We start from the raw sequence: 115,343 nt of genomic DNA, 5'->3' as shown, positions 1-115,343 counted from the left end.
ACGTCAAACACTTCTATTTTCAGCAACTATGCCGCCAGCAATCAAGAATATTGGCGTGAAATTTATGAAACAACCAGAACATGTGAAGATTAAAGCCAAAGAAATGACGGCTGATTTAATTGATCAATATTATGTACGTTCAAAAGACTTTGAAAAATTTGACATTATGACACGTTTACTAGACGTGCAAACCCCAGAATTGACCATTGTCTTTGGTCGGACAAAACGCCGTGTTGATGAACTTGCCCGCGGGTTAGAAGCGCGTGGTTACAAAGCAGAAGGCATCCATGGCGACCTATCACAACAAAAACGGATGAGCGTTTTACGTTCATTCAAAAATGGTAACTTAGATATCTTAGTGGCAACAGATGTAGCAGCACGTGGGTTAGATATTTCAGGTGTCACCCATGTCTATAACTACGATATTCCACAAGATCCAGAAAGTTATGTTCACCGTATTGGTCGGACAGGTCGTGCTGGTAAAGGCGGTATGTCTGTGACGTTTGTAACACCAAACGAAATGGGTTACTTACATGTCATCGAAAACCTAACGAAAAAACGGATGACACCATTACGTCCACCAACCGAAAAGGAAGCATTTAAAGGACAATTAAGTGCAGCTGTTGAAACCATCGAAAGTGATCTAGAAGAAAATGGTTTAGACAAATATCTAGAATCTGCTGAAGCGTTATTAGAAAAATATTCAGCGACAGACTTAGCTGCGTTATTATTAAAAACAGTAGCGAAAGATCCAGCAGATGCGGTTCCTGTAAAAATTACCCCAGAACGACCATTGCCTTCAAATAAAAAAGGCTTTAACAAAAATGGCCGTGGTGGTGGCGGTGGTAACAACCGTAATCGCAACCGTGGTGGCAATGGTAAAGGTGGCAGCTATCGTGGCAACAAAAACCATAAAGATGGCGACCGTAATTACAAAAATAGCGACCGCAAAAATAAAGATCAACGTGGCGGCAAACGTCATAACGATAAAAAACGTGGTTTCGTCATTCGCGAAAACGCCAAATAATCAAAAGAGCGAGTGTTCCGTCTATGAATGGAATACTCGCTCTTTTTTGGTAGATAATCGTTAAATAGAAAAACTCAAAAAAAGTAAAAAAGGCATCAAAATGATATAAAAAAAGAAAAACGCCAAAATTATCCAAGTTTTCAACGGGGAAGTTAGATTGAAGAGTTTCAGTTTTTGTTGTAGCAAATGAATGGTTACGATCCAAACCAGTTGCAAGAGAAAAAATAGGCTGGGATTTTTAAAGAAGATTGGAAATATGTAGAGCAACAAAGTAAAAGTAAACAAGGCGCAACGAAGTAACTTTTTTTGCCGAGAAGTTAAAGTCATACATTTTTCTCCTTTTTTTTTATTCTCCCATAAGTAGCCAAAATTTGCTATAAAATATTAGAACATCCGCTTAGTTTCCTGATTTTTTCCGATACTTCTTAGTTGTTGTCTTACTTTTATAAAAATTCAGAAAAATTTTATAAAAATGTAAATAGGAAGAAAACGTATGGTACTTCAATTTGTGTGAGGATCTTGTAAAACATTCTTTATTTTTTTAGCGAATCAGTGGAAAAATTTTGAAATTTTGTTAAAATGAAAGGTAATTCGGAGTAACTATATTAAATAGGAAGTAAGGCGGAAAATGATAAAGGGAATTGGTATTGACGCAGTAGAATTAAGTCGGATAAAACCGATTGTTGAAAAACAAGGATCGTTTATTCAACGGGTTTTAACACCTAACGAATTGACCCTTTTTGAAAAGTTATCTACAAAACGTCAAATAGAATTTTTAGCTGGTCGTTTTGCTTGTAAAGAAGCGTTTTCTAAAGCATGGGGCACAGGGATTGGCAAGGTTGGTTTACAAGATATTGAGGTGCTGACTGAAAAAACAGGTGCACCATACGTAGCAAACTCGCCCCATAATGGTAAAGTGTTTGTCTCGATTACGCACACAGATACTATGGCGATTGCACAAATTGTTTTAGAAAGCGAATAATAGAAGTAACGAAGAAAGAAGGATGTACAATGGTCGTTGGATGGCATCGTCCTACACGGTTACATATCGATACGCAAGCAATTACTGAAAATGTCCAAAAGGAATGTCAACGTTTGCCAGAAGGAACCGCTTTATTTGCGGTTGTAAAAGCGAACGGCTATGGGCATGGCGCCGTAGAAACCGCCAAAGCGGCGAAAAAAGGTGGCGCGACAGGTTTTTGTGTCGCCTTATTGGATGAAGCAATTGAATTGAGAGAAGCAGGTGTTCAGGACCCCATTTTAATTTTGAGTGTGGTAGACTTAGCTTATGTGCCTTTATTGATTCAATATGATTTGTCTGTAACGGTAGCTACACAAGAATGGTTAGAAGCTGCTCTTCAACAACTAACGCCTGAGAGTAACACGCCATTACGTGTTCACTTAAAAGTCGATACTGGCATGGGACGGATTGGCTTTTTAACCCCGGAAGAGACTAAGCAAGCAGTGCGGTTTGTTCAATCCCACAAAGAATTTTTATGGGAAGGGATTTTTACTCATTTTTCAACAGCTGATGAAATCGATACAAGCTATTTTGAAAAACAAGCAGGGCGTTTTAAGGCTGTTCTAGCAGTTTTAGAAGAGTTACCACGGTATGTCCATGTTAGCAATAGTGCGACAGCGTTATGGCATCCTGATGTGCCAGGAAACATGATTCGCTATGGAGTAGCCATGTATGGATTGAACCCTTCAGGTAATAAGCTGGCCCCAAGCTATGCGTTAAAGCCGGCCTTACGGTTGACCAGTGAACTTATCCATGTAAAACGCTTAGCGGCTGGTGAAGGGATTGGCTATGGCGAAACCTACGTAACTGAAGCTGAAGAATGGATTGGGACAGTGCCAATCGGCTATGCAGATGGCTGGTTGCGTCATCTCCAAGGATTTACAGTGCTCGTGAATGGTAAGCGTTGCGAAATCGTCGGACGAGTGTGTATGGATCAATGTATGATTCGTTTAGCAGAAGAAGTTCCTGTCGGCTCAGTCGTTACATTAGTTGGAAAAGATGGCAATGAAGAAAATACGTTACAAATGGTAGCCGAAAAATTAGAAACCATTCATTATGAAGTTGCATGTACTTTCTCACAAAGAATCCCCAGAGAATATAACTAGATAGGAGGTTCCACTATGGTCAAACGCGGAGATATTTATTTTGCAGACCTTTCCCCAGTAGTGGGCTCGGAACAAGGTGGCGTCAGACCTGTCCTTGTTGTCCAAAATAACTTAGGTAATCATTTTAGCCCAACGATTATCGTTGCGGCGATCACAGCCAAAATGGCAAAGCCAAAATTGCCAACACATATCGGGATTAATTCTGATGAAACGGGCATTGAAAAAGATTCAGTGATTCTTTTAGAGCAGATTCGAACAATCGATAAGGGTCGCTTGAAAGAAAAAGTTTGTCATTTGAGACTTGATATTATGGAAGAAGTTGATCGTGCCTTAGGCATCAGTGTTGGACTTAGTAGCGATTCAGCCCCAGCAAAAGCAAATTCAGCTACATAAAGAACGATAGCTACTATGAAATCAACAAAGACGAATTGGATTTTTTTAAAAGCGACTGATCTAGTTCGGTTCGCTAAACATAGTTTGAGTAAAAGCGAGAGAGATGGCCAAGTGGCATCTCTCTTTTTTTGTTTTATATTTTAAAAATTAAAATATAAATATAAAATATAAAATTTTATCATTTTATTTTAAATAAAGTTGTTGGCAAGGCTCAAACGGAATGTTACAATCAATACTATATAGAGTTTTTAAAGAGCGTAACAGGTGATTTTACAAGTTTTGATTGTCGAACGATGACATAAAGGAGATTATATTTGTATGATGATTGTTGTACTTTTAATGAGTAGTTGCTTATTTTTATTTGTAAGCTATCAATTGTATTTGCGATTACTTGTCGAAAAACTGGATTCAGAGGACCGGACATTAAAGAGGAAAATAAATTTCTATAAGTATCAGAAAAATAGTCGTTTAATGATTTATTTATTGTTTAGTGTTTGTCTACTTAGCGTATTATTGTTAGGAATTGTTTATACATATTATCAATTAAATCAACGAAATATCCGCATTGAACAACGGATCGAGCGTTTGGCACAAGGCCAAGCTACTCAAGGTGACAAAATAAAAAAACAAGCGATTAAAAAAACAGCCTTAAATCAGTTTCCCTGGAAGCAAGCTGTTTCGGCAGAATCGGCCGCTGTCTTGACTAATTATGAATTACAATTAGCGCGTGAATGGCGTCCTTACCTCGGAGAGACGAGTATCACAATGATTAGAAGTGAAAAAACACAAACCTTGACACTGTCTGTTTTTTCAGTTGGCTTAAGTTACCATGAATTTCAAACAGGCCAAGACAATATTGTAGCACTTATTGCAGCGTTGAATTCAGTCAAAGAAATCACCATGATTGATTTTAATTTTACTTATCGAGATCAAGAGCAAACCCTTGTCAAATCCATTGATACGTATGCTCGTGAGACGCTTGAAACAAATTTGGAGCCTGTCGTGATTAGTTAAAAGGACGAGAGAAAGGACATATATATGACAAAAAGACGTTTAATCAAAAAAATTAAAGATATTTCGGATGATACGCTTGAAAAAGAAGTCTTTTTTCAGCCAGGATTCGAACCAGAAAAAATAATTAGCGGAATCAAACCAGAACAACAGGAAAAAGAAATGGCGACGTTAAGAGAAAGGCTCGCCTACTATCAGAAAAAAGAAACAGCCTTTAAAAAACTTCAAGAAGAAAATGAGCAATTAAAGAACCAACAAGAAACGGAAAAACAAGCATTAGAAGAAAAAAATCAGGCATTACTTGAAACACTAAATCAAAAGGAACATGAAATTTTTGAATTGGAAGAGCAACTGGAAACGAACAGTGAAAACACGACAGAGGCTACCACTCTTCAAACAAATCTGCAAAACGCAGAAAAACAATTAACCACTGTACATAATCAAATGGAACGTTTAGAAAGTGAATTAACGCAGCAAGTGGCAGAATTAGAAAAAGAATCGGCTGAACAGCAACAACATATCCAGACATTACACAACCAGTTAGCAGAAGAAAAAGGAAAGTTGGAGAAAAAAGGGGATATTACAGGAATGGAAAAGCAAGTAGAAACGTTAACGACAGAATTAGAAGAAAGCACAACGACTCAACAAGCATTGCAGGAACAAATTGAAAAACTAACTGTACAATTACAAAAAGTAGAAGCTGAAAAACAAACCTTACAAGAGGCTGCCCAACAAGAAGTGATTGTGCAACAACGCATGGAGGAGTTAAAGAATGAGCTTCAAAATAGTTTACAGCAAAAAAATGAAGCGGAAGTAAAATTAGGGCGACTGCAAGGTGTCAATGACAAACATCTTGCTGAAAAGCAAGTTTACGAAGGAGAATTAGCTGCTCTAAGAAAAGAAGTAGAGGCCAAAGAAGACAATTTAGAACAAGTTCAAAAAGAATTGAAGACACTACAAGCCGTTTCAAAAAATATTGAACCGAGTAGTGAGCAGTTAACAGAATTGCTACGCGCAAAACAGCAAATCAACGATTTATTAATGAAAAATCAGCAATTACAAGAAGAGGCTTTAAAATCGCAACAAGAAATTGGCGAAGTGATGGTTTCTGCCAAAAAAGAAGCCAATCGGATTGTTAATGAAGCGAAAGTAGAAGCAAAACACCTAATCAATTCCGCAGAATTAGAAATGTTAAATATTGGTAACCGAGCGAAAAGTATTTCGAATGAAGTCGAAGCATCAAAAGTAGAAGTACTTGAGATTTATCGCGAATTAGAGGAACGTTTAACTAAACTGACACGTCTTGAACAAGATAACTATTAATAAAATGGTCAGTAAAAAGTTAATGGGAGCAAGGAAACTACATTGTCTTGGGGTCCTTTTTTTAGCTGTTACACTAAGTGGCTCTGCAGAACGATTACAGGCTGCTGTTGTCTCAAAGAAAGAGCAGTCACTAAGGCAACCGCTTATCAGGAAAAACATAGTAACAGAGAAGAGCGAATATCTTGTACAAGCAAATCAAAGTATCTGGGAGCTGGCACAAGATGCGCAGAAACCACTGAATCAGTTTATGAAGGAGAACCAGTTACGTAGTAGTTATATAAAAAAAGGAACGCAATTAGTCAAATAGAAAAAAGGAGTAAAGAAAGGAAAAGTTTATTTAAGAAGCTTTTCCTTTTAAGAAAACGATGGAAGAATGGATAAAGTCAGTTATGCGAACAATTCGCCACATTAAGCGCGCCTTCTTGAAGCAAAAGTTGCCTGCGACATATCAGCTAAAAAAGCAAAAGGCTAACACAGCAATGGAATATTTGCTTGAGCAAACAGATAACCATCGATCAATAAGAGGACCGCAAAGAAAAATGACCGCTGAAGAGATTAAAAAAAAGCGGCAAGCCTACCAAAAGAAACAACGCATCCAAGTCGTTAGATTTTTTATGCCAGCTATTCTTTTCGCCATTTTTGTGTTCTTTTTTGTGTTAAAGACATCTAGCCACCCAATTGCTGGGCAATCCATGAAGCCAACGCTTAACGCAGGGGAACGAGTCTTAGTACAACGGACGAAGCAAGTAACAAGATACGATGTGATTGCATTTAAAGCACCGTTGGCTAGCAAAGGTACGTACGTCAAGCGAATTATCGGGGTTCCTGGTGATCGAATTTGGGTAAACGAGGGAAAACTTTATCTTTCAGAAGAACCTATAGCAAGCGATAATGAGGCACTGCCTGAGAATGCCAGTCGTTTTGACTTATCGGAAGAAGTGGCAGCCCAACTTCGCCTGTTCCAGAAGATTCCAGCCGGTCATTACTTTGTCTTAGGGGACAATCGTACGCATTCAAGTGATAGTCGTACGTTCGGCTTTGTCGAGATACAAGCGATTGAAGGAATCGTGGTGTTTAAAATGGCGCCGTTTAAGGAAATAGGGAAAGTAAAATAAAAAGCTTAAGTCAGCCATCTAAGAGTAGGGCACTTAAGCTTTTCTTTTTAGAGATTATTTGCCCAATAACAATTGAATGATTTTTTCAATTGATTGTAGGTCGTAACGATTACTAATATCCGAAAAAATATAGTAATGGTCATACTGGGCAACGAGCTGTTCATTATTGGTATTCATTAAAAGCAAATCATAATGGTTTTCTGCGTTGTAAGGCTCAATTTTCAGCGGATATTTTCCAGCGATACTCTGTTGTATTTTTTGTGCTACCAACTCGCTATAAGCACTGCTCAGTGAGTGATAAACACCAATTGTTATTTTTTTTTCATTTAATTCAGCAATGTGATTCAAAATAAGTGTATAATTAATTTCAGTAAATTGATTTTGGTACTTAGAAGCAGTGACTTTTGTGGCAAAGTTCGTTGTAGCGATCTCCACTAATTCGTAAACTTCACTTTCGCTAAAAGGATGACGTAAGACTTTCAAAAGTGACTGAATTGTCCAATAATCAAAGGGTAAAATAAATCCTGAAAAATAATAGAGTTGCGCATGTAATTGGAAAAGTAAATTTTCAATATAAAGTAGCCGAATAGGCAGCACGTAATGGGATAAATAACCACGTGCTTTAAGGTACGTTAAAATGACCCGGTTCATTTCGTTAAGATACGTTTTTTCAATTCGTTGTTGTTTTGCTAAACGAAAGGCGAAAGCAGCATTCGCAGAATAGTTATGCATGGAACAAAAAAAGTCATAAAACATATAGGCTTCGTTGATTGTATATGGACGGTCGATTCTTTTCATATATGTATGTATAGATAAATTAATTTCTTCAAATAAAGGTCGATCGAGTTGGACATCCTGTGGACTAATCGTTGGCAGGGGTTCTAAAACCATGCGACGAAAAGAAATTTTCATCCAAAGTTTAATTTGGAGAATTTCTGTATGGTCAAAGGTAATTCTGGGGATTTCTTGTAGTATCTCGATTAATCCTAGGTATTGATTGGCCAGCTCTTTTTCTAAATCTGTTTTTTCTTCAAAGATAAACCAGAAAAAATTAAAAAAGAAAAAGCGAATTTGTTTTTCTTCGCCAACAAGTTTTCCTCGTTTGATACGTAAATTAAACTCATTGAGTAAATCATTTAATTCAACAATTTTTCGATAATAGGTAGCAGAGCTAATGGCATAATTCTGTTGGAAATACCCGCCATTTATTTCATTTTTATGGAAGAGTTGCTGGACCATGTGAAACTTAATAGATTTATCTAAGAACAACATGATCATTGCTTTCATGGAAAAGGTAGGCGCTTTATTTAGATATAGAGTGTCACCTAATACAGTTAAGGTGAGGTTTTCTTGAAGTTGCTCTTCTTTCAAAAATTGCTCTAAAAAAGAAAGATATTCATTCAATGTTGGTAAACTAATATTGAAAAAATCTACTAATTCATTTCGTGTCGCTCGGCCTTTATTATTATATAGGAACAATAAAATATCATTCATATAATCATAAGGCTTTTCTAAAAAATCTCGTTTTAGCATCGTTACTCACCTCTCTTTTAAGAATACTGTATCTATGATAAAATGGCAATAAACAACTGATAAAAAGATTGTTTTTTGAGGTGTTTTTTATTATCATTAAGAAAAAGAAATAATAAGAAAAAACAAAGTATTTAAATGACAACAAAATAATTAAAATGAAGGAGCGACAGAACATGAACAGCGTAGTGAACTTTAGAGATATTGGAGGATTTCCAACGAAACAAGGCACATCCGTCAAGACAGGGCATTTTTTTCGGAGTGGGGAACTCGTTAATGTTGCACAAGAGGATCAACAGAAACTGGTAGAGGACTATCAAATTAAACGAATCTATGATTTTAGAAGTGCAGCAGAAACGCAAGAACGACCAGATGATTCAATTCAAGGAACCAACTATTTACATATAGATATTTTGGCCGATATTCAGGCGCAGACTGCTTCATTAGAAGGAATGCTTAAAACGGTTGGTTCACCCGATGCAGCAATGGACATGGCTTATAAAGAGATGGTTCTTTCCAATTCGGGCCGCAAAGGTTACCAAACATTTTTTGAAAACTTTTTAAGTTATCCACAGGAAGCTATTTTATTTCATTGTTTCGCAGGAAAAGATCGAACAGGAATCGGTGCAGCCTTGATATTAAGTGCTTTAGGTGTGGAACATTCTTATATTTTAGAAGATTATTTAAAGACGAATGAGCAAAGAAAAGCCGCTAACGAGCAGATTATTGCGCAATATCAAGCAAATGGAACGCCTCCAGCAGAAATTCAACAATTAGAAACGCTGCTTTATGTGAAAAAAGAGTACTTAGCGACCGCTTTACAGGCGATTGAAAAAGAATTTGGTTCGGTAGAGGGGTATTTAAAAGAGGGACTCGGTTTACCTTTATCCGCCAAAAAAGACATGCTAAGTCTGTACACAAAATCATAGATCCTAAAAAAAGGACTATCCTTTCTAAAAAAGAAGTTTTATAATAGAAAAGAATCTGTTTGTAAGGAGGGATAGGGAATGAAAGAAGGACAAGAACAATTCTTAACGTTCATACTAGATCGAACAAAAGAAGATAAAAAAGAAAAAATGCAAGCGCTACTTGCAGAAATGTTTGAACGCCAACAAACAGGCAAATTAGATAAAATGTACTTGATGACAAAAGCACCAAAACTTTTGGCTTATTTAAAACCAGAAGCCATTGATGAAGTTAAACAAGTCGTTTCGGAATTTTCTAAAAATATGAAATAAACAATCTTAGCTTGAACTTACGACATTTTAAAAATGTGTCGTAACATTCAAGCTTTTGTTTGTTATTCTCTTGTATTTTATGCTAAAGTTATTCAGGCACAAAAAAAAGCAGGTGATTTTATGAAACATATAAAAAATACATGGGAACTATTTATTTTAGATTGGAAAAGAATTTTTAAAAACCCAGTAGCAACATTTTTGATTGTTGCCTTAATGATTATTCCATCATTATATGCATGGTTTAACATTAAAGCACTATGGGATCCGTATTCAAATACAGGAGAGTTACCAATAGCGGTCTATAGTGATGACCAAACAGCAACTTTTCAAGATAAATCGGTCAATATTGGTGATGAAGTCTTGAAAAACTTGAAGAAAAACAAGCAATTAGGTTGGCGTTTTGTTGATTCGAAAAAGGAATTAGATAAAGGGGTCCAATCAGGAAAATATTTTGCCGGGATTTATTTACCTAAAGATTTTTCCAAGGATTTGCTAAGTTTTACTTCTGGTGATATCAATAAACCTAAAATTGAATACTCAATTAACGAAAAAATTAATGCAATTGCGCCGAAAATTACGTCAAAAGGCGCTTCTTCCATTCAGTCACAAATTTCGGAAGAATTCATTAAAACGGCAAGTAGTACGTTAATCAAAACATTCAATGATATTGGCTATGATATTGATAAAAACATGGTCAGCATTCAAAAAGTTAAGAGCATGATTTTAGATACAGATGCCAACATTGGAACCATTGACACGTACGCGAAACAAGTCACTGACTTACATGGTAAGATGCCTGATCTAAAAGAAAAATTAGCGAAAGCCAACGATGCGATGAAATATTTACCTGAAGTTGATGCTTTGGGAGAGAAGATTGTTGAGCTAAATGGTAAAATGCCAAGCATCAAAGAACAAGCTAGTGTTATTTTGACGTTACAAGAAAAAATTCCAGAAATTCAAAACGCTGGCCGACAAATTGCTATGATTGATGAAGACTTTGCCTCTGTGGAACAAACAATGAGCGAAGGAATCCAAGAAGCAAAACAAGGATTAGAAATCATTCAACAAGTTCAAACGGCGTTACCAGATATTCGTAAACTAGGTGATCAAGCCAATGATTTAGGGAATGTCACATTAGATGGCGCCACTCAATTGGAAAAGGCTTTACCTGGAATTACTCAAAGTGTGGGGACGATTTTAAAAGCAATTGGAACAATTAGCGCTGGTGTAAATACAGCACTAGAAGATTTAAAAAATCATCGTTTACCAGTTGAAGAAAGAGAAGCAATTAAGCAACAACTGTCTGAAAGCCTAGGAAAACAACATGAAAATATCCAACAGCTGATTCAACTGTTTACGCAAATACAAGAAGCCACAGGTAACACTGATTTACAAGACACAATAAATAGATTGAATACGATTGATGGTATTGTAGTTAGATTAAAAACTGATGTTGATAACATTGATGTGAATGCGGTAACTGATGCAGATTTAAATGCTATTCAAGCAGAAGCTCAACAAGTAGAAGCAACCGTCAATAGTATTAACCCTGATGCAATTGAAAACACAGTAAAAACGATTTTAGACAAATTAATTGCTACCATCCAAAACGCTCAAGGTCAACTAAACAAAGCGCAACAAATTGACTTTGAAGGATTATTGAGCTCAACAAGTCAAACGGTCACTAATGCGATTTCTTTATTAGAAAAATATCAAGCCGAAATGCCGGCAATTAAACAAGAAATTCATGATGCGAATACGATGTTGAATGGCAATATGGAAACCATTGTCAATGGCATTAATCGTGGTGCTGATTTGTATAAAAACGATTTACCAGTCATTCAAGACAAAGTCAGCAAAGCGGCAGCCTTTATGCAAAATGACTATCCAGGTATCCGAAAAGATTTAACGAATACCTTGAAAACAGTCAATGAGAAAATGCCAGATGTTGAAGCGGCCTTAGACAAAGCCAACGAGCTGATTATTAATGATTGGCCAAATATCAAAACAGGATTACACAAAGCAGCGAATGCAATCCGTAAAGGTGAAAAAGAAGTTGATTTAGGTGAAATTCTTAAATTACTAAAATTAGATGCCAATAAAGAAAGTGACTTCTTTACACAACCAGTTGAAGTCAAAGAACATGCTGTTTATCCGATTGCTAATAATGGTTCGGCAAGTACCCCATTCTATACAGCTTTGTGTTTATGGGTTGGCGCTGTGTTATTCTCAAGTGTTGCGACAACAGATGTTTATCTTGAAGGAAAAGATAAAAAACGCTTTTCTAAACGGGAACAATTTTCAGCACGGATGTTTACCTTCATTGTCATGGGGATTGGTCAAGCACTGATTGTAACCTTAGGTAATTACTTTGCGTTAGGCGTAGATGTTCGTAATCCAGCGTATAGCGTCTGGTTTGCGGTATTGATTGCCATTACGTTTATGATAATGGTTTATGTGCTCGTTGCTCTCTTTGGCAATGTAGGGAAAGGAATTGCGATAATAATCTTGGTACTATCCATCTCTGGTGGGGGTGGGAACTACCCAATTCAAGTCTCAGGTAAATTCTTCCAAATGATTAATCCGTTCTTGCCGTTTACGCATGCCGTGAACTTGCTAAGGGAATCAGCAGGAGGCATTTACTGGCCAAATGCTTGGTTTGCCATTTGGATTATGGTGGGGATTTCAGTCGTCTTTAGTATTGGCGGCGCAATTCTTTATCCACATCTGGAACACAGATCGAAAAAATTTGCGGCTTTAGCACAAAAGAGCCATTTATTCCATTAAAAAACAAAAAGCTGAAAACGTCTCTAGCGTTTTCGGCTTTTTGTTTTTCTTTATTTTCAAGGCAACCCTAACAAAGAAGTTTTGGGGGCTCTTGCTTTTGACTTTTTGGCAATGCTAAATAATAAAATCTCCCTCAGAAAGTGAGGTTTTTTGTGTACAAATGTATAAAAAGGTTTTATAGTATTTTTTTAAGAAATAAAAAGTGGGTAGGGGTTGTAAAATGATTCAAGCATTGCTTCAACGATATGAGAAAAAAATTGAACGTCGTAAATTGGAAAAACGAACAGCATTCGGTGCTTTTGCCGGGCGGATTGGGCTTGTTTCTAATTTATTTTTATTCGTTAGTAAATTTATGATTGGCTTGCTTTCAGGTAGTGTTTCAATCATGGCAGATGCCATTAATAGCTTGTCCGATACTATTTCTTCAGTTTTAACATTAGTCGGTTTTTATATTGCTGGTAAGCCAGCGGATAAAGAACATCCCTATGGCCATGAACGTTTTGAATATATTAGTGGAATGCTTGTATCATTAGTGATTACGTTTATTGGGTTTGAGTTTCTAACGACCTCCGTTGATCGCATCCTGCATCCAGAATCAATCAAGGTGACACCCATTTTATTTGCTGTTTTAGCTTTATCAATTGGGATTAAAATTTGGCAAGGGCTGTTTTACAAAAAAGTATCAGCAAAAATTGATTCTCAAGCATTAGTTGCTTCTGCTAAGGATAGCTTTAATGATGTTTATACTACATTAGCTGTTTTGATTTCTGCATTTATTGAAGGCGTCACTGGTTTGCGAATTGATGGATATATTGGTTTTTTAATTGCTGCATATATTATTTATAGTGGCTTGCAGTTAATTCGCGAATTTATTAATGAGTTGATGGGCATGCGTCCGAGCCAAACAGAAATTGATGAAATGAAAAATGTCTTATCAAAAATGGAAACAATTGTAGGATATCACGATTTACTGATTCATAATTATGGTCCCAGCCAAACGTTTGCGTCTGTTCACATTGAAATTGATGATCGCTGGGATTTAAATAAAGCCCATCAGACAATCGATGCGATTGAAGCGAAGTTTAAAGAAGAATTGGATGTTAACCTTGTTTGTCATATTGATCCAGTGAATTTGTATGACCCAACACAACAATTTGTTCATCAAACAATCAAAAAGATTATTCGTTCTTTTGATGCGTCTTTAAAAGTCCATGATATCCGCTTAGTTACCCATGGTGAAGAACCGAAGATTTTGTTCGACTTGGTTTTGCCTACAGAATCAAAATTATCTGAATTTGAACTGGGTGTGGAAATTCAACGGCAAGTTTATGAAAAAATTGGTCGTTATAAAGTGGAAATTACCTTCGATCATACGTACTTGTTACAATAAAAGGGAATAATTAACTAAGTTTTTAAGCGTGAGCCAAAAGGTCAAATAGACTTTTAGCTCTCGCTTTTTTGTTTAGAGAATGCAAATCCTTTTGTTATCTGGATTCTCTTGATAAGATAAAGGAAGCGGTGGGGCTGTAAATGAGTGTCTGATTAAAAAAAGATGGTGATTTTTTTATCTTTTTCAGTAACAAAAATCAATTGACTTTTCATTGTGAGAAGCGTAGCATATGGATTTGTTTGATAAAAAATAATGAAAAAAGTGAGCGGGTCACTCTAGAGAAAAGGAGTAGAAAAAAATGGCGGATTTAAAACGACTGTTCATTGGGAAACCATTGAAATCAGCCGAAAATGATGAACATAAATTAAGCAGATTTGCAGCGCTTGCGTTGTTATCTTCTGATGCACTTTCATCCATTGCGTATGGTACAGAACAAATAGTGGTGGTTCTGGTTACTTTGTCGGCGGCTGCGATTTGGTATTCATTGCCAATTGCTGCATTTGTTATTATTTTACTTATTTCTTTAACATTGTCGTACCGACAAATTATTCATGCGTATCCGCATGGCGGCGGCGCATACGTTGTTAGTAGTGAAAACCTCGGCAGAAATGCCGGTTTATTGGCTGGTGGTTCGTTGTTAGTCGATTATATGCTAACAGTAGCCGTTTCAGTTTCAGCGGGTGCAGAGGCGATTATATCGGCGATTCCAGCGTTATATGGTCATCAAGTAGCAATTTCTATTGGGATTGTGATATTGATTACCTTAATGAACTTGAGAGGCCTGCGAGAATCTGCCTCGTTCTTAATGTTGCCAGTGTATAGTTTTATCGCAATTATTACCTTACTGATTGTTGTTGGACTATTTAAAATTGTGACTGGCGCACAGCCATTGAATGCGACAGCTTTACCAGGAGCCGTGGTTCCAGGAATTTCTATTGCCTTAGTTTTACGGGCGTTTTCATCTGGTTCTTCTTCCTTAACAGGGGTCGAAGCAATCAGTAATGCAGTGCCATTCTTTAAGAAACCACGAGCAAAAAATGCTGCTGGGACGTTAGCGTTAATGGCAACGATTTTAGGGTTCTTCTTCGTGGGGATTACATTTATTAACTATTGGTATGGGATTGTACCAAAAGAAGAAGTGACAGTTCTTTCACAAATTGGGAAAGCGGTCTTTGGTCAAAATATTTTATATTATTTATTACAGTTTGCGACAGCCTTAATTTTAGCGGTTGCCGCTAACACAGGATTCTCAGCCTTTCCAGTTTTGGCTTATAACTTAGCCAAAGATAAGTTTATGCCGCATATGTATATGGATCGTGGCGACCGTTTAGGCTATTCAAATGGTATTTTAACTTTAGCTGCTGGTTCGATTGTTTTATTATTGATTTTCCAAGGTTCCACAGAACGTTTAATCCCATTGTATTCAATTGGTGTATTTATTCCGTTTGCTTTGTCTCAATCGGGCATGGTTGTAAAATGGCGAAAAGAAACTAAAAATTGGTTGCCAAAATCAATTGCTAACATTGTCGGCGCCTTTATCTCTTTCGCGATTATCGCCATTTTGTTTATTTATCGATTAGGGGATATCTGGCCGTTCTTTATTATTATGCCGGTGTTGATTTATGCATTTTATCGGGTCAATACTCACTATAAAAATGTGGCGGAACAGCTACGTTTAGAAGATGGGGCACAGTTGCATGAGTTTGACGGGAATACAGTTATTGTTTTAGTAGGGAACGTAACCAAAGCAAATGTCGGCGCCTTGAACTATGCGCGTTCCATTGGTGATTATGTTGTTGCCATGCATGTCTCAATGGATGAAAACGTTGAGAAGGAAAAAGAAATTCAGGAAGAGTTTAAAAAACACTTCCCGGACGTTCGTCTATCAATTGTCCATTCTTCGTATCGTTCACTGCAAAACCCTATCTTACGTTATGTTGATTTGGTTAGTAAAAATGCCACGAAGCATAACTACAGTACAACGGTTTTAGTACCACAATTTGTACCGAATAAACGTTGGCAAAATATTTTGCATAACCAAACAAGTTTACGCTTGCGGATTCGTTTAGCGTGGCGGGAAAATATTATTGTGGCTACCTATAGTTATCACTTGAAAAAATAAATAAAAAAGTCTGCCATCTTTTGATGGCAGATTTTTTTATTGACGTAATTGTTTTTGATAAATTCTAGCGCAAGACTGCTCTTCAGTGGTTACCATTGTCAAAAATTCCCAGTCATATCTTTCATAAAAAGTAGTATGGTCTGTAAGCAGATAAAGCTTTTTAAGTCCAAAATTAGCAAGAAAATCACCAACTGTTGTTAAAAGAATTCCTGCTAAGCCTTGGTGACGAAATGTTGGTTCGACATACAATGCACAAAGGTTTGGCGTAAGGTCTGCACGATTGTGGAAGTCATTATCAATTACGCCCACGCCTGCAACGATGTCCTGCTGTTTATTCAAGCAGACCCACCAATGAGGTACGTGGTTTTCGCTAGTTAGCATTTCCTGCATACTTGCTTGATACGCTTCAGCGGGGATTTGCCACTTTTGGCTAAACCATTGAGCAGCTGACGGAATTAAGTGTGGTTGTTGGTTTAAATCGATAATAGTATAGTTAGACATTATTAATCTCCTAGATAAAAGAACAGATCCCATTGAAAAGAAACAATGTTGGATCTGCTCTGCATTTTTTATTAATTGGAATGTTTGCTAGCTGGGTCTAAACGCCGTTCAATAATCCCTAGAACCCAATCTGTGATAATCGCCATAAAGGCCGTTGGTAAGGCACCGACTAAAATGATAGAAGCACCATCTGTGGCATTGGTTCCACGAATAATAATATCCCCTAAACCACCAGCACCAACGAAAGCACCAATCGCAGTAATCCCGATTGCGACGACTAACGCATTTCGAATACCTGCCATGATTACTGAAACAGATAAAGGTAACTCGACCATATAAAGAAGTTGTACTTTTGTCATACCCATTCCTTTACCAACATCTAAAATATTGCGATCCACTTGAATCATGCCAGTGTACGTATTCTTGATAATTGGCAGGAGAGAATAAAGGAAGACTGTTACAACCACCGTGTTGACACCTAAGCCCATCCCCAACATTAAAATCGAAAGCATTGCCAAAGCTGGTACTGTTTGGATAATGTTCGCTAAACGGATAATCCAGTTGGCTAAGCTACGTTTACGTGAAATCATAATCCCGATAGGAATCCCGACAATTGCAGCAAAGATTACGCCATAAATCGAAATTAAAAAGTGACGTAAAAATTGTTGAAAGACGTAGCCGCCATTTTGTTGGAAATAGTAGATAAATTGTTGGAATAAATTCATATTATTCATCTGTTACTCCCCCTCAAAATAGTTATTTTCTTTTAAGAAACGTTCGGCTACGACCGCAGGTTCAATTAAATCATTATCTGCTTGATAGTTCAATTCTTGCATTTTTTTGGTAGAAATTTTACCATCTAAGCGATTTAAGACATCTTTGATTTCCGGCGTTTCTTTTAATAATTTGTCACTAACCACAGGAGCGGCATCGTAAGGCGGGAAAAAGCGCTTGTCATCTTTTAACATGACTAAATCGTAACTACCAATCCGGCCATCTGTTGAGTAACCTAAGATAACGTCCATTTTTCCAGCGTTGACTGCATCGTACACCAAGCCAATTTGCATTGGTAAAATAGATTTAAATTGGAAGTTGTATTCCTTTTTAAAGCCTTCATAACCGTCGCCTTCACGTGTGATCCACGCAGTATCGACACCAGCAACTAATTTGTCTGCGACTTTCCCTAAATCACTGACTGTTTTTAAATTGTATTTCTCAGCCGTTTCTTTTGTAACTAAGAATACATAAGTATTTTCAAACCCATATGAAGGGAACCAAGTTTGTTGATAACGTTTTTCAAATTCTGATTGAACTAGGTTAAACGCTTTTTTAGGGTCTTTTTCCGCTGGTAAGCCAAGCGTAGTAGTCACGTCAGTACCAGTATAACGAGCTGCAGAAATTGAGGCATCTCCGTTTAACATTGCTTGGTGATTGATGGTAGTAGTGGCTAAGTTGTTAATCACATTTGTTTTTTTATCTGTGTAATGCTCAACCATATCCGCTACAATGCTCCCTAAAATCTGCGCTTCTGAAGTAATCCCACCTGTAATGGCGACAGTGTTATCATCAGAAGTTGAAGCGAGACCAGGTAAAGAACAACCTGCCAATAAAAGTAAACTGCTTAAGAAGAGTAAGCTTAACTTGAGTTTCTTTTTCATCATTATTCGCCCTCCCTTAAAGCTTTTGGCGTTAAACGATTTTCTAATAATCCAAGAAGAACATCTGCTAAAAGCGCTAAAATAGTTACCGGAATAGTCCCGCCAAAGATTAATTCTGGCTGATAGTTATTTAATCCACTGAAAATCATATCACCAAGACCACCTGCACCAATATAAGAAGCCAGTGTAGCCCAAGCAATGACATAGACAGCAGCTAAACGAATGCCGGCCATAATTGTTGGCATGGCAATGGGTAATTCAACACTAAAAATAGACTGTAAATTGGTCATGCCCATGCCTTTAGCAACATCTCGGTAATTTTCATCGACATTTTTCATTCCGATATACGTGTTTCTTAAAATAGGTAGAAGGGAATAGATGAATAGCGCGATAATAGCGGGTGTTTTGCCGACACCAAAAATTGGAATCATCAAAGCTAATAAAGCCAACGAAGGAACCGTTTGTAAGGCACTTGTTAAACCAATGACAATATTGGCTACTTTGGGCAAACGTGTTAACCAAACGCCAACGGGCACAGCGATAGCGACCCCTAATAAAAGTGCAAAGAATGAAATATAAATATGTTCAATACTTTTTGAAATCATTTCTGATCCATATTCTTGAAAGAAGCTACTCATTGCTTACGCCTCCTCTTTATCAGTTTCGGACTCGCTTTGTTTTGCTTCTACAGCTTCACTAATCGTTGTTTCATCGCCCCAGATAACATCATAAACAATGTCAACAAGGGAAGCACGTGTTAAGATGCCCACCACTCGTTTTTGTTCATCAACGACTGGCACATATTTTAAGCCGCGTTTTAAGATTCTTTGTAAAGCATCACGTAAAAGAGCGGTTTTTTGAACAAAGAAGACATCTTTATTCAAGATATCACCAACACTAGAAGCTTTGCCACGTTGCTGATCTAATGTTTCAACATCGATAAAGCCTTTAAGCACATGGGAATTATCAACAACTAATAAGGTATCAACCCGTTTTTCACGCATCAATTTAATCGCTTCTTGTAAAGATTTTTCCGGCGTGATAGTAATAGCTGAATTTAACATGACTTCATCAACAGTGGTGAAATCAGGTTTGGCTTGTAATAGGCGATCTTCTCCGATGAGTTCTTCTACAAATTCATTGGCTGGATGACGTAAAATATTATCTGGTGTGTCAAATTGAATTACTTTGCCTTCGCTCATAATGGCAATTTTATTTGCTAATTTCAACGCTTCATCCATATCATGGGTAACAAAGACAATAGTTTTTCCTAAACGTTCTTGCAAATCTTTCACTAAATCTTGTAATGAATCACGGGTGATAGGATCTAAAGCGCCAAAAGGTTCATCCATTAGAATAATATCTTGATTGGCAGCTAAAGCCCGCACAACCCCGATTCTTTGTTGTTGTCCCCCAGAAAGTTCATTGGGATAGCGGTCCAACATTTCTCGTGGTAACTCAACCAAATCAATCATTTTTTCGGCTATCTTATTGCGTTCTTCCACAGGTACTTTTAATAATTTAGGCACTAAAACGATATTTTCACGAATGGTCATGTGAGGCATCAAGCCGATATTTTGAATGACATAGCCAATTTGGCGACGTAGCTCTACAGGATTGATTTTTTGAATATCTTGGCCATCAATTAAAATTTTTCCTTTTGAAGGGTCGGTCATGCGGTTAAGCATCCGCATTGATGTTGTTTTTCCACTACCACTTGTTCCGATGAAGCAGATAAATTCACCTTTATCGAAAGACAAATTAATGTCATCAACGGCGACTTTTCCGCCTTTATAAAATTTTGATACATGCTGAAATTCTATCAACTTACTCACCTCAACTAAATATTTTGAAAATGTATCTTATTACTAGTATGCTATAAAAATGCGATTTCGACAAATGTAATCTATTTTTAATGGGAAAAAGAAGGCGGTAAAATTTTTTTAATTCGTTCTAAAAAAAAGAAAAGATAACTATTGTTTAGTAAAAGTTGTCTGAACGAAACAAGATGTTAAAAAGAGTATTCTGAGAAGGGGGAAAAGCCGCTATAACAAAGAAAAGTGTCCTTTATAGCAAGTTGACGGGAGCTGAGTTTTTCATTAGAATGGAAAGAGAACAAGGGAATAAAATAAAAAAAGGCGCTTCATGATTTAGCGGCAACTAAATCACGAAGCCTTGAATAGTCACCTGTGCAAGTGGACCATCAAGTTGCCCGTTCAATCAATGGAAACCATTGATCACTTTTATTTTACTGAATTTTTGAAAAAATTACCAGTTTTTTTAAGAAGTAAGAAGTGGAAGAACGAAGGATGCTTTTTATGGAATGTGCAATGACGTTCAGAAAAATCTGAAGGTCATTTTTTATTCTCTTGTTCAAACATTCAAACATAGGGGAAGAGAGACGGACGTAATTTTGTCACCGATTATTACGTCCGTCTTCCGTTGTTTTCTAAAGCGTTGGTTACATGTCTTTGTAGAGGTTGGCTTCGATTGCAGTCCGTTTTGGTTCTAAAAAAGGCGGTAAAGCCAATGTTTCCCCTAAATGTTCCAGAGGCTCATCCAATGTAAAGCCAGGAGTCAAAGTAGCAAATTCAACCCGATTCCCGCCTGGTTCACGAATGTATAAACTTTTAAAATATCCACGACTTACATACATTTCAATTTCCCAACCTTGTGCTAAAGCGCGCGTGTGTAGTTCTTGTAATGCTTCATCATCAGCCACAGAAAAAGCAATATGATCCATACTGCCACGCCCCATTCGGCTTGTTTTATCCGACGTTGTTTGATGAACAGAAAAGCTTTCCGTCTCACTTAAAATAATCGTATTGCCAACTGCTTGCCAACCAAGAAATGTTTCAAAAAAGGCCAAGGTTTTTTCAGAATCTGGCACATGAAATTCAGTAGAGGCTAAACCGATAATTTGAACCGCTGCTGGAATGTCGTTAGAAACAACGAGTGTTTCTTTTAATGGATTTTCAGGAACTTCTGTCAGGATAATATGCGTATCATCTGGATCACTGAAATGGAGGCTCTTTTCTTTTTTGTTAAATGGAATTTTGTTTTCTGTTAAACGTTGTTCCCAAAAGGAAAGGCTGTTTTGGGGAATTTTTAAGCCAATCGTGGCTAAATAATTTTTTTCTTCATAGCGGTTGCCTAATAAGGGCACGATAAAAAAAGTTACTAAGCTTCCCGGTGTGCCTTGATAATCGCCATAAAAATAATGAGGCATGCGATTGTTGTCTTGATTTACGGTATTTTTGACAAAACGTAAGCCTAACAATTTTGTATAGAATGATTGGTTTTCTTGACCATGACGCGCTAATAGTGAAACATGATGAAATTGAGCATGCATTTTGAGTTCCTCCTCTAAATAACTATGTATACTTACTTAAAGTAAGTATAGTGCTTCTGACATTTTTTGACAACTATTTAGTTTGATTCAGAAGGCTGACATAGCCAGAAACAAGAAAAAGTGTTAGAATAACCAAGATAAAAACTAGTAGAAAGAGTGACGGAAATGCTAAGTACAGAAGATTTTGATTTTGATTTACCAGAAGAATTAATTGCTCAAACCCCACTAAAAGATCGCGCTAGTTCACGATTATTAGTTGTAAATAAAGAAACAGGGGACATGGAGGATAAACATTTCCATGATATTCTTGATGAATTACAGCCTGGGGATGCATTAGTCATGAATAATACACGGGTACTGCCGGCCCGTTTATATGGAGAAAAACCTGAAACAGGCGGTCATTTGGAAGTTTTACTTTTAACAAATACAGAAGGCGATACATGGGAAACCTTGATTAAACCCGCGAAACGTGCAAAAGTCGGCACGGAAATTCAATTTGGCGATGGTCGGCTAAAAGCGGTAGTTAAAGAAGAGTTGGAACATGGTGGTCGAATCATTGAATTTAAATATGATGGTATTTTCTTAGAAATTTTAGAATCGTTAGGAGAAATGCCATTGCCGCCATATATCAAAGAACGTCTAGATGACCCAGATCGTTATCAAACGGTTTATGCTGAAGAAAATGGTTCAGCTGCAGCACCAACAGCGGGTTTGCATTTTACAAAAGAACTATTAGAAGAGATCAAAGCAAAAGGTGTTCATCTCGTTTATTTAACTTTACATGTCGGTTTAGGAACATTCCGTCCCGTGAGCGTTGATAATATAGAAGAACATCATATGCATAGCGAATTCTATCGTTTAACTGAAGAAGCGGCTAAGCAATTAAATGAAGTGCGCCAAGCAGGCGGTCGGATTGTTGCGGTTGGAACAACTTCTATTCGTACGTTGGAAACAATTGGCACAAAATTTAATGGTGAAATCCAAGCTGACAGTGGCTGGACCGATATTTTTATCACACCAGGGTATCAATTTAAAGTCGTAGAGGCTTTTTCAACGAACTTCCATTTACCAAAGTCTACGTTGGTGATGCTTGTGAGTGCCTTTGCAGGAAAAGACTTAACATTGGCTGCTTATCAACATGCAATTGAGGAAAAATATCGTTTCTTTAGTTTTGGCGATGCAATGTTTATTAAATAAGCGACACTTTGTGAGCAGAATACTTGGGATTGAAACAAAAATATATTATGATAAACACGTGATTTTTGGAATCACAGTAAAGGTGTGCTTTATTTTTTCTTCCCCTGTAAATAATAAAGTTAGAAACCAAAACGCTACTAGAGCAAAAATGCTTAGTAGACAATCTTAGAATAAAAAGAACGACGCAACCACGGTTGCGTCGTTCTTTTTTTATGTAAGCAAAGATTAATTATTGAAACAACAATACGAAGAAGTGCTTTCTTCGTATTGCCGGTACTAAGTTGTACCTCGGCAACTCCAAGTACAATCAGAAAAATTGTCTTGTTAAGTACAGCTTATACTGTTTAGGCTTCTTGTTCTACATCGTCATTCAGTGTTTCTTTGAAGGTGAACACATCATCAATGGTTACGCCAAAGACGTTCGCGATGTCATGCGCAAGAAGTAATGAAGGATTGTACTTGTTTCGTTCCAGTTGAATAATTGTTTGTCGAGAGACACCGACTCGATTGGCCAAATCTTGCTGAGTCATACGAGCCATAGCACGATAAACATGAATTGAACTTTCAAACGAAGATTTTTTCTTTTTTCGCATAGCATTCCCTCCTTTAAAAGAAGATAAAATAGAATGTGCACCTTGAATATAACACATATGATTATTTGATACAAATATATTTTATTGCCTAAAAGAAAAAACCGAGCTTAAATTTAAGCTCGGCCTTGTTAACGGGAAGACATCAATTGGTTGAATAAGTGTTTACATTTCGCGATACATGTAAAGCAAAAGGTGAACGTGATGTGGTGAAACTAAAACCTTGTTTTCATACAGTTTCGACGCTTGGATGGTGGATAACTTGCGTTAGGTGATAACAGATAGGGTAAATGCTTTATAGAAACTCCATCCTTCTATAACCTTTCCCTATTTTCCGATACGAGTTATCACTAACAATTACTCTACACGTATTGTTTACAGGTGAATCTTGCAATTCTAACAACTTTGAGTTTACCGATTTTTATCTACTGAGAAAATCTTCAACCAATTGATTTGCATGTCCTCCTTACACTTAAAGAATAGCACCTTTTGGAAGCGTTTGCAAGTTATAACACTTATTAATAAGATTAAATATAATATTTTTCTGGTTATTTTATAACATGTAAAATAAATAATTGTGCGAACTAAATAACATTGTATTTTTTGTTGTTTTTGTGTTGAATATATAGAAATAAACTATTTTTTATCAGACAAAATGAAAAAAATGTCCATTGCTTTTTGGCTGAATTCGTTTCTTTTTTCATAAAATTCCCATAATTAAATAGAAACATTGTTGTAGCAACAACGAAAATCCCGGTTTTTTTCATCCATATGAGAGAACGCTAAGCCAAAGATGAAAAAAGTTGCGTGTTCAAAAAAAATCATGTTATATTTAATAGAGACACTATTATATAGGAAGAAAAAATTAGAGGGGGAATAGGATGGAAGCTTACAAGCAAACTGTCGATACTGTCACAAAAGAAGTTTCAGTCAATACTGAAACTGGTTTAACACAACAAGAGGCCCAACAACGGCTGAAAGAAAATGGCCGCAATCAATTTGAAGAGGCTAAGAAGGATTCTGTGTTAAAGAAATTCATTCACAGTTTATCTGATTTTACGACGATTATTTTATTAGTTGCTGCGGCAATTTCGTTTTATACAGCAATCGTAACAGAACATGGCGAATATTTTGAAGGAATCTTAATTATTGCAATTGTGATTATCAATGCTGTTTTAGCCATTGTTCAAGAAGGAAATGCTGAAAAATCTCTGGCGGCTTTACAAGACATGAACAAGCAAAGTAGCGCAGTCTTACGAGATGGCAAGGTAATCGAAGTCGATGCTGAAGAACTAGTAGTAGGAGATGTTCTAGTTCTTGAAGCTGGTTCAATGATTACAGCCGATGCACGACTTATTCAAGCTTCTCAAATGCGCGTAGAAGAGTCAGCACTAACAGGTGAAAGTGAACCTGTTGAAAAAGATCCTACATACGTGGGGCATGACGATGATGGCTTAGGAGATCAAATAAATATGATTTTCAAAGGCTGTACCGTTGTGAATGGCCGCGGACGAGCAGTAGTAACTGCAACAGGAATGGATACAGAAATGGGTAAAATTGCTGGGTTACTGAATAACAGCGATCAGCAAAAAACACCATTACAAAAACGCTTGAATCAATTAGGCAAACGTATTAGTTTGTTAGCCTTAGGGGCTGCGGCAATTGTTTTCATTATTGGTGAACTGCAAGGAGAACCGCTTCTTGAAATGTTTATGACAGCCGTTTCCTTAGCGGTGGCAGCTGTACCAGAAACACTAACCGTGATTGTAACGTTAACCTTAGCATATGGTGTTCAAAAAATGGCTAAGAAACATGCGATTATTCGTCGATTGCCAGCAGTAGAAACGCTAGGAACTGCGAATGTTATCTGTTCTGATAAGACAGGAACACTGACACAAAATAAAATGCGTGTCCGCCGAGTATGGCATCGTGGTGATGAAGTAACGGATACGGAAGATGCCATGACCGATGAAGCCATGGAAGTACTGAAAATGGCTGCTTTATGTACAGATGTCATTGTGGAAAAAGAAGGCGATGAATTAACTGTTACAGGGAATCCGACAGAAGCGGCAATTGTTCGTGCTGTCGAAGAAAATTATCATACTAAAGAAGAACTTGAAGAAAAATATCCTCGTATTGGTGAAATTCCCTTTGATTCAGAACGAAAAATGATGACTACGGTCCATCAATGGGGGAAAAAGTACATCTCAATTACTAAAGGAGCCTTTGATGTGTTACTACCTCGTTTTGGTTTCGGAGATGTCGATCAAGCGGCTATTGTTAATGATCGTTTCGGAAAACGAGCGTTACGAGTTATTGCTGTCGGTTATGCCGTATATGATGAACCACCCAAGGAAATTACATCGGAGGCTTTAGAAAAAAATCTTCGCTTGTTAGGCTTAATTGGCATGATTGATCCACCACGTCCAGAAAGTAAGGGCGCCATTGCTCGTGCGAAAAAAGCTGGAATTAAAACAGTGATGATTACTGGTGATCACGTGGTAACAGCCAGTGCAATTGCTAAAGAATTAGGAATTTTAAAAGATAAAAGTGAAGCCTTATCTGGTTCAGAACTGAAAAAAATGAGTGATGAAGAATTAGATAAACGGGTTAAAGATTTATCCGTTTATGCACGTGTAACCCCTGAAGATAAAATTCGAATTGTTCAATCATGGCAACGTTCTGGCGCTGTTGTAGCAATGACCGGAGATGGCGTGAATGATGCGCCAGCCTTGAAAGCTAGTGATGTCGGTTGCGCAATGGGGATTACTGGAACAGATGTGGCCCAAGGCGCTTCAGATATGATTTTGACGGACGATAACTTTGCAACTATTGTTGATGCAGTGGCGCAAGGACGTGCCGTGTACCGAAATATTCGTAAAGCCATTAACTTCTTATTAAGCTGTAATATTTCTGAGATTTTTATTGTTTTAATTGCCATGTTACTTGGTTGGGGTGCGCCATTTACTGCAGTTCAACTGTTGTTTGTTAACGTGGTCGCAGATGGGTTACCTGGTTTTGCATTAGGAAAAGAACCAGCGGAAAAAGGAATTATGGATGAGGCACCAATCCCTAAAAACGAAGGGATTTTTGCACGAGGCTTATGGCAAAAGATTGGGATTAATGCAGCAGTGTTCACAGTCATTACTTTGTTTGGTTTTTACCTAGGTGCCTTTGTACCAGGTGTTTCAGCCTATGTTTCAAACAGCTATGAAGTTGGACAAACAGTGGCATTTTTAATTTTAGCTTATTCCTCTATCTTACATGTCTTTAATGTTCGTAGTGCGAACTCTGTTTTCCGTGTAAAATTATCAAGCAACAAGTCGCTCTTTGAAATGGTCGTTTTAGCATTACTAATTACCACAACCATTGCTTTATTACCATTCACACAAGAACTATTTGGATTAGTGCATATTAGTTTAAATCATTGGATGTTAGCAATTTTCCTATCCTTTGTGCCAATTTTCGTCAATGAAATGATTAAGTTCCATTTCTCTGAAGTCGAAGAGGAAGAAGAAGTGATTTAAATTTAACAGGAATAAAAGGAGCTACCTTTGTTCAGAAAATTATCTTAATAGTTAGCAAGTGGGGCAGCAGTCGTTTCGACTGCTGCCCCACTTATTTTTGATTTTCCTTTTTTCAAAATAGGTGGGTTTCTTATCTAAGATGAACATTCTCTAATAAAAAGACTTGCTAAACGATTTAAAACGTATTATAGTGAGTAGCATCGTTAGTCAAAAAGCGCTTTTTGACTAATGAAAAAGATATATAAAACGTTATATAATAAAGAGTTTTAAAAGTTTTTATGGAGCTGTTGGTTAAACTAAACGAAGTCATTTCTTTTGTAGGAGGAAAGTATTGTGTTACACAAAGCAGAGGGGTTTGATCGTCGGAAATTTACGATGGCAGGGATCTTAGTTGCCATGGGCGTTGTCTATGGAGATATTGGAACGAGCCCTTTATATGTAATGAAAGCCATTGTAGGAGATAATGGTGGCTTGGCACGGGTTTCTGAATCGTTTATTTTAGGTTCGGTCTCATTAATTTTTTGGACATTAACTATCTTAACCACGATTAAATATGTTGTTATTGCTTTAAATGCTGATAACCATGGAGAAGGTGGGATTTTCTCTCTTTATACATTGGTTCGTAAAAAAAGTAAGTATTTGATTATTCCCGCAATGATTGGCGGCGCCGCTTTACTGGCTGATGGCGTTTTGACCCCAGCTGTGACAGTGACGACAGCGATTGAAGGCTTACGGGGAATTCCAGCATTTTTTGAACGTTTTGGCAATGACCAAACGATTATAGTGGTTATTACGTTGACGATTATTTTAATTCTTTTTTCTGTTCAACGATTTGGAACAGAATTGGTCGGGAAAGCTTTTGGGCCGATTATGTTCTTGTGGTTTACTTTTTTAGGCATCATTGGTTTAATGAATTTTAGCCAAGATTGGACGGTTATTCGTGCATTAAATCCATATTATGCTTTGCAATTACTAGTCAGTCCAGAAAATAAATTAGGTCTATTTATTTTAGGGAATATTTTCTTGGCTACAACTGGTGCTGAAGCTTTATATTCTGATTTAGGGCATGTAGGAAAAATGAATATCCGCATTAGCTGGCCGTATATTAAGATTTGTTTGATTCTTAATTATTTAGGGCAAGCTGCGTGGTTGTTAACGGTCAAAGAAAACCCTGAAATGCAGGCATTAGCTGAAATTAACCCATTTTTCCAAATGATTCCACGAGGTATTCTTGTATTTGGCGTTGTTTTTGCAACAATCGCCGCAGTGATTGCTTCGCAAGCGTTAATATCAGGTTCGTATACTTTAGTTTCTGAAGCGATTAAATTGAAGTTATTACCAAGACTTAAAATTATTTATCCTGGGAGCAATATCGGTCAAATGTATATTCCAGCGGTAAATTTAATTTTGTGGTTAGCTTGTTCAGCAATCGTGCTGGCTTTTAGAACATCGACACACATGGAAGCTGCGTATGGTCTATCGATTACGATTACGATGTTAATGACAACCATTTTATTGTTGTTTTATCTTTTGGATAAAATTCCAGCTTGGTCTGCGTATCTAATTTCCTTGTTCTTTGCTGCCATTGAAGTTGTCTTTTTCTTTTCAAGTGCTGCGAAGTTTTTCCATGGTGGATATGTTGCTGTGGGAATGGCAGTCTTCTTGTTATGCATCATGATTATTTGGGAACGCGGCAACGAGATTAAGGAAGCGACGGCGGAACAAGTGTCGTTGGAAAAATATGTACCACAACTTAAAGCTTTGAAAGAAGATACATCTGTACCTATGTATCAAACCAACGTGGTCTTTTTAACCTCCGATCGAGTGGACGGCGAAATTAATCGTAATATTATTTATTCGATTTTGGACAAACAGCCAAAACGAGCGAATGTTTATTGGTTTGTTAATGTTCAGGTAACAGATGAACCCTTTACTCAAGAGTATTCTGTTGATATGTTAGGGACTGATTTTATTGTGCAAGTTCAGCTATATTTAGGCTTCCATATTTCTCAAGAAGTGAATGTATATTTAAGACAAATTGTTCATGACTTGATGAAAACAGGCCGCTTGCCAAAACAGCCACAACGTTATTCATTAACGCCAGGAAGAGAAGTTGGCGATTTCCAATTTGTATTAATTCAAGAAGAATTATCTAACGTTTCTGAACTGAAAAAATGGGATCGACAAATTATGCAGGCAAAATTAGCTATCAAAAACTTAACTACCTCTCCTGAAAGTTGGTTTGGCTTGGAATACAGTGAAGTCAAATATGAATCCGTTCCTTTAATCATTGGCCCACAACGGAAAACGCACTTAGTCGAACGAAAGAATCGTTCATAAATAGAAGAAATTTAACTAAAAGATTGAGCCTAAGTCCTTGAGATACATGGCTCAATCTTTTTTGTAGAATCAGAGTAAATACTGTAATTCCACAAAGAATTCATTTAAAAGCGTTTGGTCTTTAAAGGAATTCATCCGCTTAAAGATGGCCAGTAAGACTTCTTTTTGAGGTTCAGTTAATTGATCTACTTTTAACAAAGGAAGAAAAGCGATAATCAGAGAATAATCTAATTCTGGATTTTGAGAATGTGTAAATAATTCATGGAGTTCTGACAAAATAAACGGTTGATAATAAGATTGGTCAGACTGTTCTTCTGCAGTTGTTGGTTCATAAATAGAAATACTCTCTTGGGAATGAGAGGGGGCTTCTACTGTTAACGGAAAAGCATAAAAGGACTGCTGTAACTTTTGCGCTTGAATCATAATTTTTAAGGAATCGTGATAGGATAGCTGTTCTTCAGATAAACGTCCCATCAACTGAGTAAAAAAAGGTGGTTTTAGCAGTTGTTTATTTTGAAAATTTTCTTTCAATAGCTGGCGTACAAATCGATCAAAATCACCATAAAGTAGCCAATCTACTGTTGTGTCACAGGCTTTAGCGATTTTTTTTAAGTATCGTTTATTGGGTAAATTCAAACCTAGTTCCCAGTTACTAATTGTACTTCCACTAGATAAACCAATTTTATTGGCTAAATAACGTAAAGTGTACTTCTTCTTCTTTCGAGCTTCACGCATGCGCGCCCCGACTTGCTTTGTAGTAATTTTCATTGAAACACTCCTTTTGTAATAAATATGAGGATAAGGTGTTCTTAAAATATACATACGCAAAATTCGGCTCTTTTTTTTTCTAAACTAAAAAAAGTAATTATTTCTAACAATTTTCATCTTGTGCTATGCTTAAGATGAAAATACTTAAGAAGAGAAGGGATCATATGTCAGCAAAACATAATCATGAACAACACCAGGAAAAACAGCCAACAATGTCCCACGATAAAATGAATCACATGAATCATGATATGGCGCATGAACAAATGGCTATGTCACACCAACATGAAGGAATGAAGGGAATGGATCATTCAATGCATATGGGGAATTTTAAACAAAAATTCTGGCTGTCATTGATTTTAGCTATTCCGATTATTGTTCTTTCACCAATGATGGGTTTTCAATTACCTTTTCAATTTACTTTTCCAGGTTCTGATTGGTTGGTCTTAATTTTAGCAACTGTGCTATTTTTTTATGGTGGACAACCATTTTTAAGTGGCGCTAAAATGGAATTACAGCAAAAGAGTCCAGCAATGATGACGTTAATTGCGATGGGGATTTCGGTATCATATTTTTACAGCCTATATGCGTTTTACATGAATCATTTTACGAATCAGGCCCACGTGATGGACTTTTTCTGGGAATTAGCCACTCTGATTGTTATTATGCTTTTAGGCCATTGGATTGAAATGAATGCTATTTCTAATGCTGGTGATGCCTTGAAAAAAATGGCTGAACTGTTACCTGACACAGTCAAACGAATGACTGAACATGGGGAAGAAGAAATTCCTTTGCAAGATGTTCAAGAAGGCGATCGCTTGATTGTTCGTTCGGGAGATAAAATTCCGACAGACGGTAAAATTTTGAAAGGAAGCACAACAGTCGACGAATCGATGGTTACAGGGGAATCAAAAACAGTAGAAAAAAACATTGGCGACTCCGTGATTGGTGGAGCTGTCAATGGCAACGGAATGATTGAAATTTCGGTAACTGGCACGGGTGAAAATAGTTACCTGTCAAAAGTTATGGAGATGGTTAAACAAGCGCAATCGGAAAAATCAAAACTAGAATCCATTTCAGACCGTGTAGCCAAGTGGTTATTCTATATTGCCTTATTCGTAGGTGTGTTAGCATTTATCGGTTGGTTACTCGTAACGAAAGATTTGTCGCTAGCATTTGAACGAATGGTTACAGTTTTTATTATTGCCTGTCCCCATGCGTTAGGCTTAGCAATTCCTTTAGTGATTGCTAGAAGTACCTCCATTGCTGCTAAAAATGGCTTACTTTTAAAAAATCGGAACGCATTAGAACAAGCCAATAAGGTTGAATATGTGTTGCTGGATAAAACTGGTACTTTAACAGAAGGACAATTTACAGTTACTGGCTTAGAATTAATGAGTAAGCAATTCACTAGAGAAGAAGCACTTAAATATATTGGAGCATTAGAAAAAAATGCAAACCATCCGTTGGCAATTGGGATCATGAACTATTTAAATAAACAAGCCGTTCAACCTTATGAAGCCCATAATCTGCAAGCTTTATCAGGCGTAGGACTGGTTGCTACTGTTCAAAACCAAGAAGTCAAAATAGTCAATGAAAAAGAAGTTGCACGGTTACAGTTAACCTTCGATGAAACAATTAAAACAAACTATCAAGAGCAAGGAAACACCTTGAGCTATTTAATCATCGCTGGTCAATTAGTCGCACTGCTTGCTTTAGGAGATAAAGTCAAACCAGAAGCTAAAACATTTATTGCAGAGTTACAAGCGCAAGGAATTACGCCAGTCATGTTAACAGGGGATAATCAAACAGCCGCCAGTGCAGTTGCTAATTATTTAGGAATGAAGGAATACTACGCAGAGCTCTTACCAGAAGATAAAGAAAAAATTGTGCAACAATATCTTACTGAGGGACATCAGGTCATGATGGTAGGAGACGGTATTAACGATGCACCAAGTTTAGCCCGTGCTTCAATCGGTATTGCGATAGGCGCTGGTACAGATGTAGCAATTGATTCGGCAGATGTTGTACTGACGGATAGTGATCCTAAAGATATTTTAAGGTTCTTAGATTTAGCCAAACAAACACGACGTAAAATGATCCAAAATCTTTGGTGGGGAGCTGGGTACAATATTGTCGCCATTCCTTTAGCGGCTGGGGTTCTTGCACCAATTGGGATTGTTTTAAATCCAGCTGTAGGTGCTGTCTTGATGTCATTAAGTACAATTATTGTAGCAGCAAATGCTATGACACTGCATATTTCAAAAAAATAATTCGATATAATTGTAGAGAGCGGAAAGTAATCAATACTTTTTGTTCTCTATTTTTTTCTTCTTAAAAAAAATTTTGCCTTATTTGACGTATTCTTATAACAAGGGAGTGAAAGGGGACGATATATGGATTTCAAGGAATTATTGTCTTTTGAACATAAAAATATGTTGGAATTGTTGGATTTACTGCAACAAGAGCAGACATTTTCTGTTTTGATGGCTGCAGAAAAACTAAAGGTGAGCGACAAAACCATCCATTGTTACATTCAACGTTTTGAAAAAAAGCAGGAAACGTTTAAGATAGAAGGGCTTTGTAAGATTTATACAACGACCAAAGGAATTGTAAAATATCGTGAATTATGCGTTTGTGGCTTGGCTCGGTTTAGACAAAAATTTTGTTATTTTATTCCCGAATTTTATATTTTACGTTGTCTAATTGAAGAGCGAATCAATTATGCGCAATTGACCCAGGTATTGGGATTACAGGAATCAACTCTTCGGAAGAAACTTTCTAATATTCGACGTTGGCTAGTTAATTTTGATATTATTGTACGTCAAAAACATTACGATTTAACTGGCAATGAATGGCAAATTCGACAGTTAATCCTTTGTTTTTATTTGTTTTTTCAAGAAAGCTGTCTAGAAGAAAACAGAGAAATGACTCGGAAAATCATTACCTTTTTTGAGTTGGATTTAAATGTAGCACAACAGAATCATCTTAGTTGGCTAATTTATATTTGGGAGAAACGATATAGAGGCGGTCATGAAATTTCAGTGCCAAATGCTAATTTATTTCAACAAACAAGTGCTTTTTTTTATTTATTTCGTGTGGAAGTGTTGAGCACTTCTTTTATGTCTCTTAAAGAACAAAAAGCGTTATTTGTGATTCTTGAAGCACATTTTGGTGGTTGTTTTGGCAAGAGAGCGCGAAAGTATTTTATTCATGAGCAAATGAAAATAGAAAGTTTATGCTTAAAAACAGCTATTTTTATTATGAAAGAAATTAGGAGAAATTTTACACAACATCATTTTAATTATCAAGAAATTCATTTATGTCGATTTTTAAGTACGCATATGAATAGTTTATTAGACGGACAAGCATGGTTGCCAGCTCATAAACAGGAACAAACACTCGCTGTACGTTATCATCAAACTTGGCACAGATTACAGAAACTAATTAGGCTTTTAAAACGCCTGTATCCAGTCTTTACTTCAGTAAAAGAAAGGGAATTGACGAGTTGCTATTTTTATCACATCCTAGATTTATTTGACCCGATTTTATATGAAAAAAAATATATTATTTGCCTATTGACGGACTTTCCTCCAGAAAAGGAACAAGCGTTGGGGCAATCTATAAAAAGCTATTTCAGTGAAAAAAAGAATATTACAATTATTCATGGAAAACCAGCGTATCAACTTCACCAAGCACACCTCTTAATTGTCAATCATTTGTTTCAGATGAACGTAGCGCTTTCTTCTGAGACAGTTGTTTATTTGCCAGAGGAATTATCTCCTGCTTTTTTTGAAAAAGTCGAAGCGAATCTATCGTAAGAAGTCCAATTTTGTCTAAATAGTGTTAAAATGAAGAAGTAAGAGGAATGGATGAGGAGGATATTAAAATGAAACAACTGCAATTTGGTACAAGTGACGAAACAGTTTCTTCGGTTATCTTAGGATGTATGCGCTTAAATGGTGCTGAAAATCCTCAACAGGTAATTGAAACTGCTTATGATCATGGCATTACATTTTTTGATCACGCCGACATTTATGGTGGCGGCGACTGCGAAACCATTTTTGGTAAGGCCTTAAAAGAAAGTACCATTCGTCGTGAAGATATTTTTATACAAACGAAATGTGGGATTCGTCAGGGCTTTTTTGACTTTTCAAAAGCACATATTTTAGAAGCGGTCGAAGGGAGTTTACAGCGTTTAGGTGTAGATTCAGTCGATGCATTATTGTTGCATCGTCCAGATACTTTAGTGGAACCAGAAGAAGTAGCTGAAGCTTTTCATTTATTAGAAAAACAAGGGAAAGTTCGCTATTTTGGTGTAAGTAACCAAACGCCAGGACAAATTGAACTTTTAAAAACAGCTGTTAAACAACCGTTATTAGCCAATCAATTACAATTTGGCATCAAGCATACTGGCATGGTGGATCAAGGCTTACAAACAAATATGGAAATATCAGGAAGCATTGATTATGATCATGGTATTTTAGATTATTCACGTTTGAAACAAATGACTATTCAAGCATGGTCACCGTACCAATATGGTTATTTTGAAGGTGTCTTTATTGGAAATGAAAAATTCCCTGAGTTAAATCAAAAATTAAGCGAATTGGCTGAAAAATATCAAACAACGCCAACTGGCTTAGCCAGCAGCTGGATTCTGCGCCACCCTGCTAATATGCAAGTCATCGCAGGAAGTATGAATCTTGGTAGAATTGAAGAAATTGCTAAAGCAGCAGACATTGTGATTAGTCGCGAAGATTGGTACGATATTTATCGTGCAGCGGGAAATGTTTTGCCGTAAAAAGATTCTCATACTTGTGAAGATTCAACGTGTATTGCTGATTGATTTTGGTATTTGATATAGTTGTCACTAAGGAACTATGTCAAATACCTTTTTCTTTCATTCTGCAATCGCCGTCTACTGCAAATTCTGTAGTTTTTTGTTAAAATAGAAAGGAAACTAGTTTGCTAAAGATGAGGGGAAAAAAATGACCAAAAAAAAATTATTACTCGTTGATGGAAACAGTGTAGCCTTTCGTGCATTTTTTGCGCTACATAACTCATTAGAACGATTCAAAAATAAGAACGGCTTGCATACAAATGCTATTTATGCGTTTAACAATATGTTTGAAAATGTAATGCAAAAAGAAATGCCTACTCATGTTTTAGTCGCTTTTGATGCAGGGAAAACCACATTCAGAACAGAATTTTATTCAGAATATAAAGCCGGACGTTCAAAAACACCGGGGGAATTTAAAGAACAAATGCCGTATATTCGTGAACTTTTAGAAGGTTTAGGCGTAAAATATTATGAACTACCTAACTATGAAGCAGATGATATTATTGGTACATTAGCCAACAAAGTTGATAAAGATGAATTTGATGTTGTCGTGTTATCAGGGGACCGAGATTTGACACAATTAGCGACGGACACTGTCAAAGTAGATATCACTGTTAAAGGAGTTAGCGATATTGAATCATATACACCTGAGCATATTGCTGAAAAATATGATGGGTTAACGCCTAAGCAAATTATTGATATGAAAGGGTTGGCTGGCGACACGTCGGATAACATTCCAGGTGTAACGAAAATCGGTGAGAAAACCGCGATTAAGCTGTTAAAACAATATGGCTCAGTTGAAGGGGTTTATGAGAATATCGATGAAATGAAAAAAAGCAAAATGAAAGAAAACTTGATTAATGATAAAGAGCAAGCCTTTCTTTCTAAACGTTTAGCGACAATTGAAGTCAATGCACCAGTCGAAGTCAATGTGGAAGACTTGGCATATGAAGGGAAAAACTTAGAAAAATTGGTTCCTTTTTATAAAGAAATGGACTTTAAACAATTTTTAGCTAAGTTGGACATTACAGAAGAACCTGTTGAAATGGAAGATATTTTATTTGAAGTAGTTGAAGATCAGTTAACCAATGAAATGTTTACAGACGATATGGCTCTTTATGTTGAGATGATGGAAGATAACTATCATACGTCACCGATTGTCGGCCTTGCTTGGGGCAACGACAAGAAGATTTATACCACGAATAATTTAGCTGTTTTTGAAAGTCAGCCATTTATCGATTGGTTGATGGATGAGACACGTAAAAAAAATGTCTATGATGCAAAACGGACGTACGTTGCACTAAATCGCTATGTAGGAAAAATGACAGGGATTGCCTTTGATGTTTTATTGGCTGCTTATTTACTTGATACCAATGACAATAACGCGGATATTGAAGGCGTAGCACAACATTACGGATATGATGCGATTCAATCTGATGAAGCCATTTATGGAAAAGGGGCCAAAAAAGGCTTGCCAGAGGACGAAGAAGTTTTCTTTGGTCATTTAGCACGTAAGATTAAAGCAATTCAATTTTTAACAAGCAAACTAGATAGCGAATTAACAGAAAAAAATCAAGCTGATTTATTCTATAAAATGGAATTACCACTTTCTCGTATTTTAGGCGATATGGAAATAACTGGTATCCGTGTTGATGCCACGCGCTTAAAAGAAATGCAAGTAGAATTTTCAGAACGCTTGAAAGAAATCGAAGAAAAAATCTATGCAGAAGCTGGCGAAGAATTTAATTTGAATTCACCTAAACAATTAGGCGTTATTTTATTTGAAAAAATGGGCTTACCTGTGATCAAAAAGACGAAAACTGGCTATTCAACAGCGGTAGATGTTTTAGAACAACTAAAAGAACAAGCACCAATTGTGGCCGATATTTTAACTTATCGTCAAATTGCCAAAATTCAATCGACCTATGTTGAAGGACTCTTAAAAGTAATTCAGCCAGATAATAAAATTCATACTCGGTATGTACAAACACTGACACAAACAGGACGATTAAGCTCAGTAGATCCTAATTTACAAAACATTCCTATCCGTTTAGAAGAAGGCCGAAAAATTAGAGAAGCCTTCGTACCAAGAGAGGATAATTGGTTGATTTTCTCTTCTGATTACTCTCAAATTGAGTTACGTGTGCTCGCGCATATTTCTAATGATGAGCATTTAAAAGAAGCGTTTGTGGAAGGGCAAGATATCCATGCCAGCACTGCAATGCGAGTTTTCGGTGTTGAAAAAGCAGAAGATGTCACACCTAACATGCGTCGTCAAGCTAAAGCGGTGAATTTTGGAATTGTCTATGGTATCAGTGATTATGGCTTGTCCCAAAACTTAGGCATTACTAGAAAGCAAGCGCAACAATATATTGACACCTATTTTGAAAAATATCCAGGCGTGAAACAGTATATGGAAGAGATTGTCCGCGATGCCAAAGACAAAGGCTATGTGGAAACATTGTATCATCGCCGTCGTTATTTAAGTGATATTAATTCAAGAAACTTTAATCTACGTTCGTTCGCTGAACGTACAGCGATTAATACACCGATTCAGGGAAGTGCCGCAGATATTTTAAAAATTGCGATGATTGAAATGGCGCGTCGTTTAAAAGAAGAAAAATTACAAGCGACAATGTTATTACAAGTGCACGATGAATTAGTTTTTGAAGTACCAGAATCAGAATTAGAACAATTAAATCAACTCGTCAAAGAAGTGATGGAGCACGCAGTTTCCTTACATGTGCCACTTATCACCGATAGCAGTTGGGGAAAAACATGGTATGAAGCAAAATAATAGCTTACCCATTAAGAACGATGAATAAAATAAGGATAAGTAGGATCTGGACGTTGATATCTAAGCGTTCAGACCTCTTTATATAAAGGAGCAAAAATAATGCCAGAATTACCAGAAGTAGAAACAGTGCGAAAAGGACTTGAAAAACTTGTTGTAGGAAAAACCATTCAAGAAGTCATTGTTTTTTGGCCAAGAATTATTGAATCACCAGAAGTTGATGTATTTCAAGGTCAATTAGCTGGTCAAACGATTGAAGGGATTGAGCGAAGAGGAAAATTTCTGATTTTTAAATTGTCTGATAATGATATGATTTCTCACTTACGGATGGAAGGAAAATATGAGTTTCATCAGGCTGATGATGAAATTGCCAAACATACCCATGTAATGTTTACTTTTACAGATGGCACGCAATTACGTTATTTAGATGTACGGAAATTTGGCCGTATGACATTGGTTCCTAAGAATCAAGGTCATCAATATAAAGGGATTTTAGCTTTGGGCCCAGAGCCAACACCAGACGTTTTCCAATTAGCTACTTTTCAACAAGGCTTGAAAAAGCATCATAAAGCAATTAAGCCATTGCTGTTAGATCAAAAGCTAGTGACGGGCTTGGGGAATATTTATGTAGATGAAGCACTTTGGCAAGCGCAAATCCATCCAGAACAACCAGCAGATTCCTTAAAACCTGCGGAAGTTGCTACGTTGTATCAAGCAATCATTGACGTCTTGGCACGCGCTGTTGAAGCAGGTGGAACCACCATCCGCACCTATCTAAACGCGTTAGGAGAAGCAGGGACTTTTCAAGTAGCGTTGAATGTCTATGGGCAAACAGGCTTACCTTGCAATCGTTGTGGTACGCCAATTGTTAAAACAAAAGTGGTACAACGTGGTACGCATTATTGTCCACAATGCCAACAATTGAAAGGTCGTCGATTGAAATGACAAAAGTTTTAGGCATTACAGGAGGGATTGCGACAGGTAAAAGTACGGTTGTTGCTCTTTTAAAAAAAGCGGGTTATCCAATTGTTGACGGCGACATTATCGCCCGAGAAATTGTTGCAAAAGGGCAACCAGCCTTAGCCGCAATCGTTGAAACTTTCGGACCAGAAATAGTATTAACAACTGGTGAATTGGATCGGAAAAAGTTAGGACAATTAATTTTCGCTAGTCCTCAAAAAAGAGAGCTGTTAAATGAAACGCTGAAACCTTTTTTAAGAAAAGAAATTTTACGTCAAATTGAAGAAGCTAAAAAGAAAGCCTCCCTGGTTATTGTTGATATTCCTCTGCTTTATGAAGCTCATTATGAGGCGATCATGGATCAAGTTGCTGTGGTATATGTACCAGAAAAGATTCAAAAAGAGCGTCTGATGGCCCGAAACCAATTAACAGAAGAAGAAGCGCAACAACGAATTGCTAGCCAATGGCCGATTGAAATGAAAAAAGAACGAGCAGATATCGTTTTTGATAACCAAGGAACTAGAGAAGAAACGGAACAGCAAGTGAAGAAGTGGCTAGAGGAACAAATTGGAAAGAAGTGAATATTTTTTTAATGGCGTAAAATGTTTTGAAAATTTCAGAAAAAACAGTGAAAGTCTTTGTTTTTATTAAAAAATGGCAAAGATTCAACGAAGAACCAGTTCTAAAGACCTAGTAATAGCGCAATTTCATGTTATAATATAGGCAACAAAAATTATACAGAATAGAAGAGGTGAACGTTATGCGTTGTCCAAGATGTCATCATAATAATTCCCGTGTTATTGATAGCCGTCAAGCAGATGATGGACGTGCAATTCGCCGTCGTCGTGAATGTGAAAATTGCAGTTATCGGTTCACTACATTTGAAAGAATTGAAGCGGCGCCATTACTTGTAATCAAGAAAAATGGGGATCGTGAAGAATTTAATCGTGATAAAATTTTGCGTGGGCTCATTCGCTCTGCGGAAAAAAGACCCGTTGCTATGGAACAAATGGTTCAAATTGTCGATAATGTTGAAAATCGAGTGCGTAGTTTAGGGGAAAATGAAGTCTCTACAACGCTTATCGGTGAATATGTGATGGAAGATTTAGTCAATCTAGATGAAATTGCCTACATCCGCTTTGCGAGTGTTTATCGACAATTCAAAGATATGAGCGTGTTTTTGAAAGAGTTACAGGACATTGTCGACAAAGCAAAATCTTCTTCTCCTGACTCAGAAAATTAAAAAGGAGGTCTTTCTTTGAAAGGAAATCGGCAAAGAATCCAACCAAAAAATATTTTTCAAGCGGTTATTGATTCACCGCTTTCTGATCAAGAGAAAGAGGTTTTAACCTTTTTATATCAACCAATTGTCGGCGCCAATGCGTTTAGTTTATATTGGCTTTTGTTATCTGAAACAACAGACTCAGAGGAGAATGGCTCGCTGTTTCATGCAGATTTAATTAGTTTGCTGGACTTGAGTTGCCAACAATTAGAAGAAGCTTGCTACAAATTAGAAGGCATTGGGTTGCTAGAAACGTATAAAAAAACAGATCGGGAATTAGGAGATTGTTATTTATATTATTTAAAAGCACCTGAAACAGCCGCTCGTTTTTTTAAAGATGAAGTGTTAGCTTTAGTGTTATTTAATCGGGTTGGACAACGGAAATTTGATCAATTAGTGCAAAAGTTCCAACCGCATCCTACTAAAACAGAGGGCTATCAAAATGTTTCCACTAGCTTTCAAGAGGTTTATGCCTTTAAAGAAGAACAAATTGTTTCCGAAGCGAACCGATTGACAACGATTCAAGAAACTTTTTCTCAACAAGAAAAATCGAAGAAAATTTCTGTATCAACGGATTCTTTTGATTGGCACTATTTTGTGGAAGGTTTGCACCGTTTAGGTTTACAACTGCCTGAAGATGAGGCTAGTTTTCAAGAAGAAGTCTATGTTTTTCATCAATTATATGGCATCAATGAGTTAGATATGGTAGACTTTGCTTCGAAATCATTTGACTATTATACAAGTCGAATTTTGCCTAAGGAATTAGTGCGAACGATTCATCAAGCGTTTGATCCTGATAAAAAACCACAACCAACAAACGTAGTGACAAACAAGCAAGCACAATTGACGGTGGAAGAGCAACAAACGTATCGATATAACGCATTAAAAATGAATGGTTTTTCTGAACTGGATATTCAAATGATTATGGATAGTGAAAAGAATCCGCCTATTCAATATTTAGAAGCTTTAAAAAATAGTCGAGGCGGCTATACGACACCACAAGAACGTTCATTAGTGAAATATTTGGTTGCTAAATCAGGCTTACCGACTAGTGTGATTAATATTTTGATTAACTATGTTTACAATATTCAACAACAACCGACTTTAAAAGCGGAGTATGTGAATCGAATTGCGAATGAATGGGGACAAAGTGGCATTCATTCACCAGAAAAAGCAATTGAACATGTCAGAGAATTGGCAAAACAAAGCCAAACCAAACAAAAACAGCGACAACAAAATTATTCAGGGAAACGCCAAACTGTTCGACAAGAGCGATTGCCAGAATGGGCAGATCAGCCAAACGATGAAACAAAACTTTCCCCAGAAGAACAAGCCGAGTTAGATCGACAAATTCAAGAATTTTTAAACCAAGGAGGTGACCAATGATGGAAGACGTAGGAAAAGAAATGTCAAAAATTATCCAGAAGCGTGACATCAATGAACGATATGAAGAGCTGGTTAACGAAGTATTGAAAGATCAAGATGTTCAAGCCTTTATACAAGCAAACCGAGAGCGTTTAAGCGATGAAGATATTCGTAAAAGTTATGCTAAGCTGTATGAATTTGTTCAAGAAAAAAAGAAATTTCAATTAAACGATCCGGCAATGATTGCTCCAGGCTATGAGCCAAGATTAATGTTGAATTTTCATTACATTGATGTAACGTATGTCCCAACGGCTGATTTAATCGCCCGTCAGAAGGAAGAAGAAATTCGCAATCGAGTAAGGGCAATGGACATGCCAAAAGATGTCCGAGAAGCAAATTTACGAGATTTCGATCCATCTTCTCAAGGTCGAGCCAAAGCGTTAGCAGAAGCAATGCAATTTTTAAGAGAATATCCTGCAACACCAAAAGAGTTTCATAAAGGGCTCTATTTACAAGGCCCCTTCGGTGTAGGAAAATCTTTCTTATTAGGTGCGATGGCTAATGCTTTAGCAGAACGTGGATTTACTACGACAATTGTTCATTTTCCAACATTTACAGTAGAAATGAAGCAAGCCATTGGTCGCGATCAAGTTGGTGAAAAGCTCGATGCAGTAAAAAAATCCCCTATATTAATGATTGATGACATTGGTGCGGAATCCATGACTAGTTGGATTCGTGACGACGTTTTAAGCGTAATCTTGCAATACCGAATGCAAGAACAATTAGTTACTTTTTTCTCTTCCAATCTAGATTTAAAAGCTTTAGAAGAGCATTTAACCGTGACGCAACGAGGAGAACAAGAGCCGCTAAAAGCCAGACGAATTATGGAACGTGTGCGTTATCTGTCAAAAGAGATTACGATGACAGGAAATGATCGACGAAACGGTTAAAGCAATCCTTTTATTTTTATGGATTGCTTTTTTTCTTGCGCTTGAAGATGTAGCGTAAGTTTCGCAAAAACAAGTACTTTTGTGTACACTGACAATAAAGAAGTGAGGAAAAGAGGCGTAACAATGAAGAGAAAACTTTGGATTTTTATTGGGGTATTCGTGGTGCTTCTGGGAGGATATTTTCTTTTGTTTAGAGAAAAATCCTATAAAGTAGAGGTGGAAAAAGTGAATCCAAAAATTCAACGCTTAATGTCGACAGACAAACAACATTTTTTAACAAAACATGAATTTCACACAAAAGAAACCGCTGAACGCAAAGATTTGTTGAAGTTTTTTATTGAAACCCGGCTCAAAACAGACGGCGGCTTTTTAACCAATTATTTACCAGATGCTGAACGCAAAGATGTCGCCACAGGACATGAGTTGCTAAGTGAGTCTTCTGGTCTATATTTGCGTAATTTAGCTTTTGATACGCAGGGACGTTTTGATAATTTTTACAAGCAGACGAAAGACACCTTTTACGACGGCGTCCAATTTAGTTACCGAATTGACGAGCAAGGCAATAAGTACAATGTCAATGCCTCGATTGATGATTTACGGATCATTCGTTCATTAATTGAAGCAGGGGGACATTTTAAAACAGATCAGTATGATCAAGAAATTAAAAAATTAGGCAAGAGTTTTATGAAAACCTCTATGAAAGATAATATTCTAATTGATTTTTACGATAGTAAATCAAAACAACAGTCTTCAGAAACTTCTTTGTTTTATATTGACTTAATTACGCTGGGTTATTTATACAAAGAATTTGGGATTTCAGCAGACTACTTGCAGTATCATTACCAATTAATAGACGATGGCTATATTTCTGATGATTTACCTCTTTATCAAACGAAGTTTAATCATCAAACAAATAAATACGAAAACAACGGAACACTTAATATTATTGAATCTTTATTAACGATTGTCCATTTAAGTGAAGTGGGTATGGCGAAGCAGACTAGTATTGATTTTGTGCGAAAACAAGTTCAGCAAGGGACGCTTTTTAACTCGTATGATTTAAATGGATCGCCCGTGGATAAAAATCAATCTGCAGCTAGTTATGCGATAGCGGCTTTAATTGGTGTTGCCGAAAATGACAAAGAGTTGTATCGTGCGGCAATTACAGTACTTAATAATTTTCAAATTATGGATTCAAGCAGTCCGATTTATGGAGGATTTGGTGATAAAGTTACGAAACAAGTCTATTCCTATAATAACTTAATGGCTCTTTTGGCCTATGATTTCTAGATGAGGTGAAAGCATGGAAAAGATCAAAAAATACATGAACTCGGCTTTTGAATGGTTGAGTCGTTATATTTCTCCAAGTCTTTTGGCCGTTTTAGGGATTGGGTTAGTGACAAGCATTTTGTTATTTGTTTATCCGATTAATGGCTTGGGAGATAATGGTGAGTATTTTCGTGTGTTAAATTCAAATAGTCTTTATCGTGTCAATGGTGATAGCTACGACAATGTGGCCTATTTTGTTAAGGACTTTTCAATTATGCGTTATTTTAATGAAACAACGACGCACTTTGTTTCCACTCAACAATTTTTCATCACCATTGCCATTTGGCTTAATAAACTTTTTTATAGTCAAACACTTTTCGATATTCGTTTCTTAGGTTTCGTTTATCTTAGTTGTTTTTTAGTGTCAATTTATATTCTGGTACGAGGCTTAACCGAAGGCGTGTCTTTGAAAAAAAGTTATCTTATCTCTTTGTTGGTTATTTTCATCTTGGGAGATACCTCCTATACGATTTATTTTAATTCCTTTTATACAGAAGCGACGAGTTTTTTACTTTCTGTGAGTGTCTTAGCATTTTCAGTCTATTTTTATCGGGTGACGAAACCACGAACTTGGCTCAGAAGAATAGTTTTGGTTATCTTGGCACAAGCAGTAGTACTTTTAATAGGGACAACACGCCAAGAATATTTGCTGATTATTGGCGTAATTATTGCTGGATTAGGATTTTTTGTCTACTTGTCACAACGTTATCAACGATTGTCAATGACGGCCTTTTTAATTGCGTTGATTGGTTTTACAACGTTAGCAGCTTTTATCGTTCCTAACGATATCTATGAACGTGATGTCTACCACAGTATGACGCGCGGTGTAATGAAGGATAGTAAGGTTCCAGATAAACGGATGTCAGAGGGCGGAATCAACCCGCAATATGGGTTGCAAAAGGGACGTTCCTACTTTGAAGAATACAGTCCTGTATCACCAACTTCTGAACAAATGAAAAAAGATTTTTTTGATAAAACGAGTTTTGGATGGGTGTTATTGAATTATTTAAATTATCCATCTGAATTATGGCAAGGACTGAATTCAGCGGTCCCAAATGTTTACTTAGTAAAGCCTAATAATGTGGGGAATTTTGAGAAAACGACGGGGCGTGCACCGCTGGAACAATCTAAATTTTTTATGGTGTATAACCGTATTAAAGCCAGTTTTTTCCCTAAAAACTTTGCTTTCTATCTATTATTAGGCGTGATTCTGTTTGGTTTATATGGCGTTGGTTTATACAGAGGAATCAAGAGAAACGAACCCAGATTAGTTTTTCGCTTCTTTTTAATGACAGGGATTTATCTAAATTTATTAGTTGTTTTCATTTCAACAATTATTATTGATGGGGATAGTGACTTAGTACGTCATTTGTTTTTAGTCTCAGTATTTTTAGATTTTCTCTTGTTACAAATTGTTTCTGATGTTATTGGTAAACGAATGTGGCAAGATACAACACCACAAGTCATTGGGGAGGTAGAGGGAATTGAAAAATAAACAATATCTTATTGGCTGGGTGTGTTTCTTACTCTTTTTCGTTTTTTGTGGCTTTGCCAAACCGGCGCTGGCTGCACCAAGTAAACATGTCTTACTTGTCTATGACAGCTTGAATATTGCTGGGAAAAAAGAAAATGATGTGGATGCTTTACAACGAGTGTTGACGAGTTTTGGAGTAGAAGTTCAGAGTGTGGCGGTGTCAGATTATGTGCCTGGCGAATTGCTAAATGATGGCTATGACAGTTTGATTTCTATGGTGAATTGGCCTGAACAAGCCGGCGTTATTGCCTCTGATTTTCTAGCAGATCGAGTTCATTTTAAAGGCAAACAATTACACATTGGTCGAAACATGCGTGACGATGAAAAACAATATTTTAGCGGTACGTGGAAAGAATTAAGTCATCGTCAATATCGGTTAGAAGATGAAAAAAACCGCTTTTCTCAAGTATTGCCTTTTCAAGATCAATCAGTTGTGCTGGAAAATACGCAAGGTCAGACGGTTGGCCGATTAAAAACACAAGAATTAGCACCAGAAGAATATCCATTTGGTGTAATTGAGAATGGGCATGCTTTTCTACCAATGTTTGAACGCAAAGGCGCTGTTTTTTTAGAAAGCTTGGACGTAATTAGTCAATGGCTGGAAAGTGAAAAAATGTCACGTCCGTTTTTGACGATTTCTGATTTTAACCCGTTAAGAGATATGTCTGTGGCAACCTATTTGCAAGAAGAATTAGTTAAAACCACGTATCCTTATATTTTATCCAGTACGAGCGTTTCACAAAACAATACGATTTTACCTTATAAACTATTTACGAATGCGTTACGTGCGTTTGCTTCGACGGGGGTTATTTTCTTAGAAACACCGATCGTTAACAATGTTGATTTAAATGACCAACGTGCCTTGAAACAATTGATGGAGCAGCAGATTAGTTTATTGGTCGACAGACATGTCTATCCAGTAGGCATTTCTGCTCCAGGATACTGGAATCAAGACCTTCAATACCAAGAGGATGGTCTAGCAATTAGTGATACAGTGATTCTAAGAGAAAATCCGCCGATTGAACGCGTTTTTTATCGGAACCAAACGGGAGAATCAATCACTTATAAGAATGCTTTGTTTGATTTACCGTATGATTATTTATCGGGGATTGAATGGACGGATAAAGATAATCCGAATGACTATCGATTTCCAATGCCGACCACCATTAGTTTTTCATTTCCAAATTCTAAAAAAGAAGTGGATCATCTAATTCAAGAAGTCAAGGAAGCACCAATAGTGTTTAGTGTTTCAGAAGCGGATCAACATTTCACTGTTCAAACACAAACGCAGAAAATCGAATTTCGGAATAATCGGTTCTTCTTAAACAATCAAATTGTCAATGGTTTGGCTGATACAGGGGCCTCAACAGTTGAAAAACAACGATTTACAGGGTTATTTTCATTCTTTTTCAGCATCACAAATAATATTTTAGTTGGCGTTGTTACACTGACTTTAATCATCCTGATTATTTTGTTTATGATTGGACGAAAGAATTATCGGTCGAAATATATTAATAAGGAGGAAGACAAATGACCATTGCTGACATTGTAATGTTAACAGCAACTATCATTATTTGGAGTCTACTAATTGTAAATATTCTCTTAGTTATTTTTGGCTATGTTTATTATTTAAAAACAGATCCTGTCGCACCACCACCTGTAGAGGACGAAGACGCGCCGTTTGTTTCAATTATGGTGCCGGCCCATAATGAAGGAATTGTCATTGTGCGGACAGTTGAAGCGTTATTGAATTTTAATTATCCGCAAGATCGCTATGAAATTATTGTGATTAATGACAACTCAAGTGATAATAGTGCTGAGCTTTTAGCGAACGTCCAAAAAAAGGCGGTTAATCGAAATTTGCAGATTATTAATACAGACAATATAACAGGTGGGAAAGGTAAGTCTAATGCCTTAAACATTGGTTTCAAGCAAGCCAAGGGGGACGTGATTGCCATTTATGATGCGGACAATACACCTGAACCGAATGCACTCCGTTATTTAGTTGGAGAGTTAATCGCTAGTGAGGAATACGGCGCAGTTATTGGTAAATTTAGAACGAGAAATCGCAATGCAAGCTTGTTGACACGCTTTATTAATATCGAAACACTGGCCTTTCAATGGATGGCACAAGCCGGTCGTTTTCAATTATTTAAGTTATGCACGATTCCTGGCACAAATTTCATTGTTCGTCGCAGTATTATTGAAGCCATTGGCGGCTGGGATGACAAAGCGTTAGCCGAAGATACAGAAATCAGTTTTCGCATCTATATGATGGGCTATAAAATTAAGTTTCAACCAAAAGCAGTGACGTGGGAGCAAGAGCCGCAAACTTTGTCAGTTTGGTTCCGACAACGGACGCGATGGGTCAAAGGCAATATTTATGTTATTGTTAAAAATGCTAAGTTATTGTTTAATCCTAAAGCAAGTCGGATCCGTTTTGATATTTTATATTTCTTGTCCATTTATTTTCTCTTAATGACATCGCTCGTTTTGTCAGACATCATGTTAGTTTTATCAATGTCTGGTTACTTAACAACGACCCTGCAAGGATTTAGCAATTCCTTGTGGTTGTTAGCGATTTTGTTATTTATTTTCAGTACTTTTGTCAGTATTACGACCGAAAAAGGCGAAATGACTTTAGAGAATATCTTAATTATTGCCTTGATGTATATTACATACAGTCAGATGTGGCTAGTAGTCGCCGCTTATGGCATGGTGATGTATATTAAAGAAAATGTTTTTCATAAACAAACACAAACAAAATGGTACAAAACTGAACGATTTAAATAAGGAGGAAACGTGCAATGAAACAAAAAACAGTCACTTTAATAGGGTTGTTCTTTCTGGCAATTCTGATTGGTGTCGCAAGTCCGACCGTATACGCCGAAAATAAAGAACAAGACAACCATACTTTTACACAACCTTTTCAAAATAAAACAATCTCTTTAACAGGTACTTCTGTCCGTAGCACCATGTATTTTACAAAAATTGATTATTGGGACGTAAAAAAAGCATCATTCAATATGACCTACCAAATCACACAATTAAAAAATAATCAGACCTCAGATTTAACTGTGGCAGTTAATGGTGTGAAGTTTTATTCTTGGCGTCCTGAAAATACGACTGGTATTCAACAAAAGACGATTGAAATCCCTTTGGAACTGATTAAAGAGACAAATACATTGACTGTTGAGGGCCAAATTATTAATCAGGCAGGAAACGATATGTATAATTTAATTGAAACTCCGGCAAATTGGTTAACGATGTATGAAGGATCTAACGTAAACTTCCAATATGATTTACAATTACCAGAGAATACGATTCATTCTTTTTATAATCATTTTGTGGGAGCGGACACGATTGCGAATAAACACAGTGTTATTTTGACACCAGAAAATGCATCGGAAAAAGAATTAGCTGCAGCGACCCATGCGTTAGCTGGTGCTGCTCGTTTGATTACTACCTCAGAAGAATTGTTGCCAATGGCTTCTTTGAACAAAGAACAGTCAGCACCCTATCAGTTGATTATTGCCAGCTATGATAAATTACCAGATCAGTATAAAAGTCAAATTGATAGCAAACGTGTGGCGGACCAGGCTGTCTTAAAATTTTTCAATCAACCAGATAAGCATGTTTTAGTAGCTACTTCTAAAGATGAGGACTTACTTGTTCGTGCGGGACGTTATTTAGCCAACTATGAATTAATGACCCAAACAGATAAAGAAGAGACAACAGTTGATGAGAATACCGATACGTTTAGTTCAACTTTAGAATTTGATGGAAATTATCCATTAACCTCAACGGGGGACAAGCTAGAAGGGGCCTATCACCAAGAACAAACGTACTTTGTCAATTTACCAGTGGATCGAAATAACGCCAATGGAAGTCGCGTGCATTTACATTTTAAATACGCTGAAAACTTAGATTTTGATTCTTCTTTAGTGACGGTCTATGCCAATGATAAACCAATTGGCAGCAAGAAATTAAGCGCTGCTCGTGCAAACGGTGATGAATTAAATCTCGAATTTCCAAAGAACTTAGAAATTGCTGATAGTTTTGTTTTAAAAGTTGCTTTTGATTTGAATGTTAAATCACCAGAAGTTTTACGAAATGGTCAGACTCCATGGGCCTTTATTGAAAATAATTCGAATGCGTTTATTCAAACAGAAGAACTGAATGACATATTATTTAACAACTATCCGAACATTTTTATCAGAAGCCGTTCTTTTGCTGATTTAGCGATTTTATTACCAGAAAAAATGGACGACAACTATTTTAAAGTGTTGACCAATTTATTTAACTTAATTGGTAATTATGCCGAAAGTAATGTCGGTGAGATTACGTATTATAAAAAAGCGCCTAAAAATGCGGCATTAGAAAATCATAACTTGATTATTTTTGGTACGCCTAAGGATAATCCGATGATTCGTAAGTTAAACGATCAGTTATATTTCCATTATGATAAGGACTTCACACGTTTTGTTTCAAACGAGAAACTGAGTATCGAAAAAGATTATGGTAAACAAATCGGTACGGCGCAGCTAATGTTTTCTCCATATAATGCGAAAGCCGCGGCGTTAATCTTAACGGGAGCTAAATCACAAGGTGTCTTTTTAGCCTCTACACAAGTGAATACAGAGAAGAATACTTCTATGTACAAAGGAGATGCCATTGTGGTCGATCCGAACTATCGTCGCTATGATTATCGTTTCAAAAAACGTGTAAGCAACGTTAGCAACGAATCATTAGGTAAACGAATTGTCAATAATCATAAATTAATGATTTATCTATTTGTCTTCTTAATTGGTATGACTATTATTGGATTAAGTGCGTTCTTCATCGTGAAGAAGAATTTGAAAGGTGGGGAATAGAGTGAATCAAAAACGAGTGACCTTACTTTTGGATTTAACTTTGTTGGTAGGAATTGTTTTGGTTGTCGGCACAACCATCTTTATGGCCTTAGGAACGAATGATTTCTTTGTGGACTTAAGTTGTCTATTAATTTCAGTTATCTTAATTATCGTTACCTATTTTGTAGGAATTACAGCGGGGTTAACATTTTCGCTTATATTTATTTTTCTACAATTGACTTATGTTGTATATCAGTATGTCTATCATGATTTGTTTAGCTATGGCTCATTATTTTGGCTAATCATGCCGCCACTCTACTGTTTAACAATCTATGCAGTGACTTATCAAATTCGTATGATTCAAGAAGAAAATATTCGTTTACGTAAAGAAACTTCTCAGTTAAATGCGTTAGATGCAGTAACTAATTTAAGAACAGCAAAAATGTACGAAGAAGGATTTGATTTATTTTCTGATATTTCTACACGTTATGAAGCGCCGTTATATTTAGTCGTGATTCGAGTGGCCTATTGGGAAAGTATTCGTAACTTATTAAGTCCTGAACAAAAGAATGAATTGCTACAAATCGTGACAGCGGCGATTAAAGAGACAACGGATGATCGCTTCTTACCATACTTTATCGACGGCACACCGCCGACTTGGGCGTTATTAATTTTCCGCGATGGGGATGACGGATACACTACTAGAAAAGAATTCAAACAACAAGCTCAAGAGAAATTTGCCCATTCTGAAACCTTAAGGAATATTACTTTGACATTACAAGTTTCCTATACCAAATATGATCCTGCCGAATTTAACAACGCTTCAGAATTTTTAGGGGATGGAATTAATTCTCTTCAATATGATGTTTAAAAAGAAGGCAAACAAATGACTGAAAAACTTGCTGTTTTTACAGGGAAATTAGCAGAGGCTGGTGTGTTAAATGAGACACAGCCATTGTCAATGCGATTACATTTAGAAAATATTCAAGCAGAAAGTGATCCAGAATCTATTGTGCCCTTATTTTCTCATGGGGTAATTTTAAACATACTTGTTGAACAGTTAGAGGAAAGTATCCCACTGTCTCACTTGAAAAAAGGGACCAAAGTCCGTTTCACAGTCGTGGGCTTGCCACCGATGACTATGTCGATTCCACCGCATATTGGTGGGCAAGCGATTGAATTGATAGAAGAAATCTAAAAAGCTTCTGCATTAGCTATGATTAGTAGCTAATGCAGAAGCTTTTTTATTCAAAGGTCATTCTTTCAATTCGATCGAACGCTTCCTTTAATAAATCTAAACTTTGTGTTGCGGCTAAACGAATGTACTCATCGCCCGTTGTTTCACCAAATGCTTTTCCAGGAATCACTAATACCTGTGTCTCTTTTAAAAGCTTTTCCACAAAAGGAACGGAAGTTAGTCCGGTTTTTTGAATGTTAATGAAGGCGTAAATACTTCCTTTGACTGGATGAAGCGAAAGGAAAGGGATCTTTGCTACTCGTTGGGCCACATACTCTAAACGTGTTTGGAACACTTCAACGATTGGGTCTACAAATTCGTCAAAATGTTGTAACGCATAGATTCCTGCTTGCTGTGACAACGTAGGCGCAGAATACGTAACGCCTTCATTAATTAATTTAGCTACTTCGTTAATATAGTCTGGGGCAATCATATAACCAATACGCCAACCAGTCATTGCAAAGGCTTTTGAAAAGCTACCAAAAGTGATAGTATTTTCTGGAGCAAACGTAGCCATGGGAGTAAACGTTTCTTGGAAACAAAAGGCTTCATAAACTTCATCTGAAAGAATGTATAAGTTGTGTTCAATCGCTACCTGTGCGATTTCTCTGAAAGTTTCTTCAGAGAAAACAGCGCCTGTCGGGTTATTCGGTGAATTTAGAATAATCGCTTTGGTTTTAGGCGTGATTTTTTCTTTCAAAAGAGCTACATCAATTTGGAAACCATCTTCTTCATAGGTTGGTAAAAAGACCGGAACGCCATCTGCTAAAAGGACTTGGTCTTTATAAGGAGAGAAATAAGGTTCATGAATAATCACTTCATCTCCAGGATTTAGAATCACTTGTAAGGCAAGGTACATCCCGTGTAGAGCGCCAACTGTGGCCCGGACTTGATTCGGTTGAAAAGATAATTGATAATGTGACTGATAAAACTGAATGACCGCCTCAATGAATGCCTCGCTACCATCAGAAGCGGTATATTTTGTATGCCCATTTTTGGCATCGTTAGCTGCTTGTTCGATAATCCGCTCATCGGTAATTAAGTCAGGGTCACCAATCGATAAATCGATTAAATTTGGGGTCTTTTTCGCCAATGTTGCAATATCCATGAGTAAATTTTCAGTAGGTTGTTGGTAACGTGTTGCGATATTCTTGCGATCCATACCAGGTGCTCCTTTTTATAAAACTTTTCTTAGAAAATCTTGTGTTCTTGGGTTTTGTGGCGCATCAAAAATTTCTTCAGGTGTGCCTTCTTCTTGAATGATTCCTGCATCCATAAAAATGACACGGTCCGCAACTTCTTTTGCGAAGCCCATTTCGTGGGTAACCACCACCATTGTCATCCCTTCAATAGCTAAATTTTTCATAACGGATAGCACTTCGCCCACCATTTCAGGGTCTAAGGCAGAAGTTGGTTCATCGAACAGCATCACGTCAGGGCGCATGGCTAAAGCACGAGCAATCGCTACCCGTTGTTGTTGCCCACCAGAAAGTTGAGCGGGATAATTTTCTTTTTTATCTGATAAACCAACTTGTTCCAGTAAAGAAAGAGCATGTTCTGTGGCTTCGGCAGCGGCTTCTTTTTTTACTTTAACAGGACTAATCGTTAAGTTTTCCAAGACATTTTTATGCGGGAAAAGATTGAAATTTTGGAATACCATTCCCATTTTTTGACGAAGTTGATCAATGTTGGTATTTTTATCTAATAAATTTTTTCCTTCAAATTCAACGCTGCCACCAGTTGGTGTTTCTAATAAGTTCAGGCAACGTAAAAAAGTACTTTTACCACTACCAGAAGGGCCAATAATTACGACAACTTCACCAGCTTCAATTTCTAAGTCAATTCCTTTAAGTACTTCATTTTTTCCAAATGTTTTCTGTAAGTTTTTAATGTTAATCACTAGTACTCATTCTCCTTTCAGCAACACCTAATAGACGTGAGATAGTAAAGGTTAGGACGAAATAAATCAACGATACAATTAAGTAAGGTAGGAAGGGTTTAAAACTTGCTCCTTGAACGTTGCCAGCTTGGAAAATTAGTTCCGAAACACCAATGACTGAAACAACGGAAGATTCTTTAATTACTGTAACAAATTCATTGCCTAACGCTGGTAAAATATTTTTAATAGCTTGTGGGAAAATGATGTATCGCATTGCTTGGTTTTGATTCATTCCCAAAGAACGAGCAGCTTCCAATTGTCCTTTATTAACTGCCTGAATACCAGCACGAATAATTTCTGCTACATATGCACCACTGTTTAGAGAAAGGGCAATACAACCAGCTGCTACTTTTGATAAGTCTAAACCAAGAACGCCTGTCCCGAAATAGACAATAAAAATTTGAACAAGCAAAGGAGTGCCACGAACATATTCGATATAAGCAATGGCAATGCCACGTAAAATTTTGGAATTGGCTAACTTCATTAAGGCAAGTAATGCCCCTAAAATGGCACCAAACAAAACACCAATGAAAGCTAGGAAAATGGTATAGCCTGCACCGTTAAGGTAGAACTTTCCATACTTTTGTAAAAAGCTTTGATCTTTTTGGAACATTAATTGATTGGCTTCTTTTTTATAACCGTCCATTAATTTTTGATCATTAATTTGTTTAATAGAGGCATTTACTTTCTCCGTCAAAACGGGCGCATCTTTAGGAAAAGCAACGGCAGTATCTTTTGAGCCTTTTTCAAAGGTAACATCAGCAAAAGCTAAATCCTCATTTTGAGAAACATAGGCTTCGCCAACCGGTTCTTCCATAACGACTGCATCTAATTTATTATTTTTTAGATTCATAATTAAATCTGGAATTTTTTGAAGAGAAGTAGGGACAGCACCGGTTAATTCGGTTTTAATTAATTCTTCTTGTGTCGTTTGCTTTTGGGCACCTGCACGAACGCCTTCGAAATCTTTAGTGGAATGAAATTTATCTTTGTCTTCTTTCCGAACAATGACTCTTTGTTGAACATTCATATATGGTTGAGAAAAAGCTACTTCTTTTAATCGTTCAGGCGTTGGCGACATGCCTGAGATGACCATGTCAATCTTGCCAGTTTTTAAGGCCCCTAACAGAGCATCGAAGCCTAGTTCTTCGATTTTTAATTTAACGCCTAAATCGTCGGCAATTTTTTGAGCAATAGAAATATCAAAACCGACAATTTTATCTTCACCATCTACTTTTGCATGAAATTCATAAGGGGCATAGTCTGCGGATAAGCCGACAACTAGTTCTCCCTTTTGGATAATTTTGTCATAGACTGGATCGTTTTCGGCTGCAAAAGTTTCTTTAATAGGTAATAATGAGAGCAACAAGAATAAAATTGGTAAAATCGTCTGTAGCCATTTTTTACATTTGGTCATTTGCGTAAACTCCTTTTTGTATTATTTTTATAAATATTCAAAAAAAGCGAATAAATGTATAAAAATTTATTGTGTTATGATGTGGTTTATCATATCATAGAATATGTAAAAGGAAAAGTAGTAGAGTTGAAAAAATACAACTTTTTCAAAAAAAATTTCAAAAGTCAAAAATGAAGGGGATTTTCAAGATGGAACAATCATTAATTGTGAGAGGGACACCACAAGAGTATCTTTGCGAAATTGGTTCGTGGGAATTATTAGAAGGACAACTATTATGCAGAAATATTCATCGTGTATTCATTTTACACGGGACTGAGTCATGGCAAGCGGCAAAACCGTATTTTCCGACGTTTCAAAAAGTAACAGCTGTTTTTGAAAACTATGGAGGTGTTTGTACAGATCAACGTGTGCAAGAGTTAGAAGCGCAAGTGCTGGACAATCATTTAGAGGCCATCGTCGCTGTTGGTGGAGGAAAAGTGGCCGACTTGGGCAAAGCCTTAGCACACAAAATGGCGTTACCGGTCATTATTTTACCCACTTTAGCAGCTACTTGTGCGCCGTGTACGCCATTGAGTGTAATGTATCGAGAAGATGGAGCAATGGAACGGTATGACGTTTTTCCACAAGCAAACGCTTTGGTGTTGGTAGAACCAAGAGTGTTATTGCATTCGCCTCGGTCCTTAATGGTGGCAGGTATTGGGGATACATTAGCTAAATGGTATGAAGCAGATGCGATTATTTCGCAGTTAGACGTCCAAGTGTTACCTATTCAAGTTTCTCATTTTGCCGCGGAAAAATGTCGCGATATTTTGTTAAATGAAAGTATCAATGCTTTAAAAGCGATGGAAGAGCAACAATTAAATCAATCGTTTATTGATGTCATCGAAACAAATTTAATTATTGGTGGAATGGTGGGTGGCTTTGGCGATGATTATGGTCGGACAGCGGGTGCCCATTCCATTCATGATGCACTAACTTTGCTACCAGCTAGCCATCGACAATTGCATGGAAACAAAGTGGCGTATGGTGTGTTTGTTCAATTAGCCATTGAAGAGAAATGGCAAGAAATCGCTGAATTGATTCCTTTCTATCACCAACTAGGTTTGCCTATTTCTTTAAAAGAAATGGAGATGGACTTAACTGAAGCCGAGTATCAAGAAGTAGCAGAACGTGCTTGTATAGAAGGCGAAACGATTCATTATATGAAACAAAAAATTACCCCTGAAATTGTGAAAACAGCGATGCAAGATTTAGAAAAATATACAGCGACAAAATAAGTGCCAAACAGCAACTAGTTCATTTGAATTATTTGAATTAGTTGCTGTTTTTTAAGGATCCTTTTTTGAAAAAAGAAACCTTGAGAAATCCTTGCAAATTCAATAAAAAAAAAGTATGATGATGGGAGGACAAATTATAGTAGAAAGTAGGGAAATGAATGACGGAACCAGCCATTCGTTATCGTTTAATCAAAAAAGATAAACACACAGGTGCGCGTTTAGGTGAATTAATTACTCCTCACGGCACATTTCCAACACCAATGTTTATGCCGGTAGGTACACTTGCGACAGTTAAAACAATGTCACCAGAAGAATTAAAAGAAATGGGTGCCGGTGTTATTTTAAGTAATACTTACCATTTATGGTTACGCCCAGGTGAAGATTTAGTTGAAGAAGCAGGCGGTTTACACAAATTTATGAACTGGGATCAACCTATTTTAACTGATTCAGGTGGTTTCCAAGTCTTCTCATTAAGTGATATGCGGAAAATCGAAGAAGAAGGTGTGCATTTTAGAAATCATTTAAATGGTTCAAAAATGTTCCTTTCTCCAGAAAAAGCGATCAATATTCAAAATAAATTAGGATCAGATATTATGATGAGCTTTGATGAATGTCCACCATTTGATGAAAGCTATGAGTATGTCAAACGCTCGATTGAACGGACTTCTCGTTGGGCTGAGCGTGGCTTAAAAGCCCATGCGAATCCTGATAGACAGGGATTATTCGGTATTGTTCAAGGTGCAGGATTTGAAGATTTACGTCGTCAAAGTGCCAAAGATTTAGTGAGTATGGATTTTCCTGGCTATTCGATTGGTGGCTTATCTGTTGGTGAGTCTAAGGAAGAAATGAACCGAGTCTTAGACTTTACGACACCGTTAATTCCTGAAAATAAACCACGTTACTTAATGGGTGTGGGTGCCCCTGATTCATTAATTGATGGAGTGATTCGTGGGATTGACATGTTTGATTGTGTGTTACCAACACGTATTGCGCGCAATGGTACTTGTATGACTTCACAAGGTCGCTTGGTTGTTAAAAATGCCCAATATGCAAGAGATTTTCGTCCGCTTGATGAAAAATGTGATTGTTATGTTTGTCGTAATTATACGCGGGCCTATATTCGTCATTTGATTAAATGTGATGAAACATTCGGAATCCGTTTAACATCGTATCATAATTTATACTTCTTGTTAGACTTAATGAAAAATGTCCGTCAAGCAATTATGGACGACAATTTATTAGAATTCCGACAAGCGTTTTTTGAAGAATATGGCTTTAATAAATCGAATGCAAAAAGTTTCTAAAAATTAGAGGAAAAAACTAGTTCTTCAAGCATTTTTTTGATACAGTTAGTAGTGTGAATAATGCAGAGTGAGGTGAAACAAATGGGTGGCGGATTTACAATGATTTTTACATTAGTCCTTCTAGGAGGAATGATGTTTTTCATGACACGTTCTCAAAAGAAACAACAGCAAGAACGTCAAAAACAACTAAACGCAATGAAAACTGGCGATAGTGTTGTCACAATTGGTGGTTTACATGGTGTTTTAAGTGAAATCAACGAAAAAACAGTTTTAATCGATTGCGAAGGTATTGTCTTAGAATTTGACCGTGCAGCAATTCGAACTGTAACACCTGGAACTGCTGTTACAAATGATTCAGCAGTAACTAGTGTACCAGTCACAGAAGTTGAAGAGACAGTCACAGAAGAAGTAACTGAAGTTCCTGAAACATCAGATCCTTCAAAAGAAAAGAAAGACTAAACGAATCAACTAATTCATTTAATGGTTAGAGAGAGCGGAACAGGCTTTTCAAAGGCGAAACTGTGACCAGTAGTCACACGAGAAAGCCAATAAGAAGAGATAATTCCTATTCCGCTCGTGTCGTTTATCTTAAAATGTAGGACTAGGAAGGTAGGTCATTTGGACTTACGTCCTAAGTCCTTTTTAACTATTAAGTTTACAAAAAAGGTTCCTTTTTATAGTGTTGGAAGATAGTTAAAAAGTGAGCAATCTTTCGCTTGGTTGGAAGGAGAAGAGCCCATGACAAAGGAAAAATTAAGTTGGTTACAACAAAAAATGCTCAATAAAAGTATTAAAAAGAAGTGCCAAAATTTTCGTGAACTAGGTTATTCTTCCATCAACGAAGAAGATTTATTGACTTATTTACTCACCTATCGTTGGAAAAAAAAAACCCATTTATCTGTCAAAGACTGTCGCAAAGACATTCAGAAGGTTAAGCCGAATGAATTTTTTGACTATCAACAATTATTGGCACAGACATCAAAAAATCCTTTAAGGGACTGGCATGATATTGAAGACTTATTCTAGAAAAAAGAATAGGTCTTTTTTTTGAGATAAAAAAAAATTATAAATAGTTGTGAAAAATATCACAAAAACTATTTACAAGATTCGTTTTATGTTGTATGATGTGAATGTGAAATAGTTAACAAAGTTTTTTTAAAATGAAACTCTTAGGAGGATGAACATGGTTAAAACAGTAAAAAAAGAAAAGACAGAAACAGTTGATGTTTCATCAATGATTGATGAATTAGCAACAAAAGCGAATGTCGCTTTAAAAGCAATGGAAGATTTTACACAAGAACAAGTAGATCACATTGTCCATCAAATGGCGATGGCGGCGTTAGACCAACATATGCCTTTAGCAAAAATGGCTGTCGAAGAAACTGGCCGTGGAATCTATGAAGATAAAGCAATCAAAAATATGTATGCATCTGAATACATTTGGAATAATATTAAACATGATAAAACAGTGGGTGTAATTAACAAAGACGAACAAACCGGCTTAATGGAAATTGCTGAGCCAGTTGGCGTGGTATGTGGGGTCACACCAACAACAAACCCAACGTCAACAACTATTTTTAAATCACTAATTGCCTTAAAAACAAGAAATCCAATTGTTTTTGCTTTCCATCCTAGCGCACAAAAATGTTCGGCAGAAGCGGCACGTATTGTACGAGATGCGGCGATTGCAGCAGGTGCACCAGAAAATTGTATTCAATGGATTGAACAACCATCGATTGATGCAACATCTGCTTTGATGAATCATCCAGGGATTGCCATTGTTTTAGCAACTGGTGGCGCAGGCATGGTAAAATCTGCGTACTCAACAGGTAAACCAGCACTAGGCGTTGGTCCTGGGAACGTACCAGCTTATATTGAAAAAACGGCTAAAGTGAAACGTGCGGTTAATGATTTAATTGTTTCAAAATCATTTGATAATGGAATGATTTGTGCTTCTGAGCAAGCGGTCATTGTGGATAAAGAAATTTATGCTTCTGTCAAAGCTGAGTTTGAAGCACACAATGTTTACTTCGTGAAACCGAATGAATTACAAAAACTAGAAGATGCAGTGATGAATGAAGGCAAATACGCAGTAAATCCAGCGATTGTCGGTAACTCTGCAGAAAAAATTGCTGAATTAGCAGGAATTAGCGTACCAAAAGGCACAAAAATTTTAGTCGCTGAATTAGAAGGTGCAGGTCCAGAATATCCATTATCAAGAGAAAAATTATCGCCAGTTTTAGCAATGATGAAATCAAACAATGCAGAGCATGCTTTTGAACTATGTGAAGCGATGTTAAACTTAGGTGGTTTAGGACATACAGCAGTAATTCATACAGAAGATGAAGAGTTACAAGTTGCTTTTGGTTTACGTATGAAAGCTTGTCGTATTTTAGTGAATACTCCATCAGCAGAAGGCGGTATCGGTAACATTTATAACGAAATGATTCCATCCTTAACACTTGGTTGTGGTTCATACGGGAAAAACTCTGTTTCTAAAAACGTATCAGCCATTAACTTAATTAATATTAAAACGGTAGCGAAACGGAGAAATAATATGCAATGGTTTAAATTACCTCCAAAAATTTTCTTTGAAAAAAATTCTTTACAATATCTACAAAAAATGGAAAATGTTGAACGTGTCATGTTAGTTTGTGACCCAGGTATGGTTCAATTTGGCTATGCAGATATCGTACGTAAAGAGCTACAAAAACGTAAAAATGATGTGAAAATCGAAGTATTTTCTGATGTTGAACCAAACCCATCAACAAATACTGTTTATGCAGGTACCAAAATGATGGTTGATTTCCAACCAGATACAGTGATTGCCTTGGGTGGCGGTTCTGCAATGGACGCGGCGAAAGGCATGTGGATGTTCTATGAACACCCAGATACAGAGTTCTTTGGTGCAAAACAAAAATTCTTAGATATCCGCAAACGGACATATAAAATTGCCAAACCAGAAAAAACACAATTTGTTTGTATACCAACTACTTCAGGAACTGGTTCAGAAGTTACACCATTTGCCGTTATTACTGATAGTGAAACACACGTGAAATATCCGTTAGCAGACTATGCGTTAACACCAGATGTAGCGATTGTTGATCCACAGTTCGTAATGTCTGTGCCAGCTTCAGTCACTGCAGATACAGGTATGGATGTTTTAACACATGCTATTGAATCTTATGTTTCCGTGATGGCTTCAGATTACACACGTGGTTTAAGTTTACAAGCAATCAAGTTAGTTTTCGATCATTTAGAAAATTCAGTGAAACGTCCAGATATGGAATCTCGCGAAAAAATGCATAATGCATCAACCATGGCAGGGATGGCATTTGCCAATGCATTCTTAGGTATTTGTCACTCTATTGCTCATAAAATTGGTGGGGAATATGGCATTCCACATGGTCGTACAAATGCGATTTTATTACCACATATTATTCGTTACAATGCGAAAGATCCATCAAAACACGCAATGTTCCCTAAATATGATTACTTCCGCGCCGATACTGATTATGCAGACATTGCAAAATTCTTAGGCTTAAAAGGAAATACTACCGCAGAATTAGTAGAAGCTTTAGCAACAGCAGTAGCAGACTTAGGTAAATCAGTCGGAATTGACATGAACTTGAAAGCCCAAGGTGTCTCACAAGAAACATTAGACACAACGGTTGATCGTATGGCAGAACTTGCATATGAAGACCAATGTACAACTGCAAATCCGAAAGAACCATTAATTAGTGAACTAAAACAAATTATCTTAGATGCTTATGTAGGATAAAAGAACTCAAATAAAGAGACCAGAACATTAATGTTCTGGTCTCTTTAACGTTTTGCGAAAACAGTGCTGTCGATACCACGGTTATGACACCAATTAACTAAAACTGGATCGAGGACAAGTGCAGTACTCGTCAATTCTTCTGTCGTCTTTTTTCCTAAAAGAGTATAAAGCATTTTCACTTCTTCTTGCCATTGCTGTACAAGGGCTAGGGTATTTTCTAAACCATTTTTACTCATAAGGGAAGCTAAGATAGTCCCAGCAACTCCCATGCTTTTGGCACCTAAAGCGAGTCCTTTGACAATATCAAGAGAGTTACGCACACCGCCAGAACCGAGAATAGTTAGTTTCTTTTGCCAATTTTGTGATTCCAGAAGAGAGATGACCGTTGATTGCCCCCAATCATCTAAGAAAGAAAGTTCTCGTTTCTTCCGCCGGGCATTTTCAATTTGTGTAAAACTCGTTCCGCCTTGGCCGCTCACATCCGCTGCTTGAACGCCGATAGAGGTAAGTTTTTCTAAGGTTTCTTGGCTCATGCCAAAGCCAACCTCTTTGACAATGACAGGCACTTCTACGGCCTGTACGATAGCTTCAATCTTGGTTAGCCAATTAGTGAAATCACGATCTCCTTCAGGCATGACCAATTCTTGGGGCACATTTACATGGATTTGTAAGGCATTCGCTTGAAATAAATCAAGCGCTCGCTTTGCTTCTTCCACACCCAAACCTGCACCAATATTGGCAAAAATGAGTCCATCTGGGTTTTCTTTTCGCATAATTTGATACGTATCCGCTAAACTAGCATCTTTTAACGCTGCCGAGACAGATCCTGTCGCAACTAAAAGGCCAGTTTCTTTGGCAATAATGCCTAATTGCTGATTAATTTCTTTTGCACGCTGACTACCACCTGTCATTGCATTGACATAAAAAGGTTGGGGAAGCTGAAAAGAAAGAAACGAAGTGGAAATATCCACTTCGTTAACAGCGGATTCAGCAAACGATTGGTGAACAAAACGCACACGATCAAAGTCATTACTTTTTTCTTTGTGGAACGCTTTAGCTAATGATAGATGTTCATCTTTTCGATTCATGCTTCTCCTTACACTCCTTTTGACCATAGGTATAGACGTGAAGTGGCAGTGGGGTAATTCCGTCTTTTTCCCAAGCAGTCATTAATGGTAAAATCCCAGATTTTTGGCGGAAAATTACAATCCCACAATCGCCCCCGCCAGCGCCAGAAGATTTCGCAGCTCCTGTATAAGATTCAGCCAAATCACAAAGATTTTTCAAGGCTTCTGTTTCGATTACCACACCAGTCAGTGAAGATAATTCGGCGAGTAATTGGCGATTTTTAGTAATTTGTTTTTGAATAACAGAAATTTTTCCTGTGTTAAAGCCATTAATCATTGTTTCGACACAAAGCCGACTTTTCATTAAGAACTGCTCATAAGCCGCTTGTTTTTCTTCTTTTGATTGATGGACTCGATCAACTAAGTCTGAAGTGGACGCAGGGCTACCTGTCCAACCAATTAGTAAACGTAGTTGTTTCGGTACTTTTAACGGAAAAATCATTAATTCAGGCCAGTCCATTGCTAACAAATCAGTTAATGTTTCAGTGGCTACTTTTTGATTGACCCAATCATGATCGAAGGTTGAAAAGGCAATCCAGCCCCCGTAACAGCTGGCGGCGATATCTCCGCAAGAACCATTTCCTTGAACGGCTAAGTGAGCTAATGCTGATAATTTGAAAATTTCCTCATTTTCCAAACCTAAATCATAAAAAATATTCAAGGCTTTGACAGTTCCAACGGTTACTGCACCGCTTGAACCAAGACCATATTTTCGTCCATTTGAACTATCTAATTCACTCGTCACTTTTAAATGATAAAATGACAATTCTTTGTTTTGCTCTTGCGCATATTTTTCAGTTAGATGAATCGCCGCTAAAACATAATGAAAAGGATTTTCGCGAATATCTAATACAAGCTCACCATTTCGGCGTGTCCAGCGAATAGGTAACGAGCTGTATTGTGCAGATTGAATACTGCCTTCATCTGTTGTTTCTTCGACAGTCACAGTTACGAATTGATCCACAGCAACGATAATGGCAGGGTGGCCAGGTTCAACAACGGCATATTCTCCTGCAATAAATAACTTTCCTGGCGTAGTAACTTCAATCATGCTTATTTATCCATTCCTTTCGTTTCAAACAATTCAATTCCAGGACCAGCAAAAGCTGGGACTAACTGCTCTTTTGAAAAATGTTCACTTAAAAATGTTTTTAATGCTTCTAAGTTTTTCTTTTCGACTAAGACCTTGACATTCGGACCTGCATCCATTGTAAAGTAGCAAGGAATTCCTTTGGCCCGTGCTTGGCGAACTAAAGTCATCGCTTGTAAACTGCCTGGGGACCAGTAAGTAAATGGAGGGACAGCGCCTAAGGTTGTTCCATGCATCCTTAACCCATTGGCTTCAATGATTTCTCCTAAACGAGGGAAGTCTTTTGTTTTAATTGCTTCATGAACTTGTGATAAATCTTTTTCCACATTGTCCAACCAACCTTGATAAAAGCTAGAAGTTTCTACTGTTCGTTTCATTCCATCACGGCTGGAAACATCTTTTTCGCCATCATTAATTAAGATAAAGAGCATGGCCAATTCGTTTTCCCAATTATTGGCTGGAATATTTTCAGCAAACGACGTTTCATCAGAGTGGCCTTTGTTCCATTGAGCAAAACCACCAAAAATGCTGCGACAAGCAGAACCTGAACCACGTCGCGCTAAACGTGATAAGTCTTTTGCTGAAAGATTTAATCCTAAAGCTACGTTACAGGCCCCAGCTAAAGCAGCTAGACCACTCGCTGAAGAAGCCAAACCGGCTGCAGTAGGCACAAAATTTTGACTTTCCACTTTTGCAAACCAAGTACAATCGGCTTGTTGACGAACAAGGTTCAAAAATTCTTTGACTTTTTTTGTTTGTTTTTCGTTTTGCAAGATACCATCTAAAATAAATACATCTTCTGAATAATGGGCATCAAATGTCACAGTTGTTTCTGTGTAAAAGGCATCTAATGTTAATGATAAACTACTATTCATTGGTAAAATGTATTCTTCATTGGCTTTTCCCCAATATTTAATCAGAGCAATATTTGTATGCGCTCGTGCTTTTCCTGAAAGCATTACTTTTTCACCTCTAATGATTGAATCCATGTAGCAACAGCTCCATTTTCTTCTAAAGTCTGTGCAATGGTTTGTGCGGTCTTTTTATTATCTGTTAAGGCAATCATACAGCCACCGCGACCGCCGCCGGTTAATTTTGCTCCTAGAGCGCCATGTTCTAGAGAGAGAGCCACTAGTCGATCCAGCATATCGTTGCTGACGGTTAATTGCTGGAGTTGCTCTTGCGCTAACGTCATTAGCTGACCTAATTTTTGTTTATCATCTTGTAAAATTGCCTGCTTCGCTTCTTTAGTAAAAGAACCTAATTGTTTCATTGTTTCAGCGATTGCTGTGGGATTATTTTGAGCTAGCTGCGCAATGTCTTTCACTGCTTCACGTGTTTGACCTTTAATTCCCGTATCAGCTACTACTAAGTAGGCATTAGATAAATTCATCGAGAAATGTGTGGGCGGAAATCCTCTAGTAAAAAATAAGGGATCAGCGCCGCTTGTTGCTGCGGCATCGATACCACTAGGATTGCCATGAGCAATTTTCTCACTTAAGGAAACAAGCTCAAACAATTCTTGATATGTATAAGCGTAATCAAAGTAATCAAAAAGGCTTCGAACGATGGCCACAGCGGTTGCTGCGCTTGAGCCCATTCCTCGTTCAGCGGGAATCGTACTTGTTAAGGTCAAAGTGCCTTTAAACGTATCTTCCTTTAAAAAATGTAAGGTTTGCTGAACAACTTCCTTGATATTTGCTAGCTCTTGGGGCACGTCTTCAAGCAATCCTGTAAAATATGCACAATCAATCTGCATAGTTTTTGCTGGGGTAAAGACGGCTGTGATTTCTGTCGCTTGAAAAGGAAAGGCGATTGCTGGTTCGCCGTAAACAACGGCGTGTTCCCCCATTAAAATGATTTTTCCCGTCGCTTGACCGAGGCCTTGTTTTTTTTTATTCATTCACTGACATTCCTTTTGAGTAGAATCGAGTATAGGACAAAAGACGTTCTTGGATTAGAAGAACGTTTGTCATAATCTCTTCATGATTTATAGGAAATGATTCCAAAAGTTTCTCTTGTTCCAAAAAAAGAGATTGCTTAACCTAAGATAGTTTACCTAAAAATAAGGGACAAGTAAAATGGTTCCGTTGGTTTTTCCAAAAAATTAATAACAATTTAATAAGAAAGAACCGACAGAACCAGTTATTCGGCTATTTTTTAAAATTTTCTTAGGTAATCACCAAACCAAGGGCACTTGCCAAATAAATGGCTTGTTCAGGGGTGACTTTAAGACCTGATAAATAGTTTGGTGAGAAAGTCAAGCGTTCAAAGGTGTTTTGGGAAAAATCCAATCCTTTTAAAGAAGTATTTAGCCAATTACTTTCGGTTAAATCGCAAGCTTCTAGCAGGAGTTTCTTCCAGGTGACCTCGAAAAATTCACTTTCGACTAAACGTGTCTGATTAAAGTGAACAAGATTAAAATTTGCAAAACGAAAAGAAGCATAATCGGCTTTGCAATCTTCAAATAGACAATCTTTTAAATAGCTATCTGCAAAATTCGTTCCTGTCAAATTGCAACGAAGGAAAGTCACTCGATGAAAACTGCCAGACAGCCATTCGACGTTAGAAAAATCGCAAGCTTCAAAACGCACATTACTACAATCAAAAGAAGCAAACTGGCCATTTGCTAATGAAAGATGATCGAAAACAGCATCCCGAAAGACTAAGTTACGAACTTCTTGATTCGGTAAATCAATCTGCTGATACAAATGATTTTCTAAGATTGCCTCATCTTCTAATTGACAGTTCGTTAATAGAGGAAGTTGTTCTGGTAGATTTGGTGGCAAGGGATAAGTTATTTTCATAAAACGCCTCTTTCTTCTTGTTGATTTTCAAAGGTTTCATCAATTGAGTAGGCCCGATTATAGAAACGTAGCGCAGTTGTGAAAACATAAGCGCCGGCAAAACCAAGTAAACTACCTAACACAATCCCGACTAATCGATAGTTTAAAAGATTACTAATGACTTGCTGTCGTGCAAGATTTGATAATAATAAGGACATCGGGGTAATAAAAAAGCTGGCAATCGCATAGTTTCTGTTAATGAATCCTTCAAAAGCTGCATATAGAATACTAATGATACCGATTGTTTGTAAAGGTGTAAAGGGAATCATTAATAAAATTGCAGAAAGCAACAAACCGAGACTCGTGCCTAGAATCCGTTGAACATTTCGCTGCATCACAGAATGTAAATTTTCCCCTTGTAAAATGGCTGCGCAAGTAAACGTCATCCAATAGGCGTTGACTAAATGAAGCGATTGGCTTAAATAAGCCGCTAAAAATAAAATGGCCGCATAATGCAAAGCATCTAATAAAGAAGCGGGATCGATATAAAGTCGTTCTTGAAGAGACATCCGTTTTTGAAAAACGTAGGGGCGCTTGTCGATGAAATGAAGCACAATGCCCATGATAATGCCGGTCACTACTCCTAAAAGAACAAAACTGGCCATGATGGGAATCTTATGTAAAGGAAAATTGTTGCTTGTTCCCATTGCGGTTGACATGATAACTAACAAAGCACCAGGCTTCTCAATGCCATACAATCTAAAAAGTAAGCGTGCAAGAAAAGCGACGATGGCAATTGTAATGGGAATCAACCAAGGTACATGGTGACTTAGCATTCCTAAGCTGTTGCCCAGAACAATAAAAAAGCCAACAATATTCAGTCTGCGCAATAATTGGGGCAAAGGAAGCGGCTGATAATAAATAAACGTATAAATGCCCATCGAACCAAAGGTCCCAATGAGTAAATTATTGGAAAAATAACCAATTAATAATGGAATTGCCATACAAATTGCGACACCAACTAACCGAAATAATTCGTCATTTGCTTTATCAATAGCAAACAAATCCTTTAAAAACGTAGAATTTTTCATATTTTGTCACTCCTTTACTTCCTAATTTACCATAATGTTTAGAAAACTGACAAAAGAATTGCAATAAAAGACAGGAAGAAAAAGAGTGGTTTCTGATAGGAAGAGAAGAAAAATTAAAAAAAGTTAACATTTTGACTTGCAATTTTAATATGAAAAATGTAAGATATATTCCATAGCAATAAATAATTATTAAATTCTGATTTTTCAGAAAATACAGATTGTATTATTTTAGGAGGCAACACTATGAAATTGAAAAAGTCATTAACATTCGGTGTGATTACATTATTTAGCGTAACAACTTTAGCGGCTTGTGGAGGCGGCGGAACGTCAGATAGCTCAAGCGCGTCTGGTGGCGGTAAGGCAAGTGGCGAACAAGTTTTACGTGTCACAGAACAACAAGAAATGCCAACAGCTGATTTATCACTAGCAACAGACAGAATTAGTTTTATTGCATTAAATAATGTATATGAAGGAATTTATCGTTTAGACAAAGATAACAAAGTCCAACCTGCAGGTGCAGCGGAAAAAGCAGAAGTTTCTGAAGATGGACTAACATACAAAATTAAATTAAATAAAGATGCAAAATGGTCAGACGGTAAACCAGTGACTGCTAATGACTATGTTTACGGATGGCAACGAACAGTTGATCCAGCGACAGCTTCTGAATATGCTTATCTGTATGCCTCTGTAAAAAATGGTGATGCCATTGCTAAAGGGGAAAAAGATAAATCAGAATTAGGAATTAAAGCAGTCAGTGATACAGAATTAGAAATCACTCTAGAAAAAGCAACACCATACTTTGATTACTTATTAGCTTTCCCATCATTCTTCCCGCAACGTCAAGATATTGTGGAAAAATATGGTAAAAATTATGCATCAAACAGCGAAAGTGCTGTCTACAATGGTCCATTCGTCTTAGACGGCTTTGATGGTCCTGGTACAGATACAAAATGGTCATTCAAGAAAAACGATCAATATTGGGATAAAGACACAGTGAAACTGGACTCAGTAGATGTGAATGTCGTGAAAGAATCACCAACTGCGTTGAACTTGTTCCAAGATGGACAAACAGACGATGTCGTTCTTTCTGGTGAATTAGCCCAACAAATGGCCAATGACCCAGCTTTTGTTAGTCAAAAAGAAGCATCAACACAATATATGGAACTAAATCAACGTGATGAAAAATCACCATTTAGAAATGCGAACTTACGTAAAGCAATTTCTTACTCAATCGACCGTAAAGCGTTAGTTGAATCAATCTTAGGGGATGGTTCTATCGAGCCAAACGGTTTAGTACCAGCAGATATGGCAAAAGACCCAAGTGGCGGCAAAGACTTTGCTAAAGAAGCAGGTAGTCAAATTGAATATGATACGAAAAAAGCTAAAGAATACTGGGAAAAAGCGAAAAAAGAATTGGGGATTTCAACATTAACAATGGATATTCTTTCTTCAGATGCAGATTCTTCTAAGAAAACAGTTGAATTTGTTCAAGGGTCAATTCAAGATGCTTTAGATGGTGTGAAGGTAACGGTTAGTCCGGTTCCATTCTCTGTTCGTTTAGATCGTTCAAACAAAGGCGACTTTGATGCAGTAATCGGTGGTTGGAGTGCTGACTATGCTGATCCAAGTAGTTTCTTAGACTTATTTGCTTCAGATAACTCATATAACCGTGGACGTTATAACAATCCAGAGTTTGACAAGTTAGTGAAAGCTGCAAGTAGTGCAGATGCGACAAATCCTGAAAAACGTTGGGATGATATGTTAAATGCAGAGAAAACGATTATGGGAGACATGGGTGTGGTACCATTATTCCAAAAATCAGAAGCGCATTTACGTGCTGAAAAAGTCAAAGATGTCGCAGTTCATCCTGCTGGCGCAACGTATGACTACAAATGGGCATACATTTCAGAATAACCTGACAAAAGATCGATAGCAAACAAAAAAGGACCTTTGCCATGGAATAAAAGGCAACGGTCCTCTTGCTATCTTGTCTTAGACCAAGTAAAATAGTAGAAAGCCTAAAGACAGAATCAGTAAGATGCCCCCAGTTTTTAGCCAGAAAGAGCGATGTGCATCGCCAATGACTGAAAGCGGGATAAACTCTTTCGGTTCATTTTTCTTTTTAAAACGAAACGCGTTTTTCATTGAGCGCTGAAAGTTATCGAAAAAGCCAGAGGACATAATCCATAAAGCAATGCCGATAATTAAAAAGAAAAGCGAAACGATAAAGAAGGTATCTGATAATGAGGAGGTAGTGATAGGTTCTTTACTTATTAATAAGTAAAGAAAAATGCCGATACTGGAAATAACGGCTGTAATAATTGGCCATTTAAAAGTTTTCATGTGTTCACCCTATCTATTATTGTGGTCTATCTAGTCATTACTTTAACGAAAATAACTGAGGAAGTCAAAAAAATCTCGGAGGTGTCATTATTGAATAGTTTTGGAAAATATTTTCTTAAACGGATCTTTTTCATGATTATCACTTTGTGGTTAATCGCAACGATTACGTTTTTCTTAATGCAATTATTACCAGGTACGCCTTATACCAACCAAGAAAAACTTAGTCCAGAAACAATCGCTATGTTGAATAAACAATCTGGCTTAGATAAACCAGTGATTGTTCAATACGGAATTTACTTAAAGAACCTGGTAACGGGAGACTTTGGTATTTCATTCCAATTTAAAAACCAACCTGTTGCTAAGTTATTAGCTGGTCGAATTGGGCCATCCCTTCAACTGGGAGGACAAGCGATTATCTTTGGTACGTTAGTCGGTATTTTATTGGGGATTATCGCAGCGATGCGTCAAAATACTTGGGTAGATACGTTGGCAACATTGTTAGCCATTTTAGGTCGTTCTATTCCAAACTTTGTTTTCGCGGTATTATTACAATACATTTTTGCAATGAAATTAAGAATCTTACCAATTGCTATGTGGAATGGTTTTGCCTACACAATTTTACCAACTATTGCCTTGGCAATGAGTCCAATGGCCGATTCGGCTAGGTTTATTCGAACCGAGATGGTAGAGGTCTTGCATAGTGATTATGTCGAATTAGCCAAAGCAAAAGGCTTGAGTCGCTGGCAAGTTGCATTCCGCCACGGGTTAAGAAACAGTTTAATTCCATTGATTACCTTATTAGGACCTTTAGCCGTTGGTTTAATGACAGGTTCTTTAGTAGTAGAAAATATTTTTGCCATCCCTGGAATTGGGGAACAGTTTGTAAAATCAATTATGACAAACGACTATCCAACAATTATGGCAGTAACTATTTTGTATTCAACAATGTTAGTTGTTGTAATTCTGATTGTTGACTTACTTTATGGTTTAATTGATCCAAGAATTCGCGTATCAGGAGGTGCAAAAGGCTAATGGAAACAGTCAATAAAAATAATCTACCACAAGCGATTAAAGATATTCCGGCAGATGAGTTTCAGCCTCTAAACACTTCAACTCTAAAAGAAAGAGAGCGTATCGCCACACCGTCTTTAAGTTTCTTACAAGACTCATGGCGTCGTTTGAAAAAGAATAAAGCTGCAGTTATCTCAATGAGTTTCTTAGCAGTTATTATCTTTATCTCTATTATTACCATTTGGGTTTCACCACATAACCCAACGAAACAAAATGTTTCTTACATTAACTTACCACCACGAATTCCTGGCTTGGAAAGCGTGAATGGTTTAAATGGTAAAACAACAGTTGCTGGTCAATTAGTTGATAAATATGCACAAGCAAACGTTCCAGATAACGTAAACTTTTATCTAGGAACAGATGGTTTAGGTCGTGATGTCCTAAGTCGTTTATTTATGGGAACACGTATTTCCTTGTTAATTGCGTTTATCGCGGCAATTCTAGATATTACGATTGGGGTAACGTATGGACTGATTTCTGGGTTAGTCGGCGGTCGTGTCGATACAGTGATGCAACGTATTTTAGAAGTTCTTTCTGGTATTCCTAACTTAGTTGTTATGATCTTGATGCTAACAGTCTTTGATCCAGGGATTGTTTCGATTGTTTTAGCCATGGTTATTACAAACTGGATATCAATGGCCAGGATTGTGCGAGCCCAGACCATGAAACTAAAAGACCAAGAGTTTGTCATGGCAGCAGAAACATTGGGCGAATCTCGTTGGAAAATTGCTATTAAACATATTTTACCGAATATCTCAAGTGTTATTATTGTCCAAATGATGTTCAGTATCCCATCGGCAATTTTCTTTGAAGCGTTCCTAAGTTTTATTGGTTTAGGCTTACGTCCACCAACCGCATCTTTAGGAACCTTGTTAAACGAAGGATACAAAACTTTCCGTTTCCTTCCATATTTAATGTGGATTCCAGCGGCAACACTTTCAGTTATCATGATTTGTTTCAACTTGTTAGCTGATGGTTTACGTGACGCATTTGATCCTAAGATGAAAGAGTAAGAGTGGTGAATGACTATGGAAAAAGTATTAGAAGTTAAAGACTTAAGAATCTCCTTTGATACATTTGCAGGTAAAGTCAACGCCATTCGTGGTGTGAGTTTTGATCTTTATAAAGGTGAAACGTTAGCCATCGTAGGTGAATCAGGGAGTGGTAAATCTGTTACAACCCGCAGTATTATGCGTTTGTTGAGCAGTAATGCCAATATTGATAACGGGAAAATTTTGTTTAAAGGACAAGATATTGTTCATAAAACAGAAAAACAAATGCAAGCCATTCGTGGTAAAGAAATCGCAATGATTTTCCAAGATCCGATGACTTCATTAGACCCAACGATGCCAATTGGCAAACAAGTGGCGGAATCATTAATCAAACATAATAAAGTCTCAAAAAAAGAAGGCTTAGCGCAAGCATTAGAATTACTAAAATTAGTCGGCATTCCTAATGCTGAAAAACGTTTGAAAAACTATCCGCACCAATTTTCTGGTGGACAACGTCAACGGATTGTCATTGCAATTGCTTTAATTTGTTATCCAGAAGTTCTAATTGCAGATGAACCAACTACAGCGTTGGATGTAACCATCCAAGCACAAATTTTAGAGTTATTAAAAGACTTACAAGAAAAAATTAGCACTTCGATTATTTTCATTACCCATGATTTAGGGGTAGTAGCGAACGTGGCTGACCGTGTCGCTGTCATGTACGGTGGACGTCTGGTTGAAGTGGGAACAGCAGAAGAAATTTTCTATAATCCACAACATCCATATACTTGGGGACTTTTAGGGTCAATGCCAACGATGGAAGGAACAGAAGACAAACTTTATGCGATTCCAGGTTCACCTCCAGATTTATTAGATCCACCAACTGGAGATGCCTTCTATCCACGGAATGAGTTTGCTTTAAAAATTGATACAGAAAAAGAACCACCTTATTTTGAAGTATCACCAACCCACAAAGCAGCAACGTGGTTATTAGCACCACAAGCACCAAAAGTTACGCCTCCAGCAGAGATTGTTCGTCGTTGGGCAATTTATGCAGAGCGTCAAAAAAATCCAGGAGGTAGTAATTAATGGCAGAAGAGAAAAAAGTCCTATTAGAAGTCACTGGTTTGAAACAGTATTTCAATGTTGGTCGTAAAGACGAAGTAAAAGCCATTGATGACATTAGTTTTCATATTTATGAAGGCGAAACCTTTGGATTAGTTGGCGAATCAGGAAGTGGAAAATCAACGACTGGTCGCAGTGTCATTCGTTTATATGATCCAACTGCTGGTGAAATTCTTTTCGATGGAAAAGACATTAGCAAAATTAAATCAAAAGCGGACATGCAAGCATTCCGCCGCGATGTTCAAATGATCTTCCAAGATCCATATGCTTCATTGAATCCAAGAATGAAAGTCAATGATATTATTGCTGAAGGAATCGATGTCAATGGATTAGCTAAAACACCAAAAGAGCGGGAAGAAAAAGTCAATGAACTTTTAAAAACGGTGGGATTAAATCCAAGTCACAGTACGCGTTATCCTCATGAGTTTTCTGGTGGGCAACGTCAACGGATCGGGATTGCTCGTGCTTTAGCGGTTAATCCACGTTTCATTATCTGTGATGAGCCGATTTCGGCTTTGGATGTGTCGATTCAAGCCCAAGTAGTAAACTTATTACAAGATTTACAAAAAGAACAAGGCTTAACTTACTTGTTTATCGCACATGACTTATCGATGGTAAAACATATTAGTGACCGAATTGGCGTAATGCACAGTGGGAAATTATTGGAAATGGGCACAAGTGATGATGTCTATAATTTCGGCGTTCATCCTTATACAGAAAGTTTACTTTCTGCGATTCCATTACCAGATCCAGACTATGAACGCACACGTAAACGGATCGTTTACCAGCCTGCAGCGGCAGATGGGAAAGATCGTGAGCTCCGTGAAATTCTCAATGGACACTATGTTTATTGTGCTGAAGACGAAGTTGCAATGTACCGTGAAAAAATTGAAGAGAAGAAAAGAAAAGCTGGTTTATAACCAGCTTCTTTTCTAACTATCTTGGTAGGGTGGTTATGAGATGAAGGCTCTGAAAGCTTATAAATACAGACTTTATCCAACCTCAAAACAAGAAGAGTTTATTCAAAAAACATTTTCTTGTGTTCGCTTGGTGTATAATTTAATGTTACAAGACCGGATTGATATCTACAAAGAGATGCGAAAAAATCCTCAACAAACGTTTAAAATGCCAACGCCAGCTAAATATAAGAAACAATACCCTGTCCTCAGAGAAGTTGATAGTTTAGCTTTGGCGAATGCACAAGTTTATTTGGATCGAGCCTTTAAAAATTTTTATCGGGAAAAAGGGATGGGCTTTCCAAAAAAGAAAAAGAAAGAAACGGTGCATTCCTACACTACGAACAATCAACATGGGACGGTCAAAATTTTGGATAATCGTTATTTGAAAGTACCTAAATTGAAATCTTTAATTAAAATGAAGGTACACCGCCAACCGCTGGGGGAGATAAAATCTGTAACTATTTCTATGAGTGCGAGTCACAATTATTATGTTTCCATTTTGTGTGAAGCGCCGATTGAAACGAAAACAAAGCAACAAAAAATGGTGGGAATTTGTAGCAGTAGGGAAAAATTTGCGCTGCTTTCGAATGGTGAAAGCTTCGAAAAAAGCTATTGTTCAAAGCATTTAAAGCAAAAACTACGTCAAGAAGAACGAAAATTAAACAAGCGTAAAATGATTGCTTTAGAAAAAGGTGTCGATCTTTCGCAAGCAAAAAATTATCAAAAACAAAAAATAAAAGTCGCAAAAATTCGCGAAAAAATAGCCAACCAACGGACGGATATTTTAAACAAAATTACAACGGAATTGGTTTCAAGTTACGATGTTATTTGTATTGAAAAAGCCCATCACAGTAATGAGCGGCCGCCAAAACATGATCGTTCTGAACTAGCTTGGTCTTTATTTTTAGCTAAACTGTTGTATAAAGCACAATGGTATGGCAAAGAACTCATTTGTATTGAGTCAGAGGAGATCGAAACAGAGTTGTCTTTTTCTGAAAGTACAGAAAATTCAGAGTATCTTAGAAGCAAAAAAATCTTAGAACGTGGCTTGTCTAAACGAGAAACCTTATAAATAGAAGAACTGTAGGGACTACAGGGATCGCCTAGGGGATAGAAAATGTACACCATGTGTTGAACCATTTGTTTCTAGGAAGTCACATTGGGACAGTCCACTAATTATTAATGATCAAAATACGAGTTCAAACGAATCTAGTGCTAGATTCGTTTTTTTTTGAGGAAATATATTGACAACTAGGATAATCTAAGGTAAACTAGTGAAGTTGAGAAATGAAAGCAGAAGCACCCGCTTCTCGCCTTAGTTGAGTATATCGCTGGGCTAGATAAAGTATTCCTTATTTTTTTAAGTAAGGCAGACTGTTGGCGGGTTCTGGATAGGAACCTGTTTTTTTATTGCATTTAGCAAACAAAGCAGACTTCCGTTAGGATTTTCTCTTAAAAATTTTGGAGGTGAATGACCATAGCAAAGGATATGATGGTTAACGACGGCATTCGTGCACGCGAGTTACGTTTGATCGGACAAGATGGTGAACAATTAGGTGTAAAAACCAAAGCAGAAGCATTACAAATCGCTGAATCTGCAAACTTGGATTTAGTACTTGTAGCGCCAGGAGCGAAACCACCAGTTGCGCGAATTATGGATTATGGAAAATTCCGTTTCGAACAACAAAAGAAAGAGCGTGAAGCTCGCAAGAAACAAAAAGTGATCAACGTCAAAGAAGTTCGTTTAAGTCCAACAATTGACGTAAATGACTTCAATACAAAACTTCGTAATGCGCGTAAGTTCTTAGAAAAAGGAGACAAAGTGAAAGCTTCTATCCGTTTCAAAGGCCGTGCCATTACCCATAAAGAGATTGGTCAGAAAGTTCTTGATCGCTTAGCTGAAGAAACTGCGGACATCGCCACAGTGGAACAAAAAGCGAAAATGGACGGACGCAGCATGTTTCTAACGCTGGCACCGAAAAACGACAAGTAAACGAAGAGACCGAACATTCGGACTTTTGGTAATTTCTACAAGAAGGATATTCGACAGTTGTGACTGTTAGAGTCTTTCACTTGAAGCAAAGATTTTGAGGAGGAAAATTAGTCATGCCAAAACAAAAAACACACCGCGGATTAGCAAAACGTGTAAAACGTACTGGTGGAGGCGGCTTAAAACGTGGCCGTGCCTTTACATCTCACCGTTTCCACGGTAAAACTAAAAAACAACGCCGTCAATTGCGTAAAGCAAGCATGGTTGCAAAAGGCGATTACAAACGTATCCGCCAACAATTAGCAAGAATGAAATAAAACAACTCGGTGACTTTTAGATTACCGTCAAGAGAAACAAGATATTAGGAGGAATTCAACATGGCACGTGTTAAAGGTGGAACAGTAACCCGTAAACGTCGTAAAAAAGTCCTTAAGTTAGCGAAAGGCTACTACGGATCAAAACATACTTTATTTAAATCAGCAAAAGAACAAGTAATGAACTCTTATTACTATGCATTCAGAGACCGTCGTCAAAAGAAACGTGACTTCCGTAAATTATGGATTGCACGTATCAACGCGGCAGCTCGCATGAATGGCTTAAGCTATTCTAAATTAATGCACGGTTTGAAATTGGCAGAGATTGATATCAACCGCAAAATGTTAGCTGACTTAGCCGTTAACGATGCAGCAGCATTTACAGCGTTAGCTGAACAAGCAAAAGACGCTTTAAGCAAATAAGCTTAAATAATCTTTCACACCCTACTCCTTGAGTAGGGTGTTTTTTTATCTTTATTTAAATAGCCAAATATTATCATGCTTAAAAATAATTTTAATAAAATTATATAAATAATTAATTATAATTAATGTTTGTTGTTTTTATTTATCGAATAAAAACAACTAGGAGATGTTAATTTTAATCAATAAATATTTTTATTTATTTCAAAGGTTTTATAGCTGATTTTTTAAAGGTTAATTACTATTTCATTATTTTGAATATTGTGATAATATTTTAAATGATTATATTTATATTTTTTGAATTTTAGATGATAATGTTTTATTGGAGATGTATGAAGTTTATAACTAATTAGGAGGGATTTGTTGAAACAATTTCTAACGCTTGTTGTTTTAATTTTTGTTTTAGGAATCTGTTGGCTGAAATTTCTAGATGTAGAAAATATAAAGTCAGAATTAAGTGTTAATAAAAGCCAAACTGCTTTTCATAGTAATTCAGATGTGTATGCTCAGTTAGATGTTGAGGGCACAAGTATTCATTATCCTGTAGCACAACATTTAACAGAGGATAGTTATTATCTTACGCATGATGTTGATCATAATGAAACCATTTATGGTGCGGTTTTTACTGAGGGAGTCAATAGGAAAGATTTTAAGGATCCTGTCACGATTATTTATGGACATTCTACGAGAGATGGATCGATGTTTGGAACACTATCGAATTTTGCAGATACAAATTTTTTTGAGACGAATCGTAGAATTACCATTCGAACACAGCAAGAAGTGATTGAGTATGAAGTTTTTGCAGCCTATCGTTTTACAGATGAGCATTTGTTTGAAACGTATCATTTAGGGGATTTAAAGGCTGTGAATGATTACCAGAAAAGGATTGAGGAATATTCAAAACAAGCACAAGGCCATTATCGTAAATCTGTTGCCCAAACGCACGGGAAACTTTTGATATTGTCGACTTGTGATGAAAAAGATGGGGAGAGAAGGTTTGTTGTTCATGCAAGAGAAAGGGAACGGAACAAAAGTGAAGAGTAGTCTAGGGGAAGGAATAAAGAAATTTTATTTTACTCTGTATGTTGTAGGAGTAATGTTTTATGGAATGGGAAGTTATTTATTTTTAAATGGAATAGTTACTTCTAGACTAGAAGACTCATTTAATAGAATTATTAGTTATGGGATTGGTGTAACATTAGTAAGCCTAGGCGTAGGTCTTTTCCTGTATTTATTTTATCTATTTTATCGTAAGGTATCTTCAAAGAAAAAAGTACGACGAGCTTTAAAAAATTATTTGTTGGTGATGCTTCTATCAGGAGTTCTTCTAGGGCTATTGGGAGAAATGCTCTACCGTACAACAGAAATTTCCTATGAAGGGACAAAGCGTTTAATTTGGATATTAACGACTTATATACAAGGAAGTGCACGGTTTATTTTTCTTTACTATTGCTTAGAAAACTTTTTAAATGAATCATTTTGTTGGAAAAATCGGTTATTTAGACAATTGTTGTTGGGGGTTTTCTTTTTATTAAGTATATCTATAGGGATACGAATATTTTTACCGAGTATTAGTCCGATAGTCATGTTTCTAACAGATATAGTTATTTCAATTGGAATTGTTTATAAAGAGCTATTTCAATCAAAAAAAAGGGAGTAGGGGTAAAAATTGAAAAAAAGGATAGAAAAAATTATTAAGTATGTTGTGTTGGTGCATTTATTAATGGGGAGTATGCCTTTCGCTTATGCGGAAGAGATTCAGGATACTGTTGAACAAAATAAGGCAAAAAATTATTATAAAGAAACGGTAGAGAATGTTCAAGAGTCAGTCGTTCCAGAGACCCAGAACCAAACAGAGGACACATTGGTCAAAGAAACAGAAACTTCTCCTTCAGAATTAGATGGCAAGAAAAAAATTGACGATGGAAACAAAGAATATGCGCTGCACTTGCCCGAGGTCGAAGAGAAGAAGCTTAATAAAGAGGAAGAATCGTTAAAAACAAAATATGGTGAGCCGATTTTAGAAAATGGTCAGGAACAGATTTATAAAGTAGATGACACACATTTTATCACCTATATTAACAGTGACGTCAAAACATATAAAAATGAAGAAGAAATTGAGGTTCCTGTCGATTTAAGTCTGGTGTCGGTGAACGAAGAGGATAAAACTATTTTTAAACCGAATAGCAGTCCTGTAGCAGTCGTTTTACCAGATAAAATGGATCAAAATCAAGGGGTTCAAGTATCAAAAGGCGAGGATACGTTAGAGTTAAAGCCAAAGGATAAGGTTTATAAAAATGTGACAGTTAAAGAAAATGCGCTTCTTTATAACAATGTTGACGAAGGTGATGATGTTCAGTACACGGTGACGGATAAAGGTGTCAAAGAAGAAATTATTTTAGAAAAATGGCGGGAAAAACATCAATTTGTGTATCAGTTTTCTACTGAAAAGTATTCAGCTTTTTTAGAGAGTAATCAAGTCCTAATTCGGAAAAAAGGTCAAAAAGAAGTGCTGTTTGTTTTATCGGCGCCACAAATGATGGATCAAGCTGGTGAAACAAGTGAAGACATTACACTTAGTCTTCAGAAACAAGAAGATCATTATGAATTAACGGTTGACGCCAGTCAAGAATGGTTAGCAGATGAAGCACGTGTTTATCCTGTTCGAATTGATCCAACAGTAACCGTTCCTACTGAAAACTTAATTGATACGGTCACTAGTTCAGTACATGGAACCTATCAAGGGCGCGGCTATGGCTATGTTGGCTATATTACGCAAGAAATGACCGGAATCGGGAATGCAAAAGATGTTGGACGGACAAGGATTTATTCAAAAATTAATTATGACTTTTCGAAAATTCCTAAAGAGGCAAAGATTGATAGTGCTACCTATAATTTGTATCAATACATTCAGTATCCGCAAACCAATGCGACGTTTTCTAGTTATAAACTGACAGAAGACTTTAATATTGATACATTGACATGGGATAATTCAGTCGGCTTATCACAAGAGCCAACAGGCGAAAAAGCAATTAGTAGTGCCAAATATGGGCTGCATCAATTTGATATTCGTGATGCGGTTAATAGTTGGGTACAAGGAACGAGCAAAAATTATGGGATAGTCGTTCAGGCAACCAATGAAAATGATTATGGTGGAGCTTTTTATACGACCTATTCAACAGGTGGTCCAGGACAATTTGATTTTACACCTGATAAACGCCCAAGTTTAACGATTAATTGGTCGATTCCTGATCCAGTTGATATCCATTATCCAATTAAAGATACGACCGTTGCTTTACGATCCATGATGACAGCGGATAAAAAAGGGAAATTGCAGTTTCAAGGTGTTTTTGCAGACGGATTAACAACACCAGGTGCGATTTTGGATTATAGCTTGAGTGATAAAGGCAAAGACTTTGCTGGACAATCGTTTGCTAGTTATTCTTATAAGTATCCTAATTCAAGTCTATTTGACTCTTATTTTCCAAAAGGAACCACGAAATACCGAGATAAACTTTCTAATTGGCAAACAGGGATTCCGTTTACCGCGCCAACCCACAATACGGTTTACACGATTGATGCAGAAAGTAAAAAAGATGGCCGTTCTAGCGGGAAAAAGAGTAGTGAAAAATTTGTCATTTACAAAGTGACGCAATATGATACGTTACCTAAAATCGCTGCTTATTATGGCGTACCATTAGCTCAAATTGTTTATGACAATCGAGTACAAGACATGTTGCTTTTACAAAATAATACACTGTTTATTCGCAATCCCAAGAAAAATGCGAACAAGCCATATAATCCACCGAAGCTTTCAGATGGAACCAAACAAGATATTGATAGCTTATTAATGGGACGTGGTCTGCATTGCGAGTTCGGTTTTGAACCGATTAATTTGAATACAGGCAATTTTTATCTAGATCGGACGGATGTTACGATTCCTAGCTTAACTAGCAATTTTGAAATTACGCGAACGTACAATTCCAAAGGAGCGGACATCAATAGTCTTTTTGGACGTGGTTGGTCTTTTGCTTTCAATGAACAAGTCACTAGTGATGAAAAAGAAAACCTTTATTATACACGAACAGATGGCAGTATTCTGAAATTTAAAAAAGAAGGTAACGAATACCTTGCGCCAGCAGGTTATGATTTAACGATGACAGTCAAAGAAAAAGAAACGAAAGAAGCCGATTTTGGCAATGGCAAAGAAAAATATAAGGTGAAAGAGTATCAAATCACAGACAATGATAACCAAGTGAAAACCTTTAATTATTTTGGTCTGCTAACTAGCCAAAAAGATGAAAAAGGCAACGTAACGAAATTTGATTACAATAAAAATGCTCAATTAACTGCTATTACTGATCCAACTGGCACCATGTACAACATTACCATGAACGAAGAGGGCTATATCAGCAATATTACGGTACCCAACGGCGCTAAATTAGCCTATGAATATGATAACGAAGGACATTTGATTGGTTTTACTGACGCGATAGGGGTCAAAACACGTTATGAATACAACAAAGAAGGTCTAATGACTGCTTGGTATGACGGCAATGGCAATAAAATTATTGAAAATACCTATGATAAAGAAGCTCGTGTTGTCAAACAAGTTGACGGAACAGGCGCTGTGTCAACGTTGGCGTACAGCAACGGACAAACAATTACAACAGACGGCAATGGTGCGGTCACAACGTATCACTATGACAAACAATACCGCACGACTCAAATCAGCTATCCTGATGACACAAGTGTTGTCAAAGCTTATGATGCCGAGAATCGTCTAATCAGTGAGATGAACGAACTAGGACAAACTTCTAGCTACACCTATGATAAAAAGGGGAATCAGCTGACGGAAACGCGTTTTGACGGCGCTGTAAAAAAAGCTACTTATGATGAGAAAAATCACATCACTAGTGAAGTCGATTTTGATGGAACCAAGACATTATATACGTATGACAAAGCAGGGAATTTACTCTCTAGCCAAATCAATCAGCAAGCCAAAATGACCTTTGCTGTTGATAAACAAGGGCGTATAACGAGTACCACTGATTTTGAGGGTAACCAAACGACTTATAGTTATTCGGGTGCCTTTTTGGACAAAATTATCAATCCTCTAGAGGGTGTGACTAGTATCACCTATAATGCTCACGGACTTCCTGTTAGCATGACAAACCCATTAGGCGGCATCACAACGATGACCTATGATGGTGAAGGACGCAAAACCAGCGAAACGACCCCAGACGGACAAACGACCAGCTATACCTACGATGGCGCTGGTCAAGTAATAGCCCAAACAGACGGTAACGGCTTTACGTCAACATTCACTTATGATGCAGTTGGCAACAAGTTGAGTATGACGAATGCCACTGGTGGTAGCTATACGTATGCTTATGACGGTGTGGGCAATCAAATTAAGATGACCGATCCAGAAGGACAGACGACAACCTATACCTATGATCAACAGCAACGCTTACTAAGTGAAACCAATACGGCTGGCCAAACATTAACCTACCAAAGAGATGCATTAGGTCGTTTGCTAAGTGCTACGAATGAAGCGGGAAAAACAACGACTTACACGTATGACGACATTACGAATCAAATCGCCACAATGACCGATCCACTGAAACAAGTGACCAGTAATACTTATGATGACACGGGTAATTTGGTCAAAGCAGAGAAACCTGATGGCACCCAAGTATCAAATGAATACAACGATTTAGGCTGGATTATTAAACGGACAGATGAAGCTGGAATTGTCACCACGTATACCTACGATGAAAATGGTAACAAATTAAGTGAAACAACTAATAACAGAACAACAAACTATACCTATGATTCGTTAGGAAATGTAACAAAAGTCACGTATCCAAATCAAAAAACAAGTACGTACACCTATGACAAAATGGGCAATGTTCTTTCGTTCATTGACGCTCGTGGCAAAGAAACTATTTATAGCTATACAAAAGGTGGCGCCTTAACGACAATTACGGATCCGCTAGGCAATCAAACCAAAATTGCCTATGATGGCAACGGCAACCAAGCTAGTGTAACTGATGCAGCGGGCTATACCACCAGCGCCACTTATAATGGTCATAATTTACCAGAAACAGTTACAGACGGCTTAGGCAACCAAACAAAGTATTCCTACAGTCAAATTGAGCAGATAACCAGCGCAACTGATGCTTTAGGTAATAAAAAGGTCTATGCATATAATGAACTAGGCTATCCGACCGCTATTACCGATGAAAATGGCAATGTCTACAAGCTTTCATATACACCGACTGCTCAAACAGAAAAAGTTGAAAATCCTGATGGTTCCACATTAACGAATACCTATGATGAATTAGATCGGTTAGTCAAAGAAACACACTCTAACGGTTTAATCACTGAATACGAATATGATGCAAGTAATCGTGTGGTCCATTTAAAAGACAACCAGGGATTAGATGAAGCCTATACGTATAATGCGTCGGGTGAAAGGCTGACAGAAACAAACAGCTTAGGGGAAGTCACAACCTATGAATATGACGAACAAAACAACGTTACAAAAATTGTTTATGCAGACAAAACCAGCGAAACATTCACATATGACGTCATGGGCAATCTGCTGACGTCCACGAATGTCGAAGGGAAGAAGTCAACCTATACCTATGACGAAAATGGCAATTTAACCGAAACAACCGATGCAAAAGGACGTAGCACGGCTTATACGTATGATGCAATCAACCAAATTGTTACAGAAACAAATCCAGCTGGCGGGAAGCTGGTTTACACCTATGATATTTTAGGGAATGTCTCGAGTATCACAGATGAAAAGGGCGAAAAAACCAGTTACGGTTACGATGCCAATCAAAACTTGATCCTTTATACCGATGCAAAAAAGAATACAACAGCCTTGAAATACGACCCTCTGAATCGTCTAACTGAAAAAGTTAGTCCCACAGGTGCTGTCCAAAAGTATTCTTATGATCATTTAGGCAACCTTTTAACTGAAACAAGTGGTGAAGAAAATCGTACTAGCTATACCTATGATTCAATGAACCGTGTTGCTAGTATCACGAAACCGACTGGTGGTATCAGTAAATATACCTATGATCAAGCAGGCGGACTTTTATCAGAAACAGATGAAAACGGCCACAAAACAACTTATGAAAATAATCTTTACGGTCAAGCCATCAAACGGACTTTACCAAACGGAGCTAAATACAGTTACACTTATGATAAATTAGGACGTTTAAGCCAACAATTGGCACCGAAAGGTTTATCGCAAAGCTATACCTATGATGTTGCTGGGAATTTAATCAAACAAGAAGATCAATCAAAACGGGTTACAACTTATGATTATGACAAAGCGGGGCGCTTGCTGAAAACGACCAATCCAGCAGACTTAACGACTACGTTTACCTATGACGAAGCAGGGAATTTAGCGCAAACCGTCAGTCCAAGTGGCATCAAAACCAACTACAGTTATGATGTTTTAGATCAATTAAAAACCGTTGCTACACCAACCGGACGCAAGACTTCTTACGAGTATGATCCAGTCGGTCAGTTGACGACACGAACCATTAACGGTCAACGGAAAGAAACATATAACTATGATCCAAACGGTAATCTAACCGAAACCATTAACGCATTAGGTCAAAAAAGTTCTAAGACCTATGATGCAGGCGATCGCTTAACAAGCGAAACCAATACCGCTGGACAAGTCACGGCTTATCAATATGACCAAGATGACCGCTTAACGAAAATTATTTCAAGTGAAGGGGCTTTCAATGAATTTTCATACGACGGCAATAACAATTTAACTAAAGTCACTTCTGGCGGACAACGAGTGACCAGCTACAGCTATGACAAAGCAGATCAACTACTTGAAGCCACTACCGGAACTGGCGCAAAAGCGGCGACAACCAGCTACGCGTATGATTCTGTCGGCAATATTACCGAGATGACCAATGGCAATGGTAAAGTCACCAAATATAAATACGATGAACTATCGAATGTCGTGGAAAAAGTCAATAGCTTAGATGACACCACAAAATACACCTATGATGCGGACGATCGTTTAGAAAGTGTCAAACAAGCCAATGGCAAAACGATTTCCTATGATTACAACAAGCTGGATCAACTGCTGCAAGTCAATTATTCAGAAAAAGCAGATGGTACCGTGATGTACACTTATGATTCAGAAGGACGTCGAATTTCCATGAATGACTTAACGGGACAAACCCAATACGAATACAACGACGAAGACGAAATAACTGGTGCCCGCCAAGGCGACGGCAGCTTGATTAAGTACACGTATGATGATTATGGCAACATCAAAAAAATGACTTACGCCGACAAGTCTGAAGTCAAGTACAGCTATGATGAATTGGACCGTTTAACCAAAGTCACTGACAAAGAGAACCAAACGACGACTTACGAATATGACGATGCTGGCAACATGACCAAAATCAAGCGCAAAGATGGCACGACTTCAACGCTAACTTATCGTTTGGACAATCGTGTTGAAGAAATTGTGCATCGTAACAAAAAAGGCAAAGAACTGGCATCCTATCGTTATGAATATAATGCCGATACCTTTATTTCAGAAGAAGTCATTACACAAGCTGGCAAAACCGTTGTACAAACTTATGAATACGATAGCTTAGGACAAGTCGTTCAGATGACCGTTTTTGATAAGAAGAAAAAACAGGAACTTGCAACGTATACCTACACTTACGATCAAGCAGGCAATAAATTAACCAGTACGGAAACCATTGCTGGGCAAGAAGTAAAAACTGAGTTCACTTATGACGACAACAATCGCCTGTTGCGTATGAAAAACGATCAGGAGACCATCACTTATGAATACGATGAGAACGGTAATCGTCTGAAACAAAGTGGCACCGATGAAACACTAGACTATATTTATGACACAGAAAATCGCTTACTAGCAGTCAAAGATAATCAAGGCTTACTATTAGCAGCACTTTATGACGGCGAAAATAATCGGGTCTTCACAGCGAGTCGCACAGAAAAAACGACCGCCTATCAACTCTTTAAACGTCAAGAGAAAAAAAGCAAAGTCGCAGCGAAACACGTGCCAGACGATCGCCGTAAATCCCCAGCGACTAGTCCCAACGGCGAAGAGAATTCTCTTTTCTGGTACGGATTTACAGGCAACGTTCTCCAAGCACTTTCAAGTTTACCAGAAACCGTTGGCGATCTTTGGTTGGAGGCTTTTGATACTATTTCACGTGCCCACCATCAAAAAATCGCGAAAGATCGAGCGAACGAAGAAGGGATTGTAGTCAATCCACCAAGCTTAGGCAAGCGGCCTGGTGAAGGGAAAGTCACTTATTCTTCCGAAGTGAATGACGTGTTAATCCCTTATACAACTAGGAAAGATACGTACAATTACTACGAAGTGCGCAACTATGTCAATGATGTCAATCAAGAAAATACCCAAGTTCTGCAAACGTATGATGATGAAAAGAAAACACGAGAGACGTACACGTACGGCCATGAACGACTCAGTTATACCAATCATCAAACGAACGAAGATTATCAATACTTGACCGATGCCCGTGGCAGTGTCACAGGTTTAGTCCAAGGAGAAAAAATAACCAACACGACTCACTACAGCGTTTTCGGCAGACCAACAGAAAAAGATGACACTGGCAATCCTTATGGGTATACTGGAGAAGCACAGGACATTACAGGTTATCATTACCTCAGAGCTCGTTACTATGACAGCCACAGTGGCACCTTCCTGACCCAAGACAGTTACGAAGGGGAAGAAGATAATCCATTAAGCCGAAACGGCTACACGTATGTCGAAAACAACCCAATCAACTATACCGATCCAACAGGACATAAGAAAAATTGGTTCCAAAACGTGTGGTCAGGCATCAAAAAAACGGCCAGTAAAGTAGTTAATAAAGCAAAACAAATCGTTAGCAATGTGTATAATACCGCGAAAAAAGTTGTCAGCACTGTTTGGAATGGTGTGAAGCAAGTAGCGAGTAGCGTGTGGAACGGTGTCAAACAAGTTGCAAGTTCGGTTTATTCTGGTGTCACCAACTTTGTGAGAACTGCCTATAATACCGTAAGTAATTATTTCTCTGGAGGAGGAACTAACTATTGGCAACCAGCTTCCGCCAATTATAGTGGCTACAGCTACTATAGCGGCTATCCCGTCGCAAGCGGTGCACCAAGTAGCCAAAGTACTCTAAGCTATGCACAAATCCAAGCGATACAAACAGCCAAACGCCAACAACGTTTAACCGCAGACTACCAAAAAGCAACAGGTAGTAAAGGCAAATCGAAGACAAAAGAAGGCCAGAACTTACTGAGAAACTGGGGCCAATCTTTGAAGAATACTTTGACGAAGTTCTGTCAGACGGCGAAAAAAGTAGGAAAACAAGTAGTAGAGAAAGCAAAGTCCGGGGTCGCCTTTGGTGCCGGCGTTATTAAACAGTCATTATCCAATAATGGGATAATACTACCAATCAATTCGAGATTGTCAAGATGGCTAGAACAAGATTGGATTAAGCAGAATCCAGCCTATAATACAGGAGTATTTATCGGACAGCTAGCAGGTTTAGCGCAAGCAGCAACAGAATATGTTGGAGCGGGATTAACCTTTGCAGCAGGGACTGCTGGTAGTGGTATTCTTGATGCATTTGTAGGTGTTGCCAGCGGAGGGACAGCAGCTGCTGCAATACCAGCTATGGCAGTGGCAGAGATGGCCGCAGTTACTGCGGCTACTGCAGCAATTGGAGCGCATGCCAGTAAGGTACTGCAGAATAATTTTAATTCTAGGAATTATAGTTCGAGTAGTTCAAGTAAGGAGATTAAGACTGGAGACAAAACTCCAGGAGGACATTCTTTTTCGGAGCATGGAGCTGAACGAGCTAATGAACGAGGTTTTTCAAAAGAAGTCATTGACTCTATAATTACAAATAATAAAAATAATCGGAAGTCTAAAATAGACGGATTTGGACGGAAAACTTGGGAATATGTAGATAAAAGAGGAAATAAGGTAGTGACAAATGAATCTGGAGGAATTATATCTGTTCATTCCCCTAAAAAAGGCGGGTATTATATTCCGAAATAGTTTAAGGAGATGTAAATATATGGATTTGAATCAAATTAAAATGTTAAAAAGTGATTTAGACTGTAGTTATGAAATTGGTATTTGGTCCGAAATAGATTCTTTTTTAGAATGTAGGGAAGAGTACATTCTAGAAAAAAAGGTCAGCTATTTACAAAAAGAAGAACAATATTTAATTATCGTAAAATTAAAAGACAGTACAGAGCAAAAAGAAAGAATATTTTTTAAAGAATTAGTTGACTTTTTAGAATATGGAAGAGCAACATCATATTTGAAAAGTGTTTTAAAAAAACAAACTCGATATTACTTGCTTTCAGAAACAAATGATAAAAAAGGATTTTTCTTAGAATTAAATATCCTATAAAAGGAGACATGGAAATATGAGTTATTGTTGCGAAAATATGAATAATTTTACAAAAGATGATAATGGATTGAATTCTGAATTATATCAAAATCCAGATGTATTGATTGTTTATATTCCGAAATATGATGAATATGGGCTAATAATTCACGATGGTGAAGAATCATCAATAGAAATAAATTATTGTCCTTGGTGTAGTACAAAACTGCCAATTTCAAAAAGAAATTTGTGGTTTGATGAATTAGAAAATTTAGGAGTAGAAGAATTTAGTGAGGAAAACATTCCAAATGATTTTAAGTCGGATAAATGGTGGAAAAGTCTTTAGTTAAGATAGAGGCACTTGTATCTATTGTTGGGCTAAATAGTTAAGTCTAATATTTATAAACGGTATCAGTTTGTTTCGTTACTGATACCATTTATAAATTATTGAAAAAGAATCACAAATTACCAACAGGCAGTAAAGGCAAACCGAAGACCAAATAAGACCAGTACTTACTACGTAATTGAGAAAAAACAAGACCTGTAATGACTTGAACAGAAAGAACATCAATGAAAATTTTTCCAAGACTAGTCGTAGTATTAATTATATTAAATAGGTTGAGTAGACTTCAAATAAATTAATCAAATTAGCAAAAAAAGGAGTTAAAAATGAATAAGAATAAAATAATTGGGTTTAGCTTTATACTAATCATGGCAATTTTAGGAATCATCGCGTTTTTTTTCGAGTTAACTAGTTTAATTATTGTAATCGTTCCACTAGTCACGTATGTGTATCACGCTTTTTTTGTCGCTCCAAAACAAAAACAATTTCTAAACATAAAAGAAGCAGTCAAGAATTCAACTTTCTCCAATGAGCAACTCTCTGAACGAACAAATATTGAACCTGAAAAAATTAATTTATTACGAATAGAGTGTTTCTTTACAATGGAAGAACTTAAACGTTTAGCCACAGCATTAGAACTCCAAGAAGATAAATCCGCTCAAAAAAATGGAAAAAGAGTACTACTAATTGTCGTGGGTTTCATCTTGATTCTGATTGTCTATTTTGTTTTTGGCGAGAATGCTTAAACAAATGTTAGTATCAAAAATCCAGAGGAAAGTGCTATCTATCAACAAGGTTGGGGCAAAATATCAAACATTTATTATTTTCTATGCCTGAGACAAAAAGCCAAAGTGATTTTTATCTCAGGATCTACTCTTAGTACGTTCCTTTAATAACTCCGTTGGTAACTTTCATCTATAAATGAAAAAACTTGTGAGAGCGGAATTTCTTCAGAAAGACTTAACCAATGCTCTTTATTCATATGATAGGCAGGAAAATAGCCAGGTTGGTTCTTTAATAAGGCAATCAATTCAGGCGCAAGTTTAACGGTTAAAATAGTGAGCTGCTTATTCTCGGTAGCGCCGAGCAGTTGTGCATCCAGTGGCATAATTAAAGCAAACCATTTCGCATTTCTAGGATGACGAAAGACGAGATAGTCTGGGTGTTTTTTAAAAGGAAAATCGGGCGTTATCTGATAACGTTCTTGGATATAGGCGCTAATAGTTTCTTGAAAAGTCATAGGTTTCTTCCTTTCGTTAAGGCTAGGCATATCTATTTACATCATAGCAAAAATTACATAAAATTACTTCGTTCAAAGGAATGGGAGGAGGGAGCAGATGACATTAATTTCAACAATTTTAGTAACCTTGGTGGCTGTAGAATTTTTCTACATTATGTATTTAGAAACGATTGTACCAACATCTGAGACAACAAGCCGTGTTTTTAAAATGGATAAGCAAGAGTTACAAAGAAAATCAGTCACTACATTGTTTAAAAATCAAGGAATCTATAATGGACTAATCGGTGCAGGACTTATTTATAGTGTCTATTTTGCGCAAGCAACGATGGAAATGACAAAATTTTTATTGATTTATATTATTTTAGTGGCGGCGTACGGTAGCTTAACTAGTGATAAAAAAATCATTTTAACACAAGGCGGTTTAGCTATCGTGGCTTTGATTAGTTTACTTGTTTAGCCATCAGAGTTAATAGAGAGAGACAGTCAAATCGACAGAAAAAACACGGTTGATTTGACTATTTTTTATGGAATTGAGAGAGACAAAATGTGGTATACTTTGTTTATTAGATAGGGAGGAATTAAAAATGCTGAACCAAAAAGAAGTAAAAAAAAACGATTATCCTCAATTAATTTCTCTATGGCGTTCTTCAGTAGAAGCTACCCATTTGTTTTTGAGTCAGGCAGATATTGATAAAATCGAAGTAGTTTTACCTGATTATTTTCAACAAGTTCAATTAAGTATGTGGTTAAATGAAGAACAGAAATGTGTGGGCTTTAGTGGAACAAATCAACAAACGTTGGAAATGTTATTTATTGACCCAGTCTATTTTCGTAAAGGCTATGGTGGAGAAATTATCAAAAAGTTAATAGAGCAAGAATCAATTGTCTTTGTTGATGCCAATAAACAAAATGAAGGGGCTGTGAAGTTCTATCAATCTCAAGGATTTCAAGTAATTGGTGAATCAAAGGAAGATCCTCAAGGAAATCCGTTTCCTATTTTACATATGAAACGGATATAGAAAAGAGGGAAGAAATCATGCGGGTAATAGTTACTGAATACCAACCAGCCTGGGTGGAACAGTTTGAAGAAGAAGCCCAAGCGTTGAAACAGATTCTAAAGGAAAATTGTCTTAAAGTTGAACATATCGGTAGCACCTCTGTGCCTAATTTAGCAGCCAAACCAATTATTGATTTTTTGGTCATTGTTGAAGAAATTGAAAAAGTAGACCTGTTACAAGGGGAATTTGAAAGAATCGGTTATGAATATATGGGGGAATTTGGGCTATCAGGACGTCGTTATTTACGAAAAGGCCCGATAAAAAGAACACATCATGTGCATATTTATCAGTTTGACAATACGCAAGAAATTTTGCGCCATCTTGCTTTTCGAAATTATTTACGAGAAAATCCGTCAATTGCTACAACCTATGGTACATTAAAAAAGCAATTGGCCCAAGCACACCCCGATAGCATTGATAAATATATGGATGGCAAAGATGCGTTCATTAAGAAAATAGAAAAAGAAGCGTTGAAGAAATATTGGGAAAAATAAAAAAAGTTGCTAAAGCTAGCAACTTTTTTTTGGTTCTTTTTTGAAAAAATGATAAAGAAGACCACTTAAAAGAACACCTAGAATAATTCCAATCGCTAAATTATGCGTATAGACGATCACACCCACTGTCACGAGTAAAATAACAATTTCAGTAATTTCAAAAGTTCGGAAAAGCTGCAAACTTTCCCAATCAAAGGTGTCGACTGCCACTGTCATCATGATCCCAATCAATGCAGCTGTAGGAATGGCTACCATCACGGATTTAAAAACAAAAATGAATAGAAGGAGGGTAATACCTGAAATCAAAGTAGAAAGCCGTTTTCGTCCTCCAGATTTAACATTAATGACCGCTTGCCCGATCATCGCACAGCCAGCTTGGCCACCAAAAAAGCCGGTAATTATATTAGCGAATCCTTGCGCCTTAACTTCTCGTTGGCTATCACTTTGGCTCGCTGTCATTTTGTCCACAATGGGGATCGTCAATAAAGATTCAATTAACCCGACCATTGCTAAGGCAACAGAGCTAGGTAAAATAATCCACAACGTTTCTAAGTTGGCGGGTACATTAGGCCAACGGATCGCTGGATGAAACTGACTCATTTCACCAAGATCACCTACCGTTTGTAAATGACCTTTTAAAAAATAGGACAGGATAGTCATGAATAAAATAACAATTAACGCAGGAGGCACAATTGTAATAAACTTAGGTAATAGATAAATAAGTAAGATACTACAGATAATCATGCCGTAGGACCACAGTGTTTGATGAGGCAATTGTTGTACTTGCGCCATGAAAATTAAAATAGCTAACGCATTGACGAATCCGTACATCACTGTCTTGGGAATAAAGCGCATCAATTTATGGATACCTAAATAACCTAAAATAAATTGCAGAAAGCCTGTTAAAATAGTCGCAGCAAGCATGTATGACAAACCATGTGCTTGAATTAAGCCTGCAAGGACTAAGGCCATTGAACCAGCAGACGCCGAAACCATTGCCGGACGGCCGCCCGTAAAAGTAATTACAAGTAAAGTAACTGCTGAAGCAAACACTGCAGAAAGCGGGTGAACACCAGCAATAATCGCAAACCCGATTACTTCTGGTAAAATGGCGACAGAAGAAACGAGACCCGCAAATAGATCATTTCGTTCATTGCCTAACCATTCGCTTTTTTTAATACTAAATAACATCGAAAAACTCCTTTAAGTTAATAAAACCTTATTCATAATAGCATGAATAAGCTGAAATAAAAAAGTTTGACGTGTTAACGTCAAACTTTTTTATTAGAACTGTAGCAGTGCCAACAACAAAATGGCTAGGACGACTTGAACAGTTCCTACTGATAAACCATAGATTAAGAAACGTTTGCCTTCTTGGAAAAACTTTTTAAAATCGAGTCGTAACCCGATTGCTGCCAAGGCAGTAATTTCAAACCAAGAACTAAAGAAATGAGCAGTCTCACTGATCACGACGGGGAAATGAATCAAACTATTAAAGACACAGGCAATGAAAAAGCCAACTACATACCAAGGTAGGGCGCTACTTTTTTTGGTGACTTCTACCAACTCAGCCTCTGATTCTGCCGTCTTACTTTGCTTGAAACGTCCAAATAAATAGACAACTGCTACGAGTAGGACAATTCGCATAATTTTAAAGAGCATCGCAAGTTGAACTGCGTTCTCATTGACCATATTGGCACTGGCGACAACCTGACCAACTGATTGTAAAGTCCCTCCGATTAGTGCGCTACGAGCCAACAAATTGGTACCATAGAGAATCCCACTTAAAATGGGTAAGGTCAACATTAAAACGGTACCTAATAAGTTTACTAAAGTAATGATTTGGCCTTTTTCTTCCTCATCTGCTTGAATTGCTGGAGCAATCGAAGCAATGGCAGAAGACCCACAAACGGCATTACCACCAGCCATCAATAAAGACATATTATCAGAAAAAGCCAGTTTTTTACCGATCAAATAGGCAAAAATAATGGTCAGCGACATTTGAATGAGAATAAATGCGACACCTTGTAAGCCAATTTGGGCAATCGTTTGAAAGGTCACGGTGGTTCCCAATAAAACAACAGAAAATTCTAGTAATTTACTTTCGGCTACTTTGGTTCCGCGATTTAAATTGGCACCGCGAACAAAGGTATTTCCCAAAAAGATTCCTAGTAAAATAGCTATCGTTGCGGCGCCTAAGCTAGGTAACCAGATGGCAAGAAACTTGCTAAGGCAGGCGACAAGGAAAGCTGTTAGCAAGCCGGGAAGAATTTGGAATAAAGATTGGATATAATCATTTTCTGAATTTTTCATTGAAAAAATCTCTCTTTCTTGTTCATTACTTCCAGTATAACGAAATTTTTTACATTTGAGAAATAAATAGTTAAAATAATATTTATAATAGAAAGTTATCGAAAGGATACCTATGTTTAAATTATTAAAGACTTTTCAAATTGTGTATGAGCAAATGAACTTTTCCAAAGCAGCTACCTGCCTATATATCTCACAACCAGCCGTTTCTAATCAAATCAAACAATTAGAAGAAGAATTAGGCTGTTCATTGTTTTTAAGAAATGGTCGACAAGATGTAGTCCCTACTAGGCAAGCAGAAGTCTTGTATAATCGTTTGCTAAATTTAGCTGATGATTGGCAAGAAACATTAACAGCTCTTCATCAGGCGAGATTACCTAAAGAAACTTGCCGAATTGCTGCGTCTAATACTTTTGCAGTTTATTATTTGCCGCAACTGATGCAGCATTTGCAGACACAGTATGCAACAATCAATTTTGTTTTAGAAATGAACAATTCAGAAGAAGTAGTGGAAAAAGTTGAAAAACATCAAGTTGATTTTGGCTTTATCGAAAAACCATTAATTACGAAAGGCGCCTCTCGTGAAGAAATTATTCAGGATCAATTGGTTTTAGCTGGGGACCCTGCCAATCAGAATTGGTTGGTACGTGAAAAGGATTCTGGGGTCTTTCATTATACCCAACAGTATTTAGAAGAAAGTAATCAAAGCCCAACACTCATGACGGTTAAAAATAATGAAATGATTGTTAAAATGTTGGAATTGGGTATGGGGCAATCGTTGCTTTCAAGAAAAGCGATTACTGAAAAAATTCCTTTCCAAACGTTAGGTGAAAAGTATTGGCGTTCCTTTTATTTTTTGACACGGGGACATTTAAAATCCTCCTTGCTTCAAGAAGTAAAACAAGCAATTTATCGATTCTATCAGACGGAAATGAATAAATACTAAAACGTTCTCTTTGTTTATTTATCAATCTTTGACTACACTAAAGAAAACGAAGGAGGGAACCACAATGCCTAAATTTTCACCATGTTTATGGTTTGACACACAAGCGGAAGAAGCTGCTAACTTCTATACAACAATCTTTGAAAAAGGTGCGATTCTAAGTAAAACGAACTACGTTAATGAGGAGCACCAACCTCAAGGAACATCATTAATGACCATTGAATTTACCTTGGCGAACCAAACAATCATTGGTTTAAATGGCGGACCAGAATTTTCCTTTACGCCAGCTAGTTCATTTTTTGTTGAATGTAAAACATTATCACAAACAGAAACGTTGTGGAAAAATTTAACAACAGATGGACAGATATTGATGCCTTTTGGGGAATATCCTTTTAGTCCTCTATATGGTTGGGTAGTGGACAAATTTGGTGTCTCTTGGCAAGTGTCTTTTTCAGGAAAAGAACAAACAATTGTACCAACCTTTATGTTTGCTAATGAAAAATATGGCGAAGCAGCCAAAGCTCTATCAGAATGGTTGGCGATTTTCGGTCCAGGCGAAATAATTGAAAAAGTTGAATATGAAGATGGGAATATTGCGCAAGCACTTTTCACATTACAGGAGCAACCGTTTCGAGTAATGGATGCACGAGATAAACATGACTTTGATTTTACCATGGCCTTCTCCATTTATATTGATTGTGAAAATCAGGAGGAAATAGATCGGCTATGGCAACAAGTGACTGCTAAAGGGAAAGAATGGCCGTGTGGCTGGATGGAAGATCAATTTGGGGTCAGTTGGCAAACAGGCAATCCTGAACTGAAACGTTATTTATCTGACTCAAATCCAGCTAGAGCAAATGAAGTGACCAAAAAATTGTACCAAATGAAAAAAATAGATTTAAACCAGTTAAAAGAAGTGTATGACAAATATAATCATTAGAAAAACTGAGGTTGTCTGATCGACTACACTTCGTTACGTTGGTATCAATTCCAATACATGGAACATACTAGAGTTGAAGGGCTTGTCTTTTAAGGATCAAGACCTTCAACTCTTAAAAAAGGCTCGATTCTTGCGAGTTCCAAAGAGGCTGCTTCTATTCTGTTGTTTATCTTAAGGGTTAGGACTCTGCCGATTTTTTTATAAGATTATGCTATAATTAAGAGTAGTAAATTATTGAAGGAAAAATGAAAAGTCCAAAATAGGAAGTGGTAAAATGATTGAGTTAATTGTGTTGTTAACAGTTTTTACTTATGGAACGAACTTTGTTTTATATCTTATTTTGAAAAATAAAAAGTCCATGCCAATTGTCGAAAAAGCTTCTATTGTATTAGGAATTAATATGTCTGTGTTATTATTAGATGGTATTTTTGCTTTTGTTGGTAAATTCATCATGTTATCAGAATGGGAATTATTAGCGCCTATTTTTGAAATAGTGTAAAAATCATCATAAAGTCCTATATCCAAAAAGAATGAAGTTTGTTAGGATAAGAAAGATGAAAATTTAGAAATAAAAGAGGTGGGATTGCATGGCTAAAATCATGATTGTCGAAGATGAAACAACCATTCGAGAATTAATTAGCGAGGAATTACAAAAATGGCAATTTGAAACGATTGGAACAACCGATTTTAATGATGTATTGGATGATTTTCAAGAGGAGAATCCTCAATTAGTCTTGATGGATATTAATTTACCTGTGTACGACGGGTACTATTGGTGTCAAAAAATTCGTGAAGTTTCTAAAGTACCAATTATTTTTATTTCGAGTCGTAGTACCAATATGGATATGATTATGGCGATGAACATGGGCGCGGATGATTTTGTTACAAAACCGTTCCAGATAGATGTTTTAATTGCTAAAATCAATGCTTTGTTGCGCCGCTCTTATAACTATTCCGATACGGATAGTGAAGTGCTTTCACATAATGGCATTACTTTAAATGTGGACAATGGACGAATGGAAATCAAAGGCGAAATGATCGATTTAAGTAAAAATGAATACCGATTACTGTATCTTTTAATGAAAAAGCACGGAAAAATTTTAACACGTGAAAAACTATTGCGCGCTTTATGGGACGATGAACGTTTTGTGGATGACAATACGTTGACGGTAAATATCAATCGTTTACGAAAAAAAATTGAGCAAGCAGGGATTGCTGGCTATATTGAAACCAAAGTGGGCGTCGGTTATATGGTGCCCTAGATAGGAGTAGACAATGACCATTCTAAAGTATTTAAAAGATCGCTGGTTATTACTAATTGGTTGGTTATTTTTTCTGTTCTTAACTTGTTTTATTTTATGGTTGGCTCCTAATGTCCGCTTAGATTGGACAGTGGTTGGCTATATCTTTTTACTGCAAAGTGTTTTTTTATCGCTATTTTTAACAATTGATTATTATTTAAAACGTAAGTGGTGGCTTTCGTTGGCAACGGAAAAAGAGCCGCCTTCTTTACAAGAATATTTGAATACAGCAGAAAAAGAAGAAGAACTACTTGTCCAAACGTATATTAACGGTTTATTGCAAGAGCACCAACAAACCATGCAGCAAGCAATTAACAACCAACAGGACCAAAAAGATTACATTGACTCTTGGGTTCATGAAATCAAAGTCCCCCTAGCGGCTATCACGTTACTGGTACAATCTGTCGAAGATGATATTCCAGAGAAAAAATATTATCTATTGGAAAATGAGTTAGGGAAAATTGATGAATATGTCGAGCAAGTCCTATATTATGCTAGATTGGACAGCTTTTCTCGAGATTATTTACTTCAAGAATATTCTTTAAAAGAAATTGTGCAATCTGTTGTTCGTACGCAAGCAAATTATTTTATCCAAAAAAGATTGCAATTCTCAATTGAAGGAGAAGATGAAGCGGTTTTAACCGACCGAAAATGGGTCATTTTTATTTTCCGCCAATTATTAAGTAATGCAGTCAAATATACGCCAGAAGGTGGCACGATTACGGTCCTAATTTCCAAAAATAAACAAGGTGTTTATTTATCTTTAAAAGATTCTGGAATTGGCATTCCGACGCAAGATCAACGACGCATTTTTGATAAAGGATTTACTGGTGAAAACGGGCGGAAAAGTGAACAGCATTCGACTGGTCTTGGCCTGTATTTGGCCCATAGCTTAGCGAAAAAGTTAGGTCATGATTTAACAGTCGAATCGACAGAAGGGCAAGGTACGACGATGACATTGTTTTTCCCTTCCCTCAGTTATTATAATGAAGTGAAATAAAAAGTAGGTCTATCAGCAAATTAAAGAGGTGATAGGCCTTTTTTTATTTATTAAAACTTTCTTGCTAACTTCTCTTACTCTTCTTAGTTGTTTAGAAAACGTTTTTATTGTTAGAATGAAATGAAATAAATTTGTTAGGAGAATATTATGAGTTTACTTATCGCTTTAGTGCCCATGATTGCGTGGGGCAGTATTGGTTTAGTCAGCGGTAAAATTGGTGGAAGCGCCAATCAACAAACGTTAGGTATGACAATCGGCGCATTACTATTTTCAATTGTTGTCTTTTTTGTTATCCAGCCTACGTTGACGACAGCCACATTAATTGTTGGATTTATATCTGGTTTATTCTGGAGTTTGGGACAGAATCAACAATTTCATAGCATGAAATATATGGGCGTTTCAGTTGGCTTACCAATTTCAACTGGGATGCAGTTAGTTGTTAATACCGTTGCAGGGGCTGTTTTTTTCCATGAATGGACAAAAACAAAAGACTTTGTTGTAGGCTTTATCGCTTTAGCCTTTTTAGTTTTTGGGGTGTATTTAACAGCTCGACAAGATGATGATAGTCAACCGAAAACCTCAAACAGTATGTTAGATTTTAATAAAGGGATTCGGGCGTTGATTTTCTCAACAGTTGGGTATGGCGTCTATACCATCATTATTAATGCCACTGGTTTAGATCCGTGGGGAATTATTTTGCCACAAAGTATTGGTATGTTAGTGGGGGCTAGTTTCTTTGCCTTCAAAAAAGTCAAAGTTGATCGTTTTGTTTGGATGAATATGACGACGGGTCTGCTTTGGGGCTTAGGAAATATTTGTATGTTATTAACCATGCGTGAAATTGGCTTAGCTATTAGCTTCTCTTTATCACAAATGGGGATTATTATTTCGACTCTTGGGGGCATCTTCCTTTTAGGGGAAAGAAAATCAAAAAAAGAAATGTTTTATGTTATTTTTGGTTGCATTTTTGTTATTCTAGGTGGTATTCTTTTAGGGTATATGAAAGCGTAAATAGTTTATTTACGCTTATTTTTTTTACGGGGGTAAACACATGTCTATTTTCAGAAAAAAAGAAATCACTGTGCCTGTCAATGACAGTGGTGGGATGAAAAAAAATCTTAAGACGATGGACTTAATTTTTCTAGGAATTGGGGCTGTAGTAGGAACAGGGATTTTTGTTGTGACAGGTGTCGCAGCGGAACGCTATGCAGGTCCAGGGCTCGTCTTATCATTTCTGGTAGCAGCAGCCGCGATTATTTTATCTGGTTTATGCTATGCAGAATTTGCATCACGTATTCCGGTCATTGGTGGGCCGTATGCCTACATGTATGTGGTCTTTGGAGAAATTGTGGCTTGGATGACTGGTTGGATGATTATTTGTGAGTTTTTCTTGGCGGTTTCATCCGTTGCTTCAGGTTGGTCAGGCTATGTCCATGGCTTTTTGGATAGCTTAGGTTTTTCTTTGCCGCAAGCGTTAAGTGGCGCTTATAATCCAACAAATGGTACATATATTGATTTGATTGCCATGTTGGTCGTTGTAGCTGTAACTTTTTGGGTATCTTTAGAAGCGAAAACAGCGTTACGTTTAAATAACTTAATGGTTTTCGTGAAGTTTGGGATTATTTTATTATTTGTTCTTGTTGGGATCTTTTATGTGAAACCAACGAACTGGCAACCATTTATTCCTTATGGTTTTTCAGGCGTTTTCAGTGGGGCTGCTTTAGTTTTCTTTGCCTTTCTAGGGTTTGATGCGGTCAGTATGGCCGCGGAGGAAGTGAAGAATCCGAAAAAAGATATTCCAAAAGGGATTATTGGTTCCATTATTATTTCAACATTGTTATATATTGTTGTTACGTTAGTTTTAACTGGGATTGTTCCATTTACGGATTTAGGGGTCAAAGATCCGGTGGCTTTTGCGATGCGTTTCATTAATCATGGCGCAATTGCGACAATCATTTCAGTTGGCGCTATTTTAACCTTATTAACAGTGACGATTGCGATGATGTACAGTTTAGCCCGTGTGATTTATGCGATTAGTAAAGATGGATTATTGCCGCAGTTTATGAGCAAAATCGATGAGAAGCGGCACACACCTAAGAATGCAACCTATGTAGCTGGATTTTTAGCAATGATTTTTGCTGGGATTGTTCCAATGGAGATGTTGGCTGAACTTACAAATATCGTGACACTCTTTTATCTGATGTTTCTCGCTTTAGGAATTATCAAATTACGGACAATGAAAGGAGAACCGCAAGCAGGTGAATTTAAAGTACCACTTGTGCCGGTTCTACCATTAATTTCAATCGTGGTTTGCGCGGCTTTGATGTTCCAATTATCTTTAGCTACTTGGCAAGTATTTGGCGTAGCCGTAGTGATTGGTTTGGCTATTTATTTCTTTTATGGACGACACCATAGTATCGTTCGTTTCGAGACAAAAGAATAAAAATGAACGAAAAAAGAGAGGAATACTTGTCAAATAGACAGGTGTTTCTCTCTTTTCTTTCTGGCATTTTCTTCATTTTCAAGAGAAAACCGACAAGAAATATAGTTTAATAATGTCTAATTATGGTATACTGTTTAGGAGTAAATCCTGAGGGTTTAGGAAAATGACTAAAGGAGGTTTTTTCTGTATGTCACAGAAAGAAACATTTTATATTACCACCCCAATTTATTACCCAAGTGGGAAGTTACATATTGGGAATTCATATACAACAATCGCCTGCGATGCAATGGCCCGTTACAAGCGTTTAATGGGTTTTGATGTATTTTATTTAACAGGTGTGGATGAACATGGCCAAAAAATTGAAAAAAAAGCTGCTGAGTTGAATGTGACACCAAAAGAGTACGTTGATAAAATGGCAGCAGATGTTCAAAAATTATGGAAAACATTAGATATCAGCTATGATAAATTTATTCGGACAACGGATGATTATCACATGGCAGCCGTGCAACAAATTTTTGATCGTTTAGTAGAACAAGGAGATATCTACCTTGGAGAATATGAAGGTTGGTATTCAGTTTCTGATGAAGAATTTTTCACTGAAACACAATTAGCTGAAGTATATCGTGACGACGAAGGCAATGTCATTGGTGGGAAAGCACCAAGTGGTCACGAAGTCGAATTAGTTAAAGAAGAATCCTATTTCTTCCGCATGAGTAAATATGCGGATCGCTTGGTACAATATTACGAAGAACATCCAGAATTTATTCAACCAGAATCTCGTAAAAATGAGATGCTAAATAACTTCATCAAACCAGGATTGGAAGATTTAGCCGTTTCAAGAACGACTTTCTCTTGGGGAATTCCATTAAAAAATGATCCAAAACATGTGGTTTACGTATGGATTGATGCGTTATCAAACTATATTACAGCACTAGGTTATGGCTCAGAAGATGATTCATTATTCCAAAAATATTGGCCTGCGAACGTGCAAATGGTTGGGAAAGAAATCGTACGTTTCCATACGATTTATTGGCCAATTATGTTAATGGCCTTGGATTTACCATTACCGAAAAAAGTCTTTGGACATGGTTGGTTATTGATGAAAGACGGAAAAATGTCTAAATCTAAAGGAAATGTTGTTTACCCTGAAATGTTAGTAGAACGCTACGGTCTAGATGCGTTACGTTACTATTTATTACGAGCAATTCCATTTGGTAGTGACGGCGTCTTTACACCAGAAGATTTCGTTTCTCGCTTAAATTATGATTTAGCTAATGACTTAGGAAACTTGTTGAATCGAACAATTGCGATGATTAATAAATATTGTGATGGCAAAGTACCAGCCTATGCTTCAAAAGTTACCCCATTTGATAGTGAACTATCGACAACTGCGGCGAATGTTATTGGAAAATATCATGAAGCAATGGAAAAAATGGAATTTAATACGGCCATTGCAGAAATCTGGACGCTAGTTTCTCGTGCAAATAAATATATTGATGAAACAGCGCCTTGGGTATTGGCTAAAGAAGAAGAGAAACGCAACGAATTAGAAAGTGTCATGATCCATTTAGCGGAAAGCTTACGAATTGTGGCAATCTTATTGCAACCAGTCATGACAGAAACACCAGGGAAAATTTTCGAACAATTAGGCTTAGATCCAGAAACAATGAACATGGAAAATATTCATTTTGGTGAGTTCCCAACAGACGTAACAGTAACAAGTAAAGGAACACCTATTTTCCCACGTTTAGAAATTGAAACAGAAGTAACGTATATTCAAAAGAAAATGTCCCAAAGCGAAAGTGCTACAGAAGAGGATATTAAATGGAATCCAGAAGAAACAACGTTGGTTTCAACGAAAGAAAAACAAATTAAGTACGATGATTTCGATAAAGTGGAATTAAAAGTTGCCGAAGTTATTGACTGTAAAAAAGTCAAAGGAGCAGATAAATTATTGCAATTCCGTTTAGATGCTGGAGATGAAAACCATCGTCAAATTCTTTCAGGTATTGCTGAATTTTATCCAGATCCAGCTGCGCTAATTGGCAAAAAAGTAGTCATTGTGGCTAACTTAAAACCAAGAAAAATGCGTGGTCAAATTAGCCAAGGAATGATTCTTTCAGCTGAATCACCAGAAGGTAAACTTCAAATTGTTGAAGCACCAAAAGAAATGCCAAATGGTGCAGGAATCGCATAAAAGCATAAGTGGTAAAGATAAAAGGTGAATTGTAACCTTTTATCTTTACTACTTTTTTTGTATACTAGAAGAAAAGTGATTTGATGTGGGGGAAGTTTGATGGCTTATCATAAATTTAAATTTTATGAGCAACGAAAAAATGATCCTAAATGGCGTCCGTATTATTTAGAAGCTATGAGAGTAAGGGAACAAGCACGGCTAACAGTTCAACGTAGAAAAAGAAGGGCAAGAATTAGAACCTTTTTAGTGGTTGCGATACTGGTTATTTTAGTTTTTCTGTTATTGGCTCATTGGACATATTCACAAACAAATGAACTCTCTTTCTCCAGTTTTATCGACGTCCTAAAATCGAAAATCAACGAATTTTTAAATTAAAAGAATCGAAGAAAAGCCTAGAAAAAATCATTTGCGATTTTTCCTAGGCTTTTCTATTTTAGAGTTTCACTTTTTTAGGTATTCGTTTTTTACCAAAACGGCCTTTCGTTAGGCGACTTGGTAAAATAATCAGTAAGAGTGAAAAAGGGACACTAATAATTTGCCACGTGAGTAAACGGCCTAAGCTATTATTTTTATAGAGCCACTCTAATATAAAATGCAGCCCTAAAATACTTAACAAAGCCAAGCCTGTCAGGAAATAAGGCGTTGATACCCAGTCGGTCGTTTTCAAGAGGCTAAAACCTAAAGGAATTAGATAAAAGTAAGCACTTGTTAAAGTAATACGCCAACTTTTCATAACGGTGCCTAAATTAATTATAAAAAAAAGTAAAGATAGGACTAAAGCAAAAGGTGGAAACAAAGCCACTAACGCCGAATAGATGGTTCCCCAGACGAGCATTAAGGGACCTTTAACAATAGCGGCAATAAGTGTAAACAAGCCAATTAGGAGTAACTGCTGTGTCAGTGAGCCAAAAGTTAGTAAGCCAAATAAAATAAGCAGTAGCCAGTGCCAAATGGTTTGGTTTTGTTGTTTTCGCTCAATAGTTACATTTTTTTGGATAGAGGTTTTTAAAAAATTTTCTAAATCAGGTGATTGTTTCACTTTCTCACACTCCTCTCAACTTAAGAGACAACAAACGAGTAGGTCTGCTAATTAAAAAGCAGTACCTACTCGTCTATTATAAGTGGTTTTTCTAAAAATAAAATCCGCCTTAAGTCTCAGTTACTGGGCTGCCAAGTAAGGTGTAAACCATTCAGAAAGTGTGCCGGTATAAGGTAAAACGACCCGTTTCATTCCACGAGAAATAGCAGTATACAGGATTTTTTTATCTCGTTTATTGTCGGAATAACGATTAACATTTGGGTTATGAAGAATTACATTATCAAATTCTAGACCTTTTGCCATATCAATTGATAAAACTTGCAGTGACGGATGCTCTTCCAATGAAAGAGAAGCACTAAGTTCTTTTGTTAATTGTTCTTTTTCTGCAAATGTTTTAGTAATAATGGCGGTGCTTTCTTTCGGATCAAAAGTTGCAATGGAAGTGACGATTGCTTTAAGATAGTCAGACGCAGAGTCACAAGGAATAAATGTCGGCTTTTCTCCATCATGCCGGATGGGCACAATGGTTAATTGCTCTGGTTGAGTGCCTAATGTTTGGAAGAGTCGTGTAATTTCTTTACTTGAACGGTAACTGTTTAATAATTGATAGGTTCCAACAGAACGGCTGGTTTCGTTAACCAATAGATCATGGGCTTCAGAAAATTCAATGGCTGTATTAAAAATGGCTTGATTTTCATCACCAGCTAAAGTAAAACTAGCTTTAGGGAAAAGTGTCAGCAGTAATAATAATTGGGCTTCTGTATAATCTTGGACTTCATCGACTAGGATAAAAGCCATTTGCTGGTTGGCGAGGTTTTCAATAAATGCATGTTTCACCAAAATAAGGGCCACAATTTCATCGGCTGTGAAAACAGCTGTCTCTTTTTGATACGATTTTTCAGTGAATAAAGAATAAAACGTTTCAAAAAAGGCCCATTGATCTAGCCAAGCATCATTTTTGATAGCGGCAGTGATAGAGCGATATTTTTTCTTCAAACGTTTTAAAGCAAAATCAGCCAGATATTTTTCATTATCTTCGGTAATCACTGTGCCAAAATAACGAACTTGTTCAGCTTCTGTTAAATCTTGGAATTGATCCAACATTTTTTTAGAATGGGCTTGTTTTAATAAGTACCGTGTCCAAAGACTGGTTAATTTTTCTTTTGTGGCTGAAATTCGTTGGCGAATACTCAAGTCAGCTGGTGTTTCTTGATAAAGTTTAAAAATTGTTTCTGAAGTAAATAAGGTCTGCTTTTTAAAAGTTAAAGGACGGAAAAAATGTGGCTGCACAACCGCTTTTTCAGGATTGCTTAAAAGAAACGTTGCAAATTCTTTTGAACGAATAACGTGCTCTTGCTCCGTTGCCTCAGAGCGAGTAATGCGTTCGAAATAGTCCGTTTCTTCTTCCATTGGCCATGATTCTTTGGTAGTGAAGCGCAAAAATTGTAAAAGAGTCAAATTCAAGGGATTTCGTTCGCCTAAATTCGGTAAAACTTGAGAAATATAATCAATAAATGTTGAATTTGGTGAAAGTAATAAAATATTATCCGCTGTAATTTCTGCTCGATGTTGATAAAGTAAATAAGCAATCCGTTGCATAATCGCAGACGTTTTCCCACTACCAGCAATCCCGTTGACTAGTAGGAGTGGCTGCGTTTCGTCACGAATTATTTGATTTTGTTCTTGTTGAATGGTTGTCGTAATGTCCTTCATATAAGGAGAAGCATCTTCTTCTAAAGAATGCAATAACACATCATCTTGAATCGCAATGGTTGTGTCAAAATAGTTGATTAATTGATCTTTTTCAATAATTAACTGTCTTTTCAAATCAAGTTGTACAGGAATGGTTTGTTGATGTGCCGTGTAGGCTGTTTTCCCTAAAACATTGTCATAAAATAACGAAGCAATCGGTGAGCGCCAATCGTGAATGCGCGTTTCTTCTTCTAAAGAAGTAAAATCGTTTACGCCAATATAAAAGTTTTCTGGCTCTTCAGGGCTGTCTTCAAAAGTCACGCCAATTTTGCCAAAATAAGGAACTTGTAATAGGCGTTTCACTTTGTCTAAATTTTTAGCCGTTGCTTCATTTTTTAAGTTCCATTGATCAATTTCACGGTTCTTCATTTCCAACATGGCAAACGTTTCTAGATTATCGGCATAACTATCAAAATTCAGCTTAGAATCGCGACCAAATTCCTCTAGCATATGTTTGCCATCTTTCATTGTGTTCGCCAATTGCTCTTCGTAAACTTTTTTAGCCGCTTGCAGCTCATGATAAACCGTTGTTAAATACTGTTGTTCATAAATTTTTTCATCGGTCATGGAGATTCCTCCTTTTAATAACATGACTGAATAGTATACGTTACTTTTAGCATAAATGCAAGCGCTGTTTATGAGGAAATGGCGAATCTTGTCGCCTAGTCATTCAGATTTTTCAAGAAATATGATAAAGTAGAGAGGAGATAAAGGAGGCAATCATAATGATTTTTGATACACACACACATTTGAATGCAGAACAATTTAATGATGATATTCCAGAAACGATTGCACATGCCCAAGAATTGGGTGTTACAGAGATGGCCGTGGTCGGTTTTGATGAACCAACGATTGAAAAATCTCTTTTACTTAGTCAGGAATATGCCAATATTTATAGTATCATTGGTTGGCATCCAACAGAAGCGGGTAGCTATACGCCAGAGGTTGAACGACGATTACAAGAACAATTAACGTTACCAAAAATTGTCGCATTAGGTGAAATCGGTCTTGATTATTACTGGATGGAGGATCCTAAAGAGGTGCAAGAAAAAGTCTTTCGCCGTCAAATTGCGATTGCTCGGGAAATGAATTTACCGTTTAGTGTGCATACGAGAGAGGCATTAGAAGATACCTATCGAATTTTAAAAGATGAAAAAGTTTCAGATATTGGTGGAATCATGCATAGTTTCAGTGGCGATGCTGAGTGGATGAAGAAATTTTTAGATTTAGGTCTGCATATTTCTTTTAGTGGCGTCGTGACGTTTAAAAAGGCGTTGGATGTTCAAGAAGCGGCGATGGCGGTACCACTCGAACGAATGTTGGTGGAAACAGATGCACCCTATTTAGCCCCGGTTCCTTATCGTGGTAAACGGAATGAACCAGGCTATACACGATACGTAGTGGAAAAAATTGCTGAATTGCGTCAACTAACCTTTGAAGAAGTGGCAGAACAAACGAGAGTCAACGCTCATCGCTTGTTTCGGATAGATAAATGAAGGAAAAAATGAAAGTTGCAGAAATCATTGTCGTTGAAGGAAAAGACGACACACGCCGCATTCAAGAAGTAGTTGCAGCGGATACGATTGAAACGATTGGCTCTGCTATCAATGATGAAATTTTGACACAAATTGAACACGCACAAGAAACGAGAGGCGTGATTATTTTTACAGATCCAGACTATTCTGGCGAAAAAATTCGTAAAACAATAATGGAAGTTGTCCCTGATGCGAAGCATGCTTTTTTATCAAGAAAAGTCGCAGTGCCTAAAAAAAATGGTGGTAGCCTAGGGGTTGAACATGCTAGTGATGAAGCAATTATTGAAGCCTTAAAAAAAGTCGTAACACCTGTTCAAGCTGGTGAAGACTATCAAGAAATTCCTAGACAAACACTAGTTGAATATGGTTTAATAGCGGGAGCAAATGCAAAAAAATACCGTGAATTATTAGGAGATGACCTAAGAATTGGCTATACAAATAGCAAACAGTTAGTCAAACGGTTAAGCATGTTTCGGATTACAGAAGCAGAATTGAAAGAAAGCATGACACGTATTTTAAAAGAACTTGCAAACGAAGAATAACTACATGGAGGAACAAGCGTGACGGACTATAAAGAAATTGCCACACCATCCAGAACCAAAGAAATATTAAAAAAGCATGGATTTTCATTTAAAAAGAGTTTAGGTCAAAATTTTTTGACAGAGCCTAATATTTTAAGAAAAATTGTAGAAACAGCGGGAATCAATCAGCAGACAAATGTTGTCGAAGTCGGGCCTGGAATTGGTGCATTAACAGAGCAATTAGCGATGAACGCGGCACAAGTTGTGGCTTTTGAGATTGATGATCGCTTGATTCCTGTCTTAGCAGATACCTTAAGTCGCTATGATAATGTAACAGTGGTGCATCAGGATGTTTTAAAAGCTGATTTGGTCGAGACAACCAACCAAGTTTTTCAAGAGAAGTATCCGATCAAAGTGGTGGCTAACCTACCTTACTATATTACTACGCCAATTATGATGCATTTTTTAGAATCTTCTTTAGATGTAGCCGAAATGGTTGTGATGATGCAAAAAGAGGTCGCTGATCGAATTGCTGCTAAACCAGGAACGAAAGCTTATGGCTCATTATCAATTGCTGTTCAATATTTTATGGAAGCAAGTGTCGCCTTTATTGTGCCAAAAACGGTTTTTGTGCCGCAGCCCAATGTTGACTCGGCGATTATTAAATTGACGCGCCGTGCTACACCAGCAGTGACAGTGACCAATGAAAAAGAATTTTTCAAATTAACCAAAGCCAGTTTCCAATTAAGACGTAAAACATTGTGGAATAACTTAACGCATTTTTATGGGAAAGATGAACAAACGGTGGCTTGGCTAAAAGAGAGCCTAGCTGAAGCAGAAATTGATCCTTCTAGACGTGGTGAAACATTGTCTTTAGAAGAATTCGCTCGTTTAAGTAATGCTTTAGAAAAAAATAAACCAGTATAAAAAAGAACTTTCTGTTATTTATGAGAAATAACAGAAAGTTCTTTTATGTGTCTTGACACATTGCGGCTGTTCAGCTACACTTGAGAAAAACAAAAGGTGTCATGACACCTTTAGGAGGCAGTTTTAATGAAAACAAACTCAGTAAAACGTTTAACAATTTCAGCACTTTTAATTGCAATGGGGATTATCATTCCAATGGTTATGCCAAGAATTACCATTGGTCCAGCCAGTTTTACATTAGCAAGTCACGTCCCAGTTTTTATTGCCATGTTTATTTCTCCAGTGGTGGCAATTGCGGTTAGTCTAGGAACAGGTTTTGGTTTTTTCTTATCCGCAACACCGATTATTGCTTTGCGGGCCTTATCTCATTTGATTTTTGCAGTCATTGGCGCAGTGATTTTACAAAAGTATCCAGAAATTTTAATCAATAAAGAGGGGAAATTCACTTTATTAAATGGGAAATTACAGTTGTTTAACGTGGGAATTGGAGTGATTCATTCCGCTGCCGAGCTAGTGGTTGTTTCTGTATTTTACACAATGGGCAACTTGCCAGGAACTTATTATACAGCCGGCTTCATGTATTCTATTTTTCTTTTGATGGGCGTTGGTGGATTAATTCATAGTTTGGTGGATTTCAGTATTGCCTACTTTTTAGCAAGTACCTTAAGTAAACATGTAGATATTCCAACTTTTACAGAAGCGAAACAACCCAAAGTGATAAAGAAGAAGGTTAAATTAGCATAAAGAGAAACAATCGAGGCATCCGTCATTGCGACGGATGCCTCGAGATTTTTTTATTTAATGACTTCTTCTGTTTGAGGGTCGAAGAAATGTCCTTTGTTAATATCAAAAGCTAAGTCAATCATTTCACCAGGATGGTGGAAGTCACGAGCATCTACTTTTGAGATAAACTCTGTATCACCAATTTTTGTATAAAGCATGGATTCAGCCCCTAATAATTCAGAAACAACGACTTCAGATTTAATCACCGCATCTTTCATTGCCGTTAAAGCCACTTGTTCGCTATGAATATCTTCTGGACGAATACCGAAAATTAATTCTTTGCCTTCATAACCATGTTCAACAAGCTCTTTGTTTCTTCCTTCAGGAATTGCTAGTTTTAAACCATGTTGGTTAGAAATAACCCCATTGTTTAAGGTAACTTTGAAGAAATTCATGGCAGGTGAGCCGATGAACCCAGCTACGAACATATTTTTGGGTGTATTGTAAACTTCTTTTGGTGAACCAATTTGTTGAATAAAGCCATCTTTCATAATTACGATTCGATCAGCCATGGTCATCGCTTCGGTTTGGTCATGTGTCACATAAATTGTCGTAGTTTCTAAACGTTGGTGTAGTTTAGCGATTTCAGCACGCATGGCTACACGTAATTTTGCATCCAAGTTTGATAAAGGTTCATCCATTAAAAAGACTTTGGCATCACGGACAATTGCCCGGCCAAGTGCAACACGTTGGCGTTGTCCACCAGAAAGCGCCGCAGGTTTACGCTGTAGGTACTCTGTTAAGCCCAAAATATCCGCAGCATTTTCCACCCGTTTTTTAATTTCAGCTTTATCATATTTTCTTAGTTTTAAACCAAAAGCCATGTTATCAAAAACAGTCATATGCGGATAAAGCGCATAGTTTTGGAAAACCATGGCAATATCACGATCTTTCGGTGCAACGTCATTCATGACTTTGTCCCCAATTGATAATTCACCTTCAGTAATATCTTCTAAGCCAGCAATCATGCGCAATGTTGTTGATTTACCGCAACCAGAAGGTCCGACAAAGACGATAAATTCACGGTCTGTAATTTCTAAGTTAAAATCTGTAACAGAATAATGTTCTGCATTATCATATTTTTTATACACATTTCTAAGCGCCATTTCCACCATTTGATACGTCACTCTTTTCTTTTTGATTTGTTACTCATAGTTTAAATGAAAACGCTGTCTTTCAGCAAGGGAGAGTTGCACAAGAAAAAGAAGACTTTTTCGTCAAGGTGACAAAGGGCAAACACTCTCAGCGGATTTATCGATAAACTTTTGTTATAATATAACAAAGACAGGAGTTGGATAACATGAAAATCGCTTTAATCGCTCATGATCGTAAAAAAACATTAATGATCAAACTAGCAACCGCTTATAAACATATTTTAGAAAAACATGAATTGTATGCAACGGGAACGACAGGCATGAAAGTGATGGAAGCAACTGGCTTACCCGTGCATTGCTTTAAATCGGGGCCATTAGGTGGGGATCAACAGATTGGCGCAATGATATCAGAAGACAACATTGATTTAGTTATTTTTTTAAGAGATCCTCTTTCCGCGCAACCGCATGAACCAGATGTGACGGCTTTGATTCGTCTAAGTGATGTCTATGAAATTCCTTTAGCGACCAATATCGGCAGTGCTGAAATTCTTTTGAGAGGTGTCGAGGCGGGGTTTGCGGACTTCCGTGAGGTTATCCATGAAGGGGATCGTCGACCGTTAGCTTTTTAGAGAACCTTAATGGTTATTTTGACTATTTTGTGGTATATTTTATGAGGACTTTTGTCCAAATAAAATAACAGAGTAGGAGACAAAGCGTTAAGTGCTAAAAGGATGGGATGTTGCCTTTTGGACGAAGAACATAAACAGTGTGTTGCTAGAAAGCAAAGGTTCTTACTTTGCTTATCATCAGAACAACACGTTCAGCTTTTTAATGTTCGCGGTTTTGTTTTCGCATTCGCTGCATGGTTCGTCATGTAGCAGCTCTTAGAGGAGATGCTAAAAATGACAAAGAAAAAATTTGGCACAAAATCCATTGCGTTAATGGGCGTACTCATTGCGGTGGTCGTTGTCTTTTCACGCTTTTTTGCGTATGAAACAACGTTTTTAAAAATCAGTTTCACGTTTATCCCAGAATCATTGATTGGGATGATTTTCGGACCTTTTTGGGCTGGAATCGGCACGGCGGTGGCTGATGTGGTAGGAATGTTGCTTTTTCCAAAGGCAGGCTATTTTCCTGGGTTTACTTTAAATGCCTTTTTGGCTGGTGCTATTTATGGTTATTTCTATTATAAGAAAGAAATGACATGGCAACGAGTGATTTTGGCGACATTGTTGGTCACCGTTTTAATTAATATCATTTTAACTCCTTTGTGGTTAAGTTTAATGTATGGCGTCAATCTAGCAAATTTTGCTTGGTGGGTGCCACGCTTAATTAAAACAGTTATTTTCTTTCCTATTCAAGTAATTGCCACTTATTATTTAGGCAATAAAATTCCCTTTAAACGTTTATTTGGGAAACCATTATCTGAATTAGATCAATAAATTTAAAATTAAAAGAGTCACTTTTCATCATCCCAGAAAAGTGACTCTTTTTTATTGTGCTTTTTGATTAAACTGTGCTTCGTAAAGGTCACGATAATAACCCTGTTCTTTTTGCAATAATTCGTCATGGGTGCCAATTTCAACTACTTGACCATTGTCCATAACTAGAATTTTTTCAGCACTTTTGATTGTTGCTAAGCGATGGGCAATAACAAAACTGGTCCGGCCAGTCATCATTTGTAAAAAAGCATCCTGAATTTTTTGTTCGGTCAATGTATCAACTGAACTGGTCGCTTCATCTAAAATAAGCATCGGCGGATTACTAATCATCGTGCGTGCAATGGTCATTAATTGTCGTTGTCCTTCAGAAATTTTAACGCCTTGGGAACCAATCTCGGTATCTAGTCCTTGAGGTAAACGCATGACGAAATCAAAAATATGGGCTTTTTTCATGGCTTCTATAATTTCTTCGTCAGAGGCTTCAGGATTTCCGTACGTTAAATTTTCCCGAATGGAGCTATCGAATAGCCAAGTATCTTGGAGAACCATACCAAAACTTTTTCGCAAGCTGTCCCGAGTAATTTGAGTAATGTCGTGAGTATCAACCGTAATTTGGCCACGGTCGACCTCGTAAAAGCGCATTAACAAATTCACTAATGTTGATTTACCCGCACCAGTTCGTCCAACAATGGCAATTGTTTCTCCTGGTTCAGCAATTAAATTAAAGTTTTCGATTAAAGGTCGCGTCGGCGTGTAAGAAAAATCAACGTCTTTAAATTCAACACGGCCTCGCGCTTCTTTCAAAACAATTGCGTTCGGGGCATCAGGACGTTCAACTGGTTGATCCATCATATCAAAGGTACGTTCCAATCCAGCTAAGGCGGCTTGGATTTGGTTGGTAATTCCTGAGAGTTCAATAAAAGGTTTAGAAAATTGACTAGAGTAAATGGTGAAACTGGAAATAACACCAACTGTGACTAAAGGATTGCCACTTAAAACTAACAAGCCACCGACTAATCCAATCGATAAGTAAGATAAATGGTCGATAAATCGAGAAAGTGGGTTGGTTAAGGAAGAAGAAAACTGAGCCTTCTGTCCTTTTTCATACAACGTTTGATTCAATGCTTCAAATGTTTCTTGCGTAGCTTGTTCTTGTTGAAAGGCTTTAACAATTTTTTGGTTGCCAACCATTTCTGAAACGAAGCCGGAAATTTCACCAACAATCGTTTGTTGTGCAGCAAAGTTTTTTTGTGAAGCTTTTGCAACAAGCCAGTTTACAATAAAAATAATCGGCGTACTGATAAGAACCACTAATGTGAGCAGGGGACTTAGCCGAATCATAAAGAGCAAAGCAACAACGACGGTGGCCATGCCGGAAAATAATTGGTTGAAGACAGCCGAGCAAGCCATTGAAATATTGTCAATATCGTTGGTAAAGCGACTGACGATATTTCCGTGTGACGTTTGGTCATAATAACTTAACGGTAATTGATTTAAATGGGCAAAGGCATCTTTTCTCAGCTGTGTGGTCGATAAATAAGACACGCGATTACCGAGACGTTGAATCAGCCATTGACTTAGAACGGTTACGAGTAAAATCCCTGCTAATAAACCTAAAATTTTGATGAGTTGCGCAGCATTGACTTGTCCTTTACCAACCATTGTATCAACGGATTTACCTATATAATAAGTCATGAGGACAGTCGAAAAACCACTGAGAATTCCTAGGATTAAGGCGCCGATAATTTCTTTTGGATAGCGTAGTAAATACGGCTTAAAACGTGAGAAGGCGCCAAAATGAATTTTTTTAGTTTGCATGGGTATCCTCCTCCTGTGACGCAACGATTTCTTGATACTCTTTAGAAGAAGTAAGTAATTCTTCGTGGGTGCCAAGGCCAGCGACTTTTCCACTATCTAGGACTAAAATTTGATTCGCCGTAGCAATCGAACTCACGCGTTGTGAAATTAAAATAACGGTTGTCTCTGCTCGTTCTTTTTGTAAAGCACGGCGCAGATTCAAATCTGTTTGATAGTCGAGGGCACTCAAGGAATCATCTAAAATAAGTAAATGCGGTTTCCTAATCAAGGCACGGGCAATGGTCAACCGTTGTCTTTGTCCACCAGAAAAGTTTTTTCCGCCTTCGTTAACAGGCGTGTCTAACCCTTGGTCTAATTGTTCAACAAATTCTTTACATTGGGCGATAGCTAATGCTTCCCAACAGTCTTCATCAGTTGCATTTGGTTTGCCCCATTGTAAGTTTTCTCGAATAGTCCCTGTAAATAAGACGGCAGTTTGTGGAACACTTGCAACTTGTTGGCGTAAAGTAAAGAGCGGCCAATCGCGCACATTTATACCATTAATAAAAAGGTTTCCTGCACTCACATCATAAAATCTGGGAATGAGTTGGGTTAAGGTACTTTTCCCGCTGCCGGTAGGTCCTGTGATGCCGAGAATTGAGCCTTTAGGAATCGTAAAATTGATATTTTCCAAAGCCAAACCGGCCTCTGGTTCATAGCGAAAATCTACATGGTCAAAGGTAATATCACCAAATTGTGGAGATGTTTTTGCTGATTCTGGTGTATCTGTTAACTGGCTTTCTACAGTTAAAACCTCATTGACACGGTTTGCGGAAGCGGCAGCTCGCGTAAAAATTACCACGAGATTAGAAGCAACAATTAAAGCGAGCATCATTTGATTCATATAATTGATCAATGCTAAAACTTCCCCTTGTTGCAGGGAACCGAAAGAAACTTTTAAGCCACTAAAATAAAGTAAAAATAAAATTCCAACATTCATAATCAAAGTGGTTAAAGGCGTTAATAAAGCAGAAACATTCGATACACGAATGTAAATATCGCCTAAATCATCTGAAGCTTTATCAACATGTCGTTGCTCTGTTTCCTTTCTAGCAAACGCACGGATCACACGGACACCGCTTAAGTTTTGACTAATTTGACGGTTTAACCGATCCAAATATTCTTGGACTTTTTGATATAAAGGCACAGTCACTTTAATGATAATAAAGAGAATAAGGCTAAAAATTGGTAAAAGTAATAGGAAAAGAAAGCCCATCTGCACATCAATGTAAAAAGCCATGACCACAGAACCAATACTTAAAAAAGGTGTCCGAATGACCAACCGAATAAACATCGCTAAAGCCAATTGAAGCTGGTTGATATCGTTTGTGATCCGAGTGATGAGGGTATCTGTACCAAAACTATTTAATTCTTTGTGTGAAAGCTGATTAATTTTCTTCATTAATTGATTTCTTAGCTCCGTCCCAAAACCTTGCGAAGCGACTGAAGCATAATATTGACAAATCATGACAAAAAATAAACCAACTAACGACATAACAAGCATCCAGAGGGCCATTTCTATGACAGTCTGTCGGTCGTTTTGACGAATACCGACATCGACTAAGTGAGCCATGAATAAGGGCAAGACTAACTCGAAACAAGCTTCTAAAAATTTGAAGACTGGACCGAGGATAATTTGTTTTCGATAATTTTTTGCGTATTTCAATAAACCAAACATAAGATTCCTCCCTTTGCTGCTCTCATTGTAGCCTAATCTTTCAATGAAAGAAAGTTGTTCGCTACATTTTCTCAACTTCTGTTAAAATAGAAGAAAAGCGCAAAGAAGTGGAGAGTGACAGAAACGTGGAAAAAATGAGTCAGGTTATTTTGTTATTTTTTATTTATTCCTTTATCGGCTGGTTATGGGAAACGGTGTATTGTTCATTAAAAGCCAAAAAATTTGTTTATCGAGGATTTTTGGTAGGGCCTTATTGTCCTATTTATGGATTTGGGGTCTTAAGCGTTCTCTATTTTGTGGAACCCTTTGAAAACAATCTCTTGGTATTGTATGTCGGATCGGCTGTTTTAGTGACGATTTTAGAATATGTCACTAGTTATGGCTTGGAAAAACTGTTCCATGCCTCTTGGTGGGATTATCATGATGTACCTTTTAATTTAAACGGTCGTGTGGCTTTACCGGTTTCTCTTTTTTGGGGATTGGGTTGTGTCTTGATTGTCAAAGTTATTCAACCAGAAATTGCCAAAGTTGTCAGCTTTTTACAAGCAACCTTTGGCAACTACTTAGCCCTTTGCATAGTGATTGTAATGGGGCTTGACTTAATTTATACGTTGCTGAACATGCAAGGTTTCAAAAAACTTATTACCGAGATGGGCCAAACGTTGGAAACGAACCAACAAGAATTTAAGCAACGGTTGAACACAAAAATGGAAATCGCTACAGCTGATTGGCAGAAGTTAAAAGAACGAACCAAAAAAGAGCATTTCCAAAATCGGTTAAATTTCCAACAACGTCGTTTTATTAACAATTACCCAAAACTAACTTTAAAAAACATTAAAAAT

General features: G+C 37.2%; 99 protein-coding genes, 1 riboswitch and 1 other annotated feature (2 of these 101 cut by a window edge). Of the genes, 71 read left to right on the top strand and 28 right to left on the bottom strand.

Features of this window, described 5'->3' with window-relative positions; translation table 11 throughout:
• A protein-coding gene (gene cshA / locus IGI97_RS10870) for a degradosome RNA helicase CshA (RefSeq protein ID WP_002355724.1) crosses the window boundary here: on the top strand, positions 1–1,027 show its 3' portion. Its footprint begins 521 nt before the window's first position; 1,027 of the gene's 1,548 nt are visible here — the last part of the coding sequence; its start codon lies off the left edge, out of view; its stop codon occupies positions 1,025–1,027.
• 60 nt (positions 1,028–1,087) lie between these two features.
• Here the strand turns inward: cshA and IGI97_RS10865 are convergent, their stop codons facing one another.
• A complete protein-coding gene (locus tag IGI97_RS10865; protein WP_438738622.1) occupies positions 1,088–1,354 on the bottom strand; it encodes a hypothetical protein in 267 nt (88 codons plus the stop codon).
• 301 nt (positions 1,355–1,655) lie between these two features.
• Between IGI97_RS10865 and acpS the strand changes: the two genes are divergently transcribed.
• The 7 genes from acpS (at position 1,656) to lepB (ending at position 6,996) form a co-directional block, all read left to right on the top strand.
• A complete protein-coding gene (gene acpS / locus IGI97_RS10860) occupies positions 1,656–2,009 on the top strand; it encodes a holo-ACP synthase (protein ID WP_002355727.1) in 354 nt (117 codons plus the stop codon).
• Between the two features lie 29 nt (positions 2,010–2,038).
• Entirely contained in the window at positions 2,039–3,154 is a 1,116-nt protein-coding gene (gene alr / locus IGI97_RS10855) for an alanine racemase (protein WP_010712068.1), read from the top strand.
• Positions 3,155–3,169: 15 nt separating this feature from the next.
• A complete protein-coding gene (locus tag IGI97_RS10850; RefSeq protein WP_002355729.1) occupies positions 3,170–3,547 on the top strand; it encodes a type II toxin-antitoxin system PemK/MazF family toxin in 378 nt (125 codons plus the stop codon).
• Positions 3,548–3,865: 318 nt separating this feature from the next.
• Positions 3,866–4,561, top strand: coding sequence for a hypothetical protein (locus IGI97_RS10845; RefSeq protein ID WP_002355730.1), 696 nt, complete (start codon positions 3,866–3,868; stop codon positions 4,559–4,561).
• A 24-nt stretch (positions 4,562–4,585) separates the two neighbouring features.
• The gene (locus IGI97_RS10840; protein WP_438738620.1) at positions 4,586–5,881 is read left to right on the top strand and encodes a hypothetical protein; all 1,296 of its coding nucleotides are present in this window, start codon (positions 4,586–4,588) and stop codon (positions 5,879–5,881) included.
• Positions 5,862–6,188 (top strand): hypothetical protein, encoded by a 327-nt coding sequence (locus IGI97_RS10835; RefSeq protein WP_438738618.1) that lies wholly within the window; start codon positions 5,862–5,864, stop codon positions 6,186–6,188. The genes IGI97_RS10840 and IGI97_RS10835 overlap by 20 nt, the downstream gene beginning before the upstream one ends.
• A 58-nt stretch (positions 6,189–6,246) precedes the next feature.
• A complete protein-coding gene (lepB, locus tag IGI97_RS10830; RefSeq protein ID WP_438738616.1) occupies positions 6,247–6,996 on the top strand; it encodes a signal peptidase I in 750 nt (249 codons plus the stop codon).
• Positions 6,997–7,050: 54 nt separating this feature from the next.
• Here lepB and IGI97_RS10825 read toward each other — a convergent pair whose 3' ends face one another.
• Positions 7,051–8,529 (bottom strand): helix-turn-helix domain-containing protein, encoded by a 1,479-nt coding sequence (locus tag IGI97_RS10825; protein ID WP_104866484.1) that lies wholly within the window; start codon positions 8,527–8,529, stop codon positions 7,051–7,053.
• 173 nt (positions 8,530–8,702) lie between these two features.
• Here IGI97_RS10825 and IGI97_RS10820 point away from each other — a divergent pair, with 173 nt between their 5' ends.
• From IGI97_RS10820 to IGI97_RS10800, 5 genes are all read left to right on the top strand, one after another.
• Positions 8,703–9,455 (top strand): tyrosine-protein phosphatase, encoded by a 753-nt coding sequence (locus IGI97_RS10820; RefSeq protein WP_025193856.1) that lies wholly within the window; start codon positions 8,703–8,705, stop codon positions 9,453–9,455.
• 78 nt (positions 9,456–9,533) lie between these two features.
• Positions 9,534–9,764 (top strand): hypothetical protein, encoded by a 231-nt coding sequence (locus IGI97_RS10815; RefSeq protein WP_002355737.1) that lies wholly within the window; start codon positions 9,534–9,536, stop codon positions 9,762–9,764.
• A 120-nt stretch (positions 9,765–9,884) separates the two neighbouring features.
• A complete protein-coding gene (locus tag IGI97_RS10810) occupies positions 9,885–12,551 on the top strand; it encodes a YhgE/Pip family protein (protein WP_438738613.1) in 2,667 nt (888 codons plus the stop codon).
• Between the two features lie 220 nt (positions 12,552–12,771).
• Entirely contained in the window at positions 12,772–13,941 is a 1,170-nt protein-coding gene (locus tag IGI97_RS10805; protein ID WP_002386999.1) for a cation diffusion facilitator family transporter, read from the top strand.
• A gap of 298 nt (positions 13,942–14,239) precedes the next feature.
• Positions 14,240–16,063, top strand: coding sequence for an APC family permease (locus IGI97_RS10800; protein WP_002379167.1), 1,824 nt, complete (start codon positions 14,240–14,242; stop codon positions 16,061–16,063).
• Between the two features lie 36 nt (positions 16,064–16,099).
• On the opposite strand, the gene IGI97_RS10795 is transcribed toward IGI97_RS10800, so the two are convergent.
• The 6 genes from IGI97_RS10795 to IGI97_RS10770 all read right to left on the bottom strand — a co-directional run bounded on the left by IGI97_RS10795 (position 16,100) and on the right by IGI97_RS10770 (position 21,574).
• Positions 16,100–16,564, bottom strand: coding sequence for a GNAT family N-acetyltransferase (locus IGI97_RS10795; RefSeq protein WP_438738611.1), 465 nt, complete (start codon positions 16,562–16,564; stop codon positions 16,100–16,102).
• 71 nt (positions 16,565–16,635) lie between these two features.
• The gene (locus IGI97_RS10790; protein WP_002363261.1) at positions 16,636–17,298 is read right to left on the bottom strand and encodes an ABC transporter permease; all 663 of its coding nucleotides are present in this window, start codon (positions 17,296–17,298) and stop codon (positions 16,636–16,638) included.
• Positions 17,299–17,301: 3 nt separating this feature from the next.
• Positions 17,302–18,222 (bottom strand): osmoprotectant ABC transporter substrate-binding protein, encoded by a 921-nt coding sequence (locus IGI97_RS10785; protein WP_002355743.1) that lies wholly within the window; start codon positions 18,220–18,222, stop codon positions 17,302–17,304.
• 2 nt (positions 18,223–18,224) lie between these two features.
• Positions 18,225–18,860, bottom strand: a complete 636-nt coding sequence (locus IGI97_RS10780) for an ABC transporter permease (protein ID WP_002355744.1) — start codon at positions 18,858–18,860, stop codon at positions 18,225–18,227.
• Between the two features lie 3 nt (positions 18,861–18,863).
• On the bottom strand, positions 18,864–20,057 hold the full coding sequence (locus IGI97_RS10775) for a betaine/proline/choline family ABC transporter ATP-binding protein (protein ID WP_002355745.1): 1,194 nt from the start codon (positions 20,055–20,057) through the stop codon (positions 18,864–18,866).
• 626 nt (positions 20,058–20,683) lie between these two features.
• Positions 20,684–21,574: a ring-cleaving dioxygenase gene (locus IGI97_RS10770; protein WP_002355746.1), complete on the bottom strand. Its 891-nt coding sequence runs from the start codon at positions 21,572–21,574 to the stop codon at positions 20,684–20,686.
• A 165-nt stretch (positions 21,575–21,739) separates the two neighbouring features.
• Here IGI97_RS10770 and queA point away from each other — a divergent pair, with 165 nt between their 5' ends.
• Positions 21,740–22,771, top strand: a complete 1,032-nt coding sequence (gene queA / locus IGI97_RS10765; protein WP_002355747.1) for a tRNA preQ1(34) S-adenosylmethionine ribosyltransferase-isomerase QueA — start codon at positions 21,740–21,742, stop codon at positions 22,769–22,771.
• Between the two features lie 344 nt (positions 22,772–23,115).
• On the opposite strand, the gene IGI97_RS10760 is transcribed toward queA, so the two are convergent.
• A complete protein-coding gene (locus tag IGI97_RS10760; protein ID WP_002355748.1) occupies positions 23,116–23,421 on the bottom strand; it encodes a helix-turn-helix transcriptional regulator in 306 nt (101 codons plus the stop codon).
• Positions 23,422–24,242: 821 nt separating this feature from the next.
• Between IGI97_RS10760 and IGI97_RS10755 the strand changes: the two genes are divergently transcribed.
• Both IGI97_RS10755 and IGI97_RS10750 read left to right on the top strand, forming a co-directional pair.
• Positions 24,243–26,888, top strand: a complete 2,646-nt coding sequence (locus IGI97_RS10755) for a calcium-translocating P-type ATPase, PMCA-type (RefSeq protein WP_174091024.1) — start codon at positions 24,243–24,245, stop codon at positions 26,886–26,888.
• A gap of 333 nt (positions 26,889–27,221) precedes the next feature.
• On the top strand, positions 27,222–29,228 hold the full coding sequence (locus IGI97_RS10750) for a KUP/HAK/KT family potassium transporter (protein ID WP_002381294.1): 2,007 nt from the start codon (positions 27,222–27,224) through the stop codon (positions 29,226–29,228).
• A gap of 69 nt (positions 29,229–29,297) precedes the next feature.
• Here the strand turns inward: IGI97_RS10750 and IGI97_RS10745 are convergent, their stop codons facing one another.
• Complete coding sequence (locus tag IGI97_RS10745) at positions 29,298–29,996, bottom strand: helix-turn-helix domain-containing protein (protein WP_285706066.1); 699 nt, start codon at positions 29,994–29,996, stop codon at positions 29,298–29,300.
• Between the two features lie 125 nt (positions 29,997–30,121).
• Here IGI97_RS10745 and IGI97_RS10740 point away from each other — a divergent pair, with 125 nt between their 5' ends.
• The 16 genes from IGI97_RS10740 (at position 30,122) to IGI97_RS10665 (ending at position 51,098) form a co-directional block, all read left to right on the top strand.
• Positions 30,122–32,266 carry a heavy metal translocating P-type ATPase gene (locus IGI97_RS10740; protein ID WP_002361337.1) on the top strand — a complete coding sequence of 715 codons (2,145 nt, stop codon included), beginning with the start codon at positions 30,122–30,124 and terminating at the stop codon, positions 32,264–32,266.
• Positions 32,267–32,389: 123 nt separating this feature from the next.
• Positions 32,390–33,814: a helix-turn-helix domain-containing protein gene (locus IGI97_RS10735; RefSeq protein ID WP_284955314.1), complete on the top strand. Its 1,425-nt coding sequence runs from the start codon at positions 32,390–32,392 to the stop codon at positions 33,812–33,814.
• A 68-nt stretch (positions 33,815–33,882) separates the two neighbouring features.
• Positions 33,883–34,794 (top strand): aldo/keto reductase, encoded by a 912-nt coding sequence (locus tag IGI97_RS10730; RefSeq protein ID WP_002355754.1) that lies wholly within the window; start codon positions 33,883–33,885, stop codon positions 34,792–34,794.
• 187 nt (positions 34,795–34,981) lie between these two features.
• Positions 34,982–37,630: a DNA polymerase I gene (gene polA / locus IGI97_RS10725; RefSeq protein ID WP_002361339.1), complete on the top strand. Its 2,649-nt coding sequence runs from the start codon at positions 34,982–34,984 to the stop codon at positions 37,628–37,630.
• A 99-nt stretch (positions 37,631–37,729) separates the two neighbouring features.
• Complete coding sequence (mutM, locus tag IGI97_RS10720; protein ID WP_010775662.1) at positions 37,730–38,572, top strand: DNA-formamidopyrimidine glycosylase; 843 nt, start codon at positions 37,730–37,732, stop codon at positions 38,570–38,572.
• Positions 38,569–39,168: a dephospho-CoA kinase gene (gene coaE / locus IGI97_RS10715; protein ID WP_438738607.1), complete on the top strand. Its 600-nt coding sequence runs from the start codon at positions 38,569–38,571 to the stop codon at positions 39,166–39,168. Before mutM ends, coaE begins: the two co-directional genes overlap by 4 nt.
• A gap of 179 nt (positions 39,169–39,347) precedes the next feature.
• Positions 39,348–39,830: a transcriptional regulator NrdR gene (gene nrdR / locus IGI97_RS10710; protein ID WP_002381296.1), complete on the top strand. Its 483-nt coding sequence runs from the start codon at positions 39,348–39,350 to the stop codon at positions 39,828–39,830.
• Positions 39,831–39,845: 15 nt separating this feature from the next.
• Positions 39,846–41,255, top strand: coding sequence for a replication initiation and membrane attachment family protein (locus IGI97_RS10705; protein ID WP_438738605.1), 1,410 nt, complete (start codon positions 39,846–39,848; stop codon positions 41,253–41,255).
• The gene (gene dnaI, locus IGI97_RS10700) at positions 41,255–42,184 is read left to right on the top strand and encodes a primosomal protein DnaI (RefSeq protein ID WP_002364725.1); all 930 of its coding nucleotides are present in this window, start codon (positions 41,255–41,257) and stop codon (positions 42,182–42,184) included. Before IGI97_RS10705 ends, dnaI begins: the two co-directional genes overlap by 1 nt.
• An 81-nt stretch (positions 42,185–42,265) precedes the next feature.
• A complete protein-coding gene (locus IGI97_RS10695) occupies positions 42,266–43,474 on the top strand; it encodes a hypothetical protein (protein WP_002385036.1) in 1,209 nt (402 codons plus the stop codon).
• A gap of 13 nt (positions 43,475–43,487) precedes the next feature.
• A complete protein-coding gene (gene wsfD / locus IGI97_RS10690; protein ID WP_002391654.1) occupies positions 43,488–45,008 on the top strand; it encodes a glycan biosynthesis hexose transferase WsfD in 1,521 nt (506 codons plus the stop codon).
• Positions 44,998–46,581, top strand: a complete 1,584-nt coding sequence (locus tag IGI97_RS10685) for a hypothetical protein (protein WP_211136983.1) — start codon at positions 44,998–45,000, stop codon at positions 46,579–46,581. Before wsfD ends, IGI97_RS10685 begins: the two co-directional genes overlap by 11 nt.
• Positions 46,578–47,840 carry a glycosyltransferase gene (locus IGI97_RS10680; protein ID WP_002355764.1) on the top strand — a complete coding sequence of 421 codons (1,263 nt, stop codon included), beginning with the start codon at positions 46,578–46,580 and terminating at the stop codon, positions 47,838–47,840. Before IGI97_RS10685 ends, IGI97_RS10680 begins: the two co-directional genes overlap by 4 nt.
• A 14-nt stretch (positions 47,841–47,854) precedes the next feature.
• The gene (locus IGI97_RS10675) at positions 47,855–49,921 is read left to right on the top strand and encodes a cellulose biosynthesis cyclic di-GMP-binding regulatory protein BcsB (RefSeq protein ID WP_438738602.1); all 2,067 of its coding nucleotides are present in this window, start codon (positions 47,855–47,857) and stop codon (positions 49,919–49,921) included.
• On the top strand, positions 49,911–50,771 hold the full coding sequence (locus IGI97_RS10670; protein WP_048736942.1) for a hypothetical protein: 861 nt from the start codon (positions 49,911–49,913) through the stop codon (positions 50,769–50,771). Before IGI97_RS10675 ends, IGI97_RS10670 begins: the two co-directional genes overlap by 11 nt.
• Positions 50,772–50,786: 15 nt before the next feature.
• Positions 50,787–51,098, top strand: coding sequence for a hypothetical protein (locus IGI97_RS10665; RefSeq protein WP_438738600.1), 312 nt, complete (start codon positions 50,787–50,789; stop codon positions 51,096–51,098).
• Positions 51,099–51,144: 46 nt separating this feature from the next.
• On the opposite strand, the gene IGI97_RS10660 is transcribed toward IGI97_RS10665, so the two are convergent.
• From IGI97_RS10660 to IGI97_RS10650, 3 genes are read right to left on the bottom strand one after another with little or no spacing between them, the layout of a single operon-like run.
• A complete protein-coding gene (locus IGI97_RS10660; RefSeq protein ID WP_086317691.1) occupies positions 51,145–52,299 on the bottom strand; it encodes a pyridoxal phosphate-dependent aminotransferase in 1,155 nt (384 codons plus the stop codon).
• 15 nt (positions 52,300–52,314) lie between these two features.
• Positions 52,315–53,037, bottom strand: coding sequence for an amino acid ABC transporter ATP-binding protein (locus IGI97_RS10655; RefSeq protein WP_002355769.1), 723 nt, complete (start codon positions 53,035–53,037; stop codon positions 52,315–52,317).
• Positions 53,030–54,493 (bottom strand): ABC transporter substrate-binding protein/permease, encoded by a 1,464-nt coding sequence (locus IGI97_RS10650; protein WP_002355770.1) that lies wholly within the window; start codon positions 54,491–54,493, stop codon positions 53,030–53,032. Before IGI97_RS10650 ends, IGI97_RS10655 begins: the two co-directional genes overlap by 8 nt.
• 170 nt (positions 54,494–54,663) lie before the next feature.
• Between IGI97_RS10650 and IGI97_RS10645 the strand changes: the two genes are divergently transcribed.
• The 5 genes from IGI97_RS10645 to adhE all read left to right on the top strand — a co-directional run bounded on the left by IGI97_RS10645 (position 54,664) and on the right by adhE (position 60,855).
• Positions 54,664–55,770 (top strand): iron-containing alcohol dehydrogenase family protein, encoded by a 1,107-nt coding sequence (locus IGI97_RS10645; protein ID WP_002358821.1) that lies wholly within the window; start codon positions 54,664–54,666, stop codon positions 55,768–55,770.
• A gap of 158 nt (positions 55,771–55,928) precedes the next feature.
• Complete coding sequence (gene tgt, locus IGI97_RS10640) at positions 55,929–57,074, top strand: tRNA guanosine(34) transglycosylase Tgt (RefSeq protein ID WP_438738598.1); 1,146 nt, start codon at positions 55,929–55,931, stop codon at positions 57,072–57,074.
• 60 nt (positions 57,075–57,134) lie between these two features.
• The gene (yajC, locus tag IGI97_RS10635) at positions 57,135–57,533 is read left to right on the top strand and encodes a preprotein translocase subunit YajC (protein WP_002383336.1); all 399 of its coding nucleotides are present in this window, start codon (positions 57,135–57,137) and stop codon (positions 57,531–57,533) included.
• A gap of 261 nt (positions 57,534–57,794) precedes the next feature.
• Positions 57,795–58,100, top strand: coding sequence for a post-transcriptional regulator (locus IGI97_RS10630; protein ID WP_161971860.1), 306 nt, complete (start codon positions 57,795–57,797; stop codon positions 58,098–58,100).
• Between the two features lie 157 nt (positions 58,101–58,257).
• Positions 58,258–60,855 carry a bifunctional acetaldehyde-CoA/alcohol dehydrogenase gene (gene adhE, locus IGI97_RS10625; RefSeq protein WP_002388933.1) on the top strand — a complete coding sequence of 866 codons (2,598 nt, stop codon included), beginning with the start codon at positions 58,258–58,260 and terminating at the stop codon, positions 60,853–60,855.
• A gap of 44 nt (positions 60,856–60,899) precedes the next feature.
• Here the strand turns inward: adhE and fni are convergent, their stop codons facing one another.
• From fni to IGI97_RS10595, 6 genes are all read right to left on the bottom strand, one after another.
• On the bottom strand, positions 60,900–61,943 hold the full coding sequence (gene fni, locus IGI97_RS10620) for a type 2 isopentenyl-diphosphate Delta-isomerase (protein WP_002399734.1): 1,044 nt from the start codon (positions 61,941–61,943) through the stop codon (positions 60,900–60,902).
• Positions 61,927–63,033: a phosphomevalonate kinase gene (locus IGI97_RS10615; protein WP_002355777.1), complete on the bottom strand. Its 1,107-nt coding sequence runs from the start codon at positions 63,031–63,033 to the stop codon at positions 61,927–61,929. Before IGI97_RS10615 ends, fni begins: the two co-directional genes overlap by 17 nt.
• A 2-nt stretch (positions 63,034–63,035) precedes the next feature.
• Positions 63,036–64,031: a diphosphomevalonate decarboxylase gene (gene mvaD / locus IGI97_RS10610; RefSeq protein ID WP_438738818.1), complete on the bottom strand. Its 996-nt coding sequence runs from the start codon at positions 64,029–64,031 to the stop codon at positions 63,036–63,038.
• Positions 64,031–64,975: a mevalonate kinase gene (gene mvk, locus IGI97_RS10605; protein WP_438738596.1), complete on the bottom strand. Its 945-nt coding sequence runs from the start codon at positions 64,973–64,975 to the stop codon at positions 64,031–64,033. The genes mvaD and mvk overlap by 1 nt, the downstream gene beginning before the upstream one ends.
• A 268-nt stretch (positions 64,976–65,243) precedes the next feature.
• Positions 65,244–65,879: a pentapeptide repeat-containing protein gene (locus IGI97_RS10600; protein ID WP_002355781.1), complete on the bottom strand. Its 636-nt coding sequence runs from the start codon at positions 65,877–65,879 to the stop codon at positions 65,244–65,246.
• Entirely contained in the window at positions 65,876–66,949 is a 1,074-nt protein-coding gene (locus tag IGI97_RS10595) for an FUSC family protein (RefSeq protein ID WP_002355782.1), read from the bottom strand. The genes IGI97_RS10600 and IGI97_RS10595 overlap by 4 nt, the downstream gene beginning before the upstream one ends.
• 243 nt (positions 66,950–67,192) lie before the next feature.
• Here IGI97_RS10595 and opp1A point away from each other — a divergent pair, with 243 nt between their 5' ends.
• A complete protein-coding gene (gene opp1A / locus IGI97_RS10590; RefSeq protein WP_010816372.1) occupies positions 67,193–68,863 on the top strand; it encodes an oligopeptide ABC transporter substrate-binding protein Opp1A in 1,671 nt (556 codons plus the stop codon).
• A gap of 78 nt (positions 68,864–68,941) precedes the next feature.
• Here opp1A and IGI97_RS10585 read toward each other — a convergent pair whose 3' ends face one another.
• Entirely contained in the window at positions 68,942–69,292 is a 351-nt protein-coding gene (locus IGI97_RS10585; RefSeq protein WP_002355784.1) for a DUF3899 domain-containing protein, read from the bottom strand.
• Positions 69,293–69,382: 90 nt separating this feature from the next.
• On the opposite strand from IGI97_RS10585, the gene opp1B reads away from it, so the two are divergent.
• The 14 genes from opp1B to IGI97_RS10515 all read left to right on the top strand — a co-directional run bounded on the left by opp1B (position 69,383) and on the right by IGI97_RS10515 (position 88,693).
• Positions 69,383–70,324 (top strand): oligopeptide ABC transporter permease Opp1B, encoded by a 942-nt coding sequence (gene opp1B / locus IGI97_RS10580; protein WP_002381304.1) that lies wholly within the window; start codon positions 69,383–69,385, stop codon positions 70,322–70,324.
• Positions 70,324–71,376, top strand: coding sequence for an oligopeptide ABC transporter permease Opp1C (opp1C, locus tag IGI97_RS10575; protein ID WP_002355787.1), 1,053 nt, complete (start codon positions 70,324–70,326; stop codon positions 71,374–71,376). The genes opp1B and opp1C overlap by 1 nt, the downstream gene beginning before the upstream one ends.
• Positions 71,377–71,385: 9 nt before the next feature.
• Positions 71,386–72,444 carry an oligopeptide ABC transporter ATP-binding protein Opp1D gene (opp1D, locus tag IGI97_RS10570; protein ID WP_307890227.1) on the top strand — a complete coding sequence of 353 codons (1,059 nt, stop codon included), beginning with the start codon at positions 71,386–71,388 and terminating at the stop codon, positions 72,442–72,444.
• Positions 72,444–73,400 carry an oligopeptide ABC transporter ATP-binding protein Opp1F gene (gene opp1F, locus IGI97_RS10565; protein WP_002355795.1) on the top strand — a complete coding sequence of 319 codons (957 nt, stop codon included), beginning with the start codon at positions 72,444–72,446 and terminating at the stop codon, positions 73,398–73,400. The genes opp1D and opp1F overlap by 1 nt, the downstream gene beginning before the upstream one ends.
• Before the next feature lie 40 nt (positions 73,401–73,440).
• The gene (locus IGI97_RS10560; protein WP_438738593.1) at positions 73,441–74,511 is read left to right on the top strand and encodes an RNA-guided endonuclease TnpB family protein; all 1,071 of its coding nucleotides are present in this window, start codon (positions 73,441–73,443) and stop codon (positions 74,509–74,511) included.
• 213 nt (positions 74,512–74,724) lie between these two features.
• Positions 74,725–74,856 (top strand) — a sequence feature (ribosomal protein L20 leader region).
• Between the two features lie 54 nt (positions 74,857–74,910).
• Positions 74,911–75,432, top strand: a complete 522-nt coding sequence (gene infC / locus IGI97_RS10555) for a translation initiation factor IF-3 (protein ID WP_002355797.1) — start codon at positions 74,911–74,913, stop codon at positions 75,430–75,432.
• 113 nt (positions 75,433–75,545) lie between these two features.
• Positions 75,546–75,746, top strand: a complete 201-nt coding sequence (gene rpmI / locus IGI97_RS10550; RefSeq protein WP_002355798.1) for a 50S ribosomal protein L35 — start codon at positions 75,546–75,548, stop codon at positions 75,744–75,746.
• Positions 75,747–75,806: 60 nt separating this feature from the next.
• Positions 75,807–76,166, top strand: coding sequence for a 50S ribosomal protein L20 (gene rplT / locus IGI97_RS10545; protein WP_002355799.1), 360 nt, complete (start codon positions 75,807–75,809; stop codon positions 76,164–76,166).
• A 360-nt stretch (positions 76,167–76,526) separates the two neighbouring features.
• Entirely contained in the window at positions 76,527–77,207 is a 681-nt protein-coding gene (locus IGI97_RS10540) for a class B sortase (RefSeq protein ID WP_163327450.1), read from the top strand.
• Positions 77,170–77,823 (top strand): hypothetical protein, encoded by a 654-nt coding sequence (locus IGI97_RS10535; RefSeq protein WP_010824460.1) that lies wholly within the window; start codon positions 77,170–77,172, stop codon positions 77,821–77,823. Before IGI97_RS10540 ends, IGI97_RS10535 begins: the two co-directional genes overlap by 38 nt.
• A 63-nt stretch (positions 77,824–77,886) precedes the next feature.
• Positions 77,887–87,267, top strand: coding sequence for a DUF6531 domain-containing protein (locus IGI97_RS10530; RefSeq protein ID WP_438738816.1), 9,381 nt, complete (start codon positions 77,887–77,889; stop codon positions 87,265–87,267).
• Positions 87,268–87,286: 19 nt separating this feature from the next.
• Positions 87,287–87,628, top strand: coding sequence for a hypothetical protein (locus IGI97_RS10525; protein ID WP_010824465.1), 342 nt, complete (start codon positions 87,287–87,289; stop codon positions 87,626–87,628).
• Between the two features lie 16 nt (positions 87,629–87,644).
• Complete coding sequence (locus tag IGI97_RS10520) at positions 87,645–87,950, top strand: DUF6980 family protein (RefSeq protein ID WP_010824466.1); 306 nt, start codon at positions 87,645–87,647, stop codon at positions 87,948–87,950.
• A gap of 323 nt (positions 87,951–88,273) precedes the next feature.
• Positions 88,274–88,693 carry a hypothetical protein gene (locus IGI97_RS10515; protein WP_289854033.1) on the top strand — a complete coding sequence of 140 codons (420 nt, stop codon included), beginning with the start codon at positions 88,274–88,276 and terminating at the stop codon, positions 88,691–88,693.
• Positions 88,694–88,836: 143 nt separating this feature from the next.
• On the opposite strand, the gene IGI97_RS10510 is transcribed toward IGI97_RS10515, so the two are convergent.
• The gene (locus IGI97_RS10510) at positions 88,837–89,217 is read right to left on the bottom strand and encodes an MmcQ/YjbR family DNA-binding protein (RefSeq protein WP_002385048.1); all 381 of its coding nucleotides are present in this window, start codon (positions 89,215–89,217) and stop codon (positions 88,837–88,839) included.
• A 67-nt stretch (positions 89,218–89,284) separates the two neighbouring features.
• Between IGI97_RS10510 and IGI97_RS10505 the strand changes: the two genes are divergently transcribed.
• The 3 genes from IGI97_RS10505 to IGI97_RS10495 all read left to right on the top strand — a co-directional run bounded on the left by IGI97_RS10505 (position 89,285) and on the right by IGI97_RS10495 (position 90,739).
• Positions 89,285–89,644, top strand: a complete 360-nt coding sequence (locus IGI97_RS10505) for a DUF1304 domain-containing protein (RefSeq protein ID WP_002358829.1) — start codon at positions 89,285–89,287, stop codon at positions 89,642–89,644.
• Positions 89,645–89,711: 67 nt separating this feature from the next.
• A complete protein-coding gene (locus tag IGI97_RS10500; RefSeq protein ID WP_002383352.1) occupies positions 89,712–90,206 on the top strand; it encodes a GNAT family N-acetyltransferase in 495 nt (164 codons plus the stop codon).
• A 17-nt stretch (positions 90,207–90,223) separates the two neighbouring features.
• The gene (locus tag IGI97_RS10495) at positions 90,224–90,739 is read left to right on the top strand and encodes a GrpB family protein (protein WP_002394916.1); all 516 of its coding nucleotides are present in this window, start codon (positions 90,224–90,226) and stop codon (positions 90,737–90,739) included.
• 15 nt (positions 90,740–90,754) lie between these two features.
• On the opposite strand, the gene IGI97_RS10490 is transcribed toward IGI97_RS10495, so the two are convergent.
• Both IGI97_RS10490 and IGI97_RS10485 read right to left on the bottom strand, forming a co-directional pair.
• Complete coding sequence (locus tag IGI97_RS10490) at positions 90,755–91,930, bottom strand: SulP family inorganic anion transporter (RefSeq protein WP_113848717.1); 1,176 nt, start codon at positions 91,928–91,930, stop codon at positions 90,755–90,757.
• Positions 91,931–92,023: 93 nt separating this feature from the next.
• Complete coding sequence (locus IGI97_RS10485) at positions 92,024–93,052, bottom strand: YeiH family protein (protein WP_002355805.1); 1,029 nt, start codon at positions 93,050–93,052, stop codon at positions 92,024–92,026.
• Between the two features lie 112 nt (positions 93,053–93,164).
• Here IGI97_RS10485 and IGI97_RS10480 point away from each other — a divergent pair, with 112 nt between their 5' ends.
• The 9 genes from IGI97_RS10480 (at position 93,165) to IGI97_RS10440 (ending at position 102,248) form a co-directional block, all read left to right on the top strand.
• Positions 93,165–93,995: a LysR family transcriptional regulator gene (locus tag IGI97_RS10480; protein WP_002358839.1), complete on the top strand. Its 831-nt coding sequence runs from the start codon at positions 93,165–93,167 to the stop codon at positions 93,993–93,995.
• Between the two features lie 64 nt (positions 93,996–94,059).
• On the top strand, positions 94,060–94,932 hold the full coding sequence (locus tag IGI97_RS10475) for a VOC family protein (RefSeq protein ID WP_010713823.1): 873 nt from the start codon (positions 94,060–94,062) through the stop codon (positions 94,930–94,932).
• A gap of 274 nt (positions 94,933–95,206) precedes the next feature.
• On the top strand, positions 95,207–95,431 hold the full coding sequence (locus tag IGI97_RS10470; protein WP_002355808.1) for a hypothetical protein: 225 nt from the start codon (positions 95,207–95,209) through the stop codon (positions 95,429–95,431).
• 88 nt (positions 95,432–95,519) lie between these two features.
• Positions 95,520–96,194, top strand: coding sequence for a two-component system response regulator SapR (gene sapR, locus IGI97_RS10465; RefSeq protein ID WP_002355809.1), 675 nt, complete (start codon positions 95,520–95,522; stop codon positions 96,192–96,194).
• 13 nt (positions 96,195–96,207) lie between these two features.
• A complete protein-coding gene (gene sapS, locus IGI97_RS10460; protein WP_002355810.1) occupies positions 96,208–97,233 on the top strand; it encodes a two-component system sensor histidine kinase SapS in 1,026 nt (341 codons plus the stop codon).
• 147 nt (positions 97,234–97,380) lie between these two features.
• Positions 97,381–98,244, top strand: a complete 864-nt coding sequence (locus IGI97_RS10455; RefSeq protein ID WP_002355811.1) for a GRP family sugar transporter — start codon at positions 97,381–97,383, stop codon at positions 98,242–98,244.
• A gap of 40 nt (positions 98,245–98,284) precedes the next feature.
• On the top strand, positions 98,285–99,676 hold the full coding sequence (locus IGI97_RS10450) for an amino acid permease (RefSeq protein ID WP_173968557.1): 1,392 nt from the start codon (positions 98,285–98,287) through the stop codon (positions 99,674–99,676).
• Between the two features lie 187 nt (positions 99,677–99,863).
• Positions 99,864–101,873 (top strand): methionine--tRNA ligase, encoded by a 2,010-nt coding sequence (gene metG, locus IGI97_RS10445; RefSeq protein ID WP_002355813.1) that lies wholly within the window; start codon positions 99,864–99,866, stop codon positions 101,871–101,873.
• Positions 101,874–101,972: 99 nt separating this feature from the next.
• Positions 101,973–102,248 (top strand): hypothetical protein, encoded by a 276-nt coding sequence (locus IGI97_RS10440; RefSeq protein WP_002361374.1) that lies wholly within the window; start codon positions 101,973–101,975, stop codon positions 102,246–102,248.
• Positions 102,249–102,306: 58 nt separating this feature from the next.
• Here IGI97_RS10440 and IGI97_RS10435 read toward each other — a convergent pair whose 3' ends face one another.
• The gene (locus tag IGI97_RS10435; RefSeq protein ID WP_002383359.1) at positions 102,307–102,912 is read right to left on the bottom strand and encodes a hypothetical protein; all 606 of its coding nucleotides are present in this window, start codon (positions 102,910–102,912) and stop codon (positions 102,307–102,309) included.
• Positions 102,913–103,032: 120 nt separating this feature from the next.
• Complete coding sequence (locus IGI97_RS10430; RefSeq protein ID WP_438738589.1) at positions 103,033–105,255, bottom strand: HelD family protein; 2,223 nt, start codon at positions 105,253–105,255, stop codon at positions 103,033–103,035.
• 134 nt (positions 105,256–105,389) lie between these two features.
• On the opposite strand from IGI97_RS10430, the gene IGI97_RS10425 reads away from it, so the two are divergent.
• The 4 genes from IGI97_RS10425 (at position 105,390) to IGI97_RS10410 (ending at position 108,391) form a co-directional block, all read left to right on the top strand.
• Positions 105,390–106,160 (top strand): TatD family hydrolase, encoded by a 771-nt coding sequence (locus tag IGI97_RS10425; protein ID WP_010712094.1) that lies wholly within the window; start codon positions 105,390–105,392, stop codon positions 106,158–106,160.
• Positions 106,157–106,741, top strand: coding sequence for a ribonuclease M5 (gene rnmV, locus IGI97_RS10420; protein WP_002368172.1), 585 nt, complete (start codon positions 106,157–106,159; stop codon positions 106,739–106,741). Before IGI97_RS10425 ends, rnmV begins: the two co-directional genes overlap by 4 nt.
• Before the next feature lie 18 nt (positions 106,742–106,759).
• Positions 106,760–107,647 carry a 16S rRNA (adenine(1518)-N(6)/adenine(1519)-N(6))-dimethyltransferase RsmA gene (gene rsmA / locus IGI97_RS10415; protein WP_002358849.1) on the top strand — a complete coding sequence of 296 codons (888 nt, stop codon included), beginning with the start codon at positions 106,760–106,762 and terminating at the stop codon, positions 107,645–107,647.
• Positions 107,648–107,773: 126 nt separating this feature from the next.
• The gene (locus tag IGI97_RS10410) at positions 107,774–108,391 is read left to right on the top strand and encodes a hypothetical protein (RefSeq protein WP_113848719.1); all 618 of its coding nucleotides are present in this window, start codon (positions 107,774–107,776) and stop codon (positions 108,389–108,391) included.
• Positions 108,392–108,441: 50 nt separating this feature from the next.
• On the opposite strand, the gene IGI97_RS10405 is transcribed toward IGI97_RS10410, so the two are convergent.
• On the bottom strand, positions 108,442–109,545 hold the full coding sequence (locus tag IGI97_RS10405) for an ABC transporter ATP-binding protein (RefSeq protein ID WP_002355822.1): 1,104 nt from the start codon (positions 109,543–109,545) through the stop codon (positions 108,442–108,444).
• A 185-nt stretch (positions 109,546–109,730) separates the two neighbouring features.
• Between IGI97_RS10405 and mgsA the strand changes: the two genes are divergently transcribed.
• Together mgsA and IGI97_RS10395 are read left to right on the top strand one after the other, a co-directional pair.
• On the top strand, positions 109,731–110,153 hold the full coding sequence (gene mgsA / locus IGI97_RS10400; RefSeq protein ID WP_002355823.1) for a methylglyoxal synthase: 423 nt from the start codon (positions 109,731–109,733) through the stop codon (positions 110,151–110,153).
• A gap of 66 nt (positions 110,154–110,219) precedes the next feature.
• Positions 110,220–110,387: riboswitch (THF riboswitch) on the top strand.
• A gap of 30 nt (positions 110,388–110,417) precedes the next feature.
• Positions 110,418–110,966 (top strand): folate family ECF transporter S component, encoded by a 549-nt coding sequence (locus IGI97_RS10395; RefSeq protein ID WP_002385065.1) that lies wholly within the window; start codon positions 110,418–110,420, stop codon positions 110,964–110,966.
• Positions 110,967–111,017: 51 nt separating this feature from the next.
• On the opposite strand, the gene IGI97_RS10390 is transcribed toward IGI97_RS10395, so the two are convergent.
• A complete protein-coding gene (locus tag IGI97_RS10390; protein WP_002355825.1) occupies positions 111,018–112,784 on the bottom strand; it encodes an ABC transporter ATP-binding protein in 1,767 nt (588 codons plus the stop codon).
• Positions 112,774–114,501: an ABC transporter ATP-binding protein gene (locus tag IGI97_RS10385; protein ID WP_002363303.1), complete on the bottom strand. Its 1,728-nt coding sequence runs from the start codon at positions 114,499–114,501 to the stop codon at positions 112,774–112,776. Before IGI97_RS10385 ends, IGI97_RS10390 begins: the two co-directional genes overlap by 11 nt.
• A gap of 125 nt (positions 114,502–114,626) precedes the next feature.
• Here IGI97_RS10385 and IGI97_RS10380 point away from each other — a divergent pair, with 125 nt between their 5' ends.
• On the top strand, positions 114,627–115,343 hold the 5' portion of the coding sequence (locus IGI97_RS10380; RefSeq protein WP_002387023.1) for a putative ABC transporter permease. The gene runs 51 nt beyond the window's last position; only the first 717 of its 768 coding nucleotides appear in the window; its start codon is at positions 114,627–114,629; the stop codon falls past the right edge of the window.

This window comes from Enterococcus sp. DIV2419 (assembly GCF_051711865.1).
GTDB classification, from domain to species: domain Bacteria; phylum Bacillota; class Bacilli; order Lactobacillales; family Enterococcaceae; genus Enterococcus; species Enterococcus faecalis.
This window is presented reverse-complemented; position numbering and strand designations above follow the sequence as displayed.

What these genes read in the sequence shown, in the direction of transcription:
- IGI97_RS10865 (WP_438738622.1), bottom strand. Translation starts at nt 1,354, where the DNA reads ATGACTTTAACTTCTCGGCAAAAAAAGTTACTTCGTTGCGCCTTGTTT.
- acpS (WP_002355727.1), top strand. Translation starts at nt 1,656, where the DNA reads ATGATAAAGGGAATTGGTATTGACGCAGTAGAATTAAGTCGGATAAAA.
- alr (WP_010712068.1), top strand. Translation starts at nt 2,039, where the DNA reads ATGGTCGTTGGATGGCATCGTCCTACACGGTTACATATCGATACGCAA.
- IGI97_RS10850 (WP_002355729.1), top strand. Translation starts at nt 3,170, where the DNA reads ATGGTCAAACGCGGAGATATTTATTTTGCAGACCTTTCCCCAGTAGTG.
- IGI97_RS10845 (WP_002355730.1), top strand. Translation starts at nt 3,866, where the DNA reads ATGATGATTGTTGTACTTTTAATGAGTAGTTGCTTATTTTTATTTGTA.
- IGI97_RS10840 (WP_438738620.1), top strand. Translation starts at nt 4,586, where the DNA reads ATGACAAAAAGACGTTTAATCAAAAAAATTAAAGATATTTCGGATGAT.
- lepB (WP_438738616.1), top strand. Translation starts at nt 6,247, where the DNA reads ATGGAAGAATGGATAAAGTCAGTTATGCGAACAATTCGCCACATTAAG.
- IGI97_RS10825 (WP_104866484.1), bottom strand. Translation starts at nt 8,529, where the DNA reads ATGCTAAAACGAGATTTTTTAGAAAAGCCTTATGATTATATGAATGAT.
- IGI97_RS10820 (WP_025193856.1), top strand. Translation starts at nt 8,703, where the DNA reads ATGAACAGCGTAGTGAACTTTAGAGATATTGGAGGATTTCCAACGAAA.
- IGI97_RS10815 (WP_002355737.1), top strand. Translation starts at nt 9,534, where the DNA reads ATGAAAGAAGGACAAGAACAATTCTTAACGTTCATACTAGATCGAACA.
- IGI97_RS10810 (WP_438738613.1), top strand. Translation starts at nt 9,885, where the DNA reads ATGAAACATATAAAAAATACATGGGAACTATTTATTTTAGATTGGAAA.
- IGI97_RS10805 (WP_002386999.1), top strand. Translation starts at nt 12,772, where the DNA reads ATGATTCAAGCATTGCTTCAACGATATGAGAAAAAAATTGAACGTCGT.
- IGI97_RS10800 (WP_002379167.1), top strand. Translation starts at nt 14,240, where the DNA reads ATGGCGGATTTAAAACGACTGTTCATTGGGAAACCATTGAAATCAGCC.
- IGI97_RS10795 (WP_438738611.1), bottom strand. Translation starts at nt 16,564, where the DNA reads ATGTCTAACTATACTATTATCGATTTAAACCAACAACCACACTTAATT.
- IGI97_RS10790 (WP_002363261.1), bottom strand. Translation starts at nt 17,298, where the DNA reads ATGAATAATATGAATTTATTCCAACAATTTATCTACTATTTCCAACAA.
- IGI97_RS10785 (WP_002355743.1), bottom strand. Translation starts at nt 18,222, where the DNA reads ATGAAAAAGAAACTCAAGTTAAGCTTACTCTTCTTAAGCAGTTTACTT.
- IGI97_RS10780 (WP_002355744.1), bottom strand. Translation starts at nt 18,860, where the DNA reads ATGAGTAGCTTCTTTCAAGAATATGGATCAGAAATGATTTCAAAAAGT.
- IGI97_RS10770 (WP_002355746.1), bottom strand. Translation starts at nt 21,574, where the DNA reads ATGCATGCTCAATTTCATCATGTTTCACTATTAGCGCGTCATGGTCAA.
- queA (WP_002355747.1), top strand. Translation starts at nt 21,740, where the DNA reads ATGCTAAGTACAGAAGATTTTGATTTTGATTTACCAGAAGAATTAATT.
- IGI97_RS10760 (WP_002355748.1), bottom strand. Translation starts at nt 23,421, where the DNA reads ATGTGTTATATTCAAGGTGCACATTCTATTTTATCTTCTTTTAAAGGA.
- IGI97_RS10755 (WP_174091024.1), top strand. Translation starts at nt 24,243, where the DNA reads ATGGAAGCTTACAAGCAAACTGTCGATACTGTCACAAAAGAAGTTTCA.
- IGI97_RS10745 (WP_285706066.1), bottom strand. Translation starts at nt 29,996, where the DNA reads ATGAAAATTACTACAAAGCAAGTCGGGGCGCGCATGCGTGAAGCTCGA.
- IGI97_RS10740 (WP_002361337.1), top strand. Translation starts at nt 30,122, where the DNA reads ATGCTTAAGATGAAAATACTTAAGAAGAGAAGGGATCATATGTCAGCA.
- IGI97_RS10735 (WP_284955314.1), top strand. Translation starts at nt 32,390, where the DNA reads ATGGATTTCAAGGAATTATTGTCTTTTGAACATAAAAATATGTTGGAA.
- IGI97_RS10730 (WP_002355754.1), top strand. Translation starts at nt 33,883, where the DNA reads ATGAAACAACTGCAATTTGGTACAAGTGACGAAACAGTTTCTTCGGTT.
- polA (WP_002361339.1), top strand. Translation starts at nt 34,982, where the DNA reads ATGACCAAAAAAAAATTATTACTCGTTGATGGAAACAGTGTAGCCTTT.
- mutM (WP_010775662.1), top strand. Translation starts at nt 37,730, where the DNA reads ATGCCAGAATTACCAGAAGTAGAAACAGTGCGAAAAGGACTTGAAAAA.
- coaE (WP_438738607.1), top strand. Translation starts at nt 38,569, where the DNA reads ATGACAAAAGTTTTAGGCATTACAGGAGGGATTGCGACAGGTAAAAGT.
- nrdR (WP_002381296.1), top strand. Translation starts at nt 39,348, where the DNA reads ATGCGTTGTCCAAGATGTCATCATAATAATTCCCGTGTTATTGATAGC.
- dnaI (WP_002364725.1), top strand. Translation starts at nt 41,255, where the DNA reads ATGGAAGACGTAGGAAAAGAAATGTCAAAAATTATCCAGAAGCGTGAC.
- wsfD (WP_002391654.1), top strand. Translation starts at nt 43,488, where the DNA reads ATGGAAAAGATCAAAAAATACATGAACTCGGCTTTTGAATGGTTGAGT.
- IGI97_RS10680 (WP_002355764.1), top strand. Translation starts at nt 46,578, where the DNA reads ATGACCATTGCTGACATTGTAATGTTAACAGCAACTATCATTATTTGG.
- IGI97_RS10675 (WP_438738602.1), top strand. Translation starts at nt 47,855, where the DNA reads ATGAAACAAAAAACAGTCACTTTAATAGGGTTGTTCTTTCTGGCAATT.
- IGI97_RS10665 (WP_438738600.1), top strand. Translation starts at nt 50,787, where the DNA reads ATGACTGAAAAACTTGCTGTTTTTACAGGGAAATTAGCAGAGGCTGGT.
- IGI97_RS10660 (WP_086317691.1), bottom strand. Translation starts at nt 52,299, where the DNA reads ATGGATCGCAAGAATATCGCAACACGTTACCAACAACCTACTGAAAAT.
- IGI97_RS10650 (WP_002355770.1), bottom strand. Translation starts at nt 54,493, where the DNA reads ATGACCAAATGTAAAAAATGGCTACAGACGATTTTACCAATTTTATTC.
- IGI97_RS10645 (WP_002358821.1), top strand. Translation starts at nt 54,664, where the DNA reads ATGAAGGGGATTTTCAAGATGGAACAATCATTAATTGTGAGAGGGACA.
- tgt (WP_438738598.1), top strand. Translation starts at nt 55,929, where the DNA reads ATGACGGAACCAGCCATTCGTTATCGTTTAATCAAAAAAGATAAACAC.
- yajC (WP_002383336.1), top strand. Translation starts at nt 57,135, where the DNA reads ATGCAGAGTGAGGTGAAACAAATGGGTGGCGGATTTACAATGATTTTT.
- adhE (WP_002388933.1), top strand. Translation starts at nt 58,258, where the DNA reads ATGGTTAAAACAGTAAAAAAAGAAAAGACAGAAACAGTTGATGTTTCA.
- fni (WP_002399734.1), bottom strand. Translation starts at nt 61,943, where the DNA reads ATGAATCGAAAAGATGAACATCTATCATTAGCTAAAGCGTTCCACAAA.
- IGI97_RS10615 (WP_002355777.1), bottom strand. Translation starts at nt 63,033, where the DNA reads ATGATTGAAGTTACTACGCCAGGAAAGTTATTTATTGCAGGAGAATAT.
- mvaD (WP_438738818.1), bottom strand. Translation starts at nt 64,031, where the DNA reads ATGCTTTCAGGAAAAGCACGAGCGCATACAAATATTGCTCTGATTAAA.
- mvk (WP_438738596.1), bottom strand. Translation starts at nt 64,975, where the DNA reads ATGAATAAAAAAAAACAAGGCCTCGGTCAAGCGACGGGAAAAATCATT.
- IGI97_RS10600 (WP_002355781.1), bottom strand. Translation starts at nt 65,879, where the DNA reads ATGAAAATAACTTATCCCTTGCCACCAAATCTACCAGAACAACTTCCT.
- IGI97_RS10595 (WP_002355782.1), bottom strand. Translation starts at nt 66,949, where the DNA reads ATGAAAAATTCTACGTTTTTAAAGGATTTGTTTGCTATTGATAAAGCA.
- opp1A (WP_010816372.1), top strand. Translation starts at nt 67,193, where the DNA reads ATGAAATTGAAAAAGTCATTAACATTCGGTGTGATTACATTATTTAGC.
- IGI97_RS10585 (WP_002355784.1), bottom strand. Translation starts at nt 69,292, where the DNA reads ATGAAAACTTTTAAATGGCCAATTATTACAGCCGTTATTTCCAGTATC.
- opp1C (WP_002355787.1), top strand. Translation starts at nt 70,324, where the DNA reads ATGGAAACAGTCAATAAAAATAATCTACCACAAGCGATTAAAGATATT.
- opp1D (WP_307890227.1), top strand. Translation starts at nt 71,386, where the DNA reads ATGACTATGGAAAAAGTATTAGAAGTTAAAGACTTAAGAATCTCCTTT.
- opp1F (WP_002355795.1), top strand. Translation starts at nt 72,444, where the DNA reads ATGGCAGAAGAGAAAAAAGTCCTATTAGAAGTCACTGGTTTGAAACAG.
- IGI97_RS10560 (WP_438738593.1), top strand. Translation starts at nt 73,441, where the DNA reads ATGAAGGCTCTGAAAGCTTATAAATACAGACTTTATCCAACCTCAAAA.
- infC (WP_002355797.1), top strand. Translation starts at nt 74,911, where the DNA reads ATGACCATAGCAAAGGATATGATGGTTAACGACGGCATTCGTGCACGC.
- rpmI (WP_002355798.1), top strand. Translation starts at nt 75,546, where the DNA reads ATGCCAAAACAAAAAACACACCGCGGATTAGCAAAACGTGTAAAACGT.
- rplT (WP_002355799.1), top strand. Translation starts at nt 75,807, where the DNA reads ATGGCACGTGTTAAAGGTGGAACAGTAACCCGTAAACGTCGTAAAAAA.
- IGI97_RS10535 (WP_010824460.1), top strand. Translation starts at nt 77,170, where the DNA reads ATGCAAGAGAAAGGGAACGGAACAAAAGTGAAGAGTAGTCTAGGGGAA.
- IGI97_RS10530 (WP_438738816.1), top strand. Translation starts at nt 77,887, where the DNA reads ATGGGGAGTATGCCTTTCGCTTATGCGGAAGAGATTCAGGATACTGTT.
- IGI97_RS10525 (WP_010824465.1), top strand. Translation starts at nt 87,287, where the DNA reads ATGGATTTGAATCAAATTAAAATGTTAAAAAGTGATTTAGACTGTAGT.
- IGI97_RS10520 (WP_010824466.1), top strand. Translation starts at nt 87,645, where the DNA reads ATGAGTTATTGTTGCGAAAATATGAATAATTTTACAAAAGATGATAAT.
- IGI97_RS10515 (WP_289854033.1), top strand. Translation starts at nt 88,274, where the DNA reads ATGAATAAGAATAAAATAATTGGGTTTAGCTTTATACTAATCATGGCA.
- IGI97_RS10510 (WP_002385048.1), bottom strand. Translation starts at nt 89,217, where the DNA reads ATGCCTAGCCTTAACGAAAGGAAGAAACCTATGACTTTTCAAGAAACT.
- IGI97_RS10505 (WP_002358829.1), top strand. Translation starts at nt 89,285, where the DNA reads ATGACATTAATTTCAACAATTTTAGTAACCTTGGTGGCTGTAGAATTT.
- IGI97_RS10500 (WP_002383352.1), top strand. Translation starts at nt 89,712, where the DNA reads ATGGAATTGAGAGAGACAAAATGTGGTATACTTTGTTTATTAGATAGG.
- IGI97_RS10495 (WP_002394916.1), top strand. Translation starts at nt 90,224, where the DNA reads ATGCGGGTAATAGTTACTGAATACCAACCAGCCTGGGTGGAACAGTTT.
- IGI97_RS10490 (WP_113848717.1), bottom strand. Translation starts at nt 91,930, where the DNA reads ATGTTATTTAGTATTAAAAAAAGCGAATGGTTAGGCAATGAACGAAAT.
- IGI97_RS10485 (WP_002355805.1), bottom strand. Translation starts at nt 93,052, where the DNA reads ATGAAAAATTCAGAAAATGATTATATCCAATCTTTATTCCAAATTCTT.
- IGI97_RS10480 (WP_002358839.1), top strand. Translation starts at nt 93,165, where the DNA reads ATGTTTAAATTATTAAAGACTTTTCAAATTGTGTATGAGCAAATGAAC.
- IGI97_RS10475 (WP_010713823.1), top strand. Translation starts at nt 94,060, where the DNA reads ATGCCTAAATTTTCACCATGTTTATGGTTTGACACACAAGCGGAAGAA.
- IGI97_RS10470 (WP_002355808.1), top strand. Translation starts at nt 95,207, where the DNA reads ATGATTGAGTTAATTGTGTTGTTAACAGTTTTTACTTATGGAACGAAC.
- sapR (WP_002355809.1), top strand. Translation starts at nt 95,520, where the DNA reads ATGGCTAAAATCATGATTGTCGAAGATGAAACAACCATTCGAGAATTA.
- sapS (WP_002355810.1), top strand. Translation starts at nt 96,208, where the DNA reads ATGACCATTCTAAAGTATTTAAAAGATCGCTGGTTATTACTAATTGGT.
- IGI97_RS10455 (WP_002355811.1), top strand. Translation starts at nt 97,381, where the DNA reads ATGAGTTTACTTATCGCTTTAGTGCCCATGATTGCGTGGGGCAGTATT.
- IGI97_RS10450 (WP_173968557.1), top strand. Translation starts at nt 98,285, where the DNA reads ATGTCTATTTTCAGAAAAAAAGAAATCACTGTGCCTGTCAATGACAGT.
- metG (WP_002355813.1), top strand. Translation starts at nt 99,864, where the DNA reads ATGTCACAGAAAGAAACATTTTATATTACCACCCCAATTTATTACCCA.
- IGI97_RS10440 (WP_002361374.1), top strand. Translation starts at nt 101,973, where the DNA reads ATGGCTTATCATAAATTTAAATTTTATGAGCAACGAAAAAATGATCCT.
- IGI97_RS10430 (WP_438738589.1), bottom strand. Translation starts at nt 105,255, where the DNA reads ATGTTATTAAAAGGAGGAATCTCCATGACCGATGAAAAAATTTATGAA.
- IGI97_RS10425 (WP_010712094.1), top strand. Translation starts at nt 105,390, where the DNA reads ATGATTTTTGATACACACACACATTTGAATGCAGAACAATTTAATGAT.
- rnmV (WP_002368172.1), top strand. Translation starts at nt 106,157, where the DNA reads ATGAAGGAAAAAATGAAAGTTGCAGAAATCATTGTCGTTGAAGGAAAA.
- IGI97_RS10410 (WP_113848719.1), top strand. Translation starts at nt 107,774, where the DNA reads ATGAAAACAAACTCAGTAAAACGTTTAACAATTTCAGCACTTTTAATT.
- IGI97_RS10405 (WP_002355822.1), bottom strand. Translation starts at nt 109,545, where the DNA reads ATGGTGGAAATGGCGCTTAGAAATGTGTATAAAAAATATGATAATGCA.
- mgsA (WP_002355823.1), top strand. Translation starts at nt 109,731, where the DNA reads ATGAAAATCGCTTTAATCGCTCATGATCGTAAAAAAACATTAATGATC.
- IGI97_RS10395 (WP_002385065.1), top strand. Translation starts at nt 110,418, where the DNA reads ATGCTAAAAATGACAAAGAAAAAATTTGGCACAAAATCCATTGCGTTA.
- IGI97_RS10390 (WP_002355825.1), bottom strand. Translation starts at nt 112,784, where the DNA reads ATGCAAACTAAAAAAATTCATTTTGGCGCCTTCTCACGTTTTAAGCCG.
- IGI97_RS10385 (WP_002363303.1), bottom strand. Translation starts at nt 114,501, where the DNA reads ATGTTTGGTTTATTGAAATACGCAAAAAATTATCGAAAACAAATTATC.